Below are 112,750 nucleotides of genomic sequence, written 5' to 3' on the forward strand. Positions count from 1 at the left end.
GTGACGTCTACCTCGGCGGGACCTGGGTCGAGATGGTGGCCGCGGTCACCGAACAGCTCGCCGACGAGGGCTGAGGGAGCAGGGTCAGCGACCCCACCCGGGATGGTGCCCCGTGCTGTGGCGCCAGGCGGCCCGGTGCCCGCGCGCCCACGGGCGCTTGAGGACGACGACCAGCAGGATCAGCCACACGAACCACGGCACGTGGGCCACCGCCATGAGCACGATGGCCGCCACGGCGATCATCCAGACCGGGAAGCGGACGTCCCGCGACCGGTTCACCGCCACCGGCGGCGCAGGCCGCGGCGTCGAGACGAGCGGCATGTCCCAGAACACCTGGTCCAGGTCGGCGTGCGTGCGGGCCGACCAGATCGCGTCCAGCCGCTCGTCGTACTCCTCGTGGTCGAGGCGGCCGGCGGCGAAGTGGTCGCCGAGCCGGGCGGCGGCGACGTCGCGTTCGGCGTCGCCGATCCGGGGCTCCATCACAGGTCCTGCTCGTCGAGGTCGTCGTCGCGATCGGTCGGGGCTGCTCCGTCCGCGAGGATGCCGTAGAGCGCGCGGCGGGTGTCGACGAGCACGCCGACCGCGGCCTTGCGCTGCGCGTCCGAGCCCTGGGTGACGATCTGCCACACGGCGCTCATCATCTGCCCGATCTCCGACTTGAGGTCGCCCGAGGTGCCGCTCGTGGCGCGCTGGGACGCACGCTCGAACGGAGCCCAGACCGCGTCCAGGTCGGCGGTGTGCGACTCGACGTACGCCACGCCCTCGCCCGTGAGCTGGAGCGTCTTGCGGCCGCGCTCGTCGTCCGACTCGACCAGACCCTCGTCCTGGAGCTGCTGGATGGTGGGGTAGACCGAGCCGGGGCTCGGGCGCCAGGCGCCGTCGCTGCGCTCGGCGATCTGCTGGATCACCTGGTAGCCGTTGATCGGCTCCTCGCGGCGTGCGGCCTCGGCGATCACCGAGAGGATGGCCAGGCGTACGTCGCCGCGCTTCGCCCGGGGGCCGGGACCGCTCGACGTGGCGCCCGGGGCGCCCCAGCCGAGGAGGCCCTGGACCCATGGCGGCGGACCGCCGTGACCGCCCGCGCCGTGGCGTCGGCGCTGGCCGCCGTCCCAGCCTTGCCACGAGCTGGCGTGCTGCTGGAAGCGCTGCTCCCACGGAGTGTTCGTTCCCATGATCGTCTCCCTTGTGACGTCTGTCGTCGAGATATCGACAACCTATTGCGATATATCGCGATAGTAGCCACGACTGTCGGGCCGGTTCAAGGGCGGACGGGAGGAGATCGGTCAGAAGATCCGGGGCAGCTCGGAGGCGCGGCCCGTGAACGAGGGCGTGCGCTTCTCACGGAACGCGGCGACGCCCTCCCGCCCGTCGCCGACGGAGGTGTGGAACATCGCCAGCGAGTCGGCGATGTGCGCCTCGAGCGGGTGCGGGGCGGCCGACCCGGCGTAGACCAGCTGCTTGGCCAGCGCGAGCGCGACGGGCGAACGGTCGACGACGAAGGAACGGGCCAGCTCGAGCGCGGCTGCGACCAGGTCGTCGGGCTCGTGGACGGAGCGGACCAGTCGACCGGCCAGCGCCTGGTCGGCCGTGAGGATCTCGGCGGAGTAGATCCACTCCAGGGCCTGCTGGGTGCCGACGATGCGCGGCAGGAACCAGGTCGAGCACGCCTCCGGCACGATCCCGAGCCGGCCGAACACGAAACCGATGCGCGCCCGGGTCGAGGCCAGGCGCAGGTCCATCGCGAGCGTCATGGTCGCGCCGATGCCGACCGCGGCGCCGTTGACGGCAGCGATGACCGGCTTGGGGCAGGCGTGGATCGCCAGCGCCACCTTGCCGCCGGTGTCACGCACGCCGGAGAGGTAGGGCTCCTCGGTGAGGTGCTCGCGCAGCTCGGCGGGCGTGGGTTCCAGCGACTCGTCGAGACCGAACACGTTGCCCTCGGCCGACAGGTCCATCCCGGCGCAGAACGCCTTCCCCGCCCCGGTGACCACGATCGCGCGGATCGCGTCGTCGTCGGCGGCCGCGAGGAAGAACGCCTCGAGCTCGCGGGCCATCGTGACGGTGAACGAGTTCAGCGCGTCCGGGCGCGACAGCGTCAGCAGGGTGACGCCGTCGTCGTCGGTCTCGACGGCCAGGGTCTCGAAGGTCAGCATCTCGGAGGTCACTGCTTCGCTCGCCCGGTCGGCGTGCACAGGGCCGGGGCGACCTGCTCGTCCTCGATGATCGCCTGGAACACCGCCGGGGACCGGTCGGGATCGGCGACCAGCCGGTTGGGATCGCTGGGCGCCGGCAGGTTGGGCATCGTGCACGTGCGGCTGTCGCCCGTCATCGCGAACGCGAAGCGCCCGAGCGAGACGGGACCCATCTCCTCGTCGATGCGGATCGCGTCGGCCGACGCCGTGGTCAGCCGCCAGTAGCGGAGCGGGTTGATGATCGTCCAGGGCGACTTGGCCTTCGAGCCGAGGGCGCCGATGACCTCGCCCTGGCGACCCACGCGGTCGAGGTCGCTGAGCGCGCTGACGTAGCGGGACCGCGAGTAGGCCAGGGCGGTCTCGCCGTCGACGTCCTGGCAGCCCTTCTCGATGTCGAGGCGCGCCTTCTCGTCCTTCATGTCCGTCTTCGGGCAGATCTCGATGCCACCGAGGGCGTCGACGGTGTTGATGACGCTGCCGAATCCCAGCTCGACGTAGTGGTCGATGTGGATGCCGGTCAGCTTCTCCACGCTGGCGACGAGCAGCGGCGCCTTGCCGAGGGCGAACGCGGCGTTGATCATCTGCTCGCCGTGGCCGGGGACCTCGGCCAGGGTGTCGCGCGGGATCGACATCCGCGTGTCGGGGCCCGAGCCGGTGTGCAGGATGATGATCGTGTCGGTGTTGGTGCCACCGCGGGGGCCGGTGCCCAGCGCCTTCTGCTGCTCCGCGGTGAGGTCGTCGGCCTTGTCCGAGCCCACGATCAGGTAGTTGGTGCCCGGCTGGTCGGCCGGCCGGTCGCCATCGGGGACGGCATCGACCTTGTCGATCTTGGACCAGGCCCAGATGGGTACGGCGACGAGGAAGACCAGCCACGCCAGCAGCACCAGCTTCACGACCCCGAAGCCGACACGCGGGCGCCGCCGTTGGCGGGGCGGCTTCGGCGGCTTGGACGGCTTGGTCGGCTTGGACGCGGGTGCCGGGGCCGCCGTACCCGAACCGCGGCCGGGCGGACGACTCGACGGCCCGTCCTGACGCGGCTGCGTCGGCATCACGCGGGTCTCGTCGGGCGAGGCGGACGGCCGGGGTTGCTTCGGCACCATCCGCGTCGCGTCGTCGGGACGCGCCGAGCCGCGGGAGCCGTACAGCCAGTCGTATTCGGGGGTGCCCTCCTCGGGACCACCCTTCCCGGGGGGAGGTTGAGCCATGGCGGTGACGCTACCGTGCGGACATGAGTGAACCGCTCACCGAGCGTCCGGTGTCCTTCTCGCGGGTGTCCCTGGCGTTCGTGGCCGGCACGGCGCACGCGAACATCCTCGGCAACGTCCACGGTGGCGAGATCATGAAGCTCGCGGACTCGACGGCGGGGGCCGTGGCGTTCCGCCACAGCGACGGCCCCGCGGTCACCGCCGCGATGGACGAGATGACCTTCCTGCTGCCGGTGCACGTCGGCGACATCGTCAAGACCTACTCCCAGGTCAACTGGGCGGGCCGCTCCTCGATGGAGATCGGGGTGCGGGTCGAGGCCCAGCCCTTCGGCAACGCCACCGACGACCCGGTGCACGTCGCCAGCGCCTACTTCGTGTTCGTCGCGATCGACGAGTCGGGTGCGTCCCGGCCCGTCCCCGGCCTCGTCACCGAGACCACGACGGAGCAGCGCCGGCAGCGCGAGGCGGAGATCCGCCGGGCCCACCGCCTCGCCCGCAAGATGGAGATCGACCAGGGCCGCGACCTGTGACGGACTGGACGCACGCCCGGTCCGAGCGGCTCCGGCTCGACCGGCCCGTCGCGGGTGACCTGGCCGACCTGCACCGCATCCATGCCGACCCCGACAGCTGGACGCACTTCCCGCAAGGCCGCCATGTCGACCTGGCCCGCACCCAGCAGACCCTCGACCGCAGCGACGTCGAGTGGGGCCGCGGCCTCGGCTACTGGTGCGCCCGCGAGTCGGACGGCGGCCCGGTGGTCGGGATGGCCGGCTGCGCCGTCGTCGACGACGCGCCGTGGTGGAACCTCTACTACCGCTTCGACTCCTCCGTCCGCGGACGCGGCTACGCACTCGAGGCCGCGCTCCGCGCCCTGGACGCGGCCCACGACGTCGACCCCGACCGGCCGGTGATGGCCTACCTCCTCGAGGTCAACGTCGCCTCGCGGCGTACGGCGGAGAAGGCCGGGATGTCGCTGGTGTGGAGCGGGCCGGACGCCGGCAACGACGACCCCGACGCGGTCCGGCTGGTCTACCTCGACCGCGAGCCCGACGACGCGATCCGCACCGCCCTCGACGATCGCTTCCGGGTGGACCCGACAGTCTGACGACTGCGGCGCGTCGCACCCGCGTGTGACGGGTGTGACTGGTGATACTGGGCCTGCTGACTTCCCCCAGCAGAGAGGCACCCGATGCCGCCCGCATCTTCCCCCGGGTCGCAGGTTTCCCGGTTCACGACCCTGGACCGCGCGCAACGCGTCCGCTTCCGCCGCGCCGTCGCGCTGATGGTGATGACCCTGGCCGTCCCCGGCTCGGCGCAGCTGGTCGCCGGCAACCGTCGGGTCGGCCGGATCGCGATGCGCACCTGGATGGGGCTCGGCGTCGCGCTGCTGCTCTCGGTGGTCGTCTCCTACTTCTCGCACGGCTTCGCGTTCTGGGCGGTCTCCAACACCTGGCTGCTGGGCCTCGCCCGCTTGGTGCTGATGGCCCTGGCGGTCGGCTGGGCGCTGCTGTTCATGGACGCGTGGCGGCTCGGGCAGCCGCTCGAGCTGCAGCGCCAGCACCGCCTCGCCGTCGTGGGCGTCAACGGCTTCCTCTGCTTCTCCGTCGCCGGGGCGCTGCTCTTCGGCGCGCACATGGTCGGCGTGCAGCGCCAGTTCATGATCACCATGTTCGGCGACGGTCCGGTGGTCGGTGCCCACGACGGACGCTTCAACATGCTCCTGCTCGGCGGCGACTCCGGCGCCGGGCGCTGGGGCCTGCGCCCCGACTCCCTCACAGTGGCCAGCATCGACGCCCGCACCGGGAAGACCGTGCTGATCGGGCTGCCCCGCAACATGTCCAACTTCCCGTTCGCCGAGGGCTCGGTGATGGCCGAGCAGTTCCCCGACGGGTTCGACTGCGACGAGTGCTACCTCAACGGCGTCAGCACCTGGGCCGGCGACCACACCGACCTGTTCAAGGGCTCGAAGACCCCCGGCGTCGACGCGACCGTCAGCGCCGTCGAGGGCGTGACCGGCCTGAAGATCAACTACTGGGCGATGGTCAACCTCGCCGGCTTCCGCAACCTCGTCGACGCCGTCGGCGGGGTCACGCTCACCGTGCGCGAGCGCATCCCGGTCGGGCTCCCGTACGACGACTTCTACCGCTTCATCGAGCCCGGCACCCGCAAGCTCGACGGCATGGACACGCTGTGGTTCGCCCGGGCCCGCGACGGCTCCGACGACTACTCGCGGATGGCGCGCCAGAAGTGCGTCATGAACGCCATGCTGCAGCAGATCAGCCCGCAGGACGCGCTGCGCAACTTCTCCAAGATCGCCGCGGCGTCCTCCGAGATGATCTCGACCAACGTGCCCAAGGGGGAGGTCGACACCTTCCTCGACCTGGCCATCAAGGCCAAGTCGCAGAAGATCGGCACGGTCAGCCTGGTGCCGCCGAAGATCGTCACCGCCGACCCCGACATCAACCTCGTGCACTCGATGGTCGCCGCGGCGATCGACCGCGCCGAGGGCGTCAAGCCGGCGCCCGCCACGACGGAGGCCGCGCCCGCCACGAGCGAGGCGGGCGACCAGACGAGCGACGAGACTGCTGCTGGCACGACCTCGCCCAGCACCCCGGGTCCGACGACCACTCCCGCTCCGGTCACCGGCGGCTCGGTGGGCTCGCTGAAGGACGGGTACGCCGCCAACCAGGCCGACGACCTGGGATCGGTCTGCTGACGCGGCAGCCCCTAGGGTGTAGCGCGTGGCTCACGGTCTGGATCGACGCACGGTTGCCGTGGTCGTCACCTTCAACCGACTGGCCCTCCTGCAGCGCCTGGTCGCGCGGCTCGGCGAGGTCGAGGGCCTCGACGAGGTCCTGGTCGTCGACAACGCGTCGACCGACGGCACCGGGGCCTGGCTCGCCGGGACCACGACGACCGGTGAGGTCCCGGTGCTGGCGCGCACCCTCGACCACAACAAGGGCGGCGCCGGCGGGTTCCACGACGGGCTGGGTTGGGCGATCGACCGCGACGCCGACCTGGTCTGGCTGATGGACGACGACGGCTTGCCCGAGCCCGGTTGCCTGATGACCCTGCTCGACCACGACTTCGACTTCTGGGGCCCGCTGGTCGTCGACGAGGACCACCCCGCCGATCTCGTGTTCCCGGTCCGCCCGCCCCGGACGGCCTCCGCGCTCCGCACCGTCGAGCAGGCCCGGGCCAAGGCGCGCGGGGGAGTGCTGGCCGACATCGTCATCCCGTTCAACGGGGTGCTCGTCACCCGCGAGCTCGTCGACCGGATCGGCCTGCCGCGCGAGGAGTTCTTCATCTGGGGAGACGACGTGGAGTACCTCTGGCGGGCCGTCGAGGCCGGCGCCCGGGTCGCCACGATCACCGACGCCGTCGTCGCCCACCCCAGCGTCGGCGAGCTCGGCACGCCGATGGCGTTCGGCCGCACGACGTACAACCACAGCCCCAGCGACCTCAAGCACTACTGCATGGCGCGCAACAACCTGGTCAACCTGCGCGACTACCGCGGTCCGCTGCACGCGATGGCGTTCGTGCTGAAGACGATCTGGTTCTACACCTTCACCCGCCCGAGCCTGGCGCGGCTGCGCCTGAGTGCGAGCGCCATGAAGGACGGGCTGGCGGGGGACTACGACGGACACGAGAGGTTCCTGCGATGAGAACCGAGACAGTGGCGGTCGTCATCGTCACCCTCAACCGGGCCGAGCTGCTGACGCGGATGCTCGACGGGCTCGCGGCCCAGACCCGCCGGCCCGACGCGATCATCGTGGTCGACAACGCCAGCACCGACCACACCCGCGAGGTGCTCGACGCCCGCACCGACCTTCCGCTCCACGTCACCACGACCGAGCGCAACGTCGGTGGCGCCGGCGGCTTCCACATCGGGATGCGGGCGGCGTACGACGGCGGGTGGGACCGCATCTGGCTCGTCGACGACGACGTGGTGCCCGACCCCGACTGCCTCGCCGTGATGATGGGCACCGACGAGGCCTGCCTGATGGTGGTGCGCGACGACCTCGAGGGGCACCTGGTCGAGAAGGCCGCGCTCAGGTTCGACCTCACCAACCCGCTGGCGATCCGCCCCAAGACGGCGAGCGTCGACTCGACGTACGCCACCCGGGCCGACCTGCCCGAGCGGGTCGAGGTCGAGAACGTCGCCTTCGAGGGCTTCATGGTGCGCCGCGAGGTCGTCACCACGGTCGGCTTCCCCGACCCGGAGTTCTTCATCTTCTACGACGACGTCGACTTCGCGATCCGCGCCCGCCGCGCCGGCTTCCACATCTGGGCGCTGCGCGACGCCCGGCTCGTGCGTCAGCTCGACTTCAACCAGCAGCACGACCTGGCCGGTTGGAAGGGCTTCTACATGTTCCGCAACCTGTTCGTCGTGCACTTCCGGTACGGCGAGAACGTGCTCGTGCGCCTCAAGCCGTTCCTGATCGCCCTCGTCGTCGTGCTGCTCAGCCCCGTGCGCGGCGGTCGGGGCGAGGCGGCCAACGTGATCCGCGCCATCCGGTCGGCGCGGGGCATGCGCCGCCTTTCCGGATCTGCCGCACCCCCTCGCTAGACTCGCTGGGCCTGACTTTCGGGCACGTCCACACCTCAGGAGTCCTCCCCTTGTCGAACCCCGACCTCGTCGTCGTCGGATCCGGCTTCTTCGGCCTCACCATCGCCGAACGCTGTGCATCCGAGCTCGGCCTCAACGTCCTCGTCCTCGAGCGTCGCTACCACCTCGGTGGCAACGCCTACAGCGAGATCGACGAGGAGACCGGGATCGAGGTGCACAAGTACGGCACCCACCTCTTCCACACCTCCAACAAGCGGGTCTGGGACTACGTGCGGAGGTTCACCGACTTCACGAGCTACCAGCACCGGGTCTTCGGCAAGTACCAGGGCCAGGTCTACTCGCTGCCGATGAACCTGGGCCTGATCAACCAGTTCTTCGGCAAGGCCCACACCCCCGACGAGGCGCGCGAGCTGATCGCCGAGCAGTCCAGCGAGATCGCCACCGCGGACGCCACCAACCTCGAGGAGAAGGCGATCAGCCTGATCGGGCGCCCCCTCTACGAGGCGTTCATCAAGGGCTACACCGCCAAGCAGTGGCAGACCGACCCCACCGAGCTGAGCGCCGACATCATCACGCGCCTCCCGGTCCGCTACACCTACGACAACCGCTACTTCAACGACACCTACGAGGGCCTCCCGGTCGACGGCTACACGGCGTGGCTGACCCGGATGGCCGAGCACCCCAACATCGAGGTGCGCGTCGACACCGACTGGTTCGACGTGCAGGACGAGTTCAAGGGCAAGGTCCCGGTCGTCTACACGGGCCCGGTCGACGAGTACTTCGGCAACTGCGAGGGCCGCCTGTCGTGGCGCACCGTCGACCTCGAGCAGGAGACGGTCGACGTCGACGACTACCAGGGCACCGGCGTCGTCAACGCCAACGACCAGGACGTGCCGTGGACGCGCGTGCTCGAGTTCAAGCACCTCCACCCCGAGCGCACCTACCTGCCCGGCAAGTCGATCGTGGTGCACGAGTACAGCCGGTTCGCCGAGGACGACGACGAGCCCTACTACCCGATCAACACCGCCGAGGACCGCGCCAAGCTGCTGAAGTACCGCGACCTCGCCAAGAAGGAGCCGATGGTCCTCTTCGGGGGCCGTCTCGGCACGTACAAGTACCTCGACATGCACATGGCCATCGGGTCGGCCCTGTCGATGTTCGACAACAAGCTCAAGCCGCACTTCTCCGACGGAGCGCCGCTGACGAGCGGAGGAGTGGACGAATGACCACGAGCCCCACGACCACGCGACTGCTGCAGCGGCAGGTCCTGCCGATCGACGGCGACACCGACGTCTTCCGGCTGTACGTCGACCCGGAGGCCGCGGTCCTCGACGCCGACAAGTACGAGGTCGGCTCGAGCCGCGCGGCCCAGAACATCAACAGCGCCCAGATGCGCCAGTCGACCTCGACCGGCGTCAGTATCCACCCCGACCAGATCCTCGACCGCGAGGCGCTCGCGCTGCCCGCGGAGGCGCGGATCTCGTTCGGCTCCTACTTCAACGCGTTCCCCGCGTCGTACTGGCGCCGCTACACCATCGTCACCGACGTCACCCTGACGCTGCGGATCGAGGGTGCCGGCGCGACCGTGACGGTCTACCGCTCGATGGCCAACGGCCGCTCGCAGCGCGTCGAGACCGTCACCACCGGTGACGACACCGACTCGACGTTCACCTTCGACCTGCCGCTCAAGCCCTTCGTGGACGGCGGCTGGTACTGGTACGACGTCGTGGCCGGCGAGCAGGACGTCGTGGTCCGCTCGGCGGAGTGGACCGCCGAGGTGCCCGAGGACCGGGCCGCCCACGGCACCGTCGACCTGTGCATCACCACCATGAACCGCCCCGACTTCGTGGCCAAGCTGCTCGGCCAGCTCGGGTCCACGCCGGAGCTGCGTCCCTACCTCGACGAGGTCATGGTGATGGAGCAGGGCACCCAGCTGATGTCGGACTCCGAGTTCTACCCCGCCGCCGCCGAGGCGCTGGGGGACAAGCTGCGCGTGATCGTCCAGGGCAACCTCGGCGGGTCGGGTGGCTACGCGCGCGGGCAGCTCGAGTCGGTCCGCAAGGGCACCGCGACCTACGCGATGATGATGGACGACGACGTCATCTGCGAGCCCGAGGGCATCATCCGCTCGGTCACCTTCGGCGACCTCGCCCGCCGCCCCACGATCGTGGGCGGTCACATGTTCTCCATCTACGCGCGCACCCGCCTGCACAGCTTCGGCGAAGTCATCACGCCGTGGCGCTTCTGGTGGCTCTCGGCCCCGGGCGTGTTCCAGGACTGGGACTTCAGCGCGCGCAACCTGCGCTCGACCCGCTGGCTGCACAAGCGCATCGACGTCGACTTCAACGGCTGGTTCATGTGCCTGATCCCGCGCCAGGTCCTCGACGAGATCGGCCTCAGCCTGCCGCTGTTCCTCAAGTGGGACGACTCCGAGTTCGGCCTGCGCGCCAAGGCCGCCGGCTACCCGACGGTCTCGCTGCCCGGTGCCGCCGTGTGGCACATCCCGTGGACCGACAAGAACGACGCCCTCGACTGGCAGGCCTACTTCCACCAGCGCAACCGCTTCGTGGCGGCGCTCCTGCACTCCGCCTACGAGCGGGGCGGCCGGATGGTGCGCGAGAGCCTCAACCACCAGATCGCCCACCTGGTGTCGATGCAGTACTCCACCGTCGAGCTGCGGCTGATGGCGATGGAGGACGTGCTCAACGGCCCCTACGGTCTGCACGAGCTGCTCGCCGGCAAGCTGGCCGAGGTCAACGCGTTCCGCAAGCAGTTCAGCGACGCGCAGCTCCAGGCCGACCCGGACAGCTTCCCCGCCGTACGCCGCCACAAGCCGCCGCGCAAGGGCAAGGACGACTCCGGGGTGCCCGGCCGCGCCGCCCTGCTGGTCCGGGCGGCCACGATGCCGCTGCGCCAGCTCAGGTCGGTGCGGCCCACGTCGAAGAGCAACCCCGAGGCGGAGATCCCGGCCATGGACGCCAAGTGGTACCGCATCGCGCGCTACGACTCGGCCGTCGTCTCGATGCCCGACGGCACCTCGGCCGCGCTCTACGAGCGCGACCCCGAGAAGTTCCGCGACCTGATGAAGCGCACGCTGGAGATCCACGCGCGCTTCCAGCGCGAGTGGCCGCGGCTCGCTGCGGAGTATCGCGCCGCGCTCGGCGACATCACCTCGCCCGAGGCGTGGGACAAGACCTTCGAGCCCTGGACGAGCGGCCAGACCAGCGAGCAGACGAGCGCTGAGGCGAGCGACCGGTCATGACCACCATCCCCAGCCCCGCGCCGATCAGGCGTCGCAGCACGCCCGAGGAGCTCGAGGCGCTGCCGTTGCTGCCGCCGTCCGCGACCGGGCTGGCGGAGGTGGTGCGCCGGCGCTACCTGCTCAAGATGCTGGTGCGCAACGCCATCCAGTCGCGCTACCAGGGCACGGCGCTGGGCTGGATGTGGAGCTACCTGCAGCCCGCGATCCGCTTCTGCCTGTTCTACTTCCTGTTCCAGGTGATGATCGGGCGCGGCGCCGGCATGGAGAACTTCGCCGTGCACCTGTTCGCCGGGATGGTGATGGTGCACTTCTTCACCGAGACCTTCAACGGCGGCACGATGGCGCTGGTGCAGAACCGCTCGCTCATCACCAAGCTGGCCGTGCCCCGCGAGATGTTCCCGGTCTCGCGGATGCTGGTGGCGGCCTGGCACACCGTGCCGATGGTCGCGATCCTCGTGTTCGTGTGCGTGCTGCTCGGCTGGACGCCCGACCCGGCCGGCCTCGTGGCGATCGTGCTCGGCTTCGCCATCACGGCGCTCTTCGGGCTCGCGCTCGGGCTCGTGTTCAGCGTCGCCAACGTCTACATGCGCGACTTCGGCAAGGTGGCCCAGACGCTCACCCAGTTCGTGAACTTCAGCGTGCCGATGATGTATCCCTACACGCTGGTCCACGAGCGTTTCGGCGAGCCCATCGCGTCCTACTACCTCGTCAACCCGATGGCCGAGGCCGTGCTGCTGATCCAGCGGGGCTTCTGGACCGGCACGACGAGCGACCCCGCCTACACCGCGGGCATCCACCTGCCCGAGGACCTCTACACCCGCGGCCTGGTCATGACGCTGATCGCCCTGGTGTGCGTGGTCCTCGCCCAGCGGCTGTTCTCCCGCCTCGAGGCGCGGGTGCCGGAGCGCCTCTGATGACGACCATGATCAAGGTGGACAACGCCACCAAGTCCTTCACGCTGTCCTACCACCGCTCGCTCAAGCAGCTCGCGCTGGCCAAGGCCCGCGGCCGCAAGACCCACGACGTGTTCAACGCCGTCGACGACGTCACCTTCTCCGTCAAGGAGGGGGAGGCCATCGGGCTGATGGGCCTCAACGGCTCGGGCAAGTCCACGCTGCTCAAGCTCGTCAGCGGCGTCATGCGCCCCGACTCGGGCTCGGTCCTCACCCGCGGCCGCATCGCCGGCCTGATCGCGACCGGTGCCGGGTTCGACCCGCAGCTCACCGGTCGCGACAACCTGTTCCTCAACGCCGCGATCCTGGGCATGTCCCGCGCCGAGACGCTGCGCAAGTTCGACGAGATCGTCGACTTCGCCGACCTCGACAAGTTCCTCGACACCGAGGTCGCCTACTACTCCTCCGGGATGAAGGCCCGCCTCGGCTTCGCGGTCGCCATCAACGTCGACGCCGACATCTTCATCGCCGACGAGGCGCTGGCGGTGGGGGACCGGCCCTTCAAGCGCAAGTGCAAGAAGCGCATGGACGAGATCGTGCAGTCCGGCGTGACGATGTTCTACGTCTCGCACGCGCCCGGCGCCGTACGCAACCTCTGCAGCCGCCTCCTCGTCCTCGAGAAGGGCCGCCTTGCCTTCGACGGCGACGTCGACGAGGGCATTGCCTACCTGCAGTACGACGACGATGACGACGACGAGGTCAAGGGCCGCGGCAAGTACACCTCGGACGACGGGCTCGGCGCCGACATCTAGCCGAGTCGGCGTGAACGCGGTGCCGAGTCGGCGTGAACGCTGTGCCGAGTCGGCGTGAACGCGGTGCCGAGTCGGCGTGAACGCGGTGCCGAGTCGGCGTGAACGCGGTGCCGAGTCGGCGTGAACGCGGTTGTCCACAGGTCGCGCGTGACCGGGTAGTAGTCGCGCCCGGCGGGCATGCCCGTCCCATGCTGACCGAGCACCTCTTGCCGACGGGGTGGCCCCTGCCGCCCGACGAACCGTTCACGCTGCGCGACGCGAGGGCGGCCGGCGTGCACCGCAAGCTCCCCGCACTCCTGGCGTCCCGGGCCGTACGGCGCCCGCTGCGTGCGGTCTACGTCTCGTCAGCGGTCCCCGACAGCGTCGGCCTGCGGGCCGCGTGCGTGTCGTTGGTCATGCCGCCCGGCTGCTTCGTCACCGATCGCTGCGCCGGCTGGCTGCACGGCGCGGACATGACGCTCGCCCCCAACGAGGACGTGCTGGTTCCGCGGGTGACCTTCTTCCGCCCCAGCGACGAGGGCCGACTGCGAAACGGGTTGTGCATCAGCGGGGAGCGTCTCGTCCGCGCCGACGACCTCGTCGAGGTGAACGGCATCCTCGCCACCAGCAGGCTGCGCACCGCTCTCGACCTCGGCCGGCTGCAGAAGCCGGACGTCGCGCTGGCGGGCATGGACTCGATGGCGCGGCTCGGTGGGGTCGAGATCGCCGAGCTGGTCGCCGCGGTCGATCGGTTGAAGGGCCAGCGTGGCGTCGTACAACTGCGCGAGCTGGCGCCGATCGTGGACGGGGGCTCCGAGTCCTTCGGCGAGTCGGCGATGCGACGCCGGTGGCACGGGGCTGGGCTGCCGTGGCCCAGCACCCAGATCCCCATCGTGGTCGACGGCGTCGAGATCTTCCGCCTCGACCTGGGTCTGGAGGACCTGATGTACGCCGCCGAGTACGACGGACGTCGCTGCCACACCGCCGACGCTGATCGCGAGCACGACGGCCGACGCCGTGCCTGGCTCGCGACGAATCGTGCCTATGCCATCGAGAAGCTCGACCACCGCAACGTCTTCGGGGTCGACCAGGACGCGCAGGAGCGCCTGGCCGACGGCTACGCCCGTGCACGGGAGACCTTCGCCAGCCGCCGTCGTCGGATCATCTACTGAGCTCGCGCCGACTCGGCAGTGACTTCGCGCCGACTCGGCGGTGGGTTCGCGCCGACTCGGCGGTGGGTTCGCGCCGACTCGGCGGTGGGTTCGCGCCGACTCGGCGGTGGGTTCGCGCCGACTCGGTAGAAAACTTGACAATTCGCGAAGTCATCGGCGTGGCGAGTGGAAATTACAGCGTTGTAGTTACTCACGAAACCTAGCGCACTCGTGTGACTGGTGTGAAAGTTGCTTCTCGTGTGACCTTCCCCGCGCACTGGAGTAGACAATTGATGCGTCCTGTTCAAGCCCGTTTCGTCACCGCCTGCCAGCAGCTGCTGGCGCTCGGTGTGGTCCTGGCCGTCCTCACCCCGGCGGCCGGCGTGCTGTCGCTCGACATCGTCGGCGCCCGCCCGGTGCCGAGCGGCTCGCCCGCGCTGGCCGGCTCGCTCGCCTCCGCGACCGTGCCGACGAAGCCGGTGAAGTCGACCGTCACCGAGGTGCCCCTCACCACGCAGACCGGTGACGCCCGCTCGCTGGGCGGGTCGACGCTGATGCGCGGGTCGATCGCGGCCACCCACCTGACCAGTCGCCCGCAGCCGGTCTCCGGCTACGGCGCGGTCGGCGTGACGTGGGCGCACGGCACCGAGATCGGCGAGGACGCCATCTCGGTGCAGGTCCGCACCCGCACCGGCGACGAGTGGAGCGACTGGAGCGAGATCCAGTACCACGACGACCACGGGCCCGACCCCGACAGTGCGGAGGCGGCGACCGCCCGCCCCGGCACCGACCCGCTGGTCATCGGCGACGTCGACGACGTGCAGGTCAAGGCGGCCATGACCGGCGACGGCGAGACCGCCGCCCGGCTCCCGGCCGACCTCAAGCTCGCCGTCGTCGAGCCCGGCACCGCGAAGGAGTCGGAGAGCGAGACGCCCGCGGAGAACACCGGCGACTCCTCGTCGTACGACGACGAGTTCGAGGAGCGCGGGGAGGGAGCCATCTCGCTGCGGGCCGCGAAGACCACCCCCGCGATGCCGACGATCTACAGCCGTGCCCAGTGGGGTGCCGACGAGTCGATCCGCAACCCGAAGAACCTGCGCTACGGCACGGTGAGCGCCGGCTTCGTCCACCACACCGTCAACGCCAACGACTACACCGAGGCCCAGGTCCCCGGCATCCTGCGCAGCATCTACGCCTACCACGTGAAGTCACGCGGCTGGAGCGACATCGGCTACAACTTCCTCGTCGACCGCTTCGGTCGGATCTGGGAGGGCCGCTACGGCGGCATCGACAAGAACGTCGTCGGCGCCCACACGCTCGGCTACAACGACTACTCGTTCGCGATGTCGGCGATCGGCAACTTCGACCTCGTGCAGCCGCCGGACGTCATGCTCCGGGCCTACGGCCAGCTGTTCGCGTGGAAGCTCGCTCTCAACGGCGTCAACCCCGCCTCGACGGCCCAGCAGGTCGGGAAGTCCACCTTCCAGGCCATCAACGGCCACCGCGACGCCGGCAAGACCGCGTGCCCGGGCAAGTACCTCTACGCCCAGCTGCCGACGATCCGGGCGTACGCCGCAGCGGCAGCGCCGGCGGTGCCCACCCCGGCGCCGCCGCCCCCGCCGCTCGAGATCGCCGACCCGGCCCCGCAGTCCAACCTCGTGGGCGGTGGCTACCCCGACCTCGTGGTGCGTCGCGCCAGCGACAACCAGGCGCTCATCGTCCCGACCGGGGGCCTGACCTCGTTCAGCAAGGGCGCCACCATCTCCTCCAAGGGCTGGTCCAACCGGCCCGAGGTGCTGGTCTCACCCGACCTGACCGGCGACGGCGTGGCCGACCTGGTCTCCACCAGCGAGAAGGGCGTCCTGCGCATCCGTCCCGGCAAGGGCGGCGGCAAGTTCAAGGCGACCTCGAAGGTCATCACGACGACCAAGGGCCACACCCTGCTGACGGCCGTCGGCGACCTGAACAAGGACGGTCGCAACGACCTCGTCGCGCGCTACAAGGGACGCCTGGTGGCGCTGCTGGGGACCAAGAAGGGCGGGTTCTCGCGCGTCCTGCTCGGCAAGGGCATGGGCAGCTACACCCAGTTCATCGGGGTCGGCGACCAGAACGGCGACGGCTCGGCCGACCTCTACGCCCGCGACACCAAGGGCCGGGTCTACCTGTACGCCGGCAACGGCGCCGGCAAGTTCGGTGGGCGCTCCGCGGTGCCGGGGTCCTGGGCGGCGTACAACCGCCTGGCCGCCGCCGACTTCAACGGCGACGGGCGCAGCGACCTGGTCGGGCGCACCAAGAAGGGCAAGGTCTACGTGCACCTCGCCCGCGGCGACGGCTCCTACTCGCTGCCGATCGGCCCGGCCGCCAACGTGCGCTCGCTGCGCTCGCTGACCGCCGCCGGCAACCTCGTCGGCGACGCCGCCCCCGACCTGCTCGGCGTCAAGGGCAACAGTCTCGTCGTGGTGGCCAACAAGGGCACCTACGAGCTGGGCGCCCCCATCGACACCGGGGTCGCCATGCCGACGGCCGAGCTGATCATCAACGCCGGCGACTGGGACAAGGACGGGTCGGGCGACGTCATCACCCGCACCGGCGACGGCAACCTGTGGCTCTACCGCGGGAACGGGGCGGGGCAGCTCGCCTCGCCCAACCAGATCGGCAGCGGGTTCGGCGGCATCGCCGGCCTCACCGCGGTCGGCGACGTCACCGGCGACGGCTACCCCGACCTGCTCGGCACCCCGTCAGGCGGCTCGCTCTCGGTCTTCGCCGGGACCGGCACGGGCATCTCCAACGGTCGTGCCGTGGCCGGTCGGACGGTGGCCCGCAACGGCCTGCCGAGCGACCTGTCGACGTTCGACTGGGTCATCCCGGTCAGCGACATCAAGGCCAAGGGCTCGGGCGACTACGTCGTGCGCCAGAGCAGCACCGGCTACCTCTACCTCTACTCCGGGACCAAGTCCGGCGTGGCTCCGCCGCGCTTCCTGGCCGAGGGGATGGGGGCCTACAACCTGGCCGGCTAGATCCGGTGCGTCGCGCGCTCCTCGTCGTACGTCGACTGGGACCGCTCGGGCGCGAGGTGCCGGACGAGGACCAGCGAGCCGCCGCGAACGAGCGGCTCGGTGACGGTGACGATCCCCGGTGGGGAAGCCGGGTTCGTCGCCGAGAAGAGACGGCCGCCGTCGGTGAGGACACTCCCGGCGGCGGCCGCCTCCATGAGCGCTCCCTGCGTCAGGGCGAGGTCGCCCAACGACACCGCCTCGTCGGCATCGGTCGGCGGGTCCCACGCGGTGAAGGCGTCGGGCTGCGTCCAGATCTCGATGCCGACGTCGTGCACGCCGGCGGGGACCGGCTCGGCGAACCGCACGCCCAGGGGGCGCAGGCTGCAGGCGAGCACCGGCAGGTCGTCGGCCCGGGCGGCCCACGCGTCCAGGGTGTCGGGTCCGCAGACCACGGCGTCCGGGTCAGCGTCGTCGGTGACCGTGAGGCCGACGGTCCAGGCCGCGGCCAGGAACACCGGACCGAGCCAGTGGGTGGGCAGGTCGAGACGCAGTCGCATCCCGCGCTCGAGGTCGGCCTCCTCGACCAGCAGGCCCGCTGCCTTGGACACCCAGTTGGCAAAGGTGGTCAGCGACAGCTCGACCCGCTCGTCGGTCTCGTGGTCGTAGAAGGTGATGAACGGCCGGCCGGCATCGCCGCGCAGCTGCCGGGCCAGCTCTGAGGAGAACGTCGTCACCACGACACCCTAGGGTTGCGGCCATGATCGACCACTTCTGGGCCGTGATCCCCGCCGGCGGCGCCGGCACCCGCCTCTGGCCCGTGTCGAGGCGGACGTCCCCGAAGTTCCTGCACGACCTCACCGGCAGCGGGCGCACCCTGATCCAGGCGACCCGCGACCGGCTCGCGCCGCTGGCCGCCGACCGGGTGCTCGTCGTCACCGGGCAGGCCCACCGCGACGCCGTCGTCGAGCAGCTCCCCGAGCTCGGGGCCGACCAGGTCGTCGCCGAGCCGTCGGCCCGCGACTCGATGGCCGCGGTCGGCCTGGCCGCCGCCCTGCTCGAGGCGCGCGACCCCGACGCCGTGATGGGATCGTTCGCCGCCGACCACGTCATCACCGACGACGCGGAGTTCCAGCGCGCGGTGTCGACCGCGGTGCGGGCCGCGCGCGCCGGGTGGCTGGTGACGATCGGGATCGAGCCGACCCACCCGGCCACCGGGTTCGGCTACATCAAGCCCGGCCCGGCCGTCGACGACGTGGACGGTGCCCTCGGCGTGCTGGAGTTCGTGGAGAAGCCCTCGGCGCAGGTCGCAGCGACGTACGTCGAGGCGGGCTACCGCTGGAACGCGGGCATGTTCGTCATGCGGCCCGGCGTGCTGCTCGACCTCCTCGGCGAGCAGGACCCCGACTTCGCGGCCGCGCTGCGCGGCATCGCCGCCGACCCGGCGACGCTGGGCGAGGTGTGGCCGACGCTGCCGAAGATCGCGCTCGACCACGCGGTGGCCGAGCCGGCCGCTGCGGCGGGCCGCGTGGCCGTGGTGCCCGGCGGCTTCGGCTGGGACGACATCGGCGACTTCGCCTCGCTCGAGACCCTGCTGGCGGGCGACGAGCCCGTGACCGTGCTGGGCGACGCCGGCCTCGTGCGGACCGTCGACGCCTCGGGCCTCGTGGTGCCGGGCAGCGGCCGGACCGTGGCCGTGGTCGGGCTGAGCGACGTCGTCGTCGTGGACACGGGCGACGCGCTGCTCGTCACCACCCTGGAGCGGGCGCAGGACGTGAAATCGATCGTGGCCGCCCTCCAGGAGGACGGCCACGACCACCTCACCTGAGGTGAGGGAGGTGCTGGGTCAGACGACGGTCGGCTCGGGGGAGTCGAGGTAGGGGTACTTCTTCATGAACTCCTCCAGCGCGGCACCGCTGGGGGCCGAGCAGTACTGGAAGACGCCGACCTGCTTGCTCGTGTCGGTCTCGCCGGCACCGCCGACGGACCAGTGGGTGATCGCGACGTGCTGGCCGCCGGGGAATGCCTCGCCGTCCTCCGAGGTCCACGGCACGGCCTTGAACTTGTCGCGCAGGTTCTCGGTGCCGCGCAGCTTCTCGGCGATGCCGCGCAGGTCGTCCATCTGGGAGTCGCTGTCGGCGACGGTCTTGTCGTACCAGAGGATCGTGTAGCCGTGCTCGAGGTTGTGCACGAGCTCGCCGACGTCGGGGCGGTCGGAGGCGGTGTAGAGCTTGCGCTCGATCCCGTCCCACACGTTGTAGTGGGTGCCGAACGCGGGCGGGGCGTCCTCGTACTGGATCGGCGTGCCGGGCTCGACGTGCTCCTGGTTGCCGGTGGCCTTCTTGGTCGTGATCTCGCCGCAGGCGTCCGCCTCGGCCCCGATCTGGTCGAGGTCCTGGGAGTCGAACGCGCGCAGGTCGTACCAGTCCTTGATGGGCTGGTAGGCCGCGGCACCGACGATCAGGAGGGCGATCGTGACGCAGACGCCGACGATGGCGAATCCGCGGCGCTTCTCGGCGCCCTTCTGCTTGTTGCGGATCGAGTCGATGACCGCCTGACGGTCGGTCCTGTCCTTCTTGGCCACGGTGGTTGGGTCTCTCACGATCGGTGGGCGCGCCCGACGAGCAGGCGGGGTCGGGGGCAGAGTCTACGGAGTGACGGGTGAGACAGCCGCAACGAGGGCGGATCGGCCCGGCTCCCACCCGTCGAGCCGCCAGCCGTGCGCGAAGCACACGGCGGCGACGACGCTCTCCGGCGCGTCTGCGGGCAGGCTGATCCCGCCGTCGTCGTACGTCGCACCGCCGCCCAGCACCCGGTCGAGGGCCTCGCACAGCTCGCCGGGTCCGGCCGGCTCGCCGAACGCGACGCGGTCTGCCTCGGCGCCGGCCAGCGCCCGGACGACGGCCTCGCGGGCGCCGTACCCGAAGAGGTCGGCGCCGTCGCGTCGGGTCAGCGAACGCGCGCCGGGTCCGTCGTCCGACAGCGGCAGGACCAGGTCGGCGCGCCCCTGCACTACGGCGACCGGTCGGCCGCCGAGCTTGCCCCGCACCAGGTCGGCGGCCCCAGCGATCTCGTCGGCGACGGCGGGGAGGGTGACGACGAGGTCGTTGCCGTAGGCGTCGACCCGGCCGGCGTGGTCCTCGGCGACGGTCAGCCCGGCGGCACCGATGGCGATGTCGGTCTGGCCCTCGCGCCAGGCGCGGCCGGCGGTGTCGGTGACGACCACGCCGACGGTGGCGCCGGTCAGCTCGTGCAGCCGCCGGCGGAGCGCGCGGGCGCTGGCGTCGGGGTCGAGGGGGAGCAGCACGATCGAGCCGACCTCGACGTTGGAGGCGTCGATCCCGGCCGCGGCCATCGTCAGCCCCAGGCGGTTGCGCACGATCACGGTGGGACCCCGGCGGGCGACGACCCGCTCGGTCTCCTCCGCCAGTGCGTCGCCCCGGTCGCCGACGCGCACGCGGCCCTCGGCCTTGCTGACCACCTTGCTCGTGACGACCACGACGTCGCCGTCGACGAGCTGGGTGGCGGCGGCGACGAGGCCGGCGAGGTCGGAGTCGACCGTGATCTCGGGCAGGCCCTCGGGGGCCGTGACCCGGAGCTCGGTCACGGTCGGACCAGTCGGATCGCCTCGGCGGCCATGGCGGCCGTCGCGTCGTGGTCGGTCATCATCAGGGGCACGGCCGCGCAGGCGATGCCGGCGGCCTCGACGGCGGCCACGTGGTGTGCGTCGGACGTGTCGACCAGCCAGCCGTCGAGCACGCCGCCGTCGGAGCGGGCGCCGTAGTGCACCCCCACCGCGGCCGCGGTCACGTCGACGCCGATCGCGGTCAGCATCTGCTGGGCCATCCCGCGCACGTGCGTGTCGCCGACGATGGGGGACAGGCCCACCACGGGAGCAGCGGTCGCGACCAGCGCGTCGCGGATGCCGGGCACCCCGAGGATGGTGCCGACCGAGACCACCGGGTTGGACGGCGGCAGCACGACGAGGTCGGCATCGGCGATCGCCTCCAGCACCCCGGGCGCCGGGGCGGACTGGTCCAGTCCGACGACCACGACCGCGAGGGCCGGGACCTCGGCGTGCAGGCGCACCCAGTACTCCTGGAAGTGCACGACCCGCTTGCCGCTCGGCTCCGCCTCGTCGGCGATCGCCACGTGCGTCTCGACCCGGTCGTCCGACATCGGCAGCAGCCGCACCCCGGGCTGCCACCGCCGGCACAGGGCGGTCGTGACGTCGGAGAGCGGGTAGCCGGCCTCGAGCATCTGGCTGCGGACGACGTGGGTCGCGATGTCGCGATCACCGAGCCCGAACCACGTCGACTCCACGCCGTACGCCTCGAGCTCCTGCTTCACGCTCCAGGTCTCGTCGCTGCGGCCCCACCCGCGCTCGAGGTCGATGCCCTCGCCGAGGGTGTACATGACGGTGTCGAGGTCGGGGCAGACCTTGAGCCCGTGGATCCACAGGTCGTCGGCGGTGTTGGCGACCACGGTGACCTCCGCGTCGGGGGAGACGCCGGGGAGGGTGCCGGTGCGGATGCCGTGCTGCAGGCCCTGCAGGAACCTGGCGCCGCCCATGCCGCCGGAGAGGACAGTGATCTTCTGCATGCGGCCAAGCCTGCCCTACGCGTCATCGCCCGATCGGGCCCGTCCCATGGCCCGTTCGGGCCATACCAGATTCGGGCTTGACTTCGTGGGTACGACAGGCATGTAATTCCCACAGTGTTGTTCACTCGATCGGCACGATTCACACTGCAGCAGCCAAGGGTCGAAAGGGCGAAAGCCATGAGAGCAGAACTATTTCTCCTCGAGCCGGACGCCGAAGACATGGGTTGGCAGGACCGTGCGCTGTGTGCGCAGACCGACCCCGAGGCCTTCTTCCCGGAGAAGGGTGGCTCGACGCGTGAGGCCAAGAAGGTCTGCCTGACGTGCGAGGTCCGCAACGACTGTCTCGAGTCCGCACTGAGCAACGACGAGCGCTTCGGCATCTGGGGCGGCCTCTCCGAGCGGGAGCGTCGCAAGCTGAAGAAGCGCGCAGTCTGAGCCGACAGCACCGAACACCAGTCGCGCCCCGGGCCCTCCACGGCCCGGGGCGACTGCATTTCGGGGCCCACCCGCTGCTCGCTAGGGTGCTCCGGTGACCGTCACCGCCCTGCTCGTCAGCCATGACGGGGAGCGGTGGCTGCCCGCGGTGCTGGCGGGAGTCGCGGCCCAGAACCGCCCCGTCGACGCCGTCGTCGCCGTCGACACGGGCAGCCGCGACGAGAGCCGCACGCTCGTGGAAGCCGCCTGGGGCGCCGAGAACGTGCACGCGCTCGACGGCTCGACCACCTTCCCGCAGGCCGTCCGGGCGGCGCTCGCGACGCTGCCGCCGACCTCGACCGAGGCCCCGGAGGCCGGTCTCGACGACGAGTGGATCTGGCTGCTCCACGACGACGCCAACCCCGATCCCGACGCGCTGCTCGCCCTGACGCTGGCGATCGAGGAGTATCCCGACGCCGACGTCCTCGGCCCCAAGCTGCGCGAGTGGCCCTCGCTGCGCCGGCTGCTCGAGGTCGGCCTGACCATCACCGGCACCGGCCACCGCGAGACGGGCCTGGAGCGGGGGGAGTACGACCAGGGCCAGCACGACGAGCCGCGGCAGGTGCTGGCGGTCAACACGGCCGGGATGCTCGTGCGCCGACGGGTGCTCGAGGAGCTCGGCGGGTTCGACGACGAGCTCCCGATGTTCGGCAACGACATCGACTTCGGCTGGCGCGCCGCGCAGGCCGGCCGCACCACGATGGTGATCCCGCAGGCCGTCGTCTTCCACGCCGAGGCGGCGCACCGCGGCGTACGCCGCACGCCACTGACCGGACGCCACACACACTTCCAGGAGCGGCGGGCCGCACTGTTCACGATGCTCGTCAACGCCTCGGGACGGGCGCTGCCGTGGCAGGTCGTCCGGCTGTTCCTCGGCTCGCTGCTGCGGGTGCTGGGCTTCCTGGTCGTGCGCTCGGTCGGCGAGGCGCTCGACGAGCTGGCCGCCGTGCTCTCGGTCTACTCCCGGCCGCGCGCCGTGCTCGCCGGGCGACGCGCCCGGGCCGGCCGGCGGGGCGAGGCGTCGAGCGCACGTTCCCTGCTGGCCCCGGCGTGGCTGCCCTACCGACACGGCCTCGACTTCCTCACCGACCTCGCGACCGCTGCGACCAACCAGGCCTCCGACGTCGCCGAGCGTCGTCGCGCCGCCAAGCTCGCCGACGCTGCGCCGCCGCCGACCTCCGGCCGGTCCCGCGCGAGCGTCGACGAGGAGGAGGAGCTGCTCCAGGACTCCGGCATCGTGGCGCGCTTCGCCACCAACCCCGTCGCGATGGTCCTGCTGCTGTTCGTCGTGCTCGCCGTGGTCGCCGCCCGGCCGGCGTTCGGCACGATCACCGGTGGCGCGCTCTCGCAGGTCCCCGCCGACGCCGCCGACTGGTGGCGGCTGCACGTCGAGTCGCGGCACCCACTCGGCACCGGCACCGACGTGCCCGCCCCGGCCTACGTGCTGCCCTTCGCCGCCCTGGCCACGATCCTCGGCGGCAGCACGGGAGCGGTGATCTCCTCCCTGATGCTGCTCGCGATCCCGTTCGGGGCGTGGGGTGCGTGGCGACTGCTGCGGGTCGTCGGCCACCTCGTCGACACCCGTGACCTGCCGCGCTGGCTGCACGTGTGGGGCGCCGTGACCTACGGCCTGGTGCCCGCCACCTCGGGCGCCTGGGGTGAGGGCCGCTTCGGCACGGTCGCGGTCGCGGCCCTGCTGCCATGGACCGCGCTCGCGGCCCTCGGGTTCGCCGATCCCGAGCGTGACCGTCGCTGGCGCGCCGCCTGGCGGACCGCGCTGCTGGTCGCGCTCGGTGCTGCGTTCGTCCCGGGCGTGTGGCTGTTCGCCCTGCTCGTCGCGGCGATCGTCCTCGGCGCCGCCGCGTTCGTCGCGCCCCGCGTGCTCCGCGACCGCGACGTGTGGGGCCCGCCGGTGGCCGGCCTCCTCGCCGTACCCGTGCTGCTCGCGCCGTGGCTGCTGCCCCTCGTGACGACCGGCTCCGCGCCGGGCCTGTTGCTCGAGGCGGGCCGGCTGCCCGGCGACCGTGTCGACTTCCTCGGCCTCGTGACCGGCCGGCTCGGCGACCTCGGTGCGCCGTGGTGGCTCGGCGTGCTCCTCGCCGTGCTCGCCGTGCTGGCGCTGGTGCCGCGCTCGACGCGGGTGCCGGTCATCGTGTGCTGGCTGGTCGCGCTGGCGGCGGCGATCGTCGCCGCCGTCCTCGGCCTCGTCCGGCTCTCGCTGCCCGCCACCGAGACGCGCCCGAGCCTCGGGCTCTTCGTGGTGATCCTCCAGGGCGTGGCCGTGATCGCCACCGTGCTGGGCGCGGAGGCCTACCTGCGCCGCCTGCACGACGGCGCCGCACACCCGCTGTGGCAGCGGGCGGTCGCCGCGCTGCTCGCTGTCGGTGCCGCCGTGGTGCCGCTCGGCGGCCTCGGCTGGTGGCTGGTCAACCAGGACGACGCCCTCACCCGCACCGAGCAGGCGGTCGTCCCGGCCTACATGGAGCAGAGCTCGCAGCTCGGCGTCGAGCACGGTGTGCTGGTGATCCGCGGCTCGGTCGACGACGGCGTGGACTACCGCGTCCGTCGCGGCGACGGCATCACGCTCGGCGAGGACGAGATCCTGTCGCTGGCCGACGTCGACCGCGACTTCGACGCCGCGGTTCGCGCGCTGGTGTCGGCCCCCACGTCGGCGGTGGCGAAGACGCTGGGTGACGCCGGCATCGAGTACGTCGTCCTCCCCTCGCCGGCCGACGGCACCGTCGCCGCCGGGCTGGACGCGACCGCCGGGCTCGTGCAGGCGAGTGCGGAGGACCGCTCGACCCGCGCCTGGAAGGTCGACCGCCCGCTCGAGGCGGCGGGGGTGGAGAGCCGCACCTCGGCGTTGCGGGTCGTGCTGCTCGTCGTGCAGGGCCTCGCGATCCTGGTCGTGCTGGTGCTGGCCGCCCCGACGCTGCGGAAGGCACGCGATGAGTGAGACCCCGGAACCCACCCCCGGCCGCCGGTCGGCCGCCCGCTCGCTGAGCCGCCGGCTCGGCCCGATCGAGCTCGTCGCGATCGTGGTGCCGTTGCTCACGGTCGCGGCGCTGGCCCTCGTCCGCCCGGTCGACGACGCCACCACCGTCCACCCGCCCACCGACGTCGCCCTGGAGCGGACGACCCTCGTCTGTCCGACCGCGCTGGCCGGCGCCAAGACCGTCTCGCTGGCCGACGCCGACGGAGCGAGCGGCGACGTCACGACCCGTCTGCCCGACGAGGACACGATCGCGCTCGACGGCACCAAGCGCGTCGGGAAGTCGGCCGCGGTGGCCGTCCAGGCCACCGAGGACCTCGCGTCCGGCCTTCTCGGGACGAGGTACGGCGATGGCGTGGCCACCTCCTGCCGTGCTCCACAGCCCGACCAGTGGTTCACCGGGGTCGGCGCCGCCCCGGAGCACTCCTCGACCCTCGAGGTGACCAACCCCGACGGCGGACCGGCCGTCGCCGACGTCACCGTGCTCGGCCCCGACGGCCCCGTCGACGTGCCCGCCCTGCGCGGGGTCACCGTGCCCGGCGGCCGGACGCTGCGCTTCGACCTCGCCGAGGTCGTGCCGACACGCGACGAGCTGGCGCTGCAGGTGCACGTGTCGCGCGGCCGGCTGGGTGTCGACGTGGTCGACCAGGTCGACGAGCTGGGCCGAGGCGCCCGCAGCGAGGACTGGCTCCCGTCGCAGGCGGAGGCCGGCACGGCGGCGTACCTCCTCGGGCTGGGCGGCAAGCCGGGCGACCGCACCCTCGTGCTCGCCAACCCCGGCGACAGCGAGGCCCGCGTGCAGGTCAAGGTGGTGACGAAGGAGAGCGAGTTCGCGCTGGCCGACGCGGAGGAGGTCCGGGTGTCGCCCGGCTCGACCGAGGCCGTCGACCTCACCGACCTGCTCGAGGGGCGCGCCGGACGCGGGGTGATCGGGCTGCGTCTCGACGCGACCCTCCCGGTGACGGCGACGCTGCGGACGCTCGCCGGGGGAGACCTGTCGCACGCCGTGGCCGGCGCCCCGCTCGCGTCGCGCACGGCGCTCGCCCTGCCGGGCGGACCGTCGCGGCTGCTGATCGCGGGCGCGGACAACGCCGGCGTGGCGACGTACGTCGTGACCGACGCGCAGGGCGACCAGGTCGCCGACGAGCGGGTCGAGCTGACGCCCGGTGAGGCCGCGCGGATCAAGCTGCCAAGCAAGGGCGCGGTGCTCGACCTGACGATCCAGCGCACCGGGGCCGTCGCTTCCGTCGAGGTCGGCCCGCCGGGGCTCGCGGTGCTGCCGCTCTCGGAGCTGGTGGTCGACGGGCGCGTGCCGGACGTGCGTCCGGCGTTGCGCTGATGACGGACTAGGCCTCGTAGCGCGGGTCGACATCCTCGGGCGGCAGGCCCAGGAGCTCGGCGACCTGCTCGACGACGAGCATCAGCACCATCGCCTCGACGTCGGCACGCGACTCGCAGCGGTGCTCGATCGGGCGCCGGAAGAGCACCAGCCGGGTCGCGTTGCCGCCGGTGCCGCGCACCAGCGAGGACAGGGGGACGGTCTGGTCGCCCCAGTCGGCGGGCAGCAGGGGAGTGTCCTCGACGGCGTACTCCACCAGGCCCAGCTGCTTGTGCCAGCGCGTGTCGACCTCGGTGACGACGTCGAGCACCAGGCGGTCGAAGCGCTCCCGGCGGGTCGGGCGCTCCGGCACCCGCGGGTCGAGAGGCACGATGCCCGGCCCGCGCTGACCCCGGCCACGCCGGTCGCGGGTGGCCCGCCTGCCCTCGATCACAACCGCGAGCCTAAAGGTCGCGCGGCGGGTCGGCGGGTAGCGTCTGGCGGGTGAGTCTCCGTCGTTGTTCGCGCACGGCCTGCGGTCGCAGCGCCGTCAACACGTTGACCTATGTGTACGCCGACCAGACGGCCGTCCTCGGACCGCTGGCCACCTACGCCGAGCCGCACGCGTATGACCTCTGCGAGCTCCACTCCGAGCGCCTCTCCGCCCCCCGCGGCTGGGAGGTCCTGCGCCTCGCCTCGGACGTCAAGCCCCGCGGCCCGAGCTCCGACGACCTGCTCGCCCTCGCCGACGCCGTCCGCGAGGCCGCCCGTCCGCCCGAGCCCGCCCCGCCCCTCCACTCCGCCGACGACCCGCGTCTCGGGGAGAAGCGCGGGCACCTGCGGGTCTTCAGCTCGGACTGACGTCCCGGCGTCCTCGTCGGTTGAGGTGCGAGCGCTTTCTCCCGTCGGTGGTTGAGGTGCGAGTGCAGCGAGCCTCGAAACCCCGATCGCGTGCGTCGCTCCGCGTCAGCGGACGAAGCTGAACCAGTGCCGGCCGAGCTCGAGAGGGCTGGGAGCCACGGCGAGGCGATGGACGCCGACCGACCACTCGTCCTCGTCCGGCGCGATGAAGGCGACCTCCTCGAAACCGGCCTCGGCGAACCACTGCCGGATGCTGGGCGTGAGGTCCGGATCGTGGCGGTGCCGGGTCCAGATGACGGGGGCTCCGGGTGAGCACAGCTGGGGAGCAGCTCGGACGGTGGTCCGGACGTCGGCGTCGCCGACGTTGCCGAAGATGCCGCAGAGGAGCACCAGGTCGGCCGGCACACAGCCGTCGTAGGAGTCGCTCTGGCCCCCGTCCGTGTGCCTCACCTCCACCTCCGCGTCGAGGTCGGTCGCCGCGTCCCGGGCCCGAGCGACCAGCGCGGCGTCCGACTCGAGCAGGACGGCGCTGACCCGGGCAGCGTCCGGTCGGTGGGCGAGCACGCCCAGCAGGTCCCGTCCGTCGCCGGCACACGCGCTGACCACCCGGATCGGATCGGGCGCGGTGCGGTCGAGGACACGCTCGATCTGCGCGCGCACGGCGTCGAGACGAGCGCCCAGGCCCGAGTCCGGCCGCTCATAGGCCCGGTGCCAGTCCACCCAGTCGGTCTCGCTCACAGTGGCGAGGCTAGTGCCGTTGCTGGTCAAGAGACTTCTCCACAGCCGGTCCAGATCGGCCCGAAACCGGAACTCCATTGTCGGTGGTCCCTGCTTGGCTTGACCCATGACACCGACCGCGACCACCACCACCGTGCCGGACACCCCGGCCGGGGTGCTCGCTGCGCTGCGCGCCGAGCAGGACCTGCGGTCAGCATCCGAGGTCCGGTCGATGCGGTTGGCCGCACACTGGGTGGACCTGCACCCGGTCCTCGACCCGGCCGATCCGAGTGCCTGCTTCCAGTCGCCGAAGACCCTCGCCGGGGAAGGGTCACCGGCGATCGACGAGTTCACCATCCCCGACCTCGCCACCATCCTCGGACAGACCTGCGACGCCATCGGGTCCTGGCTGACCGACGTCATCGAGCTCCGCCACCGCCTACCCCACCTGTGGGCGGGGGTGCTGATTGGGGACGTGACCCCGTGGCGGGCGCGGCGGGTCGCGCAGACCACCGTCGACCTCACCCCCGCCGCCGCGGCGTACGTCGACGAGCAGACCGCCTGGTGCGCCAACCGCCTCACCCCCACCCAGCTGACCCGGCTGATCGACCACGCCCGCGCCCGCCACATGCCCGACCAACGCGCGGCCGACCTGGCCGCGGCCGCTGACTCCCGGCACGTCACCTTCACCACCGACCAGGTGTCCTTCGACGGGACCATGCACCTCGAGGCCGACCTCACCATCCCCGACGCCCTCACCCTGGCCGAGGCCGTCACCCACGGTGCCGCCAGACTCGCCGCGCTCGGGTCCACCGACACCCTCGACGGCCGCCGCGCCACCGCGCTCGGCGACCTCGCCCGCCACCAGCTCGCGTTCGGCTACGACACCGACCCCGCTCCCACCACCCCCGTGCCCGCGACGACGCAGATCGTGCTCCACGCCCACCTTCCCGCCGACGCCATCACCGGACACCCAGCGAGTGGGCTGACGGGGTTCGTCGAGCAGGCCGGCGGACGGGTGCTCACCGCCGAGCAGGTCCGCATCTGGTGCGGACGCCCCGACGTCCAGATCACCGTCCGGCCCGTGCTCGACCTCCACCAGCGGCTCGAGACCACCGGCTACACCCCGACCCCGACGATGCGCGAGCACGTCATCGCCCGGGACCGGACCTGCGTGTTCCCCTGGTGCGGCCGCAACGCCCGCGGCTGCGACCTCGACCACGTCACCCCCTACGACCACGACCTCCCACCCGGACAGACCCAGCCCGGCCCGACGGCCACCGACAACCTCGCCGCGCTCTGCCGCCGCCACCACCGCCTCAAGACCCACGGCCGCTGGCACTACGCCATGACCGCTGCCGGGGAGTACGTGTGGACCAGCCCCCACGGCCATCAGTACCTCCGCGACCACACCGGCACTCGCGAGATCGAACCGACAACCCACCCGCCCGACGAGTGACCACCCCGCCCCACACCCCGCAGCCCCACCTGCCGCGGGGTCCCAGGCACGCACGCACCTGATCGGTAGCGTGCGGACTGTGAGTGAGACCGCCGTACCGACCCACCTCGGCGTCGTCATGGACGGCAACCGGAGGTGGGCACGGGCTGCAGGGCACGCCAGCGCGAGCGCCGGCCACCGCGTCGGTGCCCAGCACGTCGAGGATCTCCTGGGGTGGTGTGCGGAGGCAGGGATCGAGCACCTCACGACGTACGTCCTCTCGGCCGACAACATCCGCAAGCGCTCGGCGACCGAGGTGCAGTACCTCTTCGACCTGCTGACGGGGACGTTGCCCGACCTCGTGATGAGGAGCCGGGAGTGGTCGTTGCACGTCGCGGGTGACCTCGCACTGCTGCCGGGCGAGGCGCGGACGGTCCTGACGTCGGCCGTGCGCGACACCGCGGGTCGGCCGCGCCACCTCACCATGGCGATCGCCTACGACGGCCGCGCCGACATCGTCGACGCCGTCCGCGCGGCGATCCGGGCCGGCCACGACGCCACCGACCCCGCCGTCATCACCGGGCACCTCGGCGGGGGACCGCGCAAGGAGGTCGACCTCGTCATCCGCACCAGCGGCGAGCACCGGCTCTCCGGCTTCCTGCCCTGGCAGACCGCGCACGCCGAGGTGGTCGTCTCGGACAAGGCCTGGCCGGCGTTCGCGCGCGAGGACTTCGAGGCTGCGCTGCGGATGTACGGCGACCGGGTCGCCAGCCAGTGATCGCTCAGGCCGCGTCGTCGACATCGAGGCCGCACTGGCTCAGCAGCCACTCGACCCGCTCCCGCTCGGCGTCCCGCTCGGCCCCGACCGGCAGGACGTCGAGCAGGTGCACCACCCCGAGGGCGGCACAGCTCTCGCCGAGGACCTTGTCGTAGGCCCACCGCACGCTCTCCACCTTCACGAACGACGCGCCGGCGCCGGGGTGGTGGAAGCGGTGGCCGAGCCGCCGCGCGTCGGAGGCGATCAGCTCGATCGGGCGGACGGTCGGGCGCGCGGGTCGGTGACGCCGGACCGACGCGGCCGACCAGCCCCAGAGTCGGACCACCACCGGCAGCGGCCGCTGGAGCACGACCCGGCACACGACGCAGATCGCAGCCACCACCGCCGCGATCCAGGCCAGGTCCACCGCCATGCATCCACGCTACCGCCGACGACCCCCGACGGGACCCGCTCGAGCCTGGGAACCACGGCAGGGTCGGGTGTCGTACCTTGTCACCGGCCGCGACCTCGGGGGAGCTCGCACGGATCGGAACGGGACGACCTACATGACGACTCGGACGCGCAGGGTGCCGACCGTCCGAGAATGGTCGGAGAGCGTCTCCCCGCGGGACTTCCGCCTCAGGGACCTGGACCTGTACGTCCTCCAGCAGTACGACCAGGTCCTGCGTTCGCTGGGGTGGCGGGGCCGGTACCGCGCAGGTGCCACGGGTGACGGTCCGCGCCCTGCCCGCCGCGACGACCTGGTCTTCATCCCGCTGTTCGTCCTGCCCATGGCCGGGATGTTCGCCACCGGGAGCGGTTGGTTCACCACCGCGGGTGGCGGGGCGATGGAGTTCGAGGGCTTCGAGTCCTGGCTCGGTGTGCCGATCGTCGTCGCGTGCTTCGCGCTGTCCCTGCCCGGGCCGGTCCTCGTGCTGCGGCGCTGGTGGACGGGCAACCGTCGATGGACCACCCCGGAGGTCGTGTGCCTGGCCCTCGATGTCGGGTTCGGGCTGCTCGCCCTGCGGGGGCTGGCGAACGCCTGGCAGGTCGAGGTCCTGTCCGCCGCGCCCGCCTCGCTGCCCGTGTGGGCCGCCACCGTCGTAGCGGCGGTGTCCCTGGCCGCCATCGTCTCCGCGTCGCGAGGCCGCCGCGACGCAGTGCTGACGCACTTCGAACGGGTGGGGGACCCGGATCCTGCCCGCGCACGCGATCTGGTGGAGGCGTTGGCGGCCGGCGAGCGGGAGCACCTCATCACGCAGCGGCGACGTGCCGTCGCGACCCTGCGCGAACGCGGACTGATCGACCTCGACGAGGCCGTCCACGTCGAGTCGCTGCCGCTGGGTGAGTCCGCGGCGATCACGAGCTGAGGTCGCGGGCCCCTGGCCCGCAGGGACGACGGGCGCCCTGACTACGCTGCACCCATGCCGACGAGCGCCAGCACGCTGGATCCAGCCAACATCGCCGCGATCTTCAAGGCGTACGACGTCCGCGGCACCGTCCCCGACCAGCTGGACGAGGCGCTGGCCCACGCTACCGGCGCGGCGTTCGTCGAGGTGATCGGAGCCCCGACCATCGTGATCGGCCACGACATGCGCCCGAGCTCCCCGGCGCTCGCGGCCGCCTTCGCGCAGGGCGCGACCGAGGCCGGAGCCGACGTGGTCATGATCGGCCTCGCCTCGACCGACCAGCTCTACTTCGCCTCCGGCCACCTCGGCCACGCCGGCGTGATGTTCACCGCGAGCCACAACCCGGCGGCCTACAACGGGATGAAGATGTGCCGCGCCGGCGCCACGCCCATCGGCACCGACACCGGCCTGGCCGAGATCGCCGCCTCCGTCGGCCGCGGCGGGCACCGTCCGGCCGCCGCCATCGGCAGCATCAGCCAGCAGGACGTCCTCGAGGCGTACGCCGCCCACCTGCTCTCCCTCGCGCCGGTGGCCGGACGCCGGCTCAAGGTCGTCGTCGACGCCGGCAACGGCATGGCCGGCCTCACCGCGCCGACCGTCTTCGACCGGCTCGGCGCGGACCTCGTCGAGGTCGTGCCGATGTACTTCGAGCTCGACGGCACCTTCCCCAACCACGAGGCCAACCCGATCGAGCCGGCCAACCTCGCCGACCTCCAGCAGCGGGTGGTGGCCGAGCGTGCCGACATCGGCCTGGCCTTCGACGGCGACGCCGACCGCTGCTTCCTCGTCGACGAGCGGGGCGAGGCCGTGAGCCCCTCCACCCTGACCGGGCTGATCGCCGCCCGCGAGCTCGCCAAGGAGCCCGGATCGACGATCATCCACAACCTGATCACCAGCCGCGCCGTCCCCGAGATCGTCACCGAGCTGGGCGGCACCCCGGTCCGCACCCGCGTCGGCCACTCCTACATCAAGGCCACGATGGCCGAGACCGGAGCGATCTTCGGGGGCGAGCACAGCGGCCACTTCTACTTCCGCGACTTCTGGAAGGCCGATTCCGGCATGCTCGCGGCGCTGCACGCCCTCGCCGCCCTGGCGGAGACCGACCAGCCGCTGAGCGGGCTGATGGCGGCGTACGAGCGCTATGTCGTCAGCGGCGAGATCAACTCGACGGTGGACGACCAGGCCAGCATCGTCGATGGCCTCGAGGAGCAGTTCACCGGCGCCGACGGCGTCACCACCGACCGCCTCGACGGCCTCACGGTCAGCCACGCGGACTGGTGGTTCAACGTCCGTCCGTCCAACACCGAGCCGCTGCTGCGACTCAACGCCGAAGGTCGCGACCGTGCCACGATGGAGCGGGTGCGCGACGAGATCCTCACCACCATCAGGAGTGCGTCATGAACATCGACCAGGGACTGCTGGACATCATCGTCTGCCCCGACTGCCACGGCGAGCTGGAGGCCCGGGCGACGATCGGCGCCGAGGAGCTCGTCTGCACGTCGTGCGGCCTGGCCTATCCCGTGCGCGACGACATCCCGGTGCTGCTGGTCGACGAGGCCCGCAAGCCCGCCTGAGGACGGGGCGAGGGGAGGCACGACGTGGCAACCTGGTTCGACGATTCCCGGCTCGACGACGAGCGGGCGCTCGCGACCATCGACGTGCGCCTGCGTGCCCTCGCCGAGAGCGGCGCCCGCGTCCGGCGCGAGGCGCACGACGCCGAGGCCGCGACCGCCGAGGCGATCGCCCGTGACCGCACGGCGACCCGGCCCCGCGCCGTCATCGCCGCCGGCCCCGACTCCCGGCTCCTGCGTGCGGTGCTGGAGCCGTGGTGCCCGGTGCCGTTCGTCGCCTGGCCCGGCCCCGCTCTGCCCGGCTGGGCCGGCAGCCTCGACCTCGTGGTGATGCTGGCGCCCGAGGGCTCCGACACCGGCTCCGCGTCGGCCGTCGCCGAGGCCGTACGCCGCGGGGCGCAGGTGGTCGTCGCCTGCCCGCCGACCTCCCTGGTGGCCGAGCACGCCGCCGGTCGCTACACGACGATCCTGCCCACGGTGACCGGCGACCAGCTGGCCACGGCGGTCGTCATGCTCGACTACCTCGAGCAGGTCGGCCTCGGTCCGCGCGCCGACGCCGACAGCGTCGCCACCGCCCTCGACGGCGTGGCCGTCTCCTGCTCGCCCCACCACGACCTGGCCGTCAACCCCGCCAAGATGCTGGCCATCGCGCTGGCCGACGCGACCCCCGTCGTGTGGGGCGGCTCGGTGCTCGCCGCGCGCGCCGCCCGCCGCGTGGCCGAGTCGCTGCGCCGCGCGAGCGGGCGCAGCGCGCTGGGGGCCGACGCCGAGCACCTGCTGCCCCTGATCGAGGCCGCCAAGCAGCGCGACGTCTTCGCCGACCCCTTCGCCGACGACGCCGGCGAGCTGCGTCCCCTGCTGGTGGTCCTCGACGACGGCGCCGACGACCCGGTGGTGCGCGAGCACCGCGGCCGCCTCCAGGCAGCGGCCGACGGTCGCGGCATCCGCGTCGAGACGCTGACGACCGACGCCGGGACCGAGGTCGCCCGCTACGCGTCGCTCGTGCTGCAAGGCACCTACGCGGCGGAGTACCTCCGCCTCGGGCTCGTCGACGACTGAGCGCTGGATAGGCTGCGCCGCGTGACCGACGTGAAGGAGATCGCCTGATGGCCGGAGGACTCTTCGCGCTGCTCGACGACGTGGCTGCGATGGCGAAGCTGGCGGCCGCGTCCGTCGACGACATCGGTGCCGCCGCCGGCCGCGCGAGCGCCAAGGCCGCCGGCGTGGTGGTCGACGACACGGCGGTGACACCGCAGTTCCTCGAGGGCTCGGCCGCCGATCGCGAGCTGCCGATCATCAAGAAGATCGCCGTCGGCTCGTTGCGCAACAAGCTGCTCTTCATCCTGCCCGCGGCGCTGGTCCTCAGCGAGTTCGCGCCCTGGCTGCTGCCGATCCTGCTGATCTTCGGCGGCACCTTCCTCGCCTACGAGGGCGCCGAGAAGATCTGGCTCAAGGTCAGCGGCCACGACGAGCAGGCGGACGAGGCGGAGCACCAGCTCACCGAGCAGGGCGGGATGACTCCCGAGCACGAGAAGGCGACGGTCGCCGGCGCCATCCGCACCGACTTCATCCTCTCGGCCGAGATCATGGTGATCGCCCTCAAGGAGGTCGTCGACTCCTCGCCCGACGCCGGGTTCCTCGCCCGCGCGGCGATCCTGATCGTGGTCGCCCTGTTCATCACGCTCGCCGTCTACGGCTTCGTCGCCCTGCTCGTGAAGATGGACGACATCGGCGTCCACCTCGCGTCCAAGGACTCGTCCTCGTCCCAGCGGATCGGGCACGCGCTGGTGGCCGGCATGCCCAAGGTGCTCGCCGTCATCTCGGTCGTCGGGACCGCCGCGATGCTCTGGGTCGGCGGCCACATCCTGCTCATCAGCCTCGACGAGCTGTCCACCTCGCTGAGCGGGACCATCGCCGACGTGCTCCACGCGCCGTACAGCTGGGTGCACCACCTCGAGGAGGACGTCCACCACGCCCTCGGCTCGGTCGGCGCCGTCGCCGGCTGGCTGACCAACACCGTGCTCTCGGCGATCGTCGGGCTGGTGGTGGGGGCCGTCGTCGTGGCGGTCATGCACGTGATCCCGGGTCGCTCGGGACACGGTTCGGGCGGCGCCCACTAGCCCCTCGAGGATTGCGTGAATACGTGATCCCGGTCCTACGCTTTCCGGGTCCGCGCGGGAGATCCCGAGACGCACAGATGTGCGGCGCAGATCAGCTCCACGACTTCAGGAGACAACATGGACTTCAAGGTTGCCGACCTCAGCCTGGCCGAGTACGGCCGCAAGGAGATCGAGCTCGCCGAGCACGAGATGCCCGGCCTCATGGCCATGCGCGAGCGCTTCGGTGCGAGCCAGCCGCTCGCCGGCGCCCGGATCGCCGGATCGCTGCACATGACGATCCAGACGGCCGTCCTCATCGAGACGCTCACCGCGCTCGGTGCCGACGTCCGCTGGGCCACCTGCAACATCTTCTCGACCCAGGACCACGCGGCCGCCGCGGTCGTCGTCGGTCACCCGTCGAAGGGCGGCACCGTCGACGCGCCCGCCGGCACCCCCGTCTTCGCCTGGAAGGGCGAGACGCTGGCCGAGTACTGGGACGAGGCCGAGAAGGTCTTCGACTTCGCCGAGGGTGGCCCCAACGTCCTCCTCGACGACGGTGGCGACATCACCATGCTGCTGCACCTCGGTGTCGAGTACGAGAAGACCGGCGTCGTCCCGCCGCTCGACAGCACCGACAACGAGGAGTTCAAGGAGGTGCTGCGCGTCCTGGCCCGCTCGGTCGCGTCCAAGCCGGACCACTGGACCAAGATCTCCAAGGACATCAAGGGCGTCTCCGAGGAGACCACCACCGGCGTCCTGCGCCTCTACGACCGTTTCCGTGAGGGCACGCTGCTCTTCCCGGCGATCAACGTCAACGACTCGGTCACCAAGTCGAAGTTCGACAACAAGTACGGCTGCCGCCACTCGCTCATCGACGGCATCAACCGCGCCACCGACGTCATGATCGGCGGCAAGGTCGCCGTCGTGTGCGGCTACGGCGACGTCGGCAAGGGCTCCGCCGAGTCGCTGCGCGGCCAGGGCGCTCGCGTCATCGTCACCGAGATCGACCCGATCTGCGCGCTGCAGGCCGCGATGGACGGCTACGAGGTCAAGCGCCTCGAGTCGGTCGTCGAGACCGCGGACATCTTCATCACCACGACGGGCAACTTCGACATCATCCGGGTCGAGCACTTCGAGAAGATGAAGCACCAGGCGATCGTGGGCAACATCGGCCACTTCGACAACGAGATCAACATGGCCGGGCTGGCCAAGATCCCGGGCGTCGTCAAGGACGAGATCAAGCCCCAGGTCCACCAGTGGATCTTCCCCGACGGCAAGAAGATCATCGTGCTGTCCGAGGGTCGGCTCCTCAACCTGGGCAACGCGACCGGCCACCCGTCGTTCGTCATGTCCAACTCGTTCACCAACCAGGTGCTGGCCCAGATCGAGCTCTTCAGCAAGGCCAGCCAGTACGAGCTCGGCGTGCACGTGCTGCCCAAGCACCTCGACGAGGAGGTCGCCCGCCTGCACCTCGACGCCCTCGGTGTCGAGCTGACCGAGCTGACCAAGGAGCAGGCTGCCTACCTCGGGGTGGACGTGGCCGGACCGTACAAGTCCGACCTGTACCGCTACTGAGGCAGACTTGCCTGCATGAGCGTCACTGAGCAGCCCACGAGGGGCAGCGTCCTGGTCGTCGACGACGACTCGTCGCTCGCCGAGATGCTGTCCATCGTGCTGCGCCAGGAAGGCTTCGAGAGCCGGATCGTCACCCGTGGCGACGAGGCCCTCGAAGCCTTCCGCAGCTTCCGGCCCGACCTCGTCCTGCTCGACCTGATGCTGCCGGGCAAGGACGGCATCGACGTCTGCAAGGAGATCCGCGCCGAGTCCGGCGTGCCGATCGTGATGCTGACGGCCAAGGGCGACACCATCGACGTCGTCCTCGGCCTCGAGTCGGGCGCCGACGACTACGTCGTGAAGCCGTTCAAGCCCAAGGAGCTCGTCGCCCGCATCCGCGCCCGGGTGCGCCGCAACGACGCCCCCACCAGCGAGACCCTCACCATCGGCGACCTCTCGATCGACGTCGCGGGCCACTCGGTCACCCGGGCCGGCCAGTCGGTCAACCTGACCCCGCTCGAGTTCGACCTGCTGGTCTGCCTCGCGCGCAAGCCGTGGCAGGTCTTCACCCGCGAGGTGCTCCTCGAGCAGGTCTGGGGCTACCGCCACAGTGCCGACACCCGGCTGGTCAACGTCCACGTCCAGCGCCTGCGGTCGAAGGTCGAGCACGACCCGGAGAACCCCGAGATCGTGGTGACGGTCCGCGGCGTCGGTTACAAGGCCGGTACGGCGTAGGGCGCACCCGCCGACGACCATGGCCACCCCCGTCGATGAAGGTCCGCCCCGGCCGCTCGACCGAGCGACCCGTGCGATCGCCCGCGCCCTCACGTTCTGGCGCCGCTCGGTCCAGGCGCGGGTCGTGGCGAGCACGGTGCTGCTCTCGGCCGTCGTGGTCGGCATCGTCGGCGCCTTCCTGATGCAGCAGACCCGCGACGGCCTCGTCGACAACCGGGTCGACCAGGTCATCGCTGAGGCGGAGAACGAGACCAACGACGCCCGTGAGCTGCTGCGCGCGGCACGGGGCATCGACGTGGACGAGTCGGGCCAGCAGGACGACCTGGTCGAGCCGATCATCGGCCGCGGCGCCTCCCGCGGCTTCGCGGTGATCCTCTCGCCGGCGGTCGGCGACGGTGCGCGGCTCTCCGACGGCGGCACCAAGTTCACGCAGGGCCTCGACGAGAGCAGCGTGCCCGAGTCGCTCGAGCTGCACTTCTCGGAGCCCGCGGCGACCGCGTGGACCTTCACGACCATCGCCACCAACCGGCCCATCGCTGGCCTGCCCGAGGGGCCGGGGATCGTGGTCGGCAGCCAGGTGACGCTGCCGGCGGACAACAAGACCTACACGCTCTACTACATCTACTCCCTCGACGAGGAGCGCCAGACGCTCGCCCTCGTGGGGCGCGCGCTCGTCACCGCCGGCTCGCTGCTCCTCCTGCTCGTCGCCGGGCTCGCCTGGATCGTCGCCCGCCAGGTGGTCACCCCGGTGCGGATGGCCCGCCGGGTGGCCGAGCGGCTGGCGGCCGGCCACCTCCAGGAGCGGCTGCGGGTGACCGGTGAGGACGACCTCGCCCGGCTCGCGACCTCGTTCAACCAGATGGCCAGCAACCTGCAGAAGCAGATCCGCCAGCTCGAGGAGCTCAGCCGCCTCCAGCGCCGCTTCGTCTCCGACGTCTCGCACGAGCTCCGGACGCCGCTGACGACGGTGCGGATGGCCGGCGACGTCCTCCACGACGCCCGCAGCGACTTCGACCCCGCCACCGCCCGGGCCGCCGAGCTCCTTCAGACCGAGCTCGACCGGTTCGAGGTGCTGCTCGCCGACCTGCTCGAGATCAGCCGCTTCGACGCCGGCGCCGCGGTGCTCGAGGCCGACGACGTCAACCTGGTCGACGTCGCGCGTCGGGTCGCCGACAACACCAGCGCGCTGGCCGACCAGCGTGACACCCGGGTGATCGTGGACAGCCCCGGCCATCCCTGCCTGGCCGAGGCGGACGTACGCCGCGTGGAGCGGATCGTGCGCAACCTCGTCACCAACGCCATCGACCACGCCGAGTCCCGCGACATCCACATCCTCGTCGGCGGGGACGAGCACTCGGCGGCGATCGCGGTCCGTGACCACGGCGTCGGCCTCGGACCGGGGGAGTCGGCGATGGTCTTCAACCGCTTCTGGCGGGCCGACCCCGCCCGTGCCCGCACCAGCGGCGGCACCGGCCTGGGCCTGTCCATCTCGCTCGAGGACACGCACCTGCACGGCGGCTGGCTCCAGGCCTGGGGGCGCCCGGGCGAGGGGTCGCAGTTCCGCCTGACTCTGCCGCGGCGGCTCAGCCAGCCGCTGCGTCACAGCCCGATCCCGCTCGTCCCGCTCGACGCCAAGGAGACGGCATGAGGACCCGAGGCACGCCCCGTCCCCCGGCCCGTCTCGCCGGCGCCGGCCTCGCGACGCTCGCCGCCCTGCTGCTGTCGTCGTGCGTGCGGATGCCCAGCGACGGCCCGGTCACCGAGGTCGAGGACCAGGTCGCGACCAGCACCGCGACCGGCATCGGCTTCGACCCCAAGCCCCCGCAGCCGGGGGAGTCGGCCACGGAGATCGTCGCCAACTTCCTCGAGGCCATGAAGGCCACCCCGAGCAGCGCCAGCGTCGCCCGCGAGTTCCTCACCGCCGACGCGCAGCAGCGGTGGGAGCCGGAGGACGGGATCGTCACCTACGACGAGCTCGGCGACGCCGTCGGGGAGCAGCAGGTCGCCGTACCCATGGCCGGCGTCGAGCTGTACGACGGCCGCGGCGCGTGGCAGGGATCGCGGGTCGGCCAGGTGACGACCTTCGAGCTCACCACCGAGGACGGCGAGTGGCGCATCGACGAGCTGCCCAATGCGCTGATGGTGCCGACGACGTGGTTCGAGGACGAGTTCAGCCGGGTCTCGCTCTACTTCTTCGACCCCACCGCGCAGATCTTCGTCCCCGAGCCGGTGTTCGTCCCGGAGGGCGACCAGCTCGCGTCCTCGATGGTCCGTGGCCTGCTCGACGACCCGCTCCTCGACCCGCGGCTGGACCGCACGTTCGTGCCGCCGGGGTTCACCGCGGGGGTCTCGGTACCGATCACCTCCGGCGGCATCGCCCAGGTCTCGCTGGAGGGCGAGCCGAGCGCCGTCGACGAGGACGTCCGGCAGCGGATCCTCACCCAGCTGATCTGGACCCTGCGCCAGGAGCCCCGGGTCCGCGCGCTGCGGCTGACCATCGGCGACGAGGAGGAGCAGGGCCTGGGTGGCGCGGTCTCGCAGGTCGGCCTGAGCACCGGTGACGCCTACGACCCCACGGGCGCGCAGTCGAGCGGCGACCTGTTCGGCCTGCTCGACGGCAGGCTGGTCCGCGGCTCCGTCGGCGCCCTCTCGCCCACGCCGGGCCCGATGGGGACGGCCCGCCTGGGTGTGCGCTCGATCGGCGTGGACCTCACGGGCGACCGCGTCGCCGGCGTCTCCGGCGACGGGCGGAGCGTGATCGTCGCGCCGGTGGACACCAGCGGTCGCGCCGTCGAGGTGGCCAGCGGCGCCAGGGACCTGCTGCCGCCCGCGTGGGACTTCGCCGACCGCATCTGGCTCGCCGACCGCGCCGGGGGTCGCGCGCAGATCAGCGTGGTCGTCGGGGAGCAGGCGCCGAGGAGCATCGACGTGCCGGGCATCAGCCGCCGCGACGTCCGCCACCTGCTGGTCTCCCGCGACGGCAGCCGTCTGGTCGCCGTCGTCCGGACGCCCAGGGGGGACCGGGTGGTGGCGAGCAGGATCCTGCACACCGACGGCGGGCGGGTGCTCCGTGCGACCCGGGCCGTGGTGCTCGACTTCGAGCCCGACGACGCCACCTCGGTGGTGCGCGACATCGGCTGGCGTTCCCCGACCGCGATCTCGGTGCTGACCGACATCAACGAGGACCTCTCCCAGGTCGAGACGATCTCGGTCGACGGCTCGCCCGGCGACCTCGGCATCGAGGGCGCGTCCCGGCTCCGCGGCGGGGTCCGCGACCTCGTCGGCTCGCCGGTGACCGACGCCGAGGTGTTCGCCGTCGCCCCGGACGCGATCAGCGACCTCGCGGCGCCCGAGCGCACGCTCGTCCCGCTCCCGGCGGGTGTCACCTCGCTGACCTACGTCGGCTGAGCCGGTCCTCCACAGGCCGCGCACCCGTCCTTGGCCGGACCGCGTCCCGGTGCTGCGATGGGCCCGTGCGTGACGTGCTCCTCGACCTCGTGACCGGCAGCGAGTGCGTGGGCTGCGCGCATCCCGGGCGGATGCTCTGCGACCCGTGCCGGGCCGCGCTCCCCACCACCGCGTGCGTCCGCTGGCCGACGCCGACCCCGGCGGGGCTCCCGGTGCCGTGGTCGGTGGCCGACCACGACGGCGCCGTCCGCGCGATGGTGATCGGGCACAAGGACCGTGGTCAGTTCGCCTTCCGGTCCGTGCTGGCGGGGCTGCTGTCCGTCGCCGTCCGGGCGGCGGTCGCGGCGGGAGACGGTCCCGTCGTCCTGGTCCCGGTGCCGTCGCGGCCCGGGTCGAGCCGGCGCCGGGGCTACGACCCGATGGGGACCCTCGCGCGGCTCGCGGCGAGGCAGCTGCGGGCAGCGGCGTACGACGCGACGAGCGCGTCGCTCCTGGTCTCGAGCCGTCGTGTGGTGGACCAGGCGGGGCTGTCGGCGCGGGAGCGGGCGGACAACCTGGCCGGGTCGATGTCGTGCCCGTCGCCGGGCCTGGCGCGCCTCGCGCGGCGACGCGCCCGGGCGCGCGTGGTGATCTGCGACGACGTCCTGACCACCGGCGCGAGTGCCGCCGAGGCAGCGAGGGCCCTGTCCGCCGTGGGTCTGCGGCCGGTCGCTGTCGCGACCGTCGCGGCGACCCGGCGCCGGATTCCGGACCAAACACCGACCCGCCTTTCGTCGCGGCCCACGACGGGCTAGCGTCTCTTCATGGAGTCCGTCCGGGTCCGTGGTTGCGTCATCCGGACCGGTGCGCGTGCGCACCACCCCGGGTGGCAAGCCGATGCCAGTCGCAGGCGAAACGGCCCACGTAAGGCTGGAGACAGCCGATCACGGTGCGGCTTAGAGGTAAGTCCTGCTTCGGCGCCGCCGTCAGACACGGCGACCGTCGGGAGAGGGCCGGTAGTGGCATCCAAGCTGCGAAAGCTCCCGCAGGCGATTGTGGGGACGAAGACCAGGTCGGCCGGGCGGACTCCATGCCACCTCGGTCAATCAGAGTGCTGAGGTGCGCGTCACGCAACCCTGCTAGCAGGAGGTTCACATGGATGTTGTCGTCACCGGTCGGCACTGCGAAGTGTCCGACAGGTTCCGTGAACATGTCTCGGAGAAGCTCACCCGTCTGGAGAAGCACGATCATCGGATCATCCGCGTCCAGGTCGAGGTCGAACAGGAGAAGAACCCCCGCCAGCACGATCGATCCGTCAGGGTCGAGCTCACCGCCTTCTCGAAGGGTCCGGTGATCCGCGCCGAGGCCGCCGCCGACGACAAGATGGGCGCGCTGGACCTCGCCCTCGACAAGATGGCCTCCCAGATGCGACGCGCGGCCGATCGCCGCCGAGTCCACCGGGGCCGCCACACCCCCGTCTCGGTCGGGCAGGCGCTGGCCGGCAGCGCCGACGCGATCCTCGTGAGCGAGGACGCCGACGAGACCGTCACCGAACGCCAGGTCGGCCCCATCACGGTCACCGGCGACGGGCCGCTGGTCGTGCGGGAGAAGACGCACGCCGCCGAGCCGATGACCCTCGACACGGCCCTCTACGAGATGGAGCTGGTCGGCCACGACTTCTTCCTGTTCGTGGACAAGGAGAGCGAGAAGCCGTCGGTCGTCTACCGCCGCCGCGGCTACGACTACGGCGTGATCTCGCTCGACCTCGACTAGACACACGCCCGAGCAATGCCGGTCACGCCCGCGTCTGTCATGATGCGGGCGTGACCGAGGCAACAGCAACGCCAGGGACCGAGCCCATCCGGGTGCTCGTGGTCGACGACCAGGAGCTCTTCCGTCGAGGGTTGACCATGCTCCTCGCCCAGGACGCCGACATCAACGTCGTCGGCGAGGCCGCCGACGGCGTCCACGGCACCGAGCTGGCCGAGTCGCTGGCGCCGGACGTCGTGCTGCTCGACGTACGCATGCCGCGCCGTTCCGGCGTCGAGGCCTGCCGCGCGATCAAGGAGGCCGTCCCCTCCGCCAAGATCATCATGCTGACGGTCTCCGACGAGGAGGCCGACCTCTACGAGTCGGTCAAGAACGGCGCCTCCGGCTACCTCCTCAAGGACTCCTCGATCGAGGAGGTCGCCCAGGCGATCCGCGTGGTCAACGAGGGGCAGTCGCTGATCAGCCCGTCGATGGCGATCAAGCTGATCGACGAGTTCAAGCAGATGTCCAAGCCCGAGAAGGAGCAGAGCACTGCGCTCAAGCTCACCGAGCGCGAGCTCGAGGTGCTGCGGCTCGTGGCGCGCGGCCTCAACAACCGCGAGGTGGCCAAGGAGCTCTTCATCTCCGAGAACACCGTCAAGAACCACGTGCGCAACATCTTGGAGAAGCTCCAGCTCCACTCGCGCATGGAAGCGGTCATGTACGCCATGAAGGAGAAGCTGCTCGACCTGCCGTGATGGAGTCGCTGACCAACCTCCAGGCCCGGCGCATCGCGCTGGCCGCCCAGGGCTTCACGGACCGGGCACACGCCACGCCCAGCCTGGCCACGCTCCAGCGCACCCTCGCCCGCACGGGGGTGCTCCAGGTCGACTCGGTCAACGTGCTCCAGCGCGCGCACTACATGCCGCTCTACTCGCGGATGGGCGCCTACGACCAGGACCTCCTGCGCCGCGCCTCGCAGCGCAGGCCGCGGCGGATGGTGGAGTACTGGGCGCACGTGCAGGCGTTCATGCCGGTGGACCTGTGGCCGGTCATGCAGCACCGCATGGACCGCTACCGCAGCGAGCGTGGCAAGTGGGGCTTCGCCGCCGACACCGAGCTGGAGCCGCGCATCCTGGCCGCCGTCCGGGACCGCGGACCGGTGACGGCGCGCGAGCTCGACGACGAGTTCAGCGGCCCGCGCACCAAGGAGCACTGGGGCTGGAACTGGTCCGACGCCCGCAAGGTCCTCGACTACCTCTTCCTCGTCGGCGACGTCGCCATCGCCGGCCGCACCAGCCAGTTCGAGGTGCTGTACGACGTCCCGGAACGGGTGCTCCCCGCCGACGTGCTCGCCCTGCCGACCCCGACCAAGGAGGACGCCGACCTCGAGCTGGTGCGTCGCGCCGCCCGCTCGCACGGCGTCGGCTCGATCAGGTGCCTCGCCGACTACTACCGGATGTCGGTCGCGGCGACGACCGCGGCGGTGCAGACCCTCGTCGAGGCCGGCGAGCTCCAGCCCGTGCGGGTCCAGGGCTGGAACAAGCAGGCCTACCTCCACACCGAGGCGCGCCTGCCGCGGCGGGTCGCCGCCCGGGCGCTGCTCAGCCCGTTCGACCCCGTCGTGTGGGAGCGCGACCGGGCCGAGGCGCTGTTCGACTTCTTCTACCGCATCGAGATCTACGTCCCCGCCGAGAAGAGGGTCCACGGCTACTACGTGCTGCCGTTCCTGCTGGGCGACGCGATCGTCGCCCGCGTCGACCTCAAGGCCGACCGGGCGACCGGTCGCCTGCTGGTCAAGGGCGCCTACGCCGAGCCCGCCGCCCCCGCCGGGACGCCCGAGGAGCTGGCCGCCGAGCTGGCTCGGCTCGCCGGCTGGCTCGACCTGACCAGCATCACGGTCGAGCCCCGTGGGGATCTCGCGCCCGCACTCGCCGCCGCTTCGGCCGCGGCTGGGTGGCGTGGGTAGCATGATCGACGGCCATCCGGCCGCCCCGCGCCCCGCGCGACCCAGACCAGAACCATCCTCATCCATCGGAGTCGCATCACCGTGCCTGCCATCATCGACAAGCTCCTCCGCATCGGCGAAGGCAAGATCCTGCGTCAGCTGGAGACGATCGCCAAGGCGGTCAACGCCATCGAGGACGACTTCGTCTCGATGACCGATGAGGAGCTCCAGGGGATGACCCAGGAGTTCAAGGACCGGCTGGAGAAGGGCGAGACCCTCGACGACCTGATGCCCGAGGCGTTCGCGGTGGTGCGCGAGGCGTCCAAGCGCGTCATCGGCCAGCGGCACTACGACGTCCAGGTCATGGGCGGCGCGGCGCTGCACCTCGGCAACATCGCCGAGATGAAGACCGGTGAGGGCAAGACCCTGGTCTCCACGCTCCCGGCCTACCTCAACGCGCTGTCCGGCAAGGGCGTCCACGTCGTCACGGTCAACGACTACCTCGCGAAGTACCACGCCGAGTGGATGGGTCGCATCCACCACTTCCTCGGCCTGACCACCGGCGTGATCCTGCCGAGCATGCGTCCCGACGAGCGTCGCGTGGCGTACGCCGCCGACATCACCTACGGCACGAACAACGAGCTCGGCTTCGACTACCTGCGCGACAACATGGCCGACTCGATCGAGGAGTGCGTCCAGCGCGGTCACAACTTCGCCATCGTCGACGAGGTCGACTCGATCCTCATCGACGAGGCCCGCACCCCGCTCATCATCAGCGGCCCGACGCAGGACGAGGTGAAGTGGTACGCCGAGTTCGCGACCATCGCCCGCAGCCTGGTCAAGGACACCGACTACGAGGTCGACGAGAAGAAGCGCACGATCTCGGTGCTCGAGCCCGGCATCACCAAGGTCGAGGACCACCTCGGCATCGACAACCTCTACGACTCGGTCAACACCCCGCTCATCTCGTTCCTGAACAACTCCATCAAGGCCAAGGAGCTGTTCCGCAACGACAAGGAGTACGTCGTCATGGAGGGCGAGGTGCTCATCGTCGACGAGCACACCGGCCGCATGCTCGCCGGCCGGCGCTACAACGACGGCCTGCACCAGGCGATCGAGGCCAAGGAGGGCGTGACCGTCCGCGAGGAGTACCAGACCCTCGCCACCGTCACCCTGCAGAACTACTTCCGCCTCTACGAGAAGCTGTCCGGGATGACCGGTACGGCGATGACCGAGGCCAGCGAGTTCGACAAGATCTACAAGCTCGGCGTGGTGCCGATCCCGACCAACAAGCCGATGTCGCGCGTCGACCAGGGCGACCTGGTCTACCGCACCGAGGAGGCGAAGTACGACGCCGTCGTCGAGGACATCGCCGAGCGCAACGAGAAGGGCCAGCCGATCCTCGTCGGCACCGTCTCGGTCGAGAAGTCCGAGCTCCTCTCGGGCCTGCTGAAGAAGAAGGGCGTGCCGCACACCGTCCTCAACGCGAAGGTCCACGCCGACGAGGCCAAGATCGTCGCGATGGCGGGCCACAAGGGCGCCGTCACCGTCGCCACCAACATGGCCGGTCGAGGCACCGACATCATGCTCGGCGGCTCGACCGAGTTCCTCGCCGACCAGGAGCTGCGCAAGCAGGGCCTCGAGCCGACTGGCGAGACCGCCGAGGCCTACGAGGCCGCCTGGGCCGAGACGCTCGAGCGGGTCAAGGGCACTGTCGCCAACGAGCACGACGAGGTCAAGAGCCTCGGTGGCCTCTACGTCGTCGGCACCGAACGCCACGAGTCGCGCCGCATCGACAACCAGCTGCGTGGTCGTTCGGGACGCCAGGGTGACCCGGGAGAGTCCCGGTTCTACCTCTCGCTCCAGGACGAGCTGATGCGCCTGTTCAAGTCCGACTGGGTCGACCGGGTGCTCCAGGTCCTCAAGGTCCCCGACGACGTGCCGATCGAGAACAAGCGCGTCACCGGCGCCATCGCGAGCGCCCAGGGCCAGGTGGAGTCGCAGAACTTCGAGTCCCGCAAGAACGTCCTCAAGTACGACGACGTGATGAACCGCCAGCGCGAGGTCATCTACGGCGAGCGCCGCAAGGTGCTCGAGGGCGCCGACCTCGAGGCGCAGATCCGCACCTTCATCGACGACGTCATCACCGGCTACGTCATGGGCTCCACCGAGGGCTACGCCGAGGACTGGGACCTCGACGGGCTCTTCACCGCGCTGCACCAGATCTACCCCAGCGAGCTCACCGCCGACTCGGTGACCCAGGCGGCCGGCGGCCGCGCGGGCCTGAGCCGCGAGGTGCTGATCGAGGACCTGAAGAAGGACATCCAGTCGGCGTACGACCGTCGCGAGGCCGAGATGGGCGAGGAGGTCATGCGCGAGCTCGAGCGGCGCGTGGTCCTGTCCGTGCTCGACCGCAAGTGGCGCGAGCACCTCTACGAGATGGACTACCTGCGCGAGGGCATCTACCTGCGGGCCTACTCCCAGCGCGACCCGCTCGTGGAGTACCAGCGCGAGGGCTTCGACATGTTCGCCGCCATGATGGACGGCATCAAGGAGGAGTCGGTCGGGTTCCTGTTCAACCTCCAGGTCGAGGTCGAGGAGGAGGACGACACGTTCACCGACGCCGACCGCGCCGGCACGCCGACGCTGGACCCGACGACCCCGCAGATCGACTTCGCGCAGGCCCAGGCGCACGCCGACCACGCCCACGACCACCAGCACGCCCCGCAGATCCGGGCGAAGGGGCTGGAGCCGAAGGCGAAGCCGGCCAACCTGTCCTACTCCGCCCCGAGCGAGGACGGCGAGGCCGAGGTCGTCGCCGCCGCGGTCGAGGACGACCCGTTCGCCGGCACCGGCCGCAACGAGAAGTGCCCGTGCGGCTCGGGCAAGAAGTTCAAGCAGTGCCACGGCGCGCCCGGCGGGGCGTCTGGCTACACCACCCGCGCGGGCGGCTGACGACCGCTGCTCAGGCCCACTCCAGGGCCACGCACTGCCAGCGACCCTCGACGACCTCGAAGCGGGCGGCGAGGGCGCGAGACCGCGCGCCGTAGCGCACGTGGGCCGACACCTCGAGGACCTCGTCGTCGACCAGGCTGGTGTGCGTGGAACGCAGCACCGGTCGCACAGCGCCCCGGCCGCGGCCCGACGCGGCCGTGGTGCCGGCCGCACGGATGACGAGCTGGGCGCGCCGGGCGAGGTCGGCGTGGACCTCGGGGGAGCAGTGCCGCAGCAGCTGGGCGCCGGGTCGGTCGCCGCAGGCGATCTCGACGGCGCAGGCCAGGTGGCGGCGCACGAACCGGTCCAGCCCCGCTCGTTGAGCGGGATCGGCGCTGACCAGGTCGGTCGGCCGGGTCGGTGGGCCGCCGGCCGCGCGCACAGGTCGATCGGTCTCCGGCGGGTCGAGGCGCGGGGTCAGGTCGAGGGCGAGCGATCCCTGCACGCTGGCCACGGGGACGGCACGGCGCAGCGGGATGACGGTGGCGTCGGGCTGTGGAGTCATGGGTGTGCCTCTCCGTGCGGTCGTGTCTCGAGGTCGAGCCCGGGGCGGATCAGGTCGGGGTCGCTGCCGATCGCGGCGCGGTTGGCGGCGTAGAGCTCGCGCCAGGCGTGGTCGATGTCGGCCTCGTCGGCTCCGGGGCCGAGGCGGGCGGCGGCGATCGTCCAGAGGGAGTCGCCCGCCCGGACCGTGATGGGTGATGCGGGCCCCGCCCGGACGGTGACGGGCGGTGCGGGCTCAGCGGGAGCCGGCCGCGGGGCGGCATGGCTGCTCGTGCGCGCGACGGCGCGGTCGGGCATCGGGAGCCCGACCAGGGACGGCTCGGCGGACCCGGTCCCGGTGCCGGTCCCGGTGCCGGTCCCGGTCCCGGCCAGGGCCGGGCTGCCCACGCCGGCGACCACGGCCACGCCGCAGGCGACCAGCACCAGCCGCCGGGTGAGGCCACGCGGCGGGCGAGCGGGGACTCGGCCCCGCACCACGTCGACCACGGTCGCGGTCGTCACGAGCCACAGCCAGGTCGCGCACACGCACGTCGCGGCGGCCGCCACGGCGACGAGCAGCTCCTCGAACGTGCCGTGCCACGTCGCGGCCGCCGCCAACGACGAGGCCGGGCCGCCGACGCCGGACCACGTGGCCAGCACCGCGGTCGTGACCAGCAGCCAGACGGCGAGTCCGCGAGTCGGTGCCGATTGCTTCCCCCGAGACATCCTCAAACCTTTCGTTTGCGTCTGTTTGCGTCATTCAACGACGCTTTGGTGAGGACGTCAATCGGTTGTGCACAGGGCAGGTGCCACCACGGGAGCGTGGGCGTGACCTGGCCTAGGCTCGCCGTCATGGCGCCGAACCCGTCGTGGGACGACCAGCTCTTCTCGCTCTTCGACGACCTCGAGGGCCAGGCCGCGGCGCTCTACGGCCTCGAGCGCGACGCCGAGCTGGTCGACCGCAGCCGGGCGGAGTACCACCAGGTCACGCTCGACTCACGGCTGGTGGCGAGCATGGGGGAGGACGTCGCGCTCACGGTGGCGGGCGTCGGCCGGATCGAGGGCGAGCTCCAGCGGATCGGCACCGGCTGGTGCCTGGTCAGCGGGCACGCGCAGGACTGGATCGTGCGGACGGCCCGCATCGAGGTGGTGCACGGCGCCTCGGAGCGATCCGTGCCCGAGGTGGCGTGGTCGCCGCTGCACCGGCTCGGCGTGTCGTCGGCGCTGCGCCGGCTGGCCGAGTCGCAGGTGCGCTGTGTCGTCCACCTGCTCGACGGCGGGCAGCACGAGACCGTCGTGCTCCGCGTGGGTGCCGACTTCGTGGAGGTCGGGTCGCCCAGTGACGTACCAGCCCTGATCGCCTTCGACGCGATCAGCGCGGTGCAGAGCCGGGACTGATCAGGTGGCGTCGACGTCGTACGGCGGACGCTGGCCCTCGGCGAGGACGGGCTCGGTGGCGACGCGGGCGTCCTCGTCCTCCATCGCCTCGATGATGTGGCGGCGCACGATGTTGCGGGGGTCGAGGTCGCGCAGCTCGAGGTCGGCGTAGTCGGGGCCGAGCTCCTCACGGATCTCGTCGCGGGCGGAGTTGGCCATCGCCCGCGCCTTGCGCACCATGATCCCCGCCTGCTTGGCGAGCACGGGCAGCCGGTCGGGCCCGAAGACGATGATCGCCACGAACGCGATCATCGCCATCTCCGCCAGGCCGACTCCGAACATGGATCAGAACTTAGCGCTCGGGGTGAGACCGAGCTGCATGCCGGCCAGTCCACGACCGCGACCGCCGAGGCCCTCGGCGATCTTCGCGAGCTCGAGCGCGGCCGGAGCGGTGGGGTCGGACTCGACGATCGGCTTGCCGGCGTCGCCGCCCTCGCGCAGCGCCGGGTCGAGCGGGATGCGCCCGAGGACCTTGACGTCGTAGCCGAACCGCTGCGAGAGCGTCTCCGCCACCCGGTCGCCGCCGCCACTGCCGAAGACCTCCATCGTGGAGCCGTCGGGCAGCGTCAGGAAGCTCATGTTCTCCACGACTCCGATGACGCGCTGGTGCATCATCGAGGCCATCGTGCCGGCCCGTTCCGCGACCTCGGCCGCCGCCTCCTGCGGCGTGGTGACGACCACGACCTCCGCGTTGGGCAGGTGCTGGCCCAGCGAGATGGCGACGTCGCCGGTGCCCGGGGGGAGGTCGAGCATGAGCACGTCGAGGTCGCCCCAGAAGACGTCGGAGAGCATCTGGACCAGCGCCCGGTCGAGCATCGGGCCGCGCCAGGCGACGACCTGGTCGCGGCGCGGCTTGAGCATGCCGATCGAGATGACGGACACGCCGCTCGCGGTCGGCACCGGCATGATCAGGTCGTCGACCTGGGTGGGCCGGGAGTCGGCGACGCCGAGCATGGCCGGCACCGAGTGGCCGTAGATGTCGGCGTCCACGATGCCCACCTTGAGGCCCTGCTTGGCCAGGCCGAGGGCGAGGTTGACGGTGACCGACGACTTGCCGACGCCGCCCTTGCCGCTGGCGATCGCGTAGACCTTGGTCAGCGAGCCGGGCTGGGCGAAGGGGATCTCGCGCTCGGCCTTGCCGTTGCTCAGGATGTCCTTGAGCCCCGCGCGCTGCTCGGGCGTCATCACGCCGAGCGTGAGGTCGACGCCGGTCACGCCGGGGACGGCGGTCACGGCGGCGGTCACGTCGCGGTTGATGGTGTCCTTGAGCGGGCAGCCGGCGACGGTGAGGAGGACGGTGATCGCGACCGCGCCGTCGTCGGCGACGCTCACGGAGTCGACCATGTTCAGCTCGGTGATGGGGCGCTTGATCTCGGGGTCGTTGACCTGCGCGAGGGCGGCGGTGATCTGCTCGATGCTGGGGGTGCTCATGATGGAGCCGAGTCTACGAGCCCGGCGGGCGCCTCAGGTCGTCGGTGGCTCATCCGGACCGTCGTCTTCGTCACCCCGGGCCAGCTCCTCGATGTCGGCGTAGAGCCCCCTGAGCTCGGAGCGGAGGAAGTCGCGGGTCGCGACCTCGCCGACCGACATGCGGAGCGAGGCGACCTCACGGGCGAGGAACTCCATGTCGGCGTGGGCGCGGGCGTTGGCCTGCCGGTCCTGCTCGGCCACCACCTTGTCGCGCTGCTCCTGCCGGTTCTGGGCGAGGAGGATCAGCGGAGCGGCGTACGACGCCTGCAGGCTCAGCATCAGGGTCAGGAAGATGAACGGGAACTCGTCGAAGCGCAGGTCGGGCGGCGCCAGCGTGTTCCAGCCCATCCAGACGATGACGAACAGGGTCATGTAGAGCAGGAACTTGGCCGTGCCCATGAACCGGGCGAACTGCTCGGCGAAGGACCCGAACGCGTCCGCGTCGTAGGTGGGGCGCCGCACGAGCGGCTGCCGGCCCACGTCGCGGGGGGTGTCGAGACGGGCGCGGGGGCGGGGCTCGCTCATCCCTCACCCCCGGGGACCGGTCCGGTGATGGGTCCGGGCCGCTCGGCCTGGTCGCGCCAGTTGTCGGGCAGCATGTGGTCGAGCAGGTCGTCGACGGTGACGGCGCCCAGCAAGCGGCCCTCGTCGTCGACGACCGGCGCCGCGACGAGGTTGTACGTCGCCAGGTGGGCCGCCACCTCGTCGATCGTCGCGTCGGGCCGGAGCGGGTCCATCGAGTCGTCAAGGGCGGCCGCGACCAGCGTCGACGGCGGCTCGCGCAGCAGCCGCTGGATGTGGGCGGCGCCGAGCAGCTTGCCGGTCGGCGTCTCCAGCGGCTGGCGGCAGACGTAGACCAGCGCGGCGAGCGCGGGGGTGAGCTCGGGGTTGCGCACGTGGGCGAGCGCGTCGGCGATGGTGGCGTCGGGGGAGAGGATGACCGGCTCGGGCGTCATCATGGCGCCGGCCGTCTCGTCGGCGTAGGACATCAACCGGCGGACGTCCTCGGCCTCGTCGGGCTCCATCAGCGCCAGCAGGGTCGCGGCGGTGTCGGGGTGGAGGTCCGCGATCAGGTCGGCCGCGTCGTCGGCCGACATCTCCTCGAGGACGTCGGCGGCGCGCTCGGAGTCGAGCTGCTCGAGGATCTCGACCTGGTCCTCCTCGGGGAGCTCCTCGAGGACGTCGGCGAGCCGCTCGTCGCCCATGGCGGCGACGACCGCGAGCCGGCGCTCCTGCGGGAGGTCGTGGATGACGTTGGCGGCGTCGGCCGGCCGCATCTCGCTCAGCGTGGCCATCAGGTGCGTGGCGCCCTGGGTCTCCTCGCGCCGGGCGAGACCCTCGACGTCGCGCCACTCGACGGTGTGGGTCTGGCCGCGCCGACGGAAGCCCTTGGACGGCTCCTGCACCGCGACGCGCGAGAGCACCCAGTCGCGGTTGCGGGCCTGCTCCATCGCCACGTCGTAGACCGTGCCCTGCACGCCGGTCTCGGTGATCACGACCCGGCGGTCGAGCATCTGGCCCATCACCAGGGTCTCGGTGCTGCGCTGCTCGAAGCGACGCATGTTGAGCAACCCCGTCGTGTAGACCTGCCCGCTGTCGATGTTGGTGACGCGGGTCATCGGCACGAAGATGCGACGCCGGCCGAAGACCTCCGCGACGAGCCCGAGCACCCGCGGCTGGCTGGCGGCCGACGATCGCAGGGCCACCACGATGTCGCGCACCTTGGCGACCTGGTCGCCCTGCGGGTCGAAGATGGGCAGGCCCACGAGTCGGGCCAGGTAGACCCTGGTCGGAGTGCTGCTCATGCCAGGGAACGTTACCGGGGTCGAGCGTCGCGGCAGCGCGACGCCACGTGAACGGTTCTGCCTTCAGATGTGGCCGTGCTGCTGACTTCACCTACTATCGGTGGTATGGCACTTCTCCGGACCAGGACCGCCGCCGCGCTCGTCGCGCTGTGCGCCGCGACCGTGCTCACGTCGTGCGGCAACGAGGCCGACGGCGAGGCCGGCAGCGAGTCCGCCAGCGACCCGAGCTCGTCGAGCAGCCAGTCGCCCTCCGAGTCCACCAGCGAGAGCGCCGATCCCGGCACCTCCACCGAGTGCGCCGACATCTGGATCGACGGCCAGGAGCTGCCGGAGGACTACACCTCCTGCACCGCCGACGGCGAGACGATCAAGCCGGCCAAGAAGCCGTGCGGCTACGGCGCGACGTTCCTCGAGCAGGACGGCCGCTTCTACGCCATGAAGGGCGGCCCGATCACGGACGCCGGGGACCTCGAGACCAACGAGGAGTACCAGCAGCTCCTGGCGACCTGCCAGGCCTGACGGCAACGAAACCCGCTCCCGCACCATCTCAGGAGCACAGGCACGCCCACTCGAACCACACGCTCAGCGCTCACAAGCAAGGGGACACCTCACCACATGAAGTCACGCATGACCATCACGGTCGCAGCGTCGGTCCTGGCGGTCATCGCGCCGCTGACGGTGCTCACCACGCAGGCCAACGCGACCGAGCAGGCATCGGCGCCGACGACCACGCCGACCCCGGTCCCCACGACCCCGGTCCCGACCACCCCGGTGCCCACGACCCCGGTGCCCACGACCCCGGTCCCGACCACCCCGCCCCCGTCGACCCCGGTGCCGGTCCCGACGCCGACCGAGGACCCGACGCAGGACGCGAGCAAGTGGTCGCCCAAGGACGGTGTCCGGTTCAACGAGCCGCGTGACCCCAAGAAGTCGCACAAGATCAACCGCTACATCCGCAACGCCATCGCCAACACCCCCAAGGGTGCGCAGATCCGGCTGGTGACGTGGAACTACAGCAACGCCCTCTACGTCAACGACCTGATCGCGGCGCACAAGCGCGGCGTCAGCGTCCGCATCATCATGGCCAACGGCCTGGCGCAGTCGCAGGGAGCGGGCAGCTACTACCCGCGCACCCGCGACGCGCTCGCCAAGGGCAACAAGAAGCGCGACGCCGACATGACCAGCTGGTTCCGCACGTGCAAGAACTCGTGCCGCGGCACCGAGGGCATCCAGCACGGCAAGTTCTTCATGTTCAGCCGCACCGGCGGCGTCGACAACGTGGTCATGTCCACCTCGGCCAACCTCACCGACGCCGCGGCGTACGTCCAGTGGAACGACCTGCTGACGGTGACCGGTCGCCAGGTCACCTGGGACAACTACACCAAGGTCTTCAAGCAGATGTCGCGGGACAAGCCGATCAAGAAGGCGTTCTACACCTTCGACGACGGCCCCTACCAGGGCTGGTTCTTCCCCAACATGGGCCCGGTCAAGACCTACAACGTGATCCGGATGCTCGACCGCGTCCGCTGCAACGGCGCCGTCGGCGAGGCAGGCAAGAACGGCCACACCGTCATCCGCGTCTCGCAGGCCGTCTTCAACGGCAAGCCCGGCTCCGCGGTCGCCGCCAAGCTCAACTCGCTGCACAAGCGTGGCTGCAAGATCAAGCTCGTCTACGGCGTGCTCAACAACCTCTCGCGCCAGCGCCTCCAGGACATCCCGAAGAAGACGATCCTCGAGGACACCAACGGCGATCTGTACGTCGACCGCTACATCCACATGAAGGCGCTGACCATCTCCGGCGTCTACGACGGCAAGCGCTCCTCGCACATCGTCTACCAGGGCAGTGCCAACTGGTCGGGCATGAGCACGCTCTCCGACGAGCAGGGCTTCATCATCCGGAGCAAGACGCTGGAGAAGAAGTACTCGAACTTCATCGAGTACCTCTACAAGAACCCGCCGCCGCAGGGCCAGAACCTGGTCAAGGAGATCGTGCTGCGCCAGATGCCCGGCTTCGATCCCTTCGCGAAGGTCCGCGACGAGATGGGCATGGGGAAGATGAAGCCCTCCATGTGAGGACGATCGTCACCTCCGCGTGACAACTCGAGGGCGCTCCCGCGCGTCACTCTTGGCAGGGGCCAGGCCGGTCGCGGTCTGGCCCCTGTGACATTTGTGAACTACCGTGACAGGTGTTGCACAAGTTGCAGACGTTCCGTGCCGTCTAACCCGGAGGTAGTCATGAAGGCGCACGCCGCCCTCATCGCCCTGATCGCGAGCCTGCTGACGCCGGTCGCCCTGGCTGCCCCCGCCGGCGCCGGCGCACCGATCGCGACCACGGCCAGCGGTCAGTCCACTGTCCAGTCCAGCGCTGCCCAGTCCAGCGCCTCGGCGAGCACGGCGCGCCTGAAGGTGAAGCGCTCGCCGGTGGAGACGCTGTCGAGCGGCGGCGAGCACGCCTGCCGCCTGCCGGGCGACGGGTCGCTGCTCTGCTGGGGCCGCGACCAGTACGGCCAGCTCGGCGACGGCAAGGTCGGACCCGACTCGATGGTCGCCCAGCCGGTCGTCGGCGGCAAGAAGTGGCGCGCGGTCTCGGCCGGCGGTGCCTCGACCTGTGGCATCAAGAACAGCGGCAAGCTCTTCTGCTGGGGCGTCAACCACCGTGGCCAGGTCGGCGACGGCTCGACCAAGGTGCGCGCCCGCCCGGTCGTGGTCGCCAAGGGCACGAGGTGGGCCAGCGTCAACGCGAGCTGGTTCAACACCTGCGGGGTCACCAGCAACGCCAAGCTCTACTGCTGGGGCGACAACGCGGCCGGCCAGCTCGGCCCGGCCAAGAAGATGGGCAAGCAGTCCGCCACGCCGGTGAAGCTGCCCGGCGGCAAGTGGGCGTCGGTGTCCGTGGGCAGCCGCTTCGTGTGCGGCACCAAGACCGACGGCTCGCTGTGGTGCTGGGGCGGCAACCTGTTCGGCCAGCTCGGCATCGGCTCCTTCACGGGCAAGACCAAGCCCACCCGCGTCTCCCCGGGCACCACCTGGGCCGAGGTGTCGACCTCGTGGACCCACACCTGCGGCCTGACGACGAGCGGATCGACCTACTGCTGGGGTCGCAACACGTACGGCGCCCTGGGCAACGGCAACGTGACGACCACCGGCACCCCGCAGCTCGTGAAGGGCGGCATCAAGGCGGCCGACATCACCACCTTCGAGGGCGGCTCCTGCCTGCTCGACGAGCAGGGCAAGGTCTACTGCTGGGGCAACGACGCCTACGGCCTGGTGGGTGACGGCACCCTGCCGTTCACCATGGAGCCGGTCGCGGGCCCGACGGGCATGTCGCAGATCGAGGGCGGCTGGCGCCACGTGTGCGGCCTCAACGCCGCGGGCGCCGTCTGCTGGGGCTCCAACGACCGCGCCCAGCTCGGCAACGGCACCCTGACCAGCAGCCCCTCGCCGACCGAGGTCGAGCCGCTCCCGCCGGCGGACCCGGCCGGGGCGACCGACTTCCGCATCGCGTCGGTCAACGCGCTGGGCAACGGCCACACCCGGCCCTACGCCGGCGACGACTCGTTCGGCCCCGCCACCACCCGGATGGGCTGGATGGCCGACCAGCTCGACAACAGCGCGATCGACATCATGGGCCTCCAGGAGCCCAACTCCGACCAGATGTTCCACTTCCTCAAGGCCGCGCGCGGCACCTGGGACGTCTACCCCCGGCCCGAGTCGGGCGACGACGCCTCCGAGGCGGCGCTCGCCTGGCGCACCAGCGTCTGGGAGATGGTCGAGGCCGGGACGATGATGAACCAGTTCATCAGCAAGGAGCTCCCGCGCCCGATCGTCAAGCTCCGGCACCGGGTGACCGGCAAGGAGATCTACGTCGTCAACGTGCACAACGCGCCGTGGGACTACCAGTTCAAGCGCAACCGGGCGACCAACGTGCAGATCGACAAGATCAACGAGCTGCGCGCCACCGGCCTGCCGGTCTTCTTCGTCGGCGACATGAACGAGAAGCGCGAGATCCTCTGCAAGGTGCTCTCCAAGACCGACCTGGTCAGCCCGTTCGGCGGGGCGTACGACGCCGCCACCGGCAAGTGCACCAACCCGCCCAGCCGGATGCGCGTCGACTGGATCTTCGGGTCGCCGGACGCGACGTACAGCAACTTCGAGTACACCCGTCCGCCGCTGCTGAGCCTGGTCACCGACCACAACATGGCGCTCGTGGACGTGCGCCTGCCCTGACGCTGCCTGCTGCGGGGGCGACTCGATAGGGTCGGCCCCGCAGCAGCCAGGGAGTCGAGCACCAGGGAAGGGGTCACGTGGCCGAGCGCGTCGTCCTCCACATCGGCTCGATGAAGTCGGGCACCAGCTTCATCCAGAACGTCCTGGGCAACAACGGCGACGAGCTGGCCCAGCACGGGATCTCGTTCGCCGGCGATCGCTGGCGCGACCAGGTCGCGGCGGTGCAGGACCTGATCGCGCACGGCGGCCCCCAGCAGGCCCCGCTCGACCCGACCGGGCCCTGGTGCACGCTGGTCGACTCGATCAACGCCACGCCCGGCACGGTCGTGGTCTCGATGGAGTTCCTCGCGCCCCGGGTCACGCACAAGATCGAGATGATCCGCGACTCCCTCCAGGGCCGCCTCGAGGTGGTCCTGACGGGGCGCGACCTCGCCCGCAACATCGCCGCGATGTGGCTGGAGTCGGTGCAGAACGGGTCCGCGGTCGGGTGGGACGACTACCTCCGCGCCGTACGCGCCGAGGGCGACGGACCCGTCGCCCGCAACTTCTGGAACCACCAGGGACTGGCTGCGATCGCCCGGCGCTGGAGCGACGCCGTGGGCGCCGACCACTTCACGCTGATGACGGTCCCCGCCAAGGGCGCACCCAGCAACCTGCTGTGGGAGCGGTTCGCGCAGGTGCTGCAGCTCGACCCGGCCGCCTTCGAGCTCAACGTCCGCGCCAACCGCTCCATCGGCCTGGCGACCGCCATGACCCTGCGCCAGCTCAACGAGATCCTGGGCCGCGACGGCACCCCGGCCGCCGACCACCCGTTCTACGACCTGCTCGTCAAGCACCTCCTCACCAAGCGGGGCATGGTCGCGCGTCAGGGCGAGCCGACGCTCGGCCTCGACGAGCGCTGGGTGATGAAGCGCGGCGCCGCCGAGGTGGCCGCCCTGCGCAAGCAGCGCCACCGCGTCATCGGCGACCTCGACGAGCTGCTCCCGCAGAAGGTCAGCGGCGTCCACCCCAGCCAGGTGTCGACGGAGCAGCGGCTCGACGCCGCCATGGAGGGCCTGGCCCGGATGGCGGAGATCGGCATGGAGCGCGAGCAGAAGCACCGCCAGCGGCTGCGTCGCCTGAAGAAGCAGAGGACCCCATGAGCACCACCGAGCTGCCCAGGATCGCGGCGATCACGATGGCCCGCGACGAGGGCACGATGCTGCGCCGGTGGGTCGAGCACTACTCGCGCGAGGTGGGCGTCGAGAACCTCGTCGTCGTCGACGACAACAGCTCCGACGGATCGACCGACGACCTCCCGTGCCCGGTCCTGCGGATCCCGCCGCTGACCAAGAAGTCCTTCGAGGGCGCCCGGATGGGGCTGCTGAGCGGCATCGCCGGCGGCCTGCTCGAGGCGTACGACGCCGCGATCTTCTGCGACGTCGACGAGTTCATCGTCGCCGACCCGAAGGTCCACGAGTCGCTGCGCCACTTCGCCGCCGCCCGGCCCGGCCGGCGGGCCGTCGGCGTGATGGGCCTCAACCTCGTGCACGACGTCGCGCAGGAGCCGGCCCTCGTCGACGGTGAGCCGATCCTCGGCCAGCGCCGCCTCGCGAAGTTCCTGCCGCTGATGTGCAAGCCGTCGCTCAAGTGGGACCCGGCCGCCTGGGCGCTCGCCTCGCACGGCATCCGGTGCCCGTTCGAGGTCGACCCCGAGCTGTTCATGTTCCACATGAAGTTCGCCGACCGCGACCACCTCCAGGCCGTGGCCGACCACCGGCACCAGATGTTCCGCTCCGACGGCCGGGCCGCGAAGACGAGCTGGGAGCGCAGCGGCGGCGACATGGTCGACCTGCTCGACGAGATCACCACTGACATCGACCACGACGCGATCCGCCCGTTCGGGCCGCCGCTGAAGAAGCTGGCGACGATCGTCGAGCAGAGCGCGCCCGACGTGTGGCGCGCGGTCGGCGGCGGACAGGTGCAGGCGATGCGCAACCGCCCGTTCGTGCGCATCCCGGACCGGTTCCTCGGCCGGGTGTGAGCAGCACCATGAGCGGTCTCGTGCTCACCGGGGTCCGGGTCGACGACGACGGGCTGAGGTTCGCGGCCGCGCAGGACGTGCTGTGCAACGTCTCCTTCGACGGTCGTCGCATCTGGTCCTTCTGGTCCCTGCGCGACAGCGTCGCCGCCGAGGGCGCCCGCTTCATCGCCTGGCCCGAGCGCCTCACCCTCCACCTCGAGGGCCTCACCCGGCTGGGGGTCTCCCTCGGTGACGGGACCGTCGCGTTCGAGGAGGAGGTCCGGTTCGGCAGCGAGGATCGTCGCCTGACCGTGGTCGGCCGCGACGGCGCGCCGCTGGGGATCGACATGTACGGCAAGCTCGTCAAGACCTTCGAGACCAAGGAGGCCGGGGAGCTCACGCCGCTCCTCGACGCGCTCGACACCGTGCTCGGGCTGCTGCGCGCGGAGGGGCTCGAGGCGTTCCCGGCCTACGGGACGCTGCTCGGCGCCGTACGCGAGGGGACGTTCCTCGGCCACGACAACGACGCCGACGTGGGCTACGTCAGCCGCCACACGCACCCGATCGACGTGATCCGCGAGTCCCACCGGGTGCAACGGGCCGTCGAGCGGCAGGGCTACGCGACGAGCCGGCACAGCGGGGGAGCGTTCAAGATCGACGTGCCCGACGCCGACGGCTCGGTCCGTGGCCTCGACGTGTTCGGGGGCTTCTTCACCGAGGGACACCTCGCCCTCCTGGGCGAGATCTGGGCGCCGTACGAGCGCGAGTGGATCTTCCCGCTCGGGACGGTGACGCTCGACGGACGTGAGTTCCCCGCGCCCGCCGACCCCGAGCGGCTGCTGGCCGTGACCTACGGGCCCGGCTGGCGCGTCCCCGACCCGGCCTTCCGCTACGAGAAGGACCCGGACGTGCAGCGCCGCTTCGACGAGTGGTTCCGCGGCACCCGGCTGCACCGTGCCGCCTGGGACCACCGCTACGGCCTGGCGCGGCTGCTGCCGCCGTACCAACCACCCCACGACATCGCCCGCCACCTCCACGAGCGCGAGGAGGAGGGCACCTGGGTGATCGACATCGGCTGCGGCCGCGGGCGCGACGTGCGCTGGCTGGCCAAGCAGGGGCGTCCCGCGATCGGGCTCGACTACTCCGGCGTCGCCATGCAGTTCATCGCCGCCAAGGCCGCCGAGCAGGGGTGGCCCGCCGAGCTGTGCACGATGAACCTGCTCGAGCTGCGCCACGTGCTCGCCTGGGGTGCGCTGCTGCAGGGCAGGTCCGGTCCGCGGACCGTGCTCGCGCGGCACCTGATCGACTCGACCTCGCCCTACGGCGTCGACAACTTCTGGCGGTTCGTCACGATGGTGCTCCAGCCGGGCGAGCGGGTGCACCTCGAGTTCCTGACCGAGGCGATCGAGGATCCCGAGGGCCGCCCGTCGCTGGTGCGGCCGCTCGAGCGCGGCGACGTCATCGACGACATCGAGGCGCGCGGCTTCGAGGTGACGGGGATGGTCGACCTCGTGGGCCAGGCCATCGACTACGGGTACGGCGAAGAGATGTCCGACGGGAAGCAGTGGCGGTCGTGCCGCCTGGAGGTGGAGTGGCGATGAGGATGTCCAGGAAGGACCTGACGGGGCGCGTCGAGGACCTCGAGGCGCAGGTGGCGGCGCTGACCGCCCGCGTCGAGGAGGCGGCGGTGCTCAACCAGCGCTTCGCCGAGCTGCTCGACGTCGTGACCGAGCTGCTGCCGGCCGCCGACACGGAGAAGGTCGAGCGGTACGTCGACGAGCTGGGGTCATGACCCGGCGGGCCTTCGTCCACATCGGGCTGCCCAAGACCGGGACGTCCTACCTCCAGGCCATCGCCTGGCCCGGACGGGACCGGTTGCGCGCGGCTGGCCTGCTGCTGCCGGGAGCCCGCAAGAGCGACCACCTGTTCGCATCGATGGTCGTGCGCGACGACCCCGGCGTCGCGCGGCGTGGCCCCGAGGCGCCGGGGGCCTGGGACCGGGTGCTGGCCGACGTCGCGGGGTTCGACGGCGACGCGCTGATCAGCCACGAGTTCTTCTGCGCGGCGTCGGCCGAGCAGGCGGAGCGGATGGTCTCGCAGCTGTCGGCCGTGACCGAGGAGGTGCACGTGGTCCTCACCACCCGCGAGCCGCTCGGGCTGTTCACGAGCAGCTGGCAGGAGTCGCTGAAGAACAAGGCCACCACCCGGCTGGCCGACTACGGACGCAGCGAGAGCGACGACCCGCGGGCCGTGTGGGACTGGCGCTCGCTCGACCTCGGCCTGGTGCTCGACCGCTGGTCGCCGGCCGTGCCGCCCGAGCGGCTGCACATCCTCGCGCCCGCGCCGCCCGGCGTGCCACGCACCGACCTCTGGGACCGCTTCTGCGGCGTGCTCGGCATCGCGCCCGACACGTGCGACGCCTCGCAGGGCTTCGCCAACTCCTCGATGGGTGTCGCCGAGGCCGAGACGCTGCGACGGATCAACGAGCGGCTCACGGGGTTCAACACCGGCCGCTCGCGCGGGGTGTGGCTGCGGTCCTTCCTGGCCGACGAACGGCTCGTGCCGCGCCGGGGCGAGCCGTTCTGGCCCGCGGACGACCAGGTCGAGGACGCCCGCCGTCGCGGCGTGCGGGCCGTGGAGAAGATCCGCGCAGCGGCGTACGACGTGGTGGGTGACGTGGACCTCCTGCTGGTCCCCGACGAGCTGCCCGAGCGGCGCCACCCCGACTCGGTGACCGACGCGGAGGTGGCCGACGTGGCCCTCGACCTGGTCGCGACCCTGATGGGCGACCTCCAGGCCCGCAGCGAGGGCGAACGACCGGGGCCGGGCGCGCCCGCGCCGGGACGCCTCGCACGGCTGCGCAGGACCCTCCGCCGCGTGTGACCTGTGTCATCGCGGACGGCGGTTACCGGCCGGTCCGACGCGCCTACACTCCGCGGAGGACGTAGCACCACCAGACGCAGCCGAGTGAAGGGACGCCCCATGGGTCGCCTGTGCCAGACCGACGGACTGACCGAGGACCAGAGCGAGATCCTGAAGGCGGTGCGGCAGTTCGTGGACGAGAAGATCATCCCGGTCGCCCAGGAGCTGGAGCATGCGGACGAGTACCCGACCGAGATCATCGAGGGGCTCAAGGAGCTCGGGGTGTTCGGGCTCACGATCCCCGAGGAGTTCGGCGGTCTGGGCGAGTCGATCCTGACGTATGCGCTGGTGGTCGAGGAGATCGCGCGGGGCTGGATGAGCGTCTCGGGCGTCATCAACACCCACTTCATCGTGGCGTACCTGTTGATGCAGCACGGCACGGACGAGCAGAAGCAGAAGTACCTGCCCGCGATGGCGGCCGGTGAGGTCCGGGGCGCGTTCTCGATGTCGGAGCCCGGTCTGGGCTCGGACGTGTCGGCGATCTCCACCAAGGCCACGAAGCAGGATGACGGGTCGTACTCGATCACGGGCCAGAAGATGTGGCTGACCAACGGCGGCACCTCGACGCTGGTGGCGCTGTTGACGAAGACCGACGAGGGCGCCGACTCGGTGTACAAGAACATGACGACGTTCCTGGTGGAGAAGGAGCCCGGGTTCGGTGAGACAGCGCAGGGTGTCACCGTGCCGGGCAAGCTGGACAAGATGGGCTACAAGGGGGTCGAGACCACCGAGCTGATCCTCGAGGACCACCACATCTCCGCCGACCAGGTCCTGGGTGGTGAGCCCGGCAAGGGGTTCTTCCAGATGATGGACGGCGTCGAGGTCGGCCGCGTCAACGTCGCGGCCCGGGCGTGCGGGCTGGCGTGGCGTGGCTTCGAGCTCGGGGTGGCGTACGCGCAGACGCGGCACACGTTCGGGAAGCCGATCGCGGAGCACCAGGCGGTGCTGTTCCGGCTGGCCGACATGGCGACCAAGGTGGAGACGATCCACACGATGATGGTCCGTGCCGCGCGGATCAAGGACGGCGGTGGTCGCGTCGACGTGGAGGCCGGGATGGCGAAGATGCTGGCCTCGGAGATGGCGAACGAGGTGGTGGAGGACTCGTTCCGCATCCACGGCGGCTACGGCTACTCCAAGGAGTACGAGATCGAGCGACTGATGCGCGAGGTGAAGTTCATGCTCATCGGTGAGGGGACCTCCGACATCCAGAAGATGATCATCGGCCGCAGCCTCCTCAAGGACTACAAGCTCAAGTCCTAGGCTGGCCCGCATGTCGCCCCGCCTCGTGCTCCACGTCGGAGCCATGAAGTCGGGCACCTCGTTCATCCAGTCGCGGCTGTTCGCCAACAAGGCGATGCTCCTCGCCGAGCGCGAGATCCTCGTGCCGGGCATGAACTGGCTCTCGCAGGTGATGGCGGCCCGTGACGTCCTCGGCTCGGGCGAGGAGCAGTGGGCCAAGATGGCCGGCAAGGTGCAGGCGCACCCCGGGACGTCGGTCATCTCGATGGAGTACCTCGGTCCGGTCCGGCCGGTCGTCGCACGGCGGGTCGTCTCCTCCTTCCCCGAGCACGAGGTCGAGGTCGTCGTCACGGCCCGCGACCTCAACCGGTCGATCGCCGCGATGTGGCAGGAGACGGTCCAGAACGGGCGCACCTGGACCTTCGCCGACTACCTCGAGGGGATCGAGGCGTGGCGCCCGGGGCACCGCGACGACTCCGCCACGGCACCCGAGTCGGGTCGCACCTTCTGGCGCCAGCAGAACCTCGCGCGGATCGCCCGGACGTGGGGCGAGCTCGCCCCCGTCTCGATCGTGACCGTCCCGCCGCCGGGTGCGCCGCGCGAGCTGCTGTGGGAGCGCTTCTGCTCGGTCCTCGGCACGCCGCCGGGAGGATTCGCACCGGCCCGCATGGACAACGAGTCGGTCGGGGCGGCCTCGACCCTGGTCATCCGACGGCTCAACGAGCTGCTCAACGACGAGGGGCTGGTCTTCCCCGAGGGCACGGACGTGCGCAAGGGCCTCCTCGCCAAGCAGGTGCTGGCCGCCCGGAAGTCCTCCGAGCCAGCGATCGGCCTGCCGGTCGCTGGCTGGGTGCGCGACCACGCAGCCCAGATGGTCGCCGCCCTCACCGAGGCCGGCGTCTCCCTGGTCGGCTCCTGGGACGACCTGACCCCCGTCGACGTGCCCGGTGTCGACCCCGCGTCCGTCGACGACGGCCTCGTCCTCGACGCCGCCCTGGCCGGTCTCGCCGGCGTGCTGGCCGCCCAGATCAGGACGCCGGAGCCGTCGTGAGCTTCGACGCCCGGTTCTTCTACGACGACTACCCCCGCATCGAGGAGGCCTTCGGCGAGCTCGTCGACCGGTCGCTCGACCCACGCGGGCCGAGCATGCTGCTCCAGGTCGTGCGCGAGCTGGACCTGCCGCCCGACTCCGTCGCCCTCGACGTGGGGTGCGGCGAGGGTGCCCACTCGTTCCGGCTCGCCACCCACTTCGGGTTCGAGGTGCTCGGCGTCGACCCGGTGCAGCGCCACCTCGACCTCGCCCGCGAGGCTCGGCGCGACGAGCCCGAGGAGATCGCCTCCCGGGTCTCGTTCGGCCGGGGGAGTGCGGAGCGCCTGCCAGTCGCCGACTCGTCCGCCGACCTGGTGTGGTGTCGCGACGTGCTCGTGCACGTGGCTGACCTCGACGCGGCGTACGCCGAGATGGCGCGCGTGCTCCGACCGGGTGGCCGGGCCGTGGTCTACCAGTTCGTGGCGACCCCGCTGATGTCGGACGCCGAGGCGGCGTGGCTGTTCCCCGTGATGGGTGTCGTGCCGTCCTCGATGTCACCCGAGGCCACCGACTCGGCCGTCGCGGGTGCCGGTCTCGTCGTCGACGCCGACCTCGAGCTCGGGTCCGAGTGGGGCGAGCACGCCGAGGAGGAGTCGGGCCAGGGCGGCCGGGCGCTGCTACGCGTCGCGCGGTTGCAGCGGGACCCGGAGCGCTACCGCGCGGCGTTCGGCGATGCGGCGTACGACGTCATGCTCGGTGACTCGCTGTGGCACGTCCACCGGATGCTCGGCAAGCTGTCTGGGCGGATCCTGGTCCTCAGCCGCCCATAGCTCGACCCTGACCGGGCGATCGCGCGTTGACCCCCACGGCGGACGTCGCGGCGTTCGGGCGGGCCTACGCGCTGTTACCCGGGTCGAGCAACAAGCATTAATGACCAAGTGGGTAAGGGCTTGTGCACATCCCTTTGATCCGGTGACCTGGGTCCGATGCACTTATCACAGCCGAGGCGTGGAGTTCTCGACATCTTCGCGGGACGGGAGGTACTTGAAATCATCGACGGAACTGGTGGCATCTTGGCCGGGATCGCCGCCATCATCAGCGCGTTCCTGCTCGGCTCCCCCTCCCTGGCGAAGTCGTTCGTGACGGTCACCGACCAGATCGACCGACGTTCATCGCGGAAGCGTCGTCTGCTCGCCCACGACTGGCACGAGGACGAGGAGGTCCGGCCACACCTCAACGCGGCGAAAGACCCGCCCGAGAAGGACGTTCCACTCGCCGGGTGACACGGCTCCGACCTCGAGGTGATCGAAATCGTCCGTGTTGATCGGCGCCCCGCTGCGGACCTCTTCGCGCGCATCACGGAACTCGTTCTCGATCCCCACCCGCTCATCCTGGAGGCCGGACTGCACCGCATGAACCGCGTCGACGTCGAGCAGACCCGAGGCTTACCCCTCGACCGCCCGCGTCAGACCTGTCTGGACCCTCTCTGGACGCGCCTCCAAGTCGAGGCCGACGTTCTCGGCGCCGGCGTCCGTGATGTCACGCTCAGGGAAGCCCGCGATCTGCACGCCGAGCCACAGCGGGACCCTCTGCTTCGGCCACGCGTTGCGCAGCCGCACGTCCGAATACGACCTGCTGCACGGACGGGGGTTCCAGTTCGTTAAAGGTACCGATCGGTCAGGTGACCTGACCGCCGACCGACCTGCTGGGCGTGCACGTGCCTGTGGCCCCGCAGGTCGGCTGCTCTGCGGGGTGCGGGGCGGTGTGGCTATTGGTCGGGCGGGTGGCCGGACGCAGCGATGGGTCGGGACCCGGTGTGATCGCGGAGGTACTGATGGCCATGAGGGCTGGTCCACACGAACGCGCCGGGAGCGGTCACCTCGTACCGCCAGCGGCCGTGGGTCTTGAGGCGGTGGTGGCGGCGGCAGAGCGCGGCGAGGTTGTCGGTGGCCGTCGGGCCGCGCTGGGCTTGGTCGGGTCCGACGTCGTGGTCGTAGGGGATGACGTGGTCGAGGTCGCAGCCGCGGGCGTTGCGGCCGCACCAGGGGAACACGCAGGTCCGGTCCCGGGCGATGACGTGCTCGCGCATCGTCGGGGTCGGGGTGTAGCCGGTGGTCTCGAGGCGTTGGTGGAGGTCGAGCACGGGCCGGACGGTGATCTGGACGTCGGGGCGTCCGCACCAGATGCGGACCTGCTCGGCGGTGAGCACCCGTCCGCCGGCCTGCTCGACGAACCCCGTCAGCCCACTCGCTGGGTGTCCGGTGATGGCGTCGGTGATGGCGTCGGTGATGGCGTGGGCGGGGAGGTGGGCGTGGAGCACGATCTGCGTGGTCGCGGGCACGGGGGTGGTGGGAGCGGGGTCGGTGTCGTAGCCGAGGGCGAGTTGGTGGCGGGCGAGGTCGCCGAGTGCGGTGGCGCGGCGGCCGTCGAGGGTGTCGGTGGACCCGAGCGCGGCGAGTCTGGCGGCGCCGTGGGTGACGGCCTCGGCGAGGCCGAGGGCGTCGGGGATGGTGAGGTCGGCCTCGAGGTGCATGGTGCCGTCGAAGGACACCTGGTCGGTGGTGAAGGTGACGTGGCGGGAGTCAGCGGCCGCGGCCAGGTCGGCCGCGCGTTGGTCGGGCATGTGCCGGGCGCGGGCGTGGTCGATCAGCCGGGTCAGCTGGGTGGGGGTGAGGCGGTTGGCGCACCAGGCGGTCTGCTCGTCGACGTACGCGGCGGCGGCGGGGGTGAGGTCGATGGTGGTCTGCGCGACCCGTCGGGCGCGCCACGGGGTGATGTCCCCGGCCAGGACTCCGGCCCAAGGTGGGGGAGGCGGTGGCGGAGCTCGATGACGTCGGTCAGCCAGGACCCGATGGCGTCGCAGGTCTGGCCGAGGATGGTGGCGAGGTCGGGGATGGTGAACTCGTCGATCGCCGGTGACCCTTCCCCGGCGAGGGTCTTCGGCGACTGGAAGCAGGCACCCGCATCGCCCGGGTCGAGGACCGGGTGCAGGTCCACCCAGTGCACAGCCAACCGCATCGACCGGACCTCGGAGGCGGCACGCAGGTCCTGCTCCTCACGCAGCGCAGCGAGCACCCCGGCCGGGGTGTCCGGCAGGGTCTCGGCGCGGGTGCGGGTCGGTGTCGCCATACAAGAATCCAAGCAGGGACCACCGACAATCACGCCCCTGAATCAGGGTGATCCGGACGGCTGTGGAGAAGTAGTTTCGAGCGGCTGTGTGCTGCACGAGATCGGGGTTTCGAGGCTCGCTGCGCTCGCACCTCAACCACCGAGACGGGCCCATCGCTGCGCTCGCACGTCGACCACCGAGACGGGCCCATCGCTGCGCGCGCACCTCGACCACCGAGACGGGCCCATGGCTGCGCTCGCACCTCGAGCACCGACAAACCAGCGGGACGACCTGGCCGAGCGCGGATGCGGCCGTTGGACCCGCGACCCGGACGTCTAATCCCCTCGACCCCGGGTTGACCCGGCTGGCAGGGTGGAGGCCTGACCTACTCAGGAGGATGCGCTCATGTCGAACGACGACCTCAAGGCCAAGATGCGCGAGGCGCTGGACAAGAAGAACACCAAGGAGAAGGGCGTCCACCAGGACGGCCCGGTCCACGAGAAGGCGCACGGCGCCGAGGTGGAGGGCGGCGCCGCTCCCAAGGTGCACCGGCGCAAGGCCGGTGGCGGCGGCAGCTGAGCCAGCCGTGAGAAGGACCACGTGAGCACCCGCGCCCAGCAGGGCGCGGGTGCGGCACGATGTGGGCCGTGACGAAAACCAACGCGGGCAACTTCTTCGAGGACTTCACCGTCGGTCAGGTGATCGAGCACGCCACGCCGCGCACGATCACCGAGGGCGACCGCGCGCTCTACCAGTCGCTCTACCCCAGCCGGTTCGCGCTCCCGAGCAGCGCCGAGTTCGCCCGGCAGGTCGGCCTCGACGTGCACCCGGTCGAGGAGCTGGTCGGCTTCCACATCGCCTTCGGCAAGACCGTCCCGGACGTCTCGCTCAACGCGGTCGCCAATCTCGGCTACGCCGAGTGCCGCTTCCACCGCCCGCTCGCGCCCGGCGACACCCTGCGCACGAGCAGCGAGGTCATCGGCCTCAAGGAGAACTCCAACGGCAAGACCGGCGTGGTGTACGTCCGGTCCACCGCGACCAACCAGCGCGGCGAGGTCGCGATCGACTGGTGCCGCTGGGTGATGGTCCACAAGCGCGACGCCGACTCCCCGGCGCCGGACCCGGTTGTGCCCGACCTGAGGATCGTCGTCCCCGCCGAGGACCTGGTCGTGCCGGCCGGGCTCGACTTCACCGACTACGACTTCGTCGCGGCCGGCGAGCCGCACCGCTTCGGTGACTACGAGGTGGGCGAGCGGATCGACCACGTCGACGGTGTCACCCTCACCGACCCCGAGCACGTGCTCGCCACCCGCCTGTGGCAGAACACCGCCAAGGTGCACTTCAACACCCAGGCCCGCCCCGACGGCAATCGGCTCATCTACGGCGGCCACGTCATCTCGATGGCGCGTGCGCTGTCGTTCAACGGCCTGGCCAACGCCCAGCTCATCGCGGCGATCAACGCGGGTGCGCACGTCGGCCCGGCCTACGCCGACCGGACCATCTACGCCTGGTCGGAGGTGCTCGACAAGGCGGAGACCGGGGCGCCCGGGGTCGGTGCCCTGCGCCTGCGCCTGGTCGCGACGCGTGGTCGCGACGAGTCGATGACCCTGCGCGACGAGGACGGGAAGTACCGCGACGGCGTGCTGCTCGACCTCGACTACTGGGCGCTGATCCCGGTCTGATCCGGCGCCGGCGCGAAGGCGCGCGCGAGCGGGAGCAGCAGCAGCACCAGCACCATGGGTACGGCGAAGCCCACCCGCAACGAGCCCGCGCCGGCCAGGCCCGTGAGCACCGAGCCGAGCAGCGCACCGACGTAGTTGAACTGGTTGAACCGGGCGATCACCGCGTCGACCCGCGCCTGACGGGCCGCACCGGTTAGCCCGGAGCCGCCGGCGAGCACCGCGGCGGCCGAGTAGCTCAACGGGGCGATCACGGCGACGCCCAGCCCGAGGACGGTGAAGCCGAGGACGGCCACCGGCCATGACGGTGCCAGGACGATGATCCCGAGCGCGACGAACGCCACCACCGCGCCGTACCGCAGCACCGGCACGGGCCCGAGGCGCGCCACCAGCCGGTCGCCCGTCAGGCGCATGGCGCCGCTGGCCACGAGGTAGGGGAGGGTGGCCAGCGCGACGAGCCCGGTCGGGGTGTCGAAGGCGTCGTCGAGGTAGGTCGGTCCCCAGGTCGCGGCGGCGGTGTCGACGGTGTAGAAGAGCACGAGCGCCGCGCCGACGAGCAGCAGCGGTCGCCACGCGATGGCCTCCGCGGCCGCCTGTGCGGACGGGTCGATGACACCGTGGTCGCGCCGCAGGAGGGGCCCGAACGCCACCAGCAGGGGCAGCAGCGCGACGACCGCGGCCCACCGGAACGGCAGCGACGCGGTGGCGAGGGTGAGGATGGACCCGACGACCCCGCCGAGCGTCCACATGCCGTGGAAGGAGGGCAGGATCGGGCGGCCGTAGCCGTGCTCGATCGCCACGGCCTGCATGTTGGTCGAGGCGTCCACGACGCCGAGCGCCACGCCGTAGGCCGCCATCCCCGCCACGAACACCGGGAACGCCGGGGCCAGCACGAGCACCGGCACCGCCACCACCATGACCAGGAAGCCGGTGCGCAGCACCACGGCGCTGTCGGTGGACCGCGCGGCCCGCTCGGCCAGCACGGAGCCGACGCCGGCGAGCAGCACCATCATCAGCAGCACCAGCGAGAGGGTGACCTCGCTGAAGTCCCAGCGCTCGCGCACGTCCGGCAGGCGGGTGGTGAGCGAGATGAAGACCAGGCCCTGCGTGAAGAACGCGGCGCCGTCGGCCAGGCGCGCGCGCCGCAGGGTCTCCATGGCCTGATCGTGGCAGCAATCGCGACGGGACGTGCCAGACTCGCTCCATGTCCGCAGACGCGTCGTTCTCCAGCGAGCTGTGGCTCGTCCGCCACGGCGAGACCGAGTGGAGCCGCGACGGCCTCCACACCTCCACGACGGACCTGCCGCTGACCGAGCACGGCATCGAGGTCGCGCACGCGCTGGCGCCCCGGCTCGCCGACACCGACTTCGAGCTGGTCCTGACCAGCCCTCGCCAGCGGGCCCGCAGGACGGCCGAGCTCGTCGGCTTCCCCGACGCCGAGGTCGACGAGGACCTCGTCGAGTGGGCGTACGGCGACTACGAGGGCATCTCCACGGTCGAGATCCGCAAGACGGTGCCCGGATGGACGGTCTGGTCCCACGCGACGCCCAACGGGGAGACCGCCGAGCAGGTCACCGAGCGCCTCGACCGCGTCGTGGCCCGGGCGCGTGCCTGCGAGGGGCGCACCCTCGTCTTCGGCCACGGCCACGCCCTGCGCGCCCTCACCGCCCGCTGGCTGGAACAGCCGGTCGACGAGGGGCGCTACTTCCGCCTCGACACCTCGACGCTGTCCGTCCTCGGCTGGGAGCGCGAGACCCCGGTGCTCCTGCGCTGGAACTCCTGACGCCGGTCTTGACGCGCACGGCGGCCACGTCCACCGTGAGGGCATGCTGCACGCCGGTTGCCCTCGGTGCAGCCTCCCGCTGACGGAGGCCGGCACGACCTGGGCCTGCCCGGAGCACGGTCCGACGCCCCCACTGTGGCGTCCGCAGGAGTCGTCGTACGACGCCTTCGTCCGTCACCTCGAGGAGGCAGCCGACTTCCCGACCTACCTCCCGTGGCCGATGGGTCCGGGATGGCACGTCAGCGACTTCGGGGTCGTCGTGCAGCCCGGGTCGAGCGCCCGGGCGACCATCAGCTGCGTGACCGGCACCAGCACGCTCGACGGGCCGGTCGACGTCATGGTCGTCTCGGAGGAGCCGGGCACCGGCCTCGGTGCGCGGGCGGCCCGGCTCGCCAGCCCCGACCCGCGCGACGTCGGGGAGGGCCCACCGCTGGCGAGGGTCCGCATCGGGCCCGGCCAGGTGCCGCTGTGGGCGGTGTCGACGAGCGAGTCGGACGAGGAGTTCGACCGGACGGTGCTGGTCGGGGAGGCCGCCGGCCGGTGGCTGTGGCTGGTGTTGCGTCCCGCGTCGGCGATGCTGCTGCTGCGCGACGAGTGGATCCTGCGGGACGCCGCCGGCGTGGGCGCTCCCCTGGTCGAGTTGGCGTTCGGTGGCCCGCCGCCGGTGTGGTGAGAGTGGCAGGTCAGCCCGGCAGGTCAGCGCAGCAGGTAGAACCGCCAGAAGCCGAAGTCCTCGATCGGCAGCACCGACACCGACTCGAAGCCGGCGTCGCGGCCGTAGCCCTCGAGTGTCGAGGCGCGCATGACGGTGCCCGTCCCGACGCTGTCCGGTGACGACATCGAGTCGGGCAGGCAGATGAAGAGGCTGAAGCCGTACATGATCCGCTCGAGCTCGTCGCCGTCGGGCGCGAACGCATCGGCCACCGCCTCGTCCATCACCACCATCACGCCACCGGGCTTCAGGGCCCGGCGCGCGGCCGCCAGCACCTCCACGGGGTGCGGCATGTCGTGCACGCACTCGAAGGCGAACGCGACGTCGTAGGCGCCCTCGGCCAGGGTCGCGGCGTCGGCGTGCCGGGAGGTGACCCGGTCGGCGAGCCCCGCCCCGGCGGCGTTGGCGGTGGCCATCCCGACCGACGCCTCGTCGATGTCGACGCCGTCGAGCCTGGCCTCGGGGTAGGCGCGGGCGAGCGCGATCGTGGACCACCCGCCGCCGCAGCCGACGTCGAGGACGCGTGCACCGGGCGTGGCGAGGCGGTCATGGACGTCGGGGACCCCCGCGAGGGCGTCGGCCAGCTGGGCGTCGTACCACGGCCGGTTGGCGTCGGCCTGGCTCTCGCGGGCATCCGCGCCGAGCTGCTCCCAGCTCACTCCGCCGCCCGTCCGGTAGGCGTCGAGCAGGAGGGGGAACGTCGGACCGACGGCTCCGAACATCCGCGCGATCGGCGCGAGGTAGGCCAGGCTCGTCGCGTCGGTGAGCACCTCCGCGTGCGCGTCGTCGATCGAGAAGACCCGCTCCGGTGCCCCGTCGTCGCCGCTGACCTCGAGCAGGCCCGACACGGCCTGCTGCTCCAGCCACTCGCGGGCGTAGCGGGGGTGGGTGCCGGTGCGCCCGGCGAGCTCGGTGGCGGTCGCCGGCCCGTCGTCGGCCAGCGAGCGGTACCACCCGAGCCGGTCACCGAGGTGGATGGCCAGCACGTCCACGAAGCCCAGGAAGGATCCGAGCAGGCGCTCGGCCACGTCGTCCGCAGTTGCCATCTGGGCAGTGTGCTCCGCGATCACGCCCGAGCGCCAGACCCGGCTAGCCTGCACGGGTGCGCATCGACCTCCACACCCACTCGTCGGTCAGCGACGGGACGGACGATCCGCGCACGCTCGTCGGCCACGCTGCGGCCGCCGGGCTGCACGTGCTGGGGCTGACGGACCACGACACCGCCGACGGCTGGGCCGATGCGGCGCAGGCCGCCACCGAGGTCGGCATCACGCTGGTCCGGGGGATGGAGATCAGCACGGCCCTCGGCCGCTCCAGCGTGCACCTGCTGGCCTACCTCCCCGACCCGACCCACCCGCCGCTCGCGGCGGCGCTGGACCGGATCCTCGAGGGCCGCAACTCGCGGGTGCCTGCGATCTGCCAGCGGCTGCGCGAGCTCGGCCTCGACATCACCGAGGACGACGTACGCCGCCGTGCGGCCGACGCCGCGGCCACGGGCCGCCCGCACGTGGCCGACGCCCTGGTCGCGACCGGTGCGGTCGCCAACCGGGACGAGGCGTTCGCCCGCTTCCTCAACCCCGGACGCCCGGCCTACGTCGACCGCTACGCCGTCCCGGTCGCCGAGGCCATCGGGCTGGTCCGCGACGCCGGCGGGGTCAGCGTGGTCGCCCACCCCTGGGGCCGCGGCAAGCGGACCGTGCTCCCCGAGCCGGTGCTGGCGACGCTCCGCGACGCCGGGCTCGCCGGCATCGAGGTCGACCACCAGGACCACGCCCCCGCAGCGCGCGAGGAGCTGCGGTCGATCGCGCGCAACCTCGGCCTGGTCGTGACGGGGTCCAGCGACCACCACGGCGCCGGGAAGGTCGATCACGACCTGGGCTGCAACACGACGGACCCCGAGGAGCTGGAGCGGCTCCTCGACCTCGCCGCGGACTCGGCGGCCGCGAGCGGACGCCCGGCCCCGGGCGTGGTCGCCTGAGCCAGCCAGCGGCCGGCTACTTGCGACCCAGCGACTGGAACCGCTGCAGCACCGTGCTGGGGACGGCCCGCGTCAGCGCCACGATCGTCTTGTACTGCGCTCCGGGGATGGAGTAGGCCCGCCCCTTGTCGAAGTCGGCGAGCGCCGTACGCACGAGGAACTCGGCGTCCAGCCACAGGAACCCGTCGCCCCGCTTGACCGACATCCGCTCGTGGAACTCGGTCTTGGTGAAGCCCGGGCACAGCGCCATGACGGTCACCCCGCGCGGCTTGTACTCGTTGTGCGCCCACTCGCTGAAGCTGTTGACCCACGCCTTGGCGGCGGAGTAGCTGCCGCGGGGGAGGAAGGCCGCGACCGACGACACGTTGATGACGCCGCCGCGCCCGCGCTCGGCCATCGGGCCGAGGGCCGCGTGGGTCAGGCGCAGCACCGCCGTGACCAGCACGTCCAACATGGCGTTCTCCTGGTCGACGGTGTTGTCCAGGAACCGCTGCTTGAGCCCGAAGCCCGCGTTGTTGACCAGCAGCTCGATCGGGCGCGCACGGTCGGCCAGCCGGGCCTCGACGGCGGCGCACTGCTCGCGGTCGACCAGGTCGGCGACGAGCACCTCGACCTCCACGGCGTACGCCGCCCGCAGCTCGTCGGCGACGGAGGCCAGCCGGTCGGCGTCGCGGGCGACGAGGACGAGGCCGTGGCCCCGCTGGGCGAGCTGGCGGGCGAATTCGAGTCCGATGCCGGCCGTGGCGCCGGTGACGAGGGCAGAAGTCATGCGCCCAGCCAACAGGTGTCGCCGCCGGGAGGGCAACCGGGTCGGGCATGATGGGAGACGATGACGACGACACTCGCGATCGCCAACCAGAAGGGTGGCGTCGCCAAGACGACCTCGGTGGCCTCGATCGGTGCTGCCCTCGCCGAGCTGGGCCACTCGGTGCTCCTGGTCGACCTCGACCCCCAGGCCTGCCTGACGTTCTCGCTGGGCATCGACCCCGAGGACCTCGACGTCTCGGTCCACCACGTGCTGACCAAGGGACTGGACCCGAGCGAGGTCATCATCGAGACCGAGGACGGGGTCGACCTGATGCCCGCCACGATCGAGCTGGCGCGTGCGGAGGCCGACCTGCTGACCCGCACGGGCCGCGAGCACGTCATCAGGGGCGCGATCGAGGCGTTGGCCGAGGACGGCATCGACTACGACTGGGTGCTGCTCGACTGCCCGCCCTCGCTGGGCGTGCTGACCGTCGCCGCGCTCACCGCCGCCGACGGCGTGCTGGTCCCGCTGCAGTGCGAGACCCTGTCCCACCGCGGCGTGGGCCAGCTGCTCGACACGGTCCACGACGTCCGCCGCTTCACCAACCGCGGGCTCGAGGTCTGGGGCGTGCTGCCGACGTTGTACGACGGCCGCACCAACCACGCCCGCACGGTGCTCGAGACGATCAGCGACACCTACGACCTCGAGGTCGTCGAGCCGCCGATCCCCAAGACGATCAAGTTCGCCGAGGCCCCGGCCGCCGGCCGGTCCATCCTCGCGACCAGCCGCAGCAGCAAGGGCGCCCAGGCCTACCGCGAGGTCGCGGCCAACCTGGTCAAGCGGGCCGCCCGCCCGAAGGCGGCCAAGGCGGGCAAGGGCGGGGCGAAGAAGTCGACCAAGAAGTCGGCGAAGGCCTGATCCCATGAGTCGCCACCGCTCCGCACGCCCGCGCTACGGCCGGATCGTGTTGGCGCTGGCCGCACTCAGCGTCACCGTCTTCTCCGTCCTCGGGGGAGTGGGGATCGTCCCGACCGCGCCGTCCGCGGCCGGCGGTCAGGGACTCGGCGCGACGATCCGGGAGACGGCCGTCGTGGCCGCTGCCGAGTCGGCCGAGGCGGCCGACCCGCCGACGCTGCTGGGGCCCCGTGCTCCGGAGGAGGGCGCCGCGCCCGACCCGGAGGCGCTGCCCGCCGATACCGGCCAGGGCCGGCGCGTGGTGTTCAGCGAGACCGAGCAGCGCGTCTGGCTGGTGCGTGCCGACGGCACCGTGCGCCGTACCTATCTCGTCTCGGGCAGCGTGGTCGACAACCTCCACCCGGGCACCTACGCCGTCTACTCCACCTCCCGGTGGGCGGTCGGCGTGGACGACTCCGGGGTGATGGAGTACTTCGTGCGCTTCGCCCACGGCGAGAACGCCGCGATCGGTTTCCACACCATCCCGACCAAGCTCGGCACCCCGCTCCAGACCCGGGCCCAGCTCGGCACCGCCCAGTCGCACGGGTGCATCCGGCAGGCCACCGCCGACGCGATCGCGCTGTGGAAGTTCGCCCCGGAGGGCACCACCGTCGTCGTGGTCTGAGCCGCTTGTACCACCCACGCCGATTTGGCGACGCGCGGGGGGTCTTGCCATGGTGTCCGGATGGCACACACCCCCAAGGCCTTCGCTGCCGCCTGCGCGCTCGCCGTCAGCCTGTCGCTGACGCCCGTCCTCACCGGCGGTCCGGCGGCCCAGGCAGAGCCGACTCCTGCGCCCGCGCCGAGCACGACCGAGGCTCCTGCGGCGCCCGTCGCGGCCGAGGTGCCGAAGCCCCGCAACGGGTACGGCGTGCGCCTGACCACCTTCAACATCCTCAGCAGCTCCATCGCGCGCGGCGGCATCGACCGTGCGACCCGCGCGGCCCGCTGGGTGCAGGACCAGGGCGCCGATGCGGCCGCCTTCCAGGAGGTCGCCAAGGACCAGCTGCGCCAGATGCAGACCGTGATGCCGCGCTACAGCTTCTTCCCGCGCCGCGGCCTCGGCACCCGCGGGTCGGCCATCCAGATCGCGTGGAACACCAAGACGGTCAAGAAGATGGAGACCGGCTACATCATGCGGCCGTTCCTCGGCTGGGCCCGCCCCATCCCGTACGTCCGCCTGCGTGACCGCGAGACCGGCCGCGGCTTCTGGGTCGTCGCCATCCACAACGCCCCCGGTGGCCAGGAGCACGAGCGCGACGTCTCGACCGCGGCCGAGATCAAGCTGCTCAAGAAGCTGCTCGCCGGGCGCGACCGCCCCGTGTTCGTGATGGGCGACGTCAACGAGCGCTCCGAGTTCTGCGACAAGGTCGCCGCCGCGACGCCGCTGGTCTCCATGAACGGTGGCACCGCGAAGAAGCCCTGCCCCGTCCCGCGCTTCGGCGGCCCGGACTGGATGCTCGGCGCCGGCGCCGAGTTCTCCGACTTCGAGAAGGTCTACAACGGGATCAGCGACCACCCCGCCCTCAGGGCGCGCGCCTGGGTGCCGTCCAAGAACTGACGCAGCCACCCCGTCGGACGCTGAGCGGGATGTCCGACGCCCCGGCCGCCCGGGCAGCCACCTCGTCGGACGTCCCGGCGGACGTCCGACGCTCCGGTCGTTGCGTGGTCCCGGTGGCGGCGGATTGCCGGTCCGCGTCGCCGTACGGCGCGATGTGCCGCCACCGCCGCAGCCGCACGCCTCGCTGACCAGCCACCCCGTCGGACGCTGAGCGGGATGTCCGACGCCCCGGCCGCCCGGGCAGCCACCTCGTCGGACGTCCCGGCGGACGTCCGACGTCCCGTGCCCAGGACGCGCGAAGGCCCGCCCGAGCAGAGCTCGGGCGGGCCTTCGTGGTCGGTGCTGGAGCCTCAGGACTCGCTGGTGGTCGCGGCCGTGGCGCCGCCACCGGAGCGGGTGCGCCGGCGGTTGCGGTTGCGACTGCTGCCCGCAGGCTTGTCGCCGGAGGGGGCGGTGTTCTCGGCGCCACCCTCGCTGACCGGGGCGCCGCCGCGGGTGCGGCTGCGGCTCCGGTTGCGGTTGCGCGCGGGGCGGTCGCCGGACGGAGCGGACCCACGCTCGCCGCGGTCCTCGCGCGGCTTGCGCTCGACCGGGGCGGGGTCGACGATGCGGCCCTTGGTCCCGGTCGGGATGCCCTGGTCGTGGAAGAGGTGCTCGGAGGTCGAGTAGGTCTCCAGCGGCTCGGGGAAGGGCAGGTCGAGCGCCTTGTTGATCATCTTCCAGCGGGCGACGTCGGCCCAGTCGACCAGCGTGATCGCCGTACCGGAAGCGCCGGCGCGCCCCGTGCGACCGATGCGGTGGACGTAGGTCTTGTCGTCCTCGGGGCAGGTGTAGTTGACGACGTGGGAGACGCCGCGCACGTCGATGCCGCGGGCCGCGACGTCGGTGCACACCAGCACCTTGAGCTTGTCCTCGCGGAACTTCGCGAGCGCCTTCTCACGGGCGACCTGCGCCATGTCGCCGTGCAGGGGAGCCGCGGCGAACCCGCGCTCGGCGAGGTCGTCGGCGATCCGCTGCGCCTGGCGCTTGGTGCGGGTGAAGACGATCATCTTCTCGGCGTCGTCGGCCTGCAGGACCCGACCGATGATCTCGGGCTTGTCGAGGTCGTGCGCGAGGTAGATGAACTGCGCCGTCGCGGGGACGGTGGCGTTCTCGTACGACGACTCGGCGCGGATGTTCATCGGGTGGCGCATGTGGGTGCGCGCGAGGGCGACGATCGCGGCCGGCATCGTGGCCGAGAACAGCATCGTCTGCCGCGTCTCGGGGGTCAGGCTCAGGAGCCGCTCCACGTCGGGCAGGAAGCCCAGGTCGAGCATCTCGTCGGCTTCGTCGAGCACGAGCGCGTGCACGTGCGAGAGGTCGAGGGCCTTGCGGTTGGCCAGGTCGATGAGGCGCCCGGGCGTCCCGACGACGACGTCCACGCCGGACTCGAGGGCGTCGAGCTGCCCGTCGTAGCCGACGCCGCCGTAGACCGTCAGGACGCGCAGCCCGAGGTCCTTGCTGGCCAGGGTCAGGTCGCTGGAGACCTGGAGCGCGAGCTCGCGGGTCGGGGCGACGATCAGGGCCTGCGGCTTGCCCTGCGGCATGTCGGCGTAGGCCGGGTCGTCCTGGGCGACGCTGCGCTGGAGCACCGGGATGCCGAAGGCGAGCGTCTTGCCGGTGCCCGTGCGGGCCTGGCCGATCAGGTCGGTTCCCATCAGGGCGACCGAGAGGGTCATCTCCTGGATGGCGAAGGGGGTGGTGATGCCGGCGCGCTCGAGGGCGTCGCAGATCCCGGGGAGCACCCCGAGTTCACGGAACGTGGTCACGTCTATTCGCTTTCTTGTGTCTTCGTTGAGTCGTCGTCGTGCGGCGGACTCGGAAGAGAAAGCCAGCCGCGCACATGCGTCGAGGTCGCCGGGAGATGTGCACTGGGATGTTCACGCACTCAGGCCCTCGATGGCTCGAGTCTATCGCCTAGGGTTCAGCCATGTCTGAATCGCCGGCGTCCACGCCCGAGCCCGGGGGCGAGCAGCCGCCCCAGGACCCCGCCTACACCGCCGCCGTGATCGACCTCCTGGGCGCCATCGCGTACGGCGAGCTGACGGCGTTCGAGCGCCTCGCGGAGGATGCGAAGCTGGCCCCGACGCTGGAGGACAAGGTCGCGATCGGCTCGATGGCGGCCGCCGAGTTCGGCCACCTCGAGCTGCTCATCACCCGACTGCGCGAGCTCGGCGGCGACCCGTACGCCGCGATGGACGCCTTCCGCGTCGGGTTCGACGACTTCCACGCCCACACGCGGCCGGCCGACTGGTACGAGGGACTGATCAAGGCCTACGTGGGCGAGGGCATCGCGGCCGACTTCTACCGCGAGATCGCGGCCTACCTCGACCCGGCGACCCGCGACCTGATCATCTCCTCGCTCGAGGACGCCGGGCAGTCGGCCTTCGTCGTCGACCGGGTGCGCGCCGGCATCGCGCAGGACCACCGCCTCGGTGGCCGGCTGGCCCTGTGGGGCCGCCGGCTGATGGGGGAGGCCCTGACCCAGGCCCAGCGGGTCGCGGCCGAGCGCGACGCCCTCACCGCCCTGCTGGCCGGTGGGGTGGACCGCCCCGGTCTCGACCTCGCGGCGTTGGGTCGGATGTTCACCCGCCTGACGGAGAACCACGCGCAGCGGATGGCCGACCTCGGTCTCGACGCCTGAGCGACCGACACCCGAGCACAGACGAAGGGCCCCGCACCGTGAGGTGCGGGGCCCTCCGCGTCGAGTCCGTCAGACGCGGGACTTGTTGCGACCGGTGACGGTCGACGCGACGACGACCAGGATGGCCGCGACCGCGATCTGCCACAGGTGGCGCCACCAGTCGATGCCCTTGCTGGTGTCGTACATGTCGCCGCCGGGGTTGTTGTCGGCGACGCCGAAGATGGCGTAGTAGATGTAGCTGCCCACGAACGCGCCCACGATGCCGCACACGATGGTCAGCCAGACGGGGATGTTGTCGCGATCGCCCGGTGCGACCGCCTTGCCCAAGAAGCCGATGATGATTCCGACGACCAGGGTGACGATGATGGTTCCGAGCATCTGATGTTTCCTCTCAGGAGCCGCGTCGAACGACGCGGTGCGACGAACGAGTCGACGCTTCCTCCATCATGGGCCGCTGCGGAGGCGCGATCAACGACCACCACCCCTGCGGGCGGGTGGGTGTGTCGTCAGCGGAAGCCGACGGCGCTGTGGCTCCCCGTGCCGATCTCGACGTACGCGATCTTCTCGGCAGGCACGGCGAAGCGCCGGCCCTTCGTGTCGGCGAACGTCAGCAGGCCGCCGGACGAGACGGCCTCGCTGACCTGCGCCTCGAAGTCCTCGGGGCTGGTGTCGGTCTCCACGACCAGCTCGCGTGGGGCGTGCTGGACGCCGATCTTGACCTCCATGGTCGAACTCCTTCGTCGATGTGTCGTCTAGTTGTCGTCGGTCTTCGGGTAACCCCGGATCCCGCGCCACGCCAGGCCGGCGACCAGGTTGGCCGCGTCCTTCAAGGGGATCGCGCCGCTGCTCTCGCCGGCCTCGCCGAGCCAGAACCGCGCGCTCACCTGCGCCATTCCCACCAGCGACACCGCGAGCAGCCGTGAGGCCTCGTCGGGCAGGCCGGTGTCGTCGTGGATGACCTCGGTGATCATCGCCGCGCACTCGGTGGTGACGCGGTCGACGTGCTCGCGCACGGCCGGCTCGCTGGTGAGGTCGGACTCGAAGACCAGCCGGAAGGCGCCGGTCTCCGCGGCGACGTAGTCGAAGAACGCCTGCATCGCCGCCTGCACCCGGAGCTTGTTGTCCGTCGTGGACGCCAGCGCCTGTCGACAGTTGTCGATGATGTTGTCGCAGGAGGCGTCGAGCAGCGCGAGGTAGAGGTCGAGCTTGCCGGGGAAGTGCTGGTAGAGCACCGGCTTGGAGACGCCGGCACGATCGGCGATGTCGTCCATCGCGGCGGCGTGGTAGCCGTGGGCCACGAAGACCTCGAGGGCCGACTCCATCAGCTGGGCGCGGCGCTCCCGGCGCGGCATCCGGCCGCCACGGGGGCGTGGCCCACTGGAGTCGAAGCGATCAACGCTCACGTGTCTGTTCCTCCCGGCATCTCACTGGGTTGGCAGCCTACTCGCAGGTATCCGACGTACCGACGCCTCGCTCGTCCGGATGTCGGGATGTGGCGGGTCGGTGTTCCCCGCGCGGGGAACATGGATGGCGTCGGAGGTGTTGCGCCGAGCGACCCCCGTCCCTGAGTCCCAACCCGAGGAGTACGCCGTGTCGTTCGCCCCGATCGTCGAGCCAGCCGCCGAGCTCACCATCGACGAGGTGCGGCGCTACAGCCGCCACCTGATCATCCCGGACGTCGGCATGACGGGCCAGAAGCGGCTCAAGAACGCCAAGGTGCTCGTCATCGGCGCGGGCGGCCTCGGCTCGCCCGCCCTGCTCTACCTCGCGGCCGCCGGCGTCGGCACGCTCGGCATCGCCGAGTTCGACACCGTCGACGAGTCCAACCTCCAGCGCCAGGTCATCCACGGCGTGAGCGACATCGACAAGCCGAAGGGCCAGTCGGCGAAGGAGTCGATCGCGGAGATCAACCCGTACGTCGAGGTGGTGCTGCACCCCGAGCGCCTGGACAACGACAACGTGTTCGACGTCTTCCGCGGCTATGACCTGATCGTCGACGGCACCGACAACTTCGCGACCCGCTACATGGTCAACGACGCGGCGTACTTCCTCGGCATCCCCTACGTCTGGGGCTCGATCTACCGCTTCGACGGCCAGGCCTCGGTCTTCGCGCCGATGCTCGGCGACGACCTGCCGTGCTACCGCTGCCTCTACCCCGAGCCCCCGCCGCCCGGCATGGTGCCGAGCTGCGCCGAGGGCGGCGTCCTGGGCGTGCTCTGCGCGGCCATCGGCTCCATCCAGGTCAACGAGGCGATCAAGCTGCTCGCCGGCATCGGCGAGCCGATCGCCGGCCGGCTGATGATCTACGACGCACTCGAGATGGAGTACCGCAAGCTCAAGGTGCGCAAGGACCCCAACTGCGCGCTGTGCGGGGAGAACGCCACCGTCACCGAGCTGATCGACTACGACGCGTTCTGCGGCGCCGTGTCGGACGAGGCCGCCGAGGCGGCCGCCGGCTCGACGATCTCCGTGACGCAGCTCGAGCACATGCTCAAGGAGCGCGACAACGGCGAGCGCGACTTCGTGCTGGTCGACGTGCGCGAGCCCAACGAGGCGGAGATCAACCACATCCCGGGCGCGATCTTGATCCCGAAGGGCGAGTTCCTCAACGGCAACGCGCTCTCGCAGCTGCCGAGCGACAAGCAGATCGTCATGCACTGCAAGTCCGGCGTGCGATCGGCCGAGACGCTCGCGATCGTCAAGGGCGCGGGCTACTCCGACGCCGTGCACGTCGGCGGCGGCGTCGTGGCCTGGGTCAGCCAGATCGACCCCAGCCAGCCGACGTACTGACGCACCCCCACCCCGGAACGCGCGGGTGGCCCGACAGGGCTACCCGCGCGTAACCCGTGTGGGCCACGTCTCGTTGGGCCTGCATGCGAACCTCAACGAGACTCCCTGCCATCGCCGCCAGCCTCGTCCTCGCGGGCGCCCTGGCCACCACCACCGGTGCCGCCTCGGCGACGTCGCCCGCTGCCGTCGCAACGGCGTGGGCCCCGGCCGCCTCGGCCACGATCACGCCCGGCGTGCAGACCAACACCGCCGGCTCCGGCCAGTGCACGGCCAACTTCGTGCTCACCGACGCCGCCGGCTCGGTCTACGTCGGCCAGGCCGCCCACTGCTCGGGCACCGGTGAGGCGACCGACACCGACGGCTGCCAGGCCGCCCCGCTGCCGCTCGGCACGCGGGTGACCTTCAACCGCCAGGGCAGCGTCCTGACGCCGGGCACGCAGGTCGGGGCCGGCACGCTGGCCTACAGCTCGTGGAACACCATGCAGGCTCGCGGGGAGACCGACGCCAACACGTGCGCCTACAACGACTTCGCGCTGGTCAAGGTCGACGCCGCCGACGTCTCCAAGGTCAACCCGAGCGTCCCGTTCTGGGGCGGGCCGGTCGGGATCAACACCACCGGCACCGCCGCGGGCGACCGCGTCTACAGCTTCGGCAACTCCGGACTGCGCGGCGGCATCGAGCAGCTCTCGCCCAAGACCGGCGTCAGCCTCGGCCAGGACGCCGCCGACGGCGGCTGGACGCACCCGCTCTACACCGTCACGCCCGGCATCCCCGGCGACTCGGGCAGCGCGTTCCTCGACGCGCAGGGCAACGCCGTCGGCACCCTCTCCACGCTCGGGCTCGCGCCGCTGCCGCTGTCCAACAACATCGGCGACTTCTCCCGCGAGCTCGCCTACGCCCAGCAGCACTCGGGCATCAGCGGCCTCCAGCTGGCGCTGGGCACGGAGCCGTTCAACCCCGTCCTCTGATCCGTCACCGGTTCTCCAGCGGCTCCGTCAGTCGGGACGACGGAGCCGCTGGACAGTATTTCGGGTCCGCTCCCACCGGCCGCCCGGTCTAGGCTCCCGCCATGGACCAGGGGGCTGCATCCGCGCGTGCCCAGGCGTGGCGCGCCGTCGCCGCCACCCTCGGTGCCTGCCTGGTGGTGACCCTCGTGGGGTGGGCCGCGCTGATCGGTCCGTCGCAGGTCTTCACCGGCCCTGGCCCCACGCCGAGCCAGGAGACCACCACCACCTCCGAGGCGCCGATCGACGAGGTGGAGGAGAAGGACCGCGACGACGTCGCGGCCCGGGAGTACGGCCCCACCACGACCGTCGTCGCCAACCTCGTCGGCGGGGCGATCCAGGTCCTCACCCTCGCCGGCATGCTGCTGGTGGCCTACCTCGCCGTGCGTCGCGGGCTCACGGCCTGGCGGCTGCGGAGGCGGTACGACGCCCCGGTGGACGCGGACTTCGAGACCCTCGAGGGCGGCGCGCCCGAGCGCGTGCGCCAGGCCATCGCCGACGACACCGACGAGCAGCTGCGGCTGCTCCTCGACGGCGAGCCGCGCAACGCCATCGTGGCGTGCTGGCACCGCTTCGAGCTCCAGGCCGTCGACGCCGGCCTGCCGCGGCACCCGTGGGAGACGTCGTCGGAGTTCGCCCTGCGGATGCTCGAGCGGGCCGAGGTCGACTCGACCGCGGTGGCCTCGCTGCTCGAGCTCTACCGCGAGGCCCGCTTCTCCGAGCACGCCCTCGACGAGGCGCACCGGGAGCGCGCCGCCACCGCGCTCCGGGCCATCCAGGGCCAGGTCCAGGTCAGGCAGCGCACGGTCGGGCGCGAGGAATCGACGCCGCCGCGGGGACGCCGATGAGGGGCTGGCTGGTCCGCGTCGGAGCGCTGGCCCTCCTCGTCGTCGGTGGACAGGTGGTCCTGTCCCTGCTCGACTTCGACCCACGCCTGCGCGACTGGGCCTTGATGGCCACGGCCATCGTGGCGATCCTCTGGCTCGCCTACGACACCACCGGGGTGGGCGTGGCCGACTGGGACGACCCGATCGCGCCGTACGCCCGGCCGGACGCCGCCGACGAGAGCGTTCACCACCGGGTGCTGAGCAGCCACCTCTCCGCGCGCGACCCCGGGCCCGCGCTCCGGCACCTGCTGCTCGACCTGGCCCGCGGGCGCGACCCGAACCTGCGTGATCCCGAGCTCCGCACGCTCGCCGACCAGCCGCTGCGACGGCTCAGCCCCACCGACATCGACCGCTACCTCACCCGAATCGAGACGCCCCGTGACGACGAGTGACGACACGACCACGCTCACCCACGCCGAGGCCGCGGCGATCGCCCAGGAGGTGCTGGAGCAGGTCGGCCGCGCGGTCGTCGGCAAGCAGAAGCCGCTGGGCCTGGTCCTGGCCGCGATCCTGGCCAAGGGGCACGTCCTGATCGAGGACTTCCCGGGTCTCGGCAAGACGCTGGCCGCGCGGACCTTCGCGCAGGCGCTCGGGCTCGACTTCTCGCGGGCCCAGTTCACCCCCGACCTGCTGCCGGCCGACCTCACCGGCTCCTACATCTACGACCAGCGCGTCTCGGAGTTCTCCTTCCGCCGCGGCCCGCTCTTCGCCGGGCTGCTGCTCGCCGACGAGATCAACCGCACGCCGCCGAAGACGCAGGCCGCACTGCTCGAGGCGATGCAGGAGGGACAGGTCACGGTCGAGGGCGAGACGCACCCGCTGCCGGTGCCCTTCCACGTGCTCGCGACCGCCAACCCGGTGGAGTACGAGGGCACCTACCCGCTCCCCGAGGCCCAGCTCGACCGCTTCCTGCTCCGTGTCGGCTTCGGCTACCCGACCACCGACGAGGAGTACGCCGTCGTCGCCCGTCGTCTCGAGCGCCAGCGCGAGGAGGTGAGCGTCGAGGCCGTCACCGACGCCGCGGGCGTGCGCGCCCTGCAGGCGGCGGTCGAGCGGATCAAGGTCGACGAGAGCGTCGGGCGCTACTGCGTCGCGCTCGCGGAGGCGACGCGTGACCACCAGGACGTGCTGATCGGCGCCTCGCCGCGTGGCAGCCTCGGCCTGGTGCTCGCCGCGCGTGGCTGGGCGCTGGTCCGCGGCCGCGACTACGTCATCCCGGAGGACGTCAAGGCGGTGGCCGGCGCCGTCCTCGCCCACCGGATCACCGTGAAGCCCGAGCTGTGGATGACCAAGGCGTCCGGCAGCCGCGTCGTCGAGGCCGTGCTGGCGAGCGTGCCGGCGCCCGGCGCGCTGGAGCACCGGTGACGCTCGGATGAGCGACCTCGGCACCGGCTGGACCCCCACGGCCGCCGCGGCCCGCGCCAGCGTGGTCGCGGCCGCCGGGTTGGTCGCGGGCGCGCTGACCGGCTCTCCGGTGCTGGTGGTGCTGGCCGCGCCGTTCCTGGTCCCCGCCCTGATGGGCCTCCTCGGGCGCCCCACCTCGCGGCCACGGGCGACGGCCACGCTGGGCGCCACCCGGCTGCACGAGGGCCAGGGCTCGGCCTCGACGCTGCACGTCGCCGACGACGACGGGATCGAGCAGGTGACCCGGGTGATGGCGCGAGCGGCGTACGTCGCGATGCACCCCGCCTCCGGAGCCGTGGGCGTGCTCTGGCGCGACGGGGGCGGCGCGATCGACCTCGGGCCGCGCCGGTGGGGCCGGCGGGCCGTCGGCGACGAGCAGGTCGCCATGACCAGCGCCTGGTGCGGCTACCGCCACGGCCCGGTGCGGCTGCCCGCCCAGCAGCTGACGGTGTGGCCCCAGGCAGCGGCGTACGACTCGACGGCCGAGGCGCCGCAGCCCGACGGCCTCGTCGGCGCCCACCGCTCACGTCGGATCGGCAGCGGCACGGAGTTCGCCGGGATCCGGCCGTTCGCGCCGGGCGACCGGCTGCGCCGGATCAGCTGGCCGGTCTCGCTGCGCACCCGCGAGCTCCAGGTCGTCACCACCCGGGCCGAGCAGGACGCGTCGGTGCTGGTCGTCGTCGACGCGCTCCGCGACATCGGCGTCTCCGGCGGCGTCGACGGGCGCGCCAGCAGCCTCGACCTGACCGTGCGCGCCGCCTCAGCGCTCGCCGACCATCACGTCCGGCGCGGCGACCGCGTCGGGATGCGCGTCCTCGGGCCGGGGGAGGCGCGGGTGCCGTTCGGCAGCGGACCTCGCCACCTGCACCGGATCACGGGCACGCTGGCGCGGGTCGTGCCCGAGACCGGGACGCTGCACGACGCGCCGCTCGAGCTGGGCGTCACCGGTGGCTGCGTGGTCTACGTCCTGTCCACGATGCTGCACGCGCCGGTCGTCACGGCGTGCGCGACGCTCTCCGCGCGCGGCGTCCCGGTCGTCGTGATCGACACGCTGGGCGAGCGCAGCAGCGCCGAGATGGGCGGCGCGACCTCGCCGACCGGGCTCGCGTGGCGGATGCGGATGATCGAGCGCGCCACCCTGCTCCAGCAGCTGGCGGCGCTCGGCTGCCCGATCGTCACCTGGCGCGGCGCCGGCACCGTCGACGAGGTGCTGCGCCAGCTCAGTCGTCGCGGCCAGGTGCCGCAGGTGCGCAGCCGATGACGGCCTGGCGGACCTGGAGCCGCAGCCAGGTGGTGTGCCGGGTGCTCGTCGCCCTGCTGCCGGTGCTGGCGCTGTTCACGGCCGACGTGCGCCCCAACGCCGTGGTCCTCCTGGTGACCGTGGTCCTGTCGGTGCTCTGGGCGTGCTTCCCCGAGCTCGCGGCCGGTCAGATCGCCCTGCTGGTCGTGATGGCGTGGTGGGCGCTCTCCGTGCCCGACCCCCTGCAGCCCGGCGTGCTCGCGTCCGCCCTGGCGCTGGTCTCCGCCCACGTGTCCGCCGTGCTGGCGGCGTACGGACCTGCGCGCCTCCAGCTCGACCCGCGGCTGGTGACGATGTGGGTACGCCGCACGCTGCTGTCCTTCGTCGCCGCCCCGGTGGCCTACGCCGCCGTGGTCGTGCTCGACGACCCGGACCGGGTGATGTGGCCGCTGGCCGTCGGTGTGCTGGCGGTGCTCGTGGTCGTGGTCGGGATGCGCTTTCGAGACCCGTCCGGCACGTCGTCGGTCTGAGGGAGGATGGGTCCATGTTCTTCGCCGTGGTGCAGACCGTCGTCCCCCCGGTCGCCCGCGCGGTCTGGCGTCCCGAGGTCGTCGGCGTCGAGAACGTCCCGCGCACCGGCGGGGTGATCCTGGCCAGCAACCACCTCAGCTTCGTGGACAGCGTGGTGATCCCGGTGGTGGTGCCGCGCAAGGTGGTGTTCCTGGCCAAGAAGGACTACTTCGAGGGCACCGGGGTGCGCGGCACGCTGCAGCGGGCGTGGTTCGAGGGGCTCGGGATGCTGCCGGTGGACCGTGACGACACCAAGGCGGCGATGGCCAGCCTGGACACCGCGCTGGAGGTGCTCGGTCGGGGAGAGGCGTTCGGGATCTACCCCGAGGGCACCCGCTCCCGCGACGGCCGGCTCTACCGCGGCCGCACGGGTGTCGCCCACCTGGCGCTCAGCGCCGGCGTCCCCATCGTCCCGGTCGGCCTGCGCGGCACCCAGGAACTGCAGCCGGTGGGGGCGACGCTGCCGAGGCTGGCTCCGGTGAGCGTCGCGTTCGGCGCCCCGATCTCGCCGGCCGGCTACGACGGGGTGCCGCTCGGGCGGGCCCGGCGCGAGCTGACCGACACGGTGATGGCGGCGATCGCCGCGCTCACCGGCCAGGAGGAGGCCGGGGACTACAACAATCGAGCCCCGGACGCGTGAGGCGCCGAGCCCGATGTCGGTGACGTCTGTTTGAGTGCAGCCATGGCCGCCACGACCGCACCGAGCACCCGCTACCACCTGGTGCGGGCGAGCGGCGGCGTCACCGTCCCGCCCACCCTCGACGAGCACCAGCAGGCCGTCGTCGACCACCCCGGCGGGCCGTTGCTCGTGCTGGCCGGCCCCGGCACCGGCAAGACGACCACGATGGTCGAGGCGATCGCCGAGCTCGTCGAGCGACGCGGCGTCCACCCCGACCAGGTGCTGGCGCTGACCTTCTCGCGCAAGGCCGCGGAGCAGCTGCGTGACCGGGTGATCGCCCGGGTCGGGCGCACGACGTCGTCCGCGACCTGCTCGACGTTCCACTCCTTCGCCTACCAGCTGATCCGGGCCCACAGCCCGCTCGAGCTGTACGACGCCCCGCTGCGACTGCTGTCCGCGCCCGAGTCCGACGTGGTGCTGCGCGAGCTGCTCAGCGACAACCCCGAGGCGGTGGTCTGGCCCGAGGCGCTGGGCCGGGCGCTCGGCACCCGGGGGTTCACCAAGGAGGTGCACGCCGTCCTGTCGCGGGCCCGGGAGAAGGGCCTCGACCCGACGGGGCTGGAGGCGCTCGGACGGACCCACGGGCTGCCCGAGTTCGTGGCCGCCGGGCAGTTCCTCGAGCAGTACCTCACGATCCTCGACAACCTCGGCGCGACCGACCACCCCGACCTGATCCGCCGCGCCGTCATCATCGCCGAGGCCCACCGCGACGAGCTCCGCGCGCGCTTCAGCCACGTCTTCGTCGACGAGTACCAGGACACCGACCCCGGTCAGGTCTCCCTGCTCCGGGCGCTCGCCGGCGACGGCCGCAATCTCACGGTCGTCGGCGACCCGCACCAGTCGATCTATGGCTTCCGTGGCGCCGACGTGCACGGCATCCTCGACTTCCCCGACCAGTTCCCGACGACCGCCGGCGAGCGGGCGCCGGTGCAGGTGCTGCGCCGCACCCGCCGGTTCGGCCCACGCCTGCTCGTGGCCGCGGGCCGCATCGCCGGGCGGCTGCCGCTGACCGGCAGCATCGGGGCCGAGGCACGCGACGCGTTCCTCACACCCGAGGCCGTGCCCGGGCCCCACGGCGAGGGACGGGTCGAGGTGCACACCTTCGACACCGATCGGGCCGAGTCCGAGCACCTCGCCGACCTGCTGCGCCGGGCGCACCTGGAGGACGGCATCGACTGGTCCGAGATGGCGGTGCTGGTCCGGTCGGGACGTGCGTCCATCCCGCCACTGCGCCGAGCCCTGGTCGCGGCGGGTGTGCCCGTCGAGGTGGCGTCCGACGACGTGCCGCTGGTGCGCGACCCGGCGGTCCTGCCGCTGCTCGACGGACTGCGCGCCGTGGTCAACCTCGACAACACCGACCCCGACTCGCCCGACTTCCTCGACCCCGGGCGCATCGAGGCCCTGCTCCTCTCCCCGCTCGGCGGGCTCGACGCCGGCGACCTGCGAGCCCTGGTGCGTCGGCTGCGCGCCCGTGACAAGGAGGGCGCCGCGCCCCGCACCAGCCGTGAGCTGCTGCGGCTGGCGGTCGTCGAGGACGGGTTCCTGGGCGACCTCGAGGGCCCCGAGGTGGAGCGGTGCCGGGCGCTGGCGACCCTCCTGCGATCCGCTGCCGCGCTGCTCGAGCGGCGCGCCAGCGTCGAGGAGGTCCTCTGGCACCTCTGGGACGGCACCGGCTGGCCCGAGCGGCTCCGCCGCCAGGTCGACCAGGGCGGCGCCGGGGCGCGACGCGCCCACAAGGACCTCGACTCGATCGTCGCCCTGTTCGAGGTGACCGCCCGCGCGGTCGAGCACCGCGACCACGTCGGCGTCGCCGACTTCTTCGCCAACCTCGTCGCGCAGCAGATCCCCGGCGACACCCTCGCCGAGCGCGGCGTGCGCGGCTCCGCGGTGCGACTGCTCACCGCCCACCGGTCCAAGGGTCTCGAGTGGGAGCTGGTCGTGGTGGCGCACGTGCAGCAGGAGGGCTGGCCCGACCTGCGACGCCGCTCGAGCCTGCTCGGGGCCGACCGCATCGGCCTCGACCCGTCGGGCGCGCCCGACCTGGTCCCGCCGGTCACCTCGCGGGCACTGCTGATGGAGGAGCGACGACTCTTCTACGTCGCCTGCACCCGCGCCCGGCGGCGGCTCGTCGTGACGGCCGTGAAGTCCACCGAGGACGACGGTGAGCAGCCGTCCCGGTTCCTCGCCGAGCTCGAGCTGACACCCATCCACCGCGACGGCCGACCGCCCCGCCCCCTCTCCCTCGGGGGCCTGGTCGCCGAGCTCCGCCGCACCGTGGCCGACCCTGCGACGTCGCCGGCGCTGCGGGAGGCCGCCGCCCGCCGGCTCGCCGCACTGGCCGGCGAGGAGGTGGCCGGGCGGCCCCTCGTGCCGCAGGCCGACCCGGGGTCATGGTGGGGCACCCGCGCCGCGTCGCGGTCCGTCCAGCCCGTCCGCGACGCCGACCGGCCCGTCCCTGTGTCGGCGAGCATGCTCGAGTCGTTGCTGACGTGCCCCGCGCAGTGGTTCTTCTCCCGCGAGGCCGGTGGCGTGTCGGCGGCCCACCAGGCGGTCAACCTCGGCCAGATCGTGCACGCCCTCGCCGAGCGGGTCGCCACCGGCGAGCTGACCGCCGACGTCGACGTGCTGATGGCCGAGGTCGACGCCGTGTGGGGTCGCCTCGCGTTCCGCACGCCGTGGTCGCGCAAGCGCGAGCACGACCGCATCCGCAAGGCCCTCGCACGCTTCGTCCAGTGGCACGAGGCCAACCCGCGCGAGCTCGTCGGCACCGAGTCGCGCTTCCGGAGCGTGGTCGAGGTGGACGGCCAGGAGGTCACCCTCAACGGCACCGCCGACCGGCTCGAGCTGACGGCCGACGGCGAGGTCGTCGTGGTCGACTTCAAGACCAACCGCACCGCCCCGTCCGCGCCGGCCGTCAAGGCCAACCTCCAGCTCGCGCTCTACCAGCTGGCCGTCGACTCCGGTGCCCTCGACGAGGTCGTCGGCCGCTCCGTCGGCTCCGGCGGCGCCGAGCTCGTGCAGCTCGGCCTGAACGACGACACGACCGTCGCCAAGGTGCAGGCGCAGGAGGCGCACGCCGACGACGGCGCGGAGCGGGAGGTGCTGCGAGCCGGTCTCGCCCGCGCGGCGACGCTCGTGCGCGAGGAGACCTTCCCGGCCGTGCCCGGCGCCCACTGCCGCGACTGCACGTTCGTCCCGATCTGCCCGGCCAAGGGCGCGGGCTCGGTGACCGTCCAGTGAGCGCCACGACCCCGATCCACCTCGACACCCCGGCCGACCTCCAGGCCCTGATGGGCGGGCACGCACCGAGCCCGGAGCAGTGGGAGGCCATCACCGCGCCGCTGCGCCCCACCGTCGTCGTGGCGGGCGCCGGCAGCGGCAAGACCACCCTGATGGCCCAGCGCGTGGTCTACCTCGTCGCCACCGGCCGGGTCCGCCCCGAGGAGGTCCTCGGCCTGACCTTCACCACCAAGGCGGCCGCCGAGCTGCGCAGCCGGGTCGTCACGGCCCTGGGCAGGGCCGGCCTGCTGGACGAGTCCGTCGTCGCCGACGACGAGGACGTCCTCGAGCCCACGGTCGCGACCTACCACGCCTACGCCGGCAGCCTGCTGACCGACCACGGCCTGCGGATCGGCCACGAGCCCGACACCCGGGTCGTCTCCGACGCCTCGCGTTACCAGCTCGGCGCCCGCGTCATCGACCGCTTCACCGGTCACGTCGAGCTGCTCTCCGACCACCCGGCCACGGTGATCCAGAACCTCCTCGCCCTCGACGGGGCGATGAGCGAGCACCTCGTGGCCGCCGACGACGTGGTGCGGGTGGACGGCGAGGCCCGCCGCGGATTCGAGCTCGCCCGCGCGGAGGAGAGCGCCGGCAAGGCCCGCAAGACCTACCTCGACATGATCGACAAGGCCGTCAACGCCCTCGACCGGCGCGCGGAGCTGCTCGAGCTGGTCGCCGGCTACCGCCGCCTCAAGGCCGACCTCGGGCTGATGGACTTCGGCGACCAGATCGCCCTCGCCGCGCGGCTCGTCGACCAGCAGCCCGACGTGGGCGTCGCCGAGCGAGCTCGGTTCAAGGTCGTGCTCCTCGACGAATACCAGGACACCTCCGTCGCCCAGGCCACGATGCTCGCCCGTCTGTTCTCCGGGCCCGACGCCGCCACGGGCCTCGGCCACCCGGTGATGGCGGTGGGCGACCCCAACCAGGCGATCTACGGCTGGCGCGGTGCGTCGGTGTCCAACATCCTCAACTTCGCCGAGACGTTCCCGGCCGCCGACGGCGAGCCGGGGCGGCTGCCGCTCACCGTCAACCGGCGCTCCGACCGGCGCATCCTCGACGTCGCCAACCGCCTCGCCGAGCCGCTGCTGGCGTCGTACGGCGACAAGGTGGCCCGGCTCCGCGCGCCCGACGGCACCCCCGACGGCGTGGTCGAGACCCACGTCTTCGAGCGCGCCCTCGACGAGCTCGACTGGCTGGCCGGGGCGGTCCACGCGGTCCACGACGCCGGCACGCCCTGGGCGGAGGTGGGGGTGCTGAGCCGCGACAACGCGCAGGCCGAGGAGGTCTACGACACCCTCACCGCCGCAGGCATCCCGGTCGAGATCGTCGGTCTCTCGGGCCTGATCCGGCTGCCCGAGGTGGCCGAGGTGGTCGCCACCCTCTCGCTCCTGCACGACGTCACCGCCAACACGGCGGTGCTGACCCTGCTGGCCGGTCCGCGCTGGGCGATCGGTCCGCGCGACCTGCGGCTGCTGGCCGAGCGAGCGGCCGCGATCGGCGGCGCCCGCGACCGCAGCGAGGCCGCCACCATCGCCCAGCAGCTGCTGCGGATCGCCGACGGGATCGACGTGTCCGAGCTGCCCGCCCTGAGCGACGCGCTGGCCGATCCCGGCGAGGCCGCCTACTCGCCCGAGGCCCGGGAGCGCTTCGCCCTGCTCGCCGGCGAGCTGCGCCGGCTGCGGGCGCACGTCGGCGACCCCCTGCTCGACGTCGTCCGCCGCGTCATCGACACCACCGGGGTCGACATCGAGCTGGCCTCGGCGACCGCCCCGGCGGCGGCCGCCCGGCGCGACAACCTCGACCTGTTCGTCAAGGCGGTCGCGGAGTTCCAGTCGGTCGACGGCGACGTCAGCCTCCCGGCCCTGCTGGCCTACCTCACGGCCGAGGACGACCAGGGCAACGGCCTCGACATCGCGACGCCCACGGCCGCCGACTCCGTCAAGCTCCTCACCGTCCACCGTTCCAAGGGACTCGAGTGGTCCTCGGTGTTCTGCGTCGGAGTGGGGGAGAGCCGCTTCCCCAGCGGCCGGTCGCGCACGCTGTGGACCTCGTCGCCCGCCGTGCTGCCCGCGCCACTGCGCGGGGACCGCGACGACCAGCCGCAGCTGCTGGGCTACGACAAGCCTGCGCTGGAGGCCTACCGCGCCGCCACCCGCGAGCACGACGCCGAGGAGGAGCTGCGCCTGGGCTACGTCGCCTTCACCCGGGCGGCCCACCACCTCGCCGTCACCTCCTACGTCTGGGGACAGCGCTCGACCCCGTTCGGCCCCTCGACCTACCAGCAGGTCGTGCGCGAGCAGCTCGAGGAGTGGGGCGCCCCGGTGGGCGCGTGGCTGGAGAAGCCCGCGGGCAAGCCGGCCAACCCCAACGACCAGCTCGACCCGTCACGCCCCTGGCCGGTGCCCGGACCGGGCGATGAGGCGCGGCGGCGGCTCGCCGCGGCCGAGCTCGTCCGCGCCAGCGACCCGACGGCGGCCGACGAGGGCCTCGACCTGGTCGAGTCCGCCCGGGTCGCCGACTGGGACGACGACCTCGCGCAGCTCCTGGCCGAGGCGCGCGAGTCCCGGGCCACTGACGTGTCGGTGCCGCTCCCGTCCAGCCTGTCCGCCACGGGGCTCGCCCGCCTGCACGACGACCCCGACGCGCTGGCCCGCGAGCTGGCGCGCCCGATGCCCCGGCCGCCGTCGCCGCAGGCGCGGTTCGGCTCCGACTTCCACGCGTGGGTCGAGGCGCGCTTCGGCCAGCAGGCCCTGATCGAGCCCGACGACCTGTGGGGCCGGGCCGACGCCGGCATCGACGACGCGGGCGAGCTCGAGGAGGTCGTCGCCAGCTTCGAGTCCGGCCCGTTCGCCGACCGTGCGCCGTACGCCGTCGAGGCGCCGTTCGCCATCGTGCTCGCCGGCCAGGTCGTGCGCGGCCGGATCGACGCGGTCTACCAGGAGGACGACGGGTCGTTCCTGATCGTCGACTGGAAGACGAGCCGGTCGGAGAGCGCCGACCCGCTCCAGCTCGCGGTCTACCGCCTGGCCTGGGCGGAGATCCACGGTGTGCCGGTCGACGCGGTGCGAGCCGCGTTCCACTACGTGCGCACCGCTCGCACGGTCGAGCCCGCCGACCTGCCCGGGCGCGACGAGCTGGAGGAGCTGGTCGGGGGATAGGCGCCCGTCAGTCGGAGTCGGCGAGAGCGGCGGTCAGCGCGATCTCGATCATCGCCCCGAAGGTCTGCTCGCGCTCCGCGGAGGTCGTCTCCTCGCCGGTGACGATGTGGTCGCTGACGGTGCACACGCACAGCGCCTGGCCGCCGTGCTCGGCGGCGAGCGTGTAGAGCGCGCTCGCCTCCATCTCCACCGCGAGCACGCCGTGCTTCACCATCGGCTCCATCAGCTCGGGACGCGGTGAGTAGAACGAGTCGCTCGACATGATCAGCCCGACGTGGGTCGTGACATCGGGCATGGCCTGCGCGGCGGCGTACGCGCGACTGAGCAGCCCGAAGTCGGCGACCGGTGCGTAGTCGTAGCCGCCGAAGCGGTGGGTGTTCATCGAGGAGTCGGTGCAGGCCCCGCTGGCCAGGATGACGTCGCGGATCGCGACGTCCTCGGTCAGTGCCCCGCAGGAGCCGACGCGGATGATCGACCGGACGTCGTACTCCCGGAACAGCTCGTTGACGTAGATCGCGAGCGACGGCTGGCCCATGCCGGAGCCCTGGACCGACACCCGTTGGCCTCGCCAGGTGCCGGTGAAGCCCAGCATCCCGCGCACCTCGGTGTAGCACCGCGCGTCCTCGAGGAAGGTCTCCGCGATCCACTTCGCGCGCAGCGGGTCGCCCGGCATCAGCACGACGGGGGCGATGTCTCCGGCCTGGGCGCCGATATGAGTGCTCATGCTGGCACCCTAGGACCCGTGACCCGCGAGCTGCCCCACGTCGCCCTGTCCGCCCACGCGCACGACCGCGAGGGCATGCGACGCACGGACGACGAGTGGCTCGCCGAGCGGTGGGCCGACGCCTCGACCCGCGTGCTGGTGCTGGCCGGCACCCGGCTGCGGCCGGTCGACGGCGCGATCGAGTGGGTCAGTCCGACGGAGGCGCCCGACGGGCGACGGCTGCTGCTCGGTCACGCCGACGACGTGACCCGCTTCGCCGTGATCGCCGAGCCCGGCGACGTCGCGGGGGAGCCGGAGGAATGGACCGGACTGCGTGCGCTGTTCCCGCAGCTGCTCGCCGGGGACGTGGCCCTCCAGGCCGAGGTGCCGTGGCTCTTCCACGCGATCGGGCTGGCCGAGTGGCACTGGGTGACCCGCTTCTGCCCGCGCTGCGGCGGCACCCTCGAGTCGACGCACGCCGGGCACGAGCTGACCTGCACGTCGTGCGGCAAGTCGCAGTTCCCCCGCACCGACCCGGCCGTGATCATGGCCATCACCCGGGGCGAGCCGGGCAGCGACGACGAGCGCATCCTGCTCGGGCGCAACACGGCCTGGCCCGAGGGACGCTTCTCCACCCTGGCCGGGTTCTGCGAGCCGGGGGAGACGCTGGAGGACGCCGTACGCCGCGAGGTGCTCGAGGAGACCGGGGTGCGGGTCGGCGAGGTGACCTACTTCGGCAACCAGCCGTGGCCGCTGCCCGCCAGCCTGATGCTCGGGTTCACCGGCCGGGCGCTGAGCGAGGACATCGAGGTCGACGGCACCGAGGTCGCCGAGGCGCGGTGGTTCAGCCGGGCCGACCTGCGAGGAGAGACCGACGTCGACATCGCCGTGCCCGGCGGGGTCTCGATCTCGTCGTCGCTGATGGAGAGCTGGGTCGGCCAACCGCTGCGTCGCGGGTGGTGACGCGGCCGACCCGGGAGAGTGTCACGCCAGGGCGGCGAGCTTCTCCTTGACCTGCGCCAGCGACGGGTTGGTCTGCGCCGAACCGTCGGAGAACACGAGAGTCGGGACGGTCTGGTTGCCGTTGTTGGCCTTCTCGACGATCGCGGCGGCCTCGGGCTGCTGCTCGATGTCGACGACCTCGTAGCTGATGCCCTCACGGTCGAGCTGGCTCTTGAGGCGGTGGCAGTAGCCACACCACGGGGTGCTGTACATCGTGAAGCTCATGTCGGTCCTGACGTCTAGGGTTTCCGGTGTTCTCCCACCCCAACCTCCCATCCTCTGGAGTTGTTCCGCACCGATGCCTACGCCCGACGAGTTGCTGGCCGCGCTCGACCCCGAGCAGCGCCAGGTCGCCGAGGCGATCCGCGGGCCGGTGCGGGTGCTCGCCGGTGCCGGCACCGGCAAGACCCGGGCCATCACCCACCGCATCGCGTACGGCGTGGCCACCGGGGTCTACGCCCCCACCGAGGTCCTGGCCGTCACCTTCACCACCCGCGCGGCCGGCGAGATGCGCGGGCGCCTGCGCACCCTCGGCGCCGCCGGGGTGCAGGCCCGCACCTTCCACTCGGCGGCGCTGCGCCAGCTGCGCTACTTCTGGCCGCGCGTGCACGGCCACGAGCTGCCCGACCTGATCGACTCCAAGATCGGGATCCTCGCGGGAGCGGCCCGTCGGCTGCGGATCCAGTCCGACCAGGCGCTGCTGCGCGACCTCGCCAGCGAGGTCGAGTGGGCCAAGGTCAGCAACGTCTCGCCCGACGACTACGCCAAGGTCGCCGACCAGCGCGGCCGCTCCGTGTCCCACCTCGACGCCGAGTCGGTGGCCCGCATCTACGCCGGCTACGAGGAGATCAAGCGCGGCCAGACCCGCATGGACATGGAGGACGTGCTGCTCTTCGCCGCCGGCCTGCTGGCCGACGAGGAGGCCGTCGCCGCCCAGGTCCGCCGACAGTACAAGTGGCTCGTCGTCGACGAGTTCCAGGACGTCTCGCCGCTCCAGTCCGCCCTGCTCGACCTGTGGCTGGGCGGTCGCGACGAGATCTGCGTGGTCGGCGACCCCGCCCAGACCATCTACTCCTTCGCCGGCGCCAACGCGTCCTACCTGCGCGACTTCGCGAAGAAGTTCCCCTCGACGACCTCCGTCGAGCTCGTCCGCAACTACCGTTCCAGCCCGCAGATCGTGGGGGCCGCCAACCAGATGCTGGCCGGCACGCCCAGCAAGGGTGTCGAGCTGGTCGCCCAGCAGCCCACCGGGCCCGAGGTGACCTATCGCGCCCACCCCGACGAGGTCGCCGAGGCCGCGGCCGCCGCCGACCGGATCGCCGCCCTGCGTGCGTCGGGGGTCCCGGCCGGCGAGATCGCGATCCTGTTCCGCATCAACGCGCAGTCCGAGACGTTCGAGGACGCCCTGACGCAGCGCCAGATCCCCTACGTCGTCCGCGGCGCGGCGCGGTTCTTCGACCGTGCCGAGGTCCGACAGGCCGTCACCCTGCTGCGCGGCACCGCCCGGTCCGGCCAGGCGGAGGGCGGGGTCACCGACCTCGTGCAGGCCACGCTGTCGGGCATGGGGTGGACCCCCGAGCCCCCGGGCACCCGCGGCGAGACCCGCAACCGCTGGGAGTCGCTGCAGGCGCTGGTCGACCAGGCTGGCGAGTTCGTCCGCGAGCACCCCGGCGTCACGCTCGGCGACCTGGTCGACGACCTCGACCGGCGTGCCGCCGAGCAGCACGCCCCGTTGGCCGACGGCGTCACCCTGGCCACGCTGCACACCGCCAAGGGACTGGAGTGGGACGCGGTGTTCCTGTGCGGGATGCAGGACGGCACCCTCCCGATCACCTACGCCGAGACGGCCGCCGCGATCGAGGAGGAGCGCCGTCTGCTCTACGTCGGCGTCACCCGGGCCCGCCAGCACCTCGCGATCTCGTGGGCACTGGCCCGCCAGCCCGGCGGTCGGGGCTCGCGCAAGCCGTCGCGGTTCCTCGACCGCGTCGCCGAGGTCGAGCGGTCGGCGGTCACGGCCACCTCCACCGCGCGCAACCGCAAGGCCCGCCACTGCCGCGAGTGCGGCGGCGCGCTCACCACGCCGGCCGAGAAGAAGATCGGCCGGTGCAGCGACTGCCCGGCCTCCTACGACGAGGAGCTGTTCGAGCGCCTGCGCGAGTGGCGGCTCGCGCGCGCAGCCGACGACTCGGTCCCCGCGTTCGTCGTCTTCACCGACGCGACCCTCCAGCTGATCGCCGAGCACCGCCCCGAGGACGAGCGCGGCCTGCTGAAGATCAGTGGCGTCGGGGCCTCCAAGCTGGCAAAGTACGGCGAGGACCTGCTGGCCGTGCTGGCCGGAAAAGAAATCTGAAGAAATACCCATTAAATCGTTTGCCCATTACACGGGGCAGCGGTTACTTTTACTCCAACAGCCGTCGCGCACCACGACCCCTGACAACGGTCGGCGCCCACATCACCGAAGGAGGTGGACCGCATGAAGAACATCAACATCTGGCAGAAGTCGGCGATCGAGCCGACCTTTGGCATGCCCATGTGCGCCCCCACCTCCGGCCTCGTCGCGCGCCCGCGCGTCGATGCAGCCCGAGTGACGGGCCTCGCCGTTCACACCGGCATCACGGGACCCGACGCCTGGAGTCCGCCCATCAGTTGACACACTGATTCGGCTCACCTCCAGGCCGCGGACCCCACACCGGGATCCGCGGCCTTCTTGTTTCTCACGAGCAAGAGCCGCGGACCTGACTCCCAGAAGAACTTCTGCACCAGCGATCAGGTCAACGAGAAGGAGGTGACACACATGACCATCAGTGTTCTCGACCGCAACCGAGCCGACGAAGCCGTCCAGGGTGACCTGGGTGACCTCCACGACGCGGCTGCCCAGGTGGATGACGAGCTGCTGCCCTGCCGTACCAACGACGCAGAGCTGTGGTTTGCCGAGTCCCCGTCCGACGTCGAGTTCGCCAAGACCCTGTGCCGGGACTGCCCGGTCCAGGCCCTGTGCCTCAACGGTGCCCTCGAACGGCGTGAGCCGTGGGGCGTCTGGGGCGGCGAGCTCTTCCTGCAGGGCGTGGTGATCCCGCGCAAGCGTCCCCGCGGTCGACCCCGCAAGGACGAAGCCGCAGCCTGACGCAGGTCGGCATCCCTTCTCACGAAACACCCGGAGCTCACTTCCTCATGAACACCACTTCTTTCAAAGGACGACACGACATGAACACGATGCACGAAGACCTGGCGCGCGCACAGATGACCGCGCGCCTGGGAGAGGCGCAGCAGCTGCGACGTGGCCACCAGCTGGCCCTGGCCCGTCGCATGAGCCGCAAGGCCGAACAGGCCGCGCAGCAGGCGCGTCTCGCCCTCGCCCGCGCGATCTAGGGGGACCAGCCTCGCCCTGATCGCGGGTGATGCAGAGGAGCCGGCACGACCACCTGGAAACAGTTCCAGGGGTCGTGCCGGCTCTGGCGATTTCGGGGGTACGTCGCCGGGGTCGGCGTAGATTGACGGACATGCGGACGTGTGACTTCTGCGGGCGACAGGTCGAGGAGAGCCAGACCCTGACCTGGACGACGTCGGTCGAGAACGGGCGGCAGCGCAGCTACTGCGACGAGTGCTCGCGCACCCACCTGCGAGCGATCGAGGGCAAGCTCGACAACGAGTGGTGGTGACCCGCCGCCTCAGCCGGCGCCCAACGCGCGGGTGAGCCCCAGCCCCCACGAGCAGCCGCAGTGCACGTGCCGCGGCCAGTGCGTCGTCCGCGGCGCCAGGTCGGCGTCGATCGTGGCCGTGGCCGACCACGTCGCCGGGGTCCCGCCCGCGTGCCACGTCGCCAGGTCGCGCACCGCCCAGCCGAGGCCGGCGACCAGGAGGCCACGGTCGACGGCGGCGTACGACGCGGGGCGCGGTGCGACCGGAGTGCCGCCCGCCGCCGCGAGGCAGCGCAGGCAAGCGGTCAGGCCGGGCTGGACGAAGGGCCCGACCCGGACGGACGTCGTCGAGACCCGCACGACGAGGTGGGCGAGCGACTCGACCGACCAGGCGTCGGCCACGGACGGGTCGTCGTGGTCGACGACCAGCAGCGCGACGTCGGCGGTCGGCGACGGACGGAGCCCGGCGAGCGCCAGGACGGACGTCACCGGCTCGAGGTAGGCGGGCGGCGCGTGCACCCGGGCGCGGGTCCAGGTCGAGGAGGCCATGGGCGACACTCAAGCAAGGACGCCCCTGCGGCGCATCCGGTCATCCACAGGGCGCCGTACGCCCCGAAATGCCAGCGGCGGCGCCACCCCATGGGCGGCGCCGCCGACTGCTCAGTCTGGGTGCGTGGGGCCGAGCCTCACGCCTTGCCGAGGATGCGGTTGAGGTTGGTGCTGCAGACCGGGCAGACGGCCTTGGCCATCCGGGTGCCCTTGTCGTTGACCCTGACCTCGCCCTCCGCCTCGCGCTTCTCCTTGCACTTGACGCAGTAGAACTCGCCGCTCCAGGTCTCCGCCATGACGGCCTCCTTGTTTTTCTAGCCTCGTCACGACGGGAGTGGTGGGGAAGCCCGTCGGGGACGCCGGCCTGGGGATCGGGCCACTGGTCCGCCTGCGACCCTACGCCAACCTCACGCCCGCACGGCCGCAACACGCGCGGTCAGTAGGCTGCCGCGCATGGCTGGAAATCCCACGGAATTCACGCACCTGCGGCTCGATCGACCGGCTGCCGGCGTCGTCCGACTGACCCTCGACAACCCCGGGATGCGCAACGCGATGAGCGAGGAGATGACTGCGTCGTGGGTGCGGGCCATCGACGACGTCGCCGCCGACCGGACCGTGCGGGCCGTCGTCGTCACCGGCGAGGGGTCGGCCTTCTGCTCGGGCGGCGACACCAGCTGGATCTCGAGCGAGCCCGACGCCAGCGTCGACCACCTGCGCAACAAGATGTTGCCGTTCTACCGCGCGTGGCTCTCGATCCGGAAGCTCGAGGTGCCCACCATCGCCGCCGTCAACGGGCACGCGATCGGCGCGGGGCTGTGCCTCGCCCTGGCCTGCGACATCAGGTACGCCGCGCAGGGAGCCAAGCTCGGCGTCCCGTTCGTCCGGCTCGGGATGCACGCCGGGATGGCCGGGACGTTCCTGCTGCCCGACGTGGTCGGTCCGGCCCACGCGCGCGACCTGCTCCTGACCGGTCGCGTCGTCGAGGCCGACGAGGCGCTGCGCATCGGACTGGTCTCGCGGGTGATGGACGCGGCGTCGTTCACCGACGACGTCGTGGCGGTGGCGGCCGAGGTCGCGGCCACCGCGCCGATCGCCACCAAGCTCACCAAGATCGCGCTCGCCGACGGCGGCCACGCCGACTTCGAGAGCGCCCTGCAGTGGGAGGCGCTGGCGCAGCCGCTGACGCTGGCCACGGCCGACCTCCAGGAGGGCGTGCGCGCCAGCCGGGAGCGGCGGGCGCCCCGGTTCGAGGGCGCCTGACAGGCACATGAGAAGAGGCCCTCGAACCGCTGGCGTCCGACCGAGCGCTTCCCCACGCTGGTCGAGCCCGACGGGCCGAGGGCCTCATCTGGCGCAAACCTATGAGACGCCGGATCGTGCGGTCAATGCGGGTCCGTCCACCCGTGTGGACAAACCTGTGGACAACGTGTGCACGACGGGGCTCCGGCGGGGGAGGAGCGGCCCCTCGACCGGGACGGGGATGTGGAGGACACGCCCGGTCGGGCGGCGTGGGAACGCCGTGACCAGCCATGATGGTGATCCACGGCCTGTGGACCGAAGAAACCTGGAGCAGGAGGTCCGATGAGTGACTACGCCGGCGGCCCGGTGGCCGCGCTGCGTCGCATCGCGTTCCTGCTCGAGCGTGGGCGGGAGGACACCCGCCGGATCCAGGCCTTCCGCTCGGCCGCGGCGGTGATCCTGCCGCTGGGCGAGGACGAGGTGGCGGCCCGGGCCGAGGCCGGCACGCTGACCGACCTCGCCGGCATCGGTCCCAGCACGGCCGCGGTGATCGCGGACGCGTGTCGCGGGGTGATGCCCGACCGCCTCGCCAAGCTGGAGGCCGAGCACGCGGGACCGCTCGCGCAGGGCGGCCGCGAGCTGCGGGCGAGGCTCCGGGGCGACTGCCACTCCCACTCCGACTGGTCCGACGGCGGCTCGCCCATCGAGGAGATGGCGATGACCGCGATGGAGCTCGGGCACGACTACCTCGTCCTCACCGACCACTCGCCGCGCCTCAAGGTCGCGCGCGGGCTCAGCGCCGAGCGGCTGACGCGCCAGCTCGGGGTGGTCGAGGCGATCAACGAGCACCTCGGCGGGACGTTCACCCTGCTGAAGGGGATCGAGGTCGACATCCTCGACGACGGCTCGCTCGACCAGGAGGACGAGCTGCTGGGCCGCCTCGACGTGCGGGTGGCGAGCGTGCACTCCAAGCTGGCCATGGAGTCGGACGCCATGACCCGGAGGATGATCAGCGCCGTACGCAACCCGCGCACCAACATCCTGGGCCACTGCACCGGGCGGCTCGTGACCGGCAACCGGGGTGTCCGCAACCAGAGCACGTTCGACGCCCGGGCCGTCTTCGAGGCCTGCCGCGACAACGACACGGCGGTCGAGATCAACTCCCGCCCCGAGCGCCGCGACCCGCCGACGAAGCTGCTCGAGCTCGCCCGCGACCTCGGCTGCCTGTTCTCGATCGACTCAGACTCGCACGCGCCGGGCCAGCTCGACATGCTCGACTACGGCTGCGAGCGCGCCGAGGAGGCCGGCATCGACGCCGACCGGATCGTCAACACATGGTCGCGCGACCGCCTGCTCGAGTGGGCCAACCGTGGCTGAGGCGAAGGTGGAGGTCCGCCGCTCCAAGCGACGCCGCCGGACCGTGTCGGCCTACCGCGAGGGCGACGTGATCGTGGTGCTCATCCCGGCCTCGATGAGCAAGCGCGACGAGGCGACATGGGTCGCCGACATGGTCGCGCGGATCGAGAAGAAGGAGGCGCGGCGCAAGCCGAGCGACACCGAGCTGCTCGCCCGCGCCACCTCCCTGAGCGACGCGTGGCTCGGCGGGCTGGCCAAGCCGGCGAGCGTGCGGTGGGTCAGCAACCAGAAGTCGCGCTGGGGCTCGTGCACGCCGGGCGACCGCTCGATCCGGCTGTCCGAGCGGCTCCAGCAGATGCCGCCGTGGGTCGTCGACTACGTCCTGATCCACGAGCTCGCGCACCTGCTCGAGCCCGGCCACGGCCCCGCCTTCTGGGCCTGGGTCGACCGCTACCCCCGCTCCGAGCGGGCCAAGGGCTACCTCGCGGGCTGGTCGTCGGCGGCGCGGCTCGAGCTGCCCGAGGGCTACGACGAGGTCGACTGACGCACCCGCGCGACGGCGGCGTCGATCAGGCGGTACATGTCGTCGAACGTCGCGGGCAGCGCGTCGACCGGCCACCAGCGCACGTCGAGGGACTCGTCGCTGACCGCGTGGTCGGCGTCGGGCGTCGCGGTGGCGAGGAACCGTACGTCGAGGTGGTGCACCGTGCCGCGGTCGGAGCAGAAGTCCACGGCGTGCTCGTCGAGCGAGAGCGGCTCGGGGTCGAGCTCGAACTCGCTCAGTCCCGACTCCTCGACCAGCTCGCGCGTGGCCGCAGCGACCAGGGTGTCGTCCTCGGGCTCGATGTGCCCGCCGAAGGCCAGCCACGCGTCGGCCTTGCGGTGGTGGTTGAGGAGCACCGCATCACCCGTGGTCGAGACCACGATGGCGCCCGCCGTCAGGTGGTCGGGGAAGCACGCCTTCCTCAGCCCGTCGGGGTGCTCGCGCAGGTGGGCGACGTAGCGGTCGCGCAGCTCGGCGTCGTGCGGGCTCGGAGGAGTCCAGCCCGCCAAGGTGGCGAGCGCGTCGTCGTGGATCACTCCTGCGGACGCTCGGGGTCGCCGGGGGAGTCCGTGCCGGGGGAGTCCGGCCCGTCGAGCAGCTCGCGCAGCCCGGCGTCGAAGTCCTCGTCGGAGAGCGACTCGGGCGAGGCCGCGTCCTCACGGAAGCCGAGCGGGTCGTCGAGGTCGGCCCCGGTGGGCAGCAGGTCGGGGTGCATCCACACGCCGTCGCGGGCCTCGGTGCCCTGGCGGGTGCGCAGGGAGCCCCAGAGCGTGGAGGCGTCGCGCAGGCGCCGGGGCCGCAGCTCCAGCCCGACGAGCGAGGCGAAGGTCTGCTCGGCCGGACCTCCGGCCGCACGCCGGCGGCGTACGGTCTCGTGCAGCTTGGCGGCGTTGGGCATCCGGGTCTCGGTGGCCTGGGAGACGACCTCGTCGACCCAGCCCTCGACGAGGGCGAGGGTGATCTCGAGGCGCTCGAGCGCGGCCTGCTGGGCCGGGGACTTGTCGAGGTCGAACAGACCCCCCTCCATCGCCGACTGCATGGCCTCGGGGTTGGTGGGGTCGATCTCGCGGAGCTTCTCCTCGATCCCGGAGGTGTTGATCTCGATGCCCTGGCCGTAGGCGGTGACCGCACCGATCAGGTGCTCGCGCAGCCACGGTGCGTTGGCGAAGAGGCGCTGGTGGGCGGCCTCGCGCAGCGCGAGGTAGAGCAGCACGTCGTCGCTGGAGACGTCGAGCTCGGCCGCGAACTTCTCGACGTTGCCGGGCAGCAGCGCCGCCTTGCCGTCGGGGCCGAGCGGCAGGCCGATCTCGGAGGCGCCGAGCACCTCGCCGGACAGGGCGCCGAGGCCCTGGCCGACCTGGCTGGCCACCATCGCGCCGGTGGCCTTGCCGAGCATGCCGAGCAGCGGGCCGGCCATCGCGCGTGCCTCCTCGGGCAGGGCGTTGCCGAGGGCGCTGACGGCCGAGCCGGCGATCGGCTCGACGAGCCGCTTCCACACCTCGGTCGTCTCCACGATCCACTCGGCGCGGCTCCACGCGGCGGTCGTGGTGACGCCGGAGGGGAAGTCGGTGGCGTCGTCGAGCCAGTGGTCGGCGAGTCGGACGGCGTCGGCGATGGCGTCGCGCTGGGCCTGGGTGGGCGTCGGGTCCGGCTCCTGCGCCGAGACCTTGCGCGCCATGTCGGTGACGACGGACCAGTTGACCGGTCCGTCGTGGGGCTGCATGAAGGCCTGCATCTGGCTCATCAGCTGGCTCAGGTCGGGCATCGCGCCGCCCGCGCTCGTCATGCCGTTGAAGAGCTGCTCGAACGGGGTGCCCTTGAACGGGTTCTGCTCCGGTCCGTCGGGGGTCTCACTCATGACCCCAACCGTACTCACCCGCGCCCAGCACGACGCCGACCGCGATACCTACACTGAGGCGCATGACGCAGGCCCCCTCGCACGCCGCCATCCGCCTCGTCGACATCCGCGACGTCCCCCTCGACGTCGCCGAGGTCGTGGCGGCCCTCGACGACGACGCCGCCGGCGGCCTGACCCTGTTCGTCGGCCGGGTGCGCGACCACGACGGCGGGCAGGGTGTCGCGTCCCTCGACTACAGCGCGCACCCGAGCGCCCTCGAGCAGCTGCACGCGGTCTGCGCCGAGGTCGCCGAGGCGTACGACGTCCACGGGCTCGTCGCCGTACACCGCGTCGGACACCTGGAGATCGGCGACATCGCCGTCATCGTGGCCACCACGGCCAGCCACCGCGGGGTGGCCTTCGACGCCTCGCGGTCGCTGATCGACACCCTGAAGTCGCGGGTGCCGATCTGGAAGCACCAGCGTTTCGCCGACGGTGGCGAGGAGTGGGTCGGCCTACCCTGAGCACGTGGAGATCCTCTTCTGGCTGGTGCCGCCCGCGCTGGTGACGCTCGGCGCCATGGTGTGGGTGAGCTGGCTGGGGCGCGAGGGCCGCGGCGAGGTCGACCGGGACGTCGCCGTACGCCGCCTCGCGAAGGCGCTGGAGAAGGACCACCGTGCCAAGCAGCCCCCACGCCCGGCGCGGGAGACCGACCGGAGCACGGGGATCGCGGTGCGACCGACCCGTCGCGCCTCGTAGTTGCAGGCGTTTGAGAGGCTGACGCCATGAGTCAGCGGGCGCTAGCGGCATTACTGTCCGTGCCGTTGCTGCTCGGGCTCTTCGTGTTCGTGGGCACCCAGCCCCTGCCCTACGTCACATACCGGCCCGGCCCGACGGTCGACATCCTCTCCACGCGCGAGGGCAAGGAGATCGTCGAGGTCACCGGGCACAAGACCTACCGCGACGACGGCGAGCTGAGGCTGACGACGATCTACGTCGACGAGCCGCAGGACGAGGTCAAGCTCGCCACGCTGATGCGCGCGTGGGTCGACCCCGACGAGGCGGTCTATCCCTACGAGGCGGTCTACGCGCCCGACGAGACCGACGAGTCGAGCGACGTCGAGTCCGCGGTGCAGATGGTCTCCTCGCAGGACTCCGCGATCGCCACCGCCCTGACCGAGCTCGGCTACGACGTGGAGCCCGAGGTCGAGGTGCAGAACGTCGAGAAGTCGCTGCCCGCCGACGGCCGGCTCGAGGTCCGCGACATCCTCGTCTCCATCGGCGGTCGGCAGATCGAGACGGCCGAGGACGTGATCAAGGCCGTCGACGAGGCGCCCGCCGGCAAGCCGTTGACCTTCGTCGTACGCCGCAAGGGCGAGGAGATCAGTGTCGACGTGACGCCTCGCACCGTCGACGGCGACAAGCGGATCGGCATCACGCCCGGCCCCGGCTTCACCTTCCCCTTCGACGTCACCGTCGACATCGGCGAGAACATCGGGGGCCCCAGCGCCGGCCTGATGTTCTCCCTGGCCATCTACGACACCCTGACCCCCGGCTCGCTGTCCGGGGGAGCGGTGATCGCCGGCAGCGGCACCATCGACGCCGAGGGCAACACCGGCCCCATCGGCGGGATCGCACAGAAGATCGCCGGCGCCGAGGCGGCCGGCGCACGCCTGTTCATGGTGGCCGCCGACAACTGCTCCGACGTGACCGACCTCGACACCGGCGACATGCGCCTGGTGCGGGTCGAGACCATGCACGACGCCGTCGAGGCGATCACCGCCTGGACCGACGACCACGACGCCGCCCTGCCCACCTGTGAGGACCCCGCATGACCCTGGACGCACGATGACCGAGCTCTCCCTGCCCGAGGACCCCGCGCTCGCCGCTGCGGTGCTCGAGATCGAGTCGCACATCGCCGGAGAAGGATGGGACCAGCCCGCCCGGCTCTACGCCCTCGTCGACACGGCGCGCATCGTCGCCCAGGAGCCGGCACTGGCCGCCCAGATGGGCCTCGACGCCGCCGCCGAGGAGGGATCCTTCACCCCCGTCGAGCAGGACGCGCTGCCCGACCAGGCCCTCGAGGTGACCCTCGAGTCGATCGCCTGGCCGCCGGAGGTCACGGGGTGCGCGGCCGTGGTCGAGCGGCTCGTGCTGCCGCCGGAGGTGGACGCGGAGATCCCCGACGACCCCGCGGCCGCCGAGGAGTTCGCGCGCGAGCACCCGCTGCGCCAGGAGGTCCGGATCGTCGCCGGGGCCACGCGCGCCGGAGCGACGTACTGCGCCCTGCGCCTGCGGGCACACGACGACGACCAGTCGGTCGTCGACGGCACCGAGCTGGTCCCCGGACTGCTCGAGCTGCTGAGGAGCACTCTGGAGGTGGACGCGTGAGCGGCATGTTCGACGGCGACGCCGAGCGGCAGGAGGAGCTCCCGCCCCGCGGCGGTCGCTCGACCCGCTCGCGCACCCTGATCATCACCGCCGCCGTGCTGGTGGTGCTGTTCCTGGTCCTGACGGGCTTCTCGTCCTTCTGGACCGAGCGGCTGTGGTTCAAGTCGACCGGCTTCGGCAGCGTCTTCCAGACCCTGCTGTGGACCCGCGTCGGACTGTTCCTCGTCTTCGGCGGCGTGATGGCCGCCGTGGTCGCGCTCAACCTCGCGCTCGCCTACCGCGCCCGCCCGATGCTGCTCAGCGGCGGCGACGCCAACCTCGCGCGCTACCGCGACGCCGTCTCGCCGGTGACGGGCTGGCTCTTCGGCGGCATCTCCGCGCTGATGGGGATCTTCGCCGGCGCCTCGGCGGCGGGGAAGTGGCGGGAGTACTCCCTGTGGCGCCACGCCACGCCCTTCGGCTCCACCGACCCCTACTTCAACCGCGACGCCGGCTTCTACGTCTTCGAGCTGCCGTGGTGGCACTACGTCACCGACTTCGTGATGGCGCTCGCCGTGATCGGGCTGCTGGCGGCGGCGCTCGTGCACTACCTGTACGGCGGCATCCGGCTGTCCGTCCCGCGCGACCGCATCAGCGGGGCGGCGCAGGTGCACCTCTCGGCGCTGCTCGGCGTCTTCGTGCTCGCCAAGGGCGCGGACTACTGGCTCGACCGCTTCGACCTGGTCACCGGCTCCGGCTCGCTGTTCACCGGCATGGGCTACACCGACGAGCAGGCGGTGCTGCCGGCCAAGGAGATCCTCGCCGGCGTCGCCCTGATCTGCGCGGTCCTGTTCTTCCTCAACATCTGGCGCCGCACGTGGCTGCTGCCGTCGATGGGCATCGCGCTGCTGGCGCTGTCGGCGATCCTGCTCGGCCTGATCGTGCCCGGTGTGGTCCAGCAGTTCCAGGTCCGTCCCAACGTGCCCGACAAGGAGGGCGACTACATCGCCGCCAACATCGAGGCGACGAGGGCGGCCTACGGGCTGGACGAGATCGAGGTCTCGCCGTACACCCGCGAACCGGACCCGAAGAACGCCGACCTGGAGGCGCTCGACGCGATCACCTCCTCGGTGCCGCTGCTCGACCCCAAGGTCGTCAGCCCCACCTTCGAGGTGCAGCAGCAGGTGCGCGGCTACTACTCGGTGAGCAACGTGCTCGACGTCGACCGCTACAACATCGACGGCAAGGACCGCGCGCTGGTGCTCGGCGTGCGCGAGCTCGAGCAGTCAGGCCTGCGCGCGGAGGCCCGCAACTGGTCCAACCTGCACACGGTCTACACCCACGGCAACGGCGTCATCGCGGCGTACGCCAACCAGCGCCCGATCGACGACGAGACCCAGTCGGGGACGATCCAGTGGGCCGAGGGCCAGGAGATCAGCCAGTCGGCGCTGACCGACCTCAGCCCCGACGGCTACGAGTCGCGCGTCTACTACGGCGAGCGCAGCCCGTCGTACTCCATCGTCGGCAAGTCCTCCGACGACGGCAACGACGTCGAGCTCGACCTGCCCAAGGGCGTGCGCGACGACGAGAACCAGACCACGACGTACGACGGCGACGGCGGCGTGCCGATCGGCGGACTGTTCAACAAGCTGATCTACGCGCTGAAGTTCGGCGAGCCCAACCTGCTGCTGTCGGGCCGGGTCAACGGCAACAGCAAGATCCTCTACGACCGCGAGCCCCGGACGATGGTGGAGAAGGTCGCGCCGTGGCTGACGGTCGACTCCGACCCCTACCCGGCGGTCATCGACGGCAAGATCCAGTGGATCCTCGACGGCTACACCGTGACCGACCGCTACCCGCTCTCGCAGCGCGAGTCGCTCGAGACGATGACCGACGACTCGCTGGCCCAGGACAACGGCTTCCAGACGCTGCCGACCGACGAGATCAACTACATGCGCAACGCCGTCAAGGCGACGGTCGACGCGTACGACGGCACCGTCAAGATCTACGCCTGGGACGAGGACGACCCGATCCTCCAGGCGTGGAGCGAGGTCTTCCCCGGCATCGTGCAGCCGAAGTCGGACATCCCCGACAGCCTGATGGAGCACCTGCGCTACCCCGACGACCTGTTCAAGGTGCAGCGCTACCAGTTCGCGCGCTACCACGTGACCGACGCGAAGGACTGGTACGAGGACAACAACCGGTGGGAGGTCCCGAAGGACCCGCGCACCAAGGACCTCCTCCAGCCGCCGTACCGCCTGTTCACCGAAGGGGCCGACGGGTCGTCGAACTACTCCCTGACCTCGGTCTACGTGCCCTACCGCCGACAGAAGCTGGCGTCGTTCGTCAACGTCGACAGCGACGCGACCTCGGACACCTACGGCAAGATCTCCGTGCTCGAGCTGCCGGACGAGCTCACCGACGGCCCGGAGGCGATCTCCAACGAGATCAGCTCCGACGAGGACGTGCGCAGCGAGGTCTTCTCCTTCAGCCAGGGCAACGTCACGCCCGTCTACGGCAACCTGCTGACGCTGCCGGTCGAGAGCGGGCTGATGTACGTCCAGCCGCTCTACGCCCAGCGGTCCGACACCGACGCGAGCTTCCCGATCCTGCGGTTCGTGCTCGTGTCCTACGGCGGCAGGGTCGGCATCGGTACGTCGCTGCGTGAGGCGATCGCCGACGTGCTCGGCGTCGCGGCGACCGACCCGACACCCACGCCCGACCCCGATCCCGACCCGGGCCAGACCGACCCCGAGCCGTCGGGGTCGGTCAACGACCAGATCCGGTCGCTGCTCGCCCAGGCCGAGGCGAAGTTCGAGGCCGCCGACCAGGCCCAGGCCAACGGCAACACGGTCGGCTGGGCGAGGCTGATGGAGGAGGGTCGCGACCTGATCACCCGGGCCGTCGCGCTCGCCGACGAGCGCGACAGCCAGGCGGCCACCGGCAACTGAGGGCGACCCGATTTGGGATCGTCGCCAGCCATCCCGTAAGGTTCTGTTCACCGACGCGGGGTGGAGCAGCTCGGTAGCTCGCTGGGCTCATAACCCAGAGGTCGCAGGTTCAAATCCTGCCCCCGCTACTCAAGAATCAAAAGATTCGCACCTTGGCCCCCACATCTTGTGGGGGCCAAGCGCATTTCAGCCCACATCTAGTGGCCCGATGCGCCTATCCGGGGTCGATTGTCGGCTTGATTGTTTCTCGAATGACCTAGGTGACCCTGGTCGCACCAGGTGCATCCCCCATTCGATCCACGCGTGTACTGCACCGCCTTGCGTCCCCGATCGAGGGCGATCGGGGGCATCCGGGGGCGTCGAGGGACGACTCCTGAAGAAAGTTGAGCCCGGCTGGTGGCGGGGATTGCCGGACCCTGATCGCCTCGGACGGTCCTGCGACATGACCCCCATGACGCCCGGCGACACGCCGGCCACCTACAGCCCCGACACCACCCTCACCCTCAGCGAGATCGCCGACCTCACCGGCCGCGACCTCAAGACCATCAAGACCTGGAACGACTCCGGCAAGGGCCGCTGGCCCAACGCCGTCCAGGACGAGACCGGCCGCAAGACCTGGCGCGTCCCGGTCCGCGACCTCGTCGCCACCGACGTCCTCGACGCCTCCCAGATCGAGCAGGTCGCGAACGAGCTCGCCGCCCGGCGCGAGTCCAAGGAGACCAGGGCCCTCCGCGAGCAGGTCATCCGCCTCGAGGAGAGGCTCACCGCCGCGGCGGCCCTCGCCGATGAGCGCGCCAACACCATCGCCCTCCTCAAGAGCCTGGTCCGCAAGGGCGGTGCAGCATGAGCCGCAAGCTGACCGGTTCCAAGAAGCAGACCGACGGCGGCTGGACCGCCAGCCTCCCGATTCACCGCGGCGCCACCAAGCGCCGGACCTACACCTTCACCACCGAAGAGGCCGTCGACCGCTGGATCGCCGCCGGCATCGCCGCCATCGAGAGCGACACCGACCTCCCCGCCCCCGGGGCCGAGGGACGCGTCGCGAACAAGCGCACCCAGAAGACCGGGACCGACTTCCGCGCCATGGCCGAACGGTGGCACGCCGAGCGCTACGAGGAGCTGCGGCGCGGCAAGCACGACCGCGCCACCTCGACCCTCGGCCACATCAAGCGCATCGCCGCCTTCATGAACGAGCGCGGCCTCGTGCTCGAGACCATGGTGCGTGACGAGGTGAAGGTGTTGCAGGCGACCCTCACCCGGTCGAACACCGACATCACGGTCCGCGTCCCGGACGGCGTCGACCCGACCCAGCAGGTCACCATGGCCGAGGCCCTCGAGCTCCCCAAGATGGCATCCAAGTCGACGCTGAAGCGCCGCAAGGCCGAAGGCAAGCTCGTTCCCGTCGACCCGTCTTCCGCGGTGCACCGCTTCCTCGTCTCCGACCTCTACAACGAGGACATCCTCGGCCCCGGCGGCGAGCTCCGCCGAGGACCGCGCACCAACGGCAGCCTCTCCCAGGACGTCGCCAAGGACGTCATGTGGGCCTTCGAGGAAATCTGCAAGTACGCCCTGGACCACGGCGTCGACGTCCCGCAGGACCGCAGCAGCCTCGCCATGCACATCACCGACAAGGCGCCCAGCGCCGAGCGCCAGCCCGTCAGTCTCACGCGCTGCGCCGACATCGCCTCGCGGTTGCACGTCGTGCACCAGCTCGCCCTGTGGGTCATGCGCATCCTCGGGCTGCGCATCAGCGAGGCCTACGGCATCCGCGTCTACGACGTGCTCGACCAGGGGCCGGGCCAGTACGGCGCCGTCGCGGTCAAGACGCAGGGCGGCAAGAAGTTCACCCAGATCGCCCCGGACGGCACCAAGGTCACCAGCGACGACAAGGACGAGCTCAAGACCAAGAACTCCAAGCGCGTGCTCGTCGTCCCGCCCGCCCTCATGGACTTCATCCGCCTCGTCGTCGCTGTCTTCCACACCGACGCCGACGGGGTGATCCGCCAGGACGCTCGCCTCATCCCCGGCCTCAACCGCCGAGACGCCGGCGGCCAGGCTGCGTT

General features: G+C 71.7%; 113 protein-coding genes and 1 tRNA gene (2 of these 114 running past the window's edge). 82 read left to right on the forward strand and 32 right to left on the reverse strand.

Annotated elements, in window-relative coordinates:
* On the forward strand, positions 1–74 hold the end of the coding sequence (locus tag C7S10_RS07795) for a hypothetical protein (RefSeq protein WP_108343819.1). Its footprint begins 430 nt before the window's first position; the window shows 74 of its 504 coding nt (coding positions 431–504); its start codon lies off the left edge, out of view; its stop codon occupies positions 72–74.
* Between the two features lie 10 nt (positions 75–84).
* Here C7S10_RS07795 and C7S10_RS07800 read toward each other — a convergent pair whose 3' ends face one another.
* The 4 genes from C7S10_RS07800 to C7S10_RS07815 all read right to left on the reverse strand — a co-directional run bounded on the left by C7S10_RS07800 (position 85) and on the right by C7S10_RS07815 (position 3,397).
* Entirely contained in the window at positions 85–480 is a 396-nt protein-coding gene (locus C7S10_RS07800) for a DUF1707 SHOCT-like domain-containing protein (RefSeq protein ID WP_108343820.1), read from the reverse strand.
* A complete protein-coding gene (locus C7S10_RS07805) occupies positions 480–1,172 on the reverse strand; it encodes a PadR family transcriptional regulator (protein WP_108343821.1) in 693 nt (230 codons plus the stop codon). The genes C7S10_RS07800 and C7S10_RS07805 overlap by 1 nt, the downstream gene beginning before the upstream one ends.
* A 111-nt stretch (positions 1,173–1,283) precedes the next feature.
* Positions 1,284–2,165 (reverse strand): crotonase/enoyl-CoA hydratase family protein, encoded by an 882-nt coding sequence (locus C7S10_RS07810; protein WP_243395259.1) that lies wholly within the window; start codon positions 2,163–2,165, stop codon positions 1,284–1,286.
* Positions 2,162–3,397 carry an LCP family protein gene (locus C7S10_RS07815; RefSeq protein ID WP_108343822.1) on the reverse strand — a complete coding sequence of 412 codons (1,236 nt, stop codon included), beginning with the start codon at positions 3,395–3,397 and terminating at the stop codon, positions 2,162–2,164. Before C7S10_RS07815 ends, C7S10_RS07810 begins: the two co-directional genes overlap by 4 nt.
* A 23-nt stretch (positions 3,398–3,420) precedes the next feature.
* On the opposite strand from C7S10_RS07815, the gene C7S10_RS07820 reads away from it, so the two are divergent.
* From C7S10_RS07820 to C7S10_RS07870, 11 genes are all read left to right on the forward strand, one after another.
* Positions 3,421–3,927 carry an acyl-CoA thioesterase gene (locus tag C7S10_RS07820; protein WP_108343823.1) on the forward strand — a complete coding sequence of 169 codons (507 nt, stop codon included), beginning with the start codon at positions 3,421–3,423 and terminating at the stop codon, positions 3,925–3,927.
* Complete coding sequence (locus C7S10_RS07825; protein WP_108343824.1) at positions 3,924–4,502, forward strand: GNAT family N-acetyltransferase; 579 nt, start codon at positions 3,924–3,926, stop codon at positions 4,500–4,502. The genes C7S10_RS07820 and C7S10_RS07825 overlap by 4 nt, the downstream gene beginning before the upstream one ends.
* A gap of 84 nt (positions 4,503–4,586) precedes the next feature.
* Positions 4,587–6,113, forward strand: a complete 1,527-nt coding sequence (locus C7S10_RS07830; protein WP_108343825.1) for an LCP family protein — start codon at positions 4,587–4,589, stop codon at positions 6,111–6,113.
* Positions 6,114–6,138: 25 nt separating this feature from the next.
* A complete protein-coding gene (locus tag C7S10_RS07835) occupies positions 6,139–7,062 on the forward strand; it encodes a glycosyltransferase family 2 protein (RefSeq protein WP_243395260.1) in 924 nt (307 codons plus the stop codon).
* Positions 7,059–7,967 carry a glycosyltransferase gene (locus C7S10_RS07840; RefSeq protein WP_108343826.1) on the forward strand — a complete coding sequence of 303 codons (909 nt, stop codon included), beginning with the start codon at positions 7,059–7,061 and terminating at the stop codon, positions 7,965–7,967. The genes C7S10_RS07835 and C7S10_RS07840 overlap by 4 nt, the downstream gene beginning before the upstream one ends.
* Positions 7,968–8,017: 50 nt before the next feature.
* Positions 8,018–9,193 carry a UDP-galactopyranose mutase gene (gene glf, locus C7S10_RS07845; RefSeq protein WP_207769282.1) on the forward strand — a complete coding sequence of 392 codons (1,176 nt, stop codon included), beginning with the start codon at positions 8,018–8,020 and terminating at the stop codon, positions 9,191–9,193.
* Positions 9,190–11,229, forward strand: a complete 2,040-nt coding sequence (locus C7S10_RS07850; RefSeq protein ID WP_108343827.1) for a glycosyltransferase — start codon at positions 9,190–9,192, stop codon at positions 11,227–11,229. Before glf ends, C7S10_RS07850 begins: the two co-directional genes overlap by 4 nt.
* Entirely contained in the window at positions 11,226–12,143 is a 918-nt protein-coding gene (locus C7S10_RS07855; RefSeq protein WP_108343828.1) for an ABC transporter permease, read from the forward strand. The genes C7S10_RS07850 and C7S10_RS07855 overlap by 4 nt, the downstream gene beginning before the upstream one ends.
* Positions 12,143–12,934 carry an ABC transporter ATP-binding protein gene (locus tag C7S10_RS07860; protein ID WP_108343829.1) on the forward strand — a complete coding sequence of 264 codons (792 nt, stop codon included), beginning with the start codon at positions 12,143–12,145 and terminating at the stop codon, positions 12,932–12,934. Before C7S10_RS07855 ends, C7S10_RS07860 begins: the two co-directional genes overlap by 1 nt.
* Before the next feature lie 188 nt (positions 12,935–13,122).
* On the forward strand, positions 13,123–14,085 hold the full coding sequence (locus tag C7S10_RS07865) for a hypothetical protein (RefSeq protein WP_108343830.1): 963 nt from the start codon (positions 13,123–13,125) through the stop codon (positions 14,083–14,085).
* 272 nt (positions 14,086–14,357) lie between these two features.
* Positions 14,358–17,081 (forward strand): FG-GAP-like repeat-containing protein, encoded by a 2,724-nt coding sequence (locus C7S10_RS07870; RefSeq protein WP_108343831.1) that lies wholly within the window; start codon positions 14,358–14,360, stop codon positions 17,079–17,081.
* Here C7S10_RS07870 and C7S10_RS07875 read toward each other — a convergent pair.
* A complete protein-coding gene (locus C7S10_RS07875; RefSeq protein WP_108344049.1) occupies positions 17,078–17,794 on the reverse strand; it encodes a TIGR03089 family protein in 717 nt (238 codons plus the stop codon). The two genes, C7S10_RS07870 and C7S10_RS07875, sit on opposite strands and share 4 nt — an antisense overlap.
* A gap of 23 nt (positions 17,795–17,817) precedes the next feature.
* Here C7S10_RS07875 and C7S10_RS07880 point away from each other — a divergent pair, with 23 nt between their 5' ends.
* A complete protein-coding gene (locus C7S10_RS07880; protein ID WP_108343832.1) occupies positions 17,818–18,885 on the forward strand; it encodes a mannose-1-phosphate guanylyltransferase in 1,068 nt (355 codons plus the stop codon).
* A gap of 18 nt (positions 18,886–18,903) precedes the next feature.
* On the opposite strand, the gene C7S10_RS07885 is transcribed toward C7S10_RS07880, so the two are convergent.
* From C7S10_RS07885 to cofD, 3 genes are all read right to left on the reverse strand, one after another.
* Positions 18,904–19,641, reverse strand: a complete 738-nt coding sequence (locus tag C7S10_RS07885; RefSeq protein ID WP_108343833.1) for a DUF3105 domain-containing protein — start codon at positions 19,639–19,641, stop codon at positions 18,904–18,906.
* Positions 19,642–19,704: 63 nt separating this feature from the next.
* The gene (gene cofE, locus C7S10_RS07890) at positions 19,705–20,664 is read right to left on the reverse strand and encodes a coenzyme F420-0:L-glutamate ligase (protein ID WP_108343834.1); all 960 of its coding nucleotides are present in this window, start codon (positions 20,662–20,664) and stop codon (positions 19,705–19,707) included.
* A complete protein-coding gene (cofD, locus tag C7S10_RS07895; protein WP_108343835.1) occupies positions 20,661–21,659 on the reverse strand; it encodes a 2-phospho-L-lactate transferase in 999 nt (332 codons plus the stop codon). The genes cofE and cofD overlap by 4 nt, the downstream gene beginning before the upstream one ends.
* Before the next feature lie 177 nt (positions 21,660–21,836).
* Between cofD and C7S10_RS07900 the strand changes: the two genes are divergently transcribed.
* From C7S10_RS07900 to C7S10_RS07910, 3 genes are all read left to right on the forward strand, one after another.
* Positions 21,837–22,094, forward strand: coding sequence for a WhiB family transcriptional regulator (locus C7S10_RS07900; protein ID WP_108343836.1), 258 nt, complete (start codon positions 21,837–21,839; stop codon positions 22,092–22,094).
* Positions 22,095–22,188: 94 nt separating this feature from the next.
* Positions 22,189–25,089, forward strand: coding sequence for a glycosyltransferase family 2 protein (locus tag C7S10_RS07905; protein WP_108343837.1), 2,901 nt, complete (start codon positions 22,189–22,191; stop codon positions 25,087–25,089).
* Positions 25,082–26,464, forward strand: coding sequence for a DUF5719 family protein (locus C7S10_RS07910; protein WP_108343838.1), 1,383 nt, complete (start codon positions 25,082–25,084; stop codon positions 26,462–26,464). Before C7S10_RS07905 ends, C7S10_RS07910 begins: the two co-directional genes overlap by 8 nt.
* Before the next feature lie 7 nt (positions 26,465–26,471).
* Here the strand turns inward: C7S10_RS07910 and C7S10_RS07915 are convergent, their stop codons facing one another.
* A complete protein-coding gene (locus tag C7S10_RS07915) occupies positions 26,472–26,897 on the reverse strand; it encodes a metallopeptidase family protein (protein WP_108343839.1) in 426 nt (141 codons plus the stop codon).
* Between the two features lie 50 nt (positions 26,898–26,947).
* On the opposite strand from C7S10_RS07915, the gene C7S10_RS07920 reads away from it, so the two are divergent.
* Positions 26,948–27,304: a DUF3499 domain-containing protein gene (locus C7S10_RS07920; RefSeq protein ID WP_108343840.1), complete on the forward strand. Its 357-nt coding sequence runs from the start codon at positions 26,948–26,950 to the stop codon at positions 27,302–27,304.
* Between the two features lie 105 nt (positions 27,305–27,409).
* Here C7S10_RS07920 and C7S10_RS07925 read toward each other — a convergent pair whose 3' ends face one another.
* Positions 27,410–28,042, reverse strand: coding sequence for a class I SAM-dependent methyltransferase (locus C7S10_RS07925; RefSeq protein WP_108343841.1), 633 nt, complete (start codon positions 28,040–28,042; stop codon positions 27,410–27,412).
* Between the two features lie 106 nt (positions 28,043–28,148).
* Between C7S10_RS07925 and C7S10_RS07930 the strand changes: the two genes are divergently transcribed.
* Entirely contained in the window at positions 28,149–29,480 is a 1,332-nt protein-coding gene (locus C7S10_RS07930; RefSeq protein WP_108343842.1) for an HNH endonuclease signature motif containing protein, read from the forward strand.
* 79 nt (positions 29,481–29,559) lie between these two features.
* Positions 29,560–30,237: a polyprenyl diphosphate synthase gene (gene uppS / locus C7S10_RS07935; RefSeq protein ID WP_108343843.1), complete on the forward strand. Its 678-nt coding sequence runs from the start codon at positions 29,560–29,562 to the stop codon at positions 30,235–30,237.
* A 4-nt stretch (positions 30,238–30,241) separates the two neighbouring features.
* Here uppS and C7S10_RS07940 read toward each other — a convergent pair whose 3' ends face one another.
* On the reverse strand, positions 30,242–30,649 hold the full coding sequence (locus C7S10_RS07940; RefSeq protein WP_108343844.1) for a hypothetical protein: 408 nt from the start codon (positions 30,647–30,649) through the stop codon (positions 30,242–30,244).
* 133 nt (positions 30,650–30,782) lie between these two features.
* Between C7S10_RS07940 and C7S10_RS07945 the strand changes: the two genes are divergently transcribed.
* From C7S10_RS07945 to secA, 14 genes are all read left to right on the forward strand, one after another.
* The gene (locus tag C7S10_RS07945) at positions 30,783–31,586 is read left to right on the forward strand and encodes a hypothetical protein (RefSeq protein ID WP_133176460.1); all 804 of its coding nucleotides are present in this window, start codon (positions 30,783–30,785) and stop codon (positions 31,584–31,586) included.
* 54 nt (positions 31,587–31,640) lie between these two features.
* Positions 31,641–33,026: a phosphomannomutase/phosphoglucomutase gene (locus C7S10_RS07950; RefSeq protein WP_108343846.1), complete on the forward strand. Its 1,386-nt coding sequence runs from the start codon at positions 31,641–31,643 to the stop codon at positions 33,024–33,026.
* Positions 33,023–33,199, forward strand: a complete 177-nt coding sequence (locus tag C7S10_RS07955) for a Trm112 family protein (protein WP_108343847.1) — start codon at positions 33,023–33,025, stop codon at positions 33,197–33,199. Before C7S10_RS07950 ends, C7S10_RS07955 begins: the two co-directional genes overlap by 4 nt.
* 24 nt (positions 33,200–33,223) lie before the next feature.
* Positions 33,224–34,255, forward strand: a complete 1,032-nt coding sequence (locus tag C7S10_RS07960; protein ID WP_108343848.1) for an SIS domain-containing protein — start codon at positions 33,224–33,226, stop codon at positions 34,253–34,255.
* A 47-nt stretch (positions 34,256–34,302) separates the two neighbouring features.
* Positions 34,303–35,316, forward strand: a complete 1,014-nt coding sequence (locus C7S10_RS07965; protein ID WP_108343849.1) for a DUF808 domain-containing protein — start codon at positions 34,303–34,305, stop codon at positions 35,314–35,316.
* A 117-nt stretch (positions 35,317–35,433) separates the two neighbouring features.
* On the forward strand, positions 35,434–36,870 hold the full coding sequence (gene ahcY, locus C7S10_RS07970; RefSeq protein WP_108343850.1) for an adenosylhomocysteinase: 1,437 nt from the start codon (positions 35,434–35,436) through the stop codon (positions 36,868–36,870).
* 15 nt (positions 36,871–36,885) lie between these two features.
* Positions 36,886–37,584, forward strand: a complete 699-nt coding sequence (mtrA, locus tag C7S10_RS07975) for an MtrAB system response regulator MtrA (protein ID WP_108343851.1) — start codon at positions 36,886–36,888, stop codon at positions 37,582–37,584.
* A 19-nt stretch (positions 37,585–37,603) separates the two neighbouring features.
* Complete coding sequence (gene mtrB / locus C7S10_RS07980; RefSeq protein ID WP_108343852.1) at positions 37,604–39,232, forward strand: MtrAB system histidine kinase MtrB; 1,629 nt, start codon at positions 37,604–37,606, stop codon at positions 39,230–39,232.
* Positions 39,229–40,992: an LpqB family beta-propeller domain-containing protein gene (locus C7S10_RS07985; RefSeq protein ID WP_108343853.1), complete on the forward strand. Its 1,764-nt coding sequence runs from the start codon at positions 39,229–39,231 to the stop codon at positions 40,990–40,992. The genes mtrB and C7S10_RS07985 overlap by 4 nt, the downstream gene beginning before the upstream one ends.
* Before the next feature lie 65 nt (positions 40,993–41,057).
* Positions 41,058–41,786 carry a ComF family protein gene (locus C7S10_RS07990; RefSeq protein WP_108343854.1) on the forward strand — a complete coding sequence of 243 codons (729 nt, stop codon included), beginning with the start codon at positions 41,058–41,060 and terminating at the stop codon, positions 41,784–41,786.
* A 340-nt stretch (positions 41,787–42,126) separates the two neighbouring features.
* On the forward strand, positions 42,127–42,744 hold the full coding sequence (gene hpf / locus C7S10_RS07995; protein WP_108343855.1) for a ribosome hibernation-promoting factor, HPF/YfiA family: 618 nt from the start codon (positions 42,127–42,129) through the stop codon (positions 42,742–42,744).
* Between the two features lie 50 nt (positions 42,745–42,794).
* A complete protein-coding gene (locus C7S10_RS08000; RefSeq protein WP_243395261.1) occupies positions 42,795–43,478 on the forward strand; it encodes a response regulator in 684 nt (227 codons plus the stop codon).
* Positions 43,478–44,689, forward strand: coding sequence for a winged helix-turn-helix domain-containing protein (locus tag C7S10_RS08005; protein WP_108343857.1), 1,212 nt, complete (start codon positions 43,478–43,480; stop codon positions 44,687–44,689). Before C7S10_RS08000 ends, C7S10_RS08005 begins: the two co-directional genes overlap by 1 nt.
* A gap of 81 nt (positions 44,690–44,770) precedes the next feature.
* Complete coding sequence (gene secA / locus C7S10_RS08010) at positions 44,771–47,623, forward strand: preprotein translocase subunit SecA (RefSeq protein ID WP_108343858.1); 2,853 nt, start codon at positions 44,771–44,773, stop codon at positions 47,621–47,623.
* Between the two features lie 10 nt (positions 47,624–47,633).
* Here secA and C7S10_RS08015 read toward each other — a convergent pair whose 3' ends face one another.
* Positions 47,634–48,167 carry an Rv3235 family protein gene (locus tag C7S10_RS08015; protein ID WP_108343859.1) on the reverse strand — a complete coding sequence of 178 codons (534 nt, stop codon included), beginning with the start codon at positions 48,165–48,167 and terminating at the stop codon, positions 47,634–47,636.
* Positions 48,164–48,871, reverse strand: coding sequence for a LysM peptidoglycan-binding domain-containing protein (locus C7S10_RS22510; RefSeq protein ID WP_114327790.1), 708 nt, complete (start codon positions 48,869–48,871; stop codon positions 48,164–48,166). Before C7S10_RS22510 ends, C7S10_RS08015 begins: the two co-directional genes overlap by 4 nt.
* Before the next feature lie 126 nt (positions 48,872–48,997).
* On the opposite strand from C7S10_RS22510, the gene C7S10_RS08030 reads away from it, so the two are divergent.
* Positions 48,998–49,543: a hypothetical protein gene (locus C7S10_RS08030; protein WP_108343861.1), complete on the forward strand. Its 546-nt coding sequence runs from the start codon at positions 48,998–49,000 to the stop codon at positions 49,541–49,543.
* On the opposite strand, the gene C7S10_RS08035 is transcribed toward C7S10_RS08030, so the two are convergent.
* Genes C7S10_RS08035 through C7S10_RS08050 form a run of 4 tightly spaced genes read right to left on the reverse strand, consistent with a single transcriptional unit; the run spans position 49,544 to position 52,857 of the window.
* Complete coding sequence (locus C7S10_RS08035) at positions 49,544–49,864, reverse strand: sec-independent translocase (RefSeq protein ID WP_108343862.1); 321 nt, start codon at positions 49,862–49,864, stop codon at positions 49,544–49,546.
* A gap of 3 nt (positions 49,865–49,867) precedes the next feature.
* Positions 49,868–51,013: an Mrp/NBP35 family ATP-binding protein gene (locus tag C7S10_RS08040; RefSeq protein WP_108343863.1), complete on the reverse strand. Its 1,146-nt coding sequence runs from the start codon at positions 51,011–51,013 to the stop codon at positions 49,868–49,870.
* A 33-nt stretch (positions 51,014–51,046) separates the two neighbouring features.
* Positions 51,047–51,577 (reverse strand): DUF1003 domain-containing protein, encoded by a 531-nt coding sequence (locus C7S10_RS08045; protein WP_108343864.1) that lies wholly within the window; start codon positions 51,575–51,577, stop codon positions 51,047–51,049.
* Complete coding sequence (locus C7S10_RS08050; protein WP_108343865.1) at positions 51,574–52,857, reverse strand: magnesium transporter MgtE N-terminal domain-containing protein; 1,284 nt, start codon at positions 52,855–52,857, stop codon at positions 51,574–51,576. Before C7S10_RS08050 ends, C7S10_RS08045 begins: the two co-directional genes overlap by 4 nt.
* 105 nt (positions 52,858–52,962) lie before the next feature.
* Here C7S10_RS08050 and C7S10_RS08055 point away from each other — a divergent pair, with 105 nt between their 5' ends.
* The 12 genes from C7S10_RS08055 to C7S10_RS08110 all read left to right on the forward strand — a co-directional run bounded on the left by C7S10_RS08055 (position 52,963) and on the right by C7S10_RS08110 (position 65,560).
* Positions 52,963–53,376, forward strand: a complete 414-nt coding sequence (locus C7S10_RS08055) for a hypothetical protein (RefSeq protein ID WP_108343866.1) — start codon at positions 52,963–52,965, stop codon at positions 53,374–53,376.
* A 108-nt stretch (positions 53,377–53,484) separates the two neighbouring features.
* The gene (locus C7S10_RS08060; protein ID WP_108343867.1) at positions 53,485–54,930 is read left to right on the forward strand and encodes a phospholipase D-like domain-containing protein; all 1,446 of its coding nucleotides are present in this window, start codon (positions 53,485–53,487) and stop codon (positions 54,928–54,930) included.
* 162 nt (positions 54,931–55,092) lie between these two features.
* Positions 55,093–57,084, forward strand: coding sequence for an RCC1 domain-containing protein (locus C7S10_RS08065; protein ID WP_108343868.1), 1,992 nt, complete (start codon positions 55,093–55,095; stop codon positions 57,082–57,084).
* 77 nt (positions 57,085–57,161) lie between these two features.
* Positions 57,162–58,226 (forward strand): hypothetical protein, encoded by a 1,065-nt coding sequence (locus tag C7S10_RS08070; protein ID WP_108343869.1) that lies wholly within the window; start codon positions 57,162–57,164, stop codon positions 58,224–58,226.
* Complete coding sequence (locus C7S10_RS08075) at positions 58,223–59,107, forward strand: glycosyltransferase family 2 protein (RefSeq protein WP_108343870.1); 885 nt, start codon at positions 58,223–58,225, stop codon at positions 59,105–59,107. Before C7S10_RS08070 ends, C7S10_RS08075 begins: the two co-directional genes overlap by 4 nt.
* 8 nt (positions 59,108–59,115) lie before the next feature.
* Positions 59,116–60,687: a class I SAM-dependent methyltransferase gene (locus C7S10_RS08080; protein WP_133176461.1), complete on the forward strand. Its 1,572-nt coding sequence runs from the start codon at positions 59,116–59,118 to the stop codon at positions 60,685–60,687.
* Entirely contained in the window at positions 60,684–60,878 is a 195-nt protein-coding gene (locus tag C7S10_RS08085) for a DUF6752 domain-containing protein (RefSeq protein ID WP_133176462.1), read from the forward strand. Before C7S10_RS08080 ends, C7S10_RS08085 begins: the two co-directional genes overlap by 4 nt.
* Positions 60,875–61,969: a hypothetical protein gene (locus C7S10_RS08090; RefSeq protein WP_108343873.1), complete on the forward strand. Its 1,095-nt coding sequence runs from the start codon at positions 60,875–60,877 to the stop codon at positions 61,967–61,969. Before C7S10_RS08085 ends, C7S10_RS08090 begins: the two co-directional genes overlap by 4 nt.
* A gap of 99 nt (positions 61,970–62,068) precedes the next feature.
* Positions 62,069–63,268 (forward strand): acyl-CoA dehydrogenase family protein, encoded by a 1,200-nt coding sequence (locus tag C7S10_RS08095; protein ID WP_108343874.1) that lies wholly within the window; start codon positions 62,069–62,071, stop codon positions 63,266–63,268.
* Positions 63,269–63,278: 10 nt separating this feature from the next.
* Positions 63,279–64,298 (forward strand): hypothetical protein, encoded by a 1,020-nt coding sequence (locus tag C7S10_RS08100; protein WP_108343875.1) that lies wholly within the window; start codon positions 63,279–63,281, stop codon positions 64,296–64,298.
* On the forward strand, positions 64,295–65,107 hold the full coding sequence (locus tag C7S10_RS08105; protein ID WP_114327791.1) for a class I SAM-dependent methyltransferase: 813 nt from the start codon (positions 64,295–64,297) through the stop codon (positions 65,105–65,107). Before C7S10_RS08100 ends, C7S10_RS08105 begins: the two co-directional genes overlap by 4 nt.
* 156 nt (positions 65,108–65,263) lie before the next feature.
* On the forward strand, positions 65,264–65,560 hold the full coding sequence (locus tag C7S10_RS08110) for a hypothetical protein (protein WP_133176463.1): 297 nt from the start codon (positions 65,264–65,266) through the stop codon (positions 65,558–65,560).
* 485 nt (positions 65,561–66,045) lie between these two features.
* Here the strand turns inward: C7S10_RS08110 and C7S10_RS08115 are convergent, their stop codons facing one another.
* Both C7S10_RS08115 and C7S10_RS08120 read right to left on the reverse strand, forming a co-directional pair.
* Entirely contained in the window at positions 66,046–66,900 is an 855-nt protein-coding gene (locus tag C7S10_RS08115; protein ID WP_108343877.1) for an HNH endonuclease signature motif containing protein, read from the reverse strand.
* A 32-nt stretch (positions 66,901–66,932) separates the two neighbouring features.
* Entirely contained in the window at positions 66,933–67,406 is a 474-nt protein-coding gene (locus C7S10_RS08120) for a hypothetical protein (protein ID WP_108343878.1), read from the reverse strand.
* A gap of 385 nt (positions 67,407–67,791) precedes the next feature.
* On the opposite strand from C7S10_RS08120, the gene C7S10_RS22145 reads away from it, so the two are divergent.
* Positions 67,792–67,965 carry a DUF5302 domain-containing protein gene (locus tag C7S10_RS22145; protein WP_165807080.1) on the forward strand — a complete coding sequence of 58 codons (174 nt, stop codon included), beginning with the start codon at positions 67,792–67,794 and terminating at the stop codon, positions 67,963–67,965.
* A 59-nt stretch (positions 67,966–68,024) separates the two neighbouring features.
* Positions 68,025–69,068 carry a MaoC family dehydratase gene (locus C7S10_RS08125; protein WP_207769283.1) on the forward strand — a complete coding sequence of 348 codons (1,044 nt, stop codon included), beginning with the start codon at positions 68,025–68,027 and terminating at the stop codon, positions 69,066–69,068.
* Here the strand turns inward: C7S10_RS08125 and C7S10_RS08130 are convergent.
* Positions 69,044–70,222, reverse strand: coding sequence for an MFS transporter (locus C7S10_RS08130; protein ID WP_108343880.1), 1,179 nt, complete (start codon positions 70,220–70,222; stop codon positions 69,044–69,046). The two genes, C7S10_RS08125 and C7S10_RS08130, sit on opposite strands and share 25 nt — an antisense overlap.
* A 47-nt stretch (positions 70,223–70,269) precedes the next feature.
* Between C7S10_RS08130 and C7S10_RS08135 the strand changes: the two genes are divergently transcribed.
* Together C7S10_RS08135 and C7S10_RS08140 are read left to right on the forward strand one after the other, a co-directional pair.
* Positions 70,270–70,848, forward strand: a complete 579-nt coding sequence (locus C7S10_RS08135; RefSeq protein WP_108343881.1) for a histidine phosphatase family protein — start codon at positions 70,270–70,272, stop codon at positions 70,846–70,848.
* Positions 70,849–70,891: 43 nt separating this feature from the next.
* On the forward strand, positions 70,892–71,521 hold the full coding sequence (locus C7S10_RS08140) for a DUF6758 family protein (protein ID WP_243395262.1): 630 nt from the start codon (positions 70,892–70,894) through the stop codon (positions 71,519–71,521).
* Between the two features lie 23 nt (positions 71,522–71,544).
* On the opposite strand, the gene C7S10_RS08145 is transcribed toward C7S10_RS08140, so the two are convergent.
* Positions 71,545–72,606 carry a class I SAM-dependent methyltransferase gene (locus C7S10_RS08145; protein WP_108344052.1) on the reverse strand — a complete coding sequence of 354 codons (1,062 nt, stop codon included), beginning with the start codon at positions 72,604–72,606 and terminating at the stop codon, positions 71,545–71,547.
* A gap of 56 nt (positions 72,607–72,662) precedes the next feature.
* Between C7S10_RS08145 and C7S10_RS08150 the strand changes: the two genes are divergently transcribed.
* The gene (locus C7S10_RS08150; protein ID WP_108343882.1) at positions 72,663–73,538 is read left to right on the forward strand and encodes a PHP domain-containing protein; all 876 of its coding nucleotides are present in this window, start codon (positions 72,663–72,665) and stop codon (positions 73,536–73,538) included.
* Between the two features lie 16 nt (positions 73,539–73,554).
* On the opposite strand, the gene C7S10_RS08155 is transcribed toward C7S10_RS08150, so the two are convergent.
* Entirely contained in the window at positions 73,555–74,307 is a 753-nt protein-coding gene (locus tag C7S10_RS08155) for an SDR family NAD(P)-dependent oxidoreductase (protein ID WP_108343883.1), read from the reverse strand.
* A 60-nt stretch (positions 74,308–74,367) separates the two neighbouring features.
* Between C7S10_RS08155 and C7S10_RS08160 the strand changes: the two genes are divergently transcribed.
* The 3 genes from C7S10_RS08160 to C7S10_RS08170 are packed head-to-tail and all read left to right on the forward strand — an operon-like array spanning position 74,368 to position 76,801.
* Entirely contained in the window at positions 74,368–75,204 is an 837-nt protein-coding gene (locus tag C7S10_RS08160; protein WP_108343884.1) for a ParA family protein, read from the forward strand.
* Between the two features lie 4 nt (positions 75,205–75,208).
* Complete coding sequence (locus C7S10_RS08165; protein ID WP_108343885.1) at positions 75,209–75,865, forward strand: L,D-transpeptidase; 657 nt, start codon at positions 75,209–75,211, stop codon at positions 75,863–75,865.
* Positions 75,866–75,925: 60 nt separating this feature from the next.
* Entirely contained in the window at positions 75,926–76,801 is an 876-nt protein-coding gene (locus tag C7S10_RS08170) for an endonuclease/exonuclease/phosphatase family protein (RefSeq protein ID WP_108343886.1), read from the forward strand.
* Between the two features lie 350 nt (positions 76,802–77,151).
* Here the strand turns inward: C7S10_RS08170 and C7S10_RS08175 are convergent, their stop codons facing one another.
* Positions 77,152–78,609 (reverse strand): DEAD/DEAH box helicase, encoded by a 1,458-nt coding sequence (locus C7S10_RS08175; protein ID WP_243395263.1) that lies wholly within the window; start codon positions 78,607–78,609, stop codon positions 77,152–77,154.
* A 161-nt stretch (positions 78,610–78,770) separates the two neighbouring features.
* Between C7S10_RS08175 and C7S10_RS08180 the strand changes: the two genes are divergently transcribed.
* Entirely contained in the window at positions 78,771–79,484 is a 714-nt protein-coding gene (locus C7S10_RS08180; RefSeq protein WP_108343887.1) for a ferritin-like fold-containing protein, read from the forward strand.
* A 69-nt stretch (positions 79,485–79,553) separates the two neighbouring features.
* On the opposite strand, the gene C7S10_RS08185 is transcribed toward C7S10_RS08180, so the two are convergent.
* The 3 genes from C7S10_RS08185 to C7S10_RS08195 form a co-directional block, all read right to left on the reverse strand.
* A complete protein-coding gene (locus C7S10_RS08185; protein ID WP_108343888.1) occupies positions 79,554–79,862 on the reverse strand; it encodes a GlsB/YeaQ/YmgE family stress response membrane protein in 309 nt (102 codons plus the stop codon).
* 128 nt (positions 79,863–79,990) lie between these two features.
* Positions 79,991–80,209 (reverse strand): DUF3107 domain-containing protein, encoded by a 219-nt coding sequence (locus tag C7S10_RS08190; protein WP_108343889.1) that lies wholly within the window; start codon positions 80,207–80,209, stop codon positions 79,991–79,993.
* A 27-nt stretch (positions 80,210–80,236) separates the two neighbouring features.
* On the reverse strand, positions 80,237–80,836 hold the full coding sequence (locus tag C7S10_RS08195) for a TetR/AcrR family transcriptional regulator (RefSeq protein WP_108343890.1): 600 nt from the start codon (positions 80,834–80,836) through the stop codon (positions 80,237–80,239).
* Positions 80,837–81,074: 238 nt separating this feature from the next.
* Here C7S10_RS08195 and moeZ point away from each other — a divergent pair, with 238 nt between their 5' ends.
* From moeZ to C7S10_RS08245, 10 genes are all read left to right on the forward strand, one after another.
* Positions 81,075–82,274, forward strand: a complete 1,200-nt coding sequence (gene moeZ, locus C7S10_RS08200) for an adenylyltransferase/sulfurtransferase MoeZ (protein ID WP_108343891.1) — start codon at positions 81,075–81,077, stop codon at positions 82,272–82,274.
* Between the two features lie 83 nt (positions 82,275–82,357).
* Positions 82,358–83,242, forward strand: coding sequence for a trypsin-like peptidase domain-containing protein (locus tag C7S10_RS08205; protein WP_108343892.1), 885 nt, complete (start codon positions 82,358–82,360; stop codon positions 83,240–83,242).
* 101 nt (positions 83,243–83,343) lie between these two features.
* Complete coding sequence (locus C7S10_RS08210) at positions 83,344–84,126, forward strand: DUF4129 domain-containing protein (protein ID WP_108343893.1); 783 nt, start codon at positions 83,344–83,346, stop codon at positions 84,124–84,126.
* Entirely contained in the window at positions 84,123–84,557 is a 435-nt protein-coding gene (locus C7S10_RS08215; RefSeq protein ID WP_108343894.1) for a hypothetical protein, read from the forward strand. The genes C7S10_RS08210 and C7S10_RS08215 overlap by 4 nt, the downstream gene beginning before the upstream one ends.
* Entirely contained in the window at positions 84,544–85,530 is a 987-nt protein-coding gene (locus C7S10_RS08220) for an AAA family ATPase (RefSeq protein ID WP_108343895.1), read from the forward strand. The genes C7S10_RS08215 and C7S10_RS08220 overlap by 14 nt, the downstream gene beginning before the upstream one ends.
* 7 nt (positions 85,531–85,537) lie before the next feature.
* On the forward strand, positions 85,538–86,830 hold the full coding sequence (locus tag C7S10_RS08225; RefSeq protein ID WP_108343896.1) for a DUF58 domain-containing protein: 1,293 nt from the start codon (positions 85,538–85,540) through the stop codon (positions 86,828–86,830).
* Positions 86,827–87,339, forward strand: coding sequence for a hypothetical protein (locus C7S10_RS08230; RefSeq protein ID WP_108343897.1), 513 nt, complete (start codon positions 86,827–86,829; stop codon positions 87,337–87,339). Before C7S10_RS08225 ends, C7S10_RS08230 begins: the two co-directional genes overlap by 4 nt.
* A 14-nt stretch (positions 87,340–87,353) precedes the next feature.
* Complete coding sequence (locus tag C7S10_RS08235; RefSeq protein ID WP_108343898.1) at positions 87,354–88,019, forward strand: lysophospholipid acyltransferase family protein; 666 nt, start codon at positions 87,354–87,356, stop codon at positions 88,017–88,019.
* Between the two features lie 42 nt (positions 88,020–88,061).
* Positions 88,062–91,298, forward strand: a complete 3,237-nt coding sequence (locus tag C7S10_RS08240; protein ID WP_108343899.1) for an ATP-dependent helicase — start codon at positions 88,062–88,064, stop codon at positions 91,296–91,298.
* On the forward strand, positions 91,295–94,498 hold the full coding sequence (locus C7S10_RS08245) for an ATP-dependent helicase (protein ID WP_243395264.1): 3,204 nt from the start codon (positions 91,295–91,297) through the stop codon (positions 94,496–94,498). The genes C7S10_RS08240 and C7S10_RS08245 overlap by 4 nt, the downstream gene beginning before the upstream one ends.
* 7 nt (positions 94,499–94,505) lie before the next feature.
* On the opposite strand, the gene deoD is transcribed toward C7S10_RS08245, so the two are convergent.
* Positions 94,506–95,222 carry a purine-nucleoside phosphorylase gene (deoD, locus tag C7S10_RS08250; protein WP_108343900.1) on the reverse strand — a complete coding sequence of 239 codons (717 nt, stop codon included), beginning with the start codon at positions 95,220–95,222 and terminating at the stop codon, positions 94,506–94,508.
* 18 nt (positions 95,223–95,240) lie between these two features.
* On the opposite strand from deoD, the gene nudC reads away from it, so the two are divergent.
* The gene (gene nudC / locus C7S10_RS08255) at positions 95,241–96,164 is read left to right on the forward strand and encodes an NAD(+) diphosphatase (RefSeq protein WP_243395265.1); all 924 of its coding nucleotides are present in this window, start codon (positions 95,241–95,243) and stop codon (positions 96,162–96,164) included.
* A gap of 21 nt (positions 96,165–96,185) precedes the next feature.
* On the opposite strand, the gene C7S10_RS08260 is transcribed toward nudC, so the two are convergent.
* On the reverse strand, positions 96,186–96,428 hold the full coding sequence (locus tag C7S10_RS08260; protein WP_108343902.1) for a mycoredoxin: 243 nt from the start codon (positions 96,426–96,428) through the stop codon (positions 96,186–96,188).
* Positions 96,429–96,501: 73 nt separating this feature from the next.
* Between C7S10_RS08260 and C7S10_RS08265 the strand changes: the two genes are divergently transcribed.
* From C7S10_RS08265 to C7S10_RS22155, 5 genes are all read left to right on the forward strand, one after another.
* Positions 96,502–98,553 carry an ATP-dependent DNA helicase UvrD2 gene (locus tag C7S10_RS08265; protein WP_108343903.1) on the forward strand — a complete coding sequence of 684 codons (2,052 nt, stop codon included), beginning with the start codon at positions 96,502–96,504 and terminating at the stop codon, positions 98,551–98,553.
* A 123-nt stretch (positions 98,554–98,676) separates the two neighbouring features.
* Positions 98,677–98,853 (forward strand): hypothetical protein, encoded by a 177-nt coding sequence (locus tag C7S10_RS22150; RefSeq protein ID WP_165807081.1) that lies wholly within the window; start codon positions 98,677–98,679, stop codon positions 98,851–98,853.
* 144 nt (positions 98,854–98,997) lie between these two features.
* Positions 98,998–99,327: a WhiB family transcriptional regulator gene (locus C7S10_RS08275; protein WP_108343905.1), complete on the forward strand. Its 330-nt coding sequence runs from the start codon at positions 98,998–99,000 to the stop codon at positions 99,325–99,327.
* An 80-nt stretch (positions 99,328–99,407) separates the two neighbouring features.
* Positions 99,408–99,572 carry a hypothetical protein gene (locus tag C7S10_RS08280; RefSeq protein ID WP_165807082.1) on the forward strand — a complete coding sequence of 55 codons (165 nt, stop codon included), beginning with the start codon at positions 99,408–99,410 and terminating at the stop codon, positions 99,570–99,572.
* A gap of 131 nt (positions 99,573–99,703) precedes the next feature.
* Positions 99,704–99,862, forward strand: coding sequence for a hypothetical protein (locus C7S10_RS22155; RefSeq protein WP_165807083.1), 159 nt, complete (start codon positions 99,704–99,706; stop codon positions 99,860–99,862).
* A 9-nt stretch (positions 99,863–99,871) separates the two neighbouring features.
* Here C7S10_RS22155 and C7S10_RS08285 read toward each other — a convergent pair whose 3' ends face one another.
* Both C7S10_RS08285 and C7S10_RS22160 read right to left on the reverse strand, forming a co-directional pair.
* A complete protein-coding gene (locus C7S10_RS08285) occupies positions 99,872–100,390 on the reverse strand; it encodes a hypothetical protein (protein ID WP_108343907.1) in 519 nt (172 codons plus the stop codon).
* Positions 100,391–100,527: 137 nt separating this feature from the next.
* Entirely contained in the window at positions 100,528–100,686 is a 159-nt protein-coding gene (locus tag C7S10_RS22160; RefSeq protein WP_091026547.1) for a DUF5679 domain-containing protein, read from the reverse strand.
* 157 nt (positions 100,687–100,843) lie between these two features.
* On the opposite strand from C7S10_RS22160, the gene C7S10_RS08290 reads away from it, so the two are divergent.
* The 3 genes from C7S10_RS08290 (at position 100,844) to C7S10_RS08300 (ending at position 103,529) form a co-directional block, all read left to right on the forward strand.
* A complete protein-coding gene (locus C7S10_RS08290) occupies positions 100,844–101,650 on the forward strand; it encodes an enoyl-CoA hydratase/isomerase family protein (RefSeq protein WP_108343908.1) in 807 nt (268 codons plus the stop codon).
* A 321-nt stretch (positions 101,651–101,971) separates the two neighbouring features.
* Positions 101,972–103,006, forward strand: a complete 1,035-nt coding sequence (locus C7S10_RS08295; protein ID WP_108343909.1) for a PHP domain-containing protein — start codon at positions 101,972–101,974, stop codon at positions 103,004–103,006.
* Positions 102,999–103,529, forward strand: a complete 531-nt coding sequence (locus C7S10_RS08300) for a M48 metallopeptidase family protein (RefSeq protein ID WP_243395266.1) — start codon at positions 102,999–103,001, stop codon at positions 103,527–103,529. The genes C7S10_RS08295 and C7S10_RS08300 overlap by 8 nt, the downstream gene beginning before the upstream one ends.
* Here the strand turns inward: C7S10_RS08300 and C7S10_RS08305 are convergent.
* Entirely contained in the window at positions 103,511–104,065 is a 555-nt protein-coding gene (locus tag C7S10_RS08305) for an NUDIX hydrolase (protein ID WP_108343910.1), read from the reverse strand. The genes C7S10_RS08300 and C7S10_RS08305 overlap by 19 nt on opposite strands.
* Positions 104,062–105,387, reverse strand: coding sequence for a zinc-dependent metalloprotease (locus C7S10_RS08310; RefSeq protein WP_108343911.1), 1,326 nt, complete (start codon positions 105,385–105,387; stop codon positions 104,062–104,064). The genes C7S10_RS08305 and C7S10_RS08310 overlap by 4 nt, the downstream gene beginning before the upstream one ends.
* A 62-nt stretch (positions 105,388–105,449) precedes the next feature.
* Here C7S10_RS08310 and C7S10_RS08315 point away from each other — a divergent pair, with 62 nt between their 5' ends.
* From C7S10_RS08315 to C7S10_RS08350, 8 genes are all read left to right on the forward strand, one after another.
* Positions 105,450–105,890, forward strand: coding sequence for a molybdenum cofactor biosynthesis protein MoaE (locus C7S10_RS08315; RefSeq protein WP_108343912.1), 441 nt, complete (start codon positions 105,450–105,452; stop codon positions 105,888–105,890).
* A gap of 4 nt (positions 105,891–105,894) precedes the next feature.
* A complete protein-coding gene (locus C7S10_RS08320) occupies positions 105,895–106,125 on the forward strand; it encodes a hypothetical protein (RefSeq protein WP_165807084.1) in 231 nt (76 codons plus the stop codon).
* A gap of 26 nt (positions 106,126–106,151) precedes the next feature.
* On the forward strand, positions 106,152–107,201 hold the full coding sequence (locus C7S10_RS08325; protein WP_108343913.1) for a YlbL family protein: 1,050 nt from the start codon (positions 106,152–106,154) through the stop codon (positions 107,199–107,201).
* A gap of 13 nt (positions 107,202–107,214) precedes the next feature.
* Positions 107,215–107,757, forward strand: a complete 543-nt coding sequence (locus tag C7S10_RS08330) for a PPA1309 family protein (RefSeq protein WP_108343914.1) — start codon at positions 107,215–107,217, stop codon at positions 107,755–107,757.
* 5 nt (positions 107,758–107,762) lie between these two features.
* The gene (locus C7S10_RS08335; RefSeq protein WP_243395283.1) at positions 107,763–110,687 is read left to right on the forward strand and encodes a UPF0182 family membrane protein; all 2,925 of its coding nucleotides are present in this window, start codon (positions 107,763–107,765) and stop codon (positions 110,685–110,687) included.
* 54 nt (positions 110,688–110,741) lie between these two features.
* Positions 110,742–110,815: transfer RNA gene (locus C7S10_RS08340), tRNA-Met, on the forward strand.
* Positions 110,816–111,129: 314 nt separating this feature from the next.
* A complete protein-coding gene (locus C7S10_RS08345; protein ID WP_133176464.1) occupies positions 111,130–111,534 on the forward strand; it encodes a hypothetical protein in 405 nt (134 codons plus the stop codon).
* Positions 111,531–112,750, forward strand: partial view of a hypothetical protein gene (locus tag C7S10_RS08350; protein ID WP_108343917.1) — the 5' portion only. 1,141 nt of this gene lie beyond the right edge of the window; 1,220 of the gene's 2,361 nt are visible here — the first part of the coding sequence; it begins with the start codon at positions 111,531–111,533; its stop codon lies off the right edge, out of view. Before C7S10_RS08345 ends, C7S10_RS08350 begins: the two co-directional genes overlap by 4 nt.

This window comes from Nocardioides currus, from assembly GCF_003057875.1.
Lineage (GTDB): Bacteria > Actinomycetota > Actinomycetes > Propionibacteriales > Nocardioidaceae > Nocardioides > Nocardioides currus.

Coding starts and splice junctions, on each gene's coding strand:
- C7S10_RS07800 (WP_108343820.1), bottom strand. CDS start 480: ATGGAGCCCCGGATCGGCGACGCCGAACGCGACGTCGCCGCCGCCCGG.
- C7S10_RS07805 (WP_108343821.1), bottom strand. CDS start 1,172: ATGGGAACGAACACTCCGTGGGAGCAGCGCTTCCAGCAGCACGCCAGC.
- C7S10_RS07815 (WP_108343822.1), bottom strand. CDS start 3,397: ATGGCTCAACCTCCCCCCGGGAAGGGTGGTCCCGAGGAGGGCACCCCC.
- C7S10_RS07820 (WP_108343823.1), top strand. CDS start 3,421: ATGAGTGAACCGCTCACCGAGCGTCCGGTGTCCTTCTCGCGGGTGTCC.
- C7S10_RS07830 (WP_108343825.1), top strand. CDS start 4,587: ATGCCGCCCGCATCTTCCCCCGGGTCGCAGGTTTCCCGGTTCACGACC.
- C7S10_RS07840 (WP_108343826.1), top strand. CDS start 7,059: ATGAGAACCGAGACAGTGGCGGTCGTCATCGTCACCCTCAACCGGGCC.
- C7S10_RS07850 (WP_108343827.1), top strand. CDS start 9,190: ATGACCACGAGCCCCACGACCACGCGACTGCTGCAGCGGCAGGTCCTG.
- C7S10_RS07855 (WP_108343828.1), top strand. CDS start 11,226: ATGACCACCATCCCCAGCCCCGCGCCGATCAGGCGTCGCAGCACGCCC.
- C7S10_RS07860 (WP_108343829.1), top strand. CDS start 12,143: ATGACGACCATGATCAAGGTGGACAACGCCACCAAGTCCTTCACGCTG.
- C7S10_RS07865 (WP_108343830.1), top strand. CDS start 13,123: ATGCTGACCGAGCACCTCTTGCCGACGGGGTGGCCCCTGCCGCCCGAC.
- C7S10_RS07870 (WP_108343831.1), top strand. CDS start 14,358: ATGCGTCCTGTTCAAGCCCGTTTCGTCACCGCCTGCCAGCAGCTGCTG.
- C7S10_RS07880 (WP_108343832.1), top strand. CDS start 17,818: ATGATCGACCACTTCTGGGCCGTGATCCCCGCCGGCGGCGCCGGCACC.
- cofD (WP_108343835.1), bottom strand. CDS start 21,659: ATGCAGAAGATCACTGTCCTCTCCGGCGGCATGGGCGGCGCCAGGTTC.
- C7S10_RS07900 (WP_108343836.1), top strand. CDS start 21,837: ATGAGAGCAGAACTATTTCTCCTCGAGCCGGACGCCGAAGACATGGGT.
- C7S10_RS07910 (WP_108343838.1), top strand. CDS start 25,082: ATGAGTGAGACCCCGGAACCCACCCCCGGCCGCCGGTCGGCCGCCCGC.
- C7S10_RS07930 (WP_108343842.1), top strand. CDS start 28,149: ATGACACCGACCGCGACCACCACCACCGTGCCGGACACCCCGGCCGGG.
- C7S10_RS07940 (WP_108343844.1), bottom strand. CDS start 30,649: ATGGCGGTGGACCTGGCCTGGATCGCGGCGGTGGTGGCTGCGATCTGC.
- C7S10_RS07945 (WP_133176460.1), top strand. CDS start 30,783: ATGACGACTCGGACGCGCAGGGTGCCGACCGTCCGAGAATGGTCGGAG.
- C7S10_RS07950 (WP_108343846.1), top strand. CDS start 31,641: ATGCCGACGAGCGCCAGCACGCTGGATCCAGCCAACATCGCCGCGATC.
- C7S10_RS07955 (WP_108343847.1), top strand. CDS start 33,023: ATGAACATCGACCAGGGACTGCTGGACATCATCGTCTGCCCCGACTGC.
- C7S10_RS07965 (WP_108343849.1), top strand. CDS start 34,303: ATGGCCGGAGGACTCTTCGCGCTGCTCGACGACGTGGCTGCGATGGCG.
- ahcY (WP_108343850.1), top strand. CDS start 35,434: ATGGACTTCAAGGTTGCCGACCTCAGCCTGGCCGAGTACGGCCGCAAG.
- mtrA (WP_108343851.1), top strand. CDS start 36,886: ATGAGCGTCACTGAGCAGCCCACGAGGGGCAGCGTCCTGGTCGTCGAC.
- mtrB (WP_108343852.1), top strand. CDS start 37,604: ATGGCCACCCCCGTCGATGAAGGTCCGCCCCGGCCGCTCGACCGAGCG.
- C7S10_RS07985 (WP_108343853.1), top strand. CDS start 39,229: ATGAGGACCCGAGGCACGCCCCGTCCCCCGGCCCGTCTCGCCGGCGCC.
- hpf (WP_108343855.1), top strand. CDS start 42,127: ATGGATGTTGTCGTCACCGGTCGGCACTGCGAAGTGTCCGACAGGTTC.
- C7S10_RS08005 (WP_108343857.1), top strand. CDS start 43,478: ATGGAGTCGCTGACCAACCTCCAGGCCCGGCGCATCGCGCTGGCCGCC.
- C7S10_RS08015 (WP_108343859.1), bottom strand. CDS start 48,167: ATGACTCCACAGCCCGACGCCACCGTCATCCCGCTGCGCCGTGCCGTC.
- C7S10_RS22510 (WP_114327790.1), bottom strand. CDS start 48,871: ATGTCTCGGGGGAAGCAATCGGCACCGACTCGCGGACTCGCCGTCTGG.
- C7S10_RS08030 (WP_108343861.1), top strand. CDS start 48,998: ATGGCGCCGAACCCGTCGTGGGACGACCAGCTCTTCTCGCTCTTCGAC.
- C7S10_RS08035 (WP_108343862.1), bottom strand. CDS start 49,864: ATGTTCGGAGTCGGCCTGGCGGAGATGGCGATGATCGCGTTCGTGGCG.
- C7S10_RS08040 (WP_108343863.1), bottom strand. CDS start 51,013: ATGAGCACCCCCAGCATCGAGCAGATCACCGCCGCCCTCGCGCAGGTC.
- C7S10_RS08045 (WP_108343864.1), bottom strand. CDS start 51,577: ATGAGCGAGCCCCGCCCCCGCGCCCGTCTCGACACCCCCCGCGACGTG.
- C7S10_RS08050 (WP_108343865.1), bottom strand. CDS start 52,857: ATGAGCAGCACTCCGACCAGGGTCTACCTGGCCCGACTCGTGGGCCTG.
- C7S10_RS08055 (WP_108343866.1), top strand. CDS start 52,963: ATGGCACTTCTCCGGACCAGGACCGCCGCCGCGCTCGTCGCGCTGTGC.
- C7S10_RS08060 (WP_108343867.1), top strand. CDS start 53,485: ATGACCATCACGGTCGCAGCGTCGGTCCTGGCGGTCATCGCGCCGCTG.
- C7S10_RS08065 (WP_108343868.1), top strand. CDS start 55,093: ATGAAGGCGCACGCCGCCCTCATCGCCCTGATCGCGAGCCTGCTGACG.
- C7S10_RS08075 (WP_108343870.1), top strand. CDS start 58,223: ATGAGCACCACCGAGCTGCCCAGGATCGCGGCGATCACGATGGCCCGC.
- C7S10_RS08080 (WP_133176461.1), top strand. CDS start 59,116: ATGAGCGGTCTCGTGCTCACCGGGGTCCGGGTCGACGACGACGGGCTG.
- C7S10_RS08085 (WP_133176462.1), top strand. CDS start 60,684: ATGAGGATGTCCAGGAAGGACCTGACGGGGCGCGTCGAGGACCTCGAG.
- C7S10_RS08090 (WP_108343873.1), top strand. CDS start 60,875: ATGACCCGGCGGGCCTTCGTCCACATCGGGCTGCCCAAGACCGGGACG.
- C7S10_RS08095 (WP_108343874.1), top strand. CDS start 62,069: ATGGGTCGCCTGTGCCAGACCGACGGACTGACCGAGGACCAGAGCGAG.
- C7S10_RS08100 (WP_108343875.1), top strand. CDS start 63,279: ATGTCGCCCCGCCTCGTGCTCCACGTCGGAGCCATGAAGTCGGGCACC.
- C7S10_RS08110 (WP_133176463.1), top strand. CDS start 65,264: ATGCACTTATCACAGCCGAGGCGTGGAGTTCTCGACATCTTCGCGGGA.
- C7S10_RS08115 (WP_108343877.1), bottom strand. CDS start 66,900: ATGCCCGACCAACGCGCGGCCGACCTGGCCGCGGCCGCTGACTCCCGC.
- C7S10_RS08120 (WP_108343878.1), bottom strand. CDS start 67,406: ATGGCGACACCGACCCGCACCCGCGCCGAGACCCTGCCGGACACCCCG.
- C7S10_RS22145 (WP_165807080.1), top strand. CDS start 67,792: ATGTCGAACGACGACCTCAAGGCCAAGATGCGCGAGGCGCTGGACAAG.
- C7S10_RS08125 (WP_207769283.1), top strand. CDS start 68,025: ATGTGGGCCGTGACGAAAACCAACGCGGGCAACTTCTTCGAGGACTTC.
- C7S10_RS08130 (WP_108343880.1), bottom strand. CDS start 70,222: ATGGAGACCCTGCGGCGCGCGCGCCTGGCCGACGGCGCCGCGTTCTTC.
- C7S10_RS08135 (WP_108343881.1), top strand. CDS start 70,270: ATGTCCGCAGACGCGTCGTTCTCCAGCGAGCTGTGGCTCGTCCGCCAC.
- C7S10_RS08140 (WP_243395262.1), top strand. CDS start 70,892: ATGCTGCACGCCGGTTGCCCTCGGTGCAGCCTCCCGCTGACGGAGGCC.
- C7S10_RS08145 (WP_108344052.1), bottom strand. CDS start 72,606: ATGGCAACTGCGGACGACGTGGCCGAGCGCCTGCTCGGATCCTTCCTG.
- C7S10_RS08155 (WP_108343883.1), bottom strand. CDS start 74,307: ATGACTTCTGCCCTCGTCACCGGCGCCACGGCCGGCATCGGACTCGAA.
- C7S10_RS08160 (WP_108343884.1), top strand. CDS start 74,368: ATGACGACGACACTCGCGATCGCCAACCAGAAGGGTGGCGTCGCCAAG.
- C7S10_RS08165 (WP_108343885.1), top strand. CDS start 75,209: ATGAGTCGCCACCGCTCCGCACGCCCGCGCTACGGCCGGATCGTGTTG.
- C7S10_RS08170 (WP_108343886.1), top strand. CDS start 75,926: ATGGCACACACCCCCAAGGCCTTCGCTGCCGCCTGCGCGCTCGCCGTC.
- C7S10_RS08180 (WP_108343887.1), top strand. CDS start 78,771: ATGTCTGAATCGCCGGCGTCCACGCCCGAGCCCGGGGGCGAGCAGCCG.
- C7S10_RS08185 (WP_108343888.1), bottom strand. CDS start 79,862: ATGCTCGGAACCATCATCGTCACCCTGGTCGTCGGAATCATCATCGGC.
- C7S10_RS08190 (WP_108343889.1), bottom strand. CDS start 80,209: ATGGAGGTCAAGATCGGCGTCCAGCACGCCCCACGCGAGCTGGTCGTG.
- C7S10_RS08195 (WP_108343890.1), bottom strand. CDS start 80,836: ATGCCGCGCCGGGAGCGCCGCGCCCAGCTGATGGAGTCGGCCCTCGAG.
- C7S10_RS08205 (WP_108343892.1), top strand. CDS start 82,358: ATGCGAACCTCAACGAGACTCCCTGCCATCGCCGCCAGCCTCGTCCTC.
- C7S10_RS08210 (WP_108343893.1), top strand. CDS start 83,344: ATGGACCAGGGGGCTGCATCCGCGCGTGCCCAGGCGTGGCGCGCCGTC.
- C7S10_RS08215 (WP_108343894.1), top strand. CDS start 84,123: ATGAGGGGCTGGCTGGTCCGCGTCGGAGCGCTGGCCCTCCTCGTCGTC.
- C7S10_RS08225 (WP_108343896.1), top strand. CDS start 85,538: ATGAGCGACCTCGGCACCGGCTGGACCCCCACGGCCGCCGCGGCCCGC.
- C7S10_RS08230 (WP_108343897.1), top strand. CDS start 86,827: ATGACGGCCTGGCGGACCTGGAGCCGCAGCCAGGTGGTGTGCCGGGTG.
- C7S10_RS08235 (WP_108343898.1), top strand. CDS start 87,354: ATGTTCTTCGCCGTGGTGCAGACCGTCGTCCCCCCGGTCGCCCGCGCG.
- C7S10_RS08240 (WP_108343899.1), top strand. CDS start 88,062: ATGGCCGCCACGACCGCACCGAGCACCCGCTACCACCTGGTGCGGGCG.
- deoD (WP_108343900.1), bottom strand. CDS start 95,222: ATGAGCACTCATATCGGCGCCCAGGCCGGAGACATCGCCCCCGTCGTG.
- C7S10_RS08260 (WP_108343902.1), bottom strand. CDS start 96,428: ATGAGCTTCACGATGTACAGCACCCCGTGGTGTGGCTACTGCCACCGC.
- C7S10_RS08265 (WP_108343903.1), top strand. CDS start 96,502: ATGCCTACGCCCGACGAGTTGCTGGCCGCGCTCGACCCCGAGCAGCGC.
- C7S10_RS22150 (WP_165807081.1), top strand. CDS start 98,677: ATGAAGAACATCAACATCTGGCAGAAGTCGGCGATCGAGCCGACCTTT.
- C7S10_RS08275 (WP_108343905.1), top strand. CDS start 98,998: ATGACCATCAGTGTTCTCGACCGCAACCGAGCCGACGAAGCCGTCCAG.
- C7S10_RS08280 (WP_165807082.1), top strand. CDS start 99,408: ATGAACACGATGCACGAAGACCTGGCGCGCGCACAGATGACCGCGCGC.
- C7S10_RS22155 (WP_165807083.1), top strand. CDS start 99,704: ATGCGGACGTGTGACTTCTGCGGGCGACAGGTCGAGGAGAGCCAGACC.
- C7S10_RS08285 (WP_108343907.1), bottom strand. CDS start 100,390: ATGGCCTCCTCGACCTGGACCCGCGCCCGGGTGCACGCGCCGCCCGCC.
- C7S10_RS22160 (WP_091026547.1), bottom strand. CDS start 100,686: ATGGCGGAGACCTGGAGCGGCGAGTTCTACTGCGTCAAGTGCAAGGAG.
- C7S10_RS08290 (WP_108343908.1), top strand. CDS start 100,844: ATGGCTGGAAATCCCACGGAATTCACGCACCTGCGGCTCGATCGACCG.
- C7S10_RS08295 (WP_108343909.1), top strand. CDS start 101,972: ATGAGTGACTACGCCGGCGGCCCGGTGGCCGCGCTGCGTCGCATCGCG.
- C7S10_RS08310 (WP_108343911.1), bottom strand. CDS start 105,387: ATGAGTGAGACCCCCGACGGACCGGAGCAGAACCCGTTCAAGGGCACC.
- C7S10_RS08315 (WP_108343912.1), top strand. CDS start 105,450: ATGACGCAGGCCCCCTCGCACGCCGCCATCCGCCTCGTCGACATCCGC.
- C7S10_RS08325 (WP_108343913.1), top strand. CDS start 106,152: ATGAGTCAGCGGGCGCTAGCGGCATTACTGTCCGTGCCGTTGCTGCTC.
- C7S10_RS08330 (WP_108343914.1), top strand. CDS start 107,215: ATGACCGAGCTCTCCCTGCCCGAGGACCCCGCGCTCGCCGCTGCGGTG.
- C7S10_RS08335 (WP_243395283.1), top strand. CDS start 107,763: ATGTTCGACGGCGACGCCGAGCGGCAGGAGGAGCTCCCGCCCCGCGGC.
- C7S10_RS08345 (WP_133176464.1), top strand. CDS start 111,130: ATGACCCCCATGACGCCCGGCGACACGCCGGCCACCTACAGCCCCGAC.